This is a genomic window from Streptomyces sp. NPDC017991, assembly GCF_044328075.1.
GTDB lineage: Bacteria > Actinomycetota > Actinomycetes > Streptomycetales > Streptomycetaceae > Streptomyces.
In genome coordinates this window covers 284378-383666 of sequence record NZ_JBIRGP010000005.1, presented here as the reverse complement: position 1 = coordinate 383666, position 99289 = coordinate 284378, and the positions used below count along the sequence as shown (strand labels likewise).

82 protein-coding genes and 1 pseudogene (1 of these 83 only partly in view) are annotated in these 99289 nt (G+C 71.2%); 37 read left to right on the top strand and 46 right to left on the bottom strand.

Annotation, left to right across the window (positions count from 1 at the left end):
- Nucleotides 1-561 precede the first annotated feature (561 nt).
- Complete coding sequence (locus ACH4DZ_RS17980) at nt 562-1260, top strand: DUF998 domain-containing protein (protein ID WP_398288088.1); 699 nt, start codon at nt 562-564, stop codon at nt 1258-1260.
- Nucleotides 1257-2231, top strand: a complete 975-nt coding sequence (locus tag ACH4DZ_RS17975; protein WP_398288087.1) for an alpha/beta fold hydrolase — start codon at nt 1257-1259, stop codon at nt 2229-2231. The genes ACH4DZ_RS17980 and ACH4DZ_RS17975 overlap by 4 nt, the downstream gene beginning before the upstream one ends.
- A gap of 37 nt (nt 2232-2268) precedes the next feature.
- Here the strand turns inward: ACH4DZ_RS17975 and ACH4DZ_RS17970 are convergent, their stop codons facing one another.
- The 3 genes from ACH4DZ_RS17970 to ACH4DZ_RS17960 all read right to left on the bottom strand — a co-directional run bounded on the left by ACH4DZ_RS17970 (nt 2269) and on the right by ACH4DZ_RS17960 (nt 5651).
- A complete protein-coding gene (locus ACH4DZ_RS17970; RefSeq protein ID WP_398288086.1) occupies nt 2269-4209 on the bottom strand; it encodes a protease pro-enzyme activation domain-containing protein in 1941 nt (646 codons plus the stop codon).
- A gap of 147 nt (nt 4210-4356) precedes the next feature.
- A complete protein-coding gene (locus ACH4DZ_RS17965) occupies nt 4357-4989 on the bottom strand; it encodes a DUF305 domain-containing protein (RefSeq protein WP_398288085.1) in 633 nt (210 codons plus the stop codon).
- Entirely contained in the window at nt 4986-5651 is a 666-nt protein-coding gene (locus ACH4DZ_RS17960; RefSeq protein ID WP_398288084.1) for a DUF3105 domain-containing protein, read from the bottom strand. The genes ACH4DZ_RS17965 and ACH4DZ_RS17960 overlap by 4 nt, the downstream gene beginning before the upstream one ends.
- Before the next feature lie 199 nt (nt 5652-5850).
- On the opposite strand from ACH4DZ_RS17960, the gene ACH4DZ_RS17955 reads away from it, so the two are divergent.
- Nucleotides 5851-6285 carry an RrF2 family transcriptional regulator gene (locus ACH4DZ_RS17955; RefSeq protein WP_398288083.1) on the top strand — a complete coding sequence of 145 codons (435 nt, stop codon included), beginning with the start codon at nt 5851-5853 and terminating at the stop codon, nt 6283-6285.
- Between the two features lie 326 nt (nt 6286-6611).
- Here the strand turns inward: ACH4DZ_RS17955 and ACH4DZ_RS17950 are convergent, their stop codons facing one another.
- Nucleotides 6612-7820: a globin domain-containing protein gene (locus ACH4DZ_RS17950; RefSeq protein ID WP_398288082.1), complete on the bottom strand. Its 1209-nt coding sequence runs from the start codon at nt 7818-7820 to the stop codon at nt 6612-6614.
- A 331-nt stretch (nt 7821-8151) separates the two neighbouring features.
- Here ACH4DZ_RS17950 and ACH4DZ_RS17945 point away from each other — a divergent pair, with 331 nt between their 5' ends.
- The 3 genes from ACH4DZ_RS17945 to ACH4DZ_RS17935 all read left to right on the top strand — a co-directional run bounded on the left by ACH4DZ_RS17945 (nt 8152) and on the right by ACH4DZ_RS17935 (nt 11125).
- Nucleotides 8152-9513 (top strand): glutamine synthetase family protein, encoded by a 1362-nt coding sequence (locus ACH4DZ_RS17945; RefSeq protein ID WP_398288081.1) that lies wholly within the window; start codon nt 8152-8154, stop codon nt 9511-9513.
- Nucleotides 9514-9687: 174 nt separating this feature from the next.
- A complete protein-coding gene (locus tag ACH4DZ_RS17940; RefSeq protein ID WP_398288080.1) occupies nt 9688-10161 on the top strand; it encodes a carboxymuconolactone decarboxylase family protein in 474 nt (157 codons plus the stop codon).
- A gap of 40 nt (nt 10162-10201) precedes the next feature.
- Nucleotides 10202-11125 (top strand): RNA polymerase sigma-70 factor, encoded by a 924-nt coding sequence (locus ACH4DZ_RS17935; protein WP_398288079.1) that lies wholly within the window; start codon nt 10202-10204, stop codon nt 11123-11125.
- 21 nt (nt 11126-11146) lie between these two features.
- Here the strand turns inward: ACH4DZ_RS17935 and ACH4DZ_RS17930 are convergent, their stop codons facing one another.
- Together ACH4DZ_RS17930 and ACH4DZ_RS17925 are read right to left on the bottom strand one after the other, a co-directional pair.
- Complete coding sequence (locus tag ACH4DZ_RS17930; RefSeq protein ID WP_398288078.1) at nt 11147-11911, bottom strand: dienelactone hydrolase family protein; 765 nt, start codon at nt 11909-11911, stop codon at nt 11147-11149.
- Between the two features lie 97 nt (nt 11912-12008).
- Nucleotides 12009-12503, bottom strand: a complete 495-nt coding sequence (locus ACH4DZ_RS17925; protein ID WP_398288077.1) for an ATP-binding protein — start codon at nt 12501-12503, stop codon at nt 12009-12011.
- Between the two features lie 156 nt (nt 12504-12659).
- On the opposite strand from ACH4DZ_RS17925, the gene ACH4DZ_RS17920 reads away from it, so the two are divergent.
- Together ACH4DZ_RS17920 and ACH4DZ_RS17915 are read left to right on the top strand one after the other, a co-directional pair.
- A complete protein-coding gene (locus tag ACH4DZ_RS17920; RefSeq protein WP_398288076.1) occupies nt 12660-13529 on the top strand; it encodes a Scr1 family TA system antitoxin-like transcriptional regulator in 870 nt (289 codons plus the stop codon).
- Nucleotides 13526-13771, top strand: coding sequence for a DUF397 domain-containing protein (locus ACH4DZ_RS17915; RefSeq protein WP_398288074.1), 246 nt, complete (start codon nt 13526-13528; stop codon nt 13769-13771). The genes ACH4DZ_RS17920 and ACH4DZ_RS17915 overlap by 4 nt, the downstream gene beginning before the upstream one ends.
- Nucleotides 13772-13804: 33 nt before the next feature.
- Here the strand turns inward: ACH4DZ_RS17915 and ACH4DZ_RS17910 are convergent, their stop codons facing one another.
- Nucleotides 13805-14242, bottom strand: coding sequence for a VOC family protein (locus ACH4DZ_RS17910; protein ID WP_398288073.1), 438 nt, complete (start codon nt 14240-14242; stop codon nt 13805-13807).
- A gap of 37 nt (nt 14243-14279) precedes the next feature.
- On the bottom strand, nt 14280-14651 hold the full coding sequence (locus ACH4DZ_RS17905; RefSeq protein WP_398288072.1) for a winged helix-turn-helix transcriptional regulator: 372 nt from the start codon (nt 14649-14651) through the stop codon (nt 14280-14282).
- Nucleotides 14652-14759: 108 nt separating this feature from the next.
- Here ACH4DZ_RS17905 and ACH4DZ_RS17900 point away from each other — a divergent pair, with 108 nt between their 5' ends.
- Both ACH4DZ_RS17900 and ACH4DZ_RS17895 read left to right on the top strand, forming a co-directional pair.
- Entirely contained in the window at nt 14760-15668 is a 909-nt protein-coding gene (locus ACH4DZ_RS17900) for an NAD(P)-dependent oxidoreductase (RefSeq protein WP_398288071.1), read from the top strand.
- Between the two features lie 156 nt (nt 15669-15824).
- Complete coding sequence (locus ACH4DZ_RS17895) at nt 15825-18833, top strand: bifunctional [glutamine synthetase] adenylyltransferase/[glutamine synthetase]-adenylyl-L-tyrosine phosphorylase (protein ID WP_398288312.1); 3009 nt, start codon at nt 15825-15827, stop codon at nt 18831-18833.
- A gap of 105 nt (nt 18834-18938) precedes the next feature.
- Here ACH4DZ_RS17895 and ACH4DZ_RS17890 read toward each other — a convergent pair whose 3' ends face one another.
- The gene (locus ACH4DZ_RS17890) at nt 18939-19868 is read right to left on the bottom strand and encodes a DMT family transporter (protein ID WP_398288070.1); all 930 of its coding nucleotides are present in this window, start codon (nt 19866-19868) and stop codon (nt 18939-18941) included.
- Between the two features lie 71 nt (nt 19869-19939).
- Between ACH4DZ_RS17890 and ACH4DZ_RS17885 the strand changes: the two genes are divergently transcribed.
- Nucleotides 19940-20869: a LysR family transcriptional regulator gene (locus tag ACH4DZ_RS17885; RefSeq protein WP_398288069.1), complete on the top strand. Its 930-nt coding sequence runs from the start codon at nt 19940-19942 to the stop codon at nt 20867-20869.
- A 28-nt stretch (nt 20870-20897) separates the two neighbouring features.
- Here ACH4DZ_RS17885 and ACH4DZ_RS17880 read toward each other — a convergent pair whose 3' ends face one another.
- Nucleotides 20898-21776: a phosphatase PAP2 family protein gene (locus ACH4DZ_RS17880; RefSeq protein WP_398288068.1), complete on the bottom strand. Its 879-nt coding sequence runs from the start codon at nt 21774-21776 to the stop codon at nt 20898-20900.
- A gap of 127 nt (nt 21777-21903) precedes the next feature.
- Nucleotides 21904-22938, bottom strand: a complete 1035-nt coding sequence (locus ACH4DZ_RS17875) for a LacI family DNA-binding transcriptional regulator (RefSeq protein WP_384815146.1) — start codon at nt 22936-22938, stop codon at nt 21904-21906.
- Nucleotides 22939-23435: 497 nt separating this feature from the next.
- Here ACH4DZ_RS17875 and ACH4DZ_RS17870 point away from each other — a divergent pair, with 497 nt between their 5' ends.
- From ACH4DZ_RS17870 to ACH4DZ_RS17835, 8 genes are all read left to right on the top strand, one after another.
- Nucleotides 23436-24710 carry an extracellular solute-binding protein gene (locus tag ACH4DZ_RS17870; RefSeq protein ID WP_398288067.1) on the top strand — a complete coding sequence of 425 codons (1275 nt, stop codon included), beginning with the start codon at nt 23436-23438 and terminating at the stop codon, nt 24708-24710.
- Between the two features lie 152 nt (nt 24711-24862).
- A complete protein-coding gene (locus tag ACH4DZ_RS17865) occupies nt 24863-25867 on the top strand; it encodes a carbohydrate ABC transporter permease (protein WP_398288066.1) in 1005 nt (334 codons plus the stop codon).
- 13 nt (nt 25868-25880) lie between these two features.
- On the top strand, nt 25881-26762 hold the full coding sequence (locus tag ACH4DZ_RS17860; protein WP_398288064.1) for a sugar ABC transporter permease: 882 nt from the start codon (nt 25881-25883) through the stop codon (nt 26760-26762).
- A gap of 136 nt (nt 26763-26898) precedes the next feature.
- Nucleotides 26899-28584 (top strand): glycoside hydrolase family 13 protein, encoded by a 1686-nt coding sequence (locus tag ACH4DZ_RS17855; protein ID WP_398288063.1) that lies wholly within the window; start codon nt 26899-26901, stop codon nt 28582-28584.
- 160 nt (nt 28585-28744) lie between these two features.
- The gene (locus ACH4DZ_RS17850; protein WP_398288062.1) at nt 28745-30127 is read left to right on the top strand and encodes an alpha-amylase family protein; all 1383 of its coding nucleotides are present in this window, start codon (nt 28745-28747) and stop codon (nt 30125-30127) included.
- A 189-nt stretch (nt 30128-30316) separates the two neighbouring features.
- Entirely contained in the window at nt 30317-35716 is a 5400-nt protein-coding gene (gene pulA / locus ACH4DZ_RS17845; protein ID WP_398288061.1) for a pullulanase-type alpha-1,6-glucosidase, read from the top strand.
- Between the two features lie 70 nt (nt 35717-35786).
- Nucleotides 35787-37406 (top strand): SpoIIE family protein phosphatase, encoded by a 1620-nt coding sequence (locus ACH4DZ_RS17840; protein WP_398288060.1) that lies wholly within the window; start codon nt 35787-35789, stop codon nt 37404-37406.
- Between the two features lie 30 nt (nt 37407-37436).
- Nucleotides 37437-37793, top strand: a complete 357-nt coding sequence (locus ACH4DZ_RS17835; protein ID WP_398288059.1) for a 5-carboxymethyl-2-hydroxymuconate Delta-isomerase — start codon at nt 37437-37439, stop codon at nt 37791-37793.
- Nucleotides 37794-37945: 152 nt separating this feature from the next.
- Here ACH4DZ_RS17835 and ACH4DZ_RS17830 read toward each other — a convergent pair whose 3' ends face one another.
- The 3 genes from ACH4DZ_RS17830 to ACH4DZ_RS17820 all read right to left on the bottom strand — a co-directional run bounded on the left by ACH4DZ_RS17830 (nt 37946) and on the right by ACH4DZ_RS17820 (nt 41245).
- Nucleotides 37946-38635, bottom strand: a complete 690-nt coding sequence (locus tag ACH4DZ_RS17830; protein WP_398288058.1) for a TetR/AcrR family transcriptional regulator — start codon at nt 38633-38635, stop codon at nt 37946-37948.
- 76 nt (nt 38636-38711) lie between these two features.
- A complete protein-coding gene (locus ACH4DZ_RS17825; protein WP_398288057.1) occupies nt 38712-40694 on the bottom strand; it encodes a hypothetical protein in 1983 nt (660 codons plus the stop codon).
- Nucleotides 40695-40768: 74 nt separating this feature from the next.
- Nucleotides 40769-41245, bottom strand: coding sequence for a tetratricopeptide repeat protein (locus tag ACH4DZ_RS17820; RefSeq protein WP_398288311.1), 477 nt, complete (start codon nt 41243-41245; stop codon nt 40769-40771).
- A gap of 323 nt (nt 41246-41568) precedes the next feature.
- On the opposite strand from ACH4DZ_RS17820, the gene ACH4DZ_RS17815 reads away from it, so the two are divergent.
- The gene (locus tag ACH4DZ_RS17815; RefSeq protein WP_398288056.1) at nt 41569-42003 is read left to right on the top strand and encodes a hypothetical protein; all 435 of its coding nucleotides are present in this window, start codon (nt 41569-41571) and stop codon (nt 42001-42003) included.
- 112 nt (nt 42004-42115) lie between these two features.
- On the opposite strand, the gene ACH4DZ_RS17810 is transcribed toward ACH4DZ_RS17815, so the two are convergent.
- From ACH4DZ_RS17810 to ACH4DZ_RS17775, 8 genes and pseudogenes are all read right to left on the bottom strand, one after another.
- Nucleotides 42116-43669 carry a DUF1996 domain-containing protein gene (locus tag ACH4DZ_RS17810; RefSeq protein ID WP_398288055.1) on the bottom strand — a complete coding sequence of 518 codons (1554 nt, stop codon included), beginning with the start codon at nt 43667-43669 and terminating at the stop codon, nt 42116-42118.
- Nucleotides 43670-43939: 270 nt separating this feature from the next.
- Nucleotides 43940-44593, bottom strand: a complete 654-nt coding sequence (locus ACH4DZ_RS17805) for a LuxR C-terminal-related transcriptional regulator (RefSeq protein WP_398288054.1) — start codon at nt 44591-44593, stop codon at nt 43940-43942.
- Nucleotides 44578-45888: a sensor histidine kinase gene (locus ACH4DZ_RS17800; RefSeq protein WP_398288053.1), complete on the bottom strand. Its 1311-nt coding sequence runs from the start codon at nt 45886-45888 to the stop codon at nt 44578-44580. Before ACH4DZ_RS17800 ends, ACH4DZ_RS17805 begins: the two co-directional genes overlap by 16 nt.
- A gap of 100 nt (nt 45889-45988) precedes the next feature.
- Nucleotides 45989-47017 (bottom strand): NAD-dependent epimerase/dehydratase family protein, encoded by a 1029-nt coding sequence (locus ACH4DZ_RS17795; protein WP_398288052.1) that lies wholly within the window; start codon nt 47015-47017, stop codon nt 45989-45991.
- Between the two features lie 79 nt (nt 47018-47096).
- A complete protein-coding gene (locus ACH4DZ_RS17790) occupies nt 47097-47681 on the bottom strand; it encodes a winged helix-turn-helix domain-containing protein (RefSeq protein ID WP_398288051.1) in 585 nt (194 codons plus the stop codon).
- 463 nt (nt 47682-48144) lie between these two features.
- Nucleotides 48145-49173 (bottom strand): glutamine synthetase, encoded by a 1029-nt coding sequence (gene glnII / locus ACH4DZ_RS17785; RefSeq protein ID WP_398288050.1) that lies wholly within the window; start codon nt 49171-49173, stop codon nt 48145-48147.
- A gap of 298 nt (nt 49174-49471) precedes the next feature.
- Nucleotides 49472-50173, bottom strand: coding sequence for a hypothetical protein (locus ACH4DZ_RS17780; RefSeq protein ID WP_398288049.1), 702 nt, complete (start codon nt 50171-50173; stop codon nt 49472-49474).
- A 161-nt stretch (nt 50174-50334) separates the two neighbouring features.
- A pseudogene (locus ACH4DZ_RS17775) lies at nt 50335-50702 on the bottom strand (ArsC/Spx/MgsR family protein).
- Nucleotides 50703-50867: 165 nt separating this feature from the next.
- Between ACH4DZ_RS17775 and ACH4DZ_RS17770 the strand changes: the two are divergent.
- A complete protein-coding gene (locus ACH4DZ_RS17770) occupies nt 50868-51176 on the top strand; it encodes a hypothetical protein (RefSeq protein WP_398288048.1) in 309 nt (102 codons plus the stop codon).
- A 58-nt stretch (nt 51177-51234) separates the two neighbouring features.
- On the opposite strand, the gene ACH4DZ_RS17765 is transcribed toward ACH4DZ_RS17770, so the two are convergent.
- The gene (locus ACH4DZ_RS17765) at nt 51235-52437 is read right to left on the bottom strand and encodes a winged helix DNA-binding domain-containing protein (RefSeq protein WP_398288047.1); all 1203 of its coding nucleotides are present in this window, start codon (nt 52435-52437) and stop codon (nt 51235-51237) included.
- A 359-nt stretch (nt 52438-52796) separates the two neighbouring features.
- Between ACH4DZ_RS17765 and ACH4DZ_RS17760 the strand changes: the two genes are divergently transcribed.
- Complete coding sequence (locus ACH4DZ_RS17760) at nt 52797-53090, top strand: hypothetical protein (RefSeq protein ID WP_398288046.1); 294 nt, start codon at nt 52797-52799, stop codon at nt 53088-53090.
- Nucleotides 53091-53195: 105 nt separating this feature from the next.
- On the opposite strand, the gene glnA is transcribed toward ACH4DZ_RS17760, so the two are convergent.
- Nucleotides 53196-54605: a type I glutamate--ammonia ligase gene (gene glnA, locus ACH4DZ_RS17755; protein ID WP_398288045.1), complete on the bottom strand. Its 1410-nt coding sequence runs from the start codon at nt 54603-54605 to the stop codon at nt 53196-53198.
- A gap of 199 nt (nt 54606-54804) precedes the next feature.
- Here glnA and ACH4DZ_RS17750 point away from each other — a divergent pair, with 199 nt between their 5' ends.
- Nucleotides 54805-55272, top strand: coding sequence for an RDD family protein (locus ACH4DZ_RS17750; RefSeq protein WP_398288044.1), 468 nt, complete (start codon nt 54805-54807; stop codon nt 55270-55272).
- Nucleotides 55273-55370: 98 nt separating this feature from the next.
- Here the strand turns inward: ACH4DZ_RS17750 and ACH4DZ_RS17745 are convergent, their stop codons facing one another.
- The 4 genes from ACH4DZ_RS17745 to lipB form a co-directional block, all read right to left on the bottom strand.
- Nucleotides 55371-56069 (bottom strand): DUF4191 domain-containing protein, encoded by a 699-nt coding sequence (locus ACH4DZ_RS17745; RefSeq protein ID WP_189776609.1) that lies wholly within the window; start codon nt 56067-56069, stop codon nt 55371-55373.
- A gap of 118 nt (nt 56070-56187) precedes the next feature.
- Nucleotides 56188-56388, bottom strand: coding sequence for a hypothetical protein (locus ACH4DZ_RS17740; protein ID WP_398288043.1), 201 nt, complete (start codon nt 56386-56388; stop codon nt 56188-56190).
- Between the two features lie 303 nt (nt 56389-56691).
- A complete protein-coding gene (lipA, locus tag ACH4DZ_RS17735; protein ID WP_398288041.1) occupies nt 56692-57657 on the bottom strand; it encodes a lipoyl synthase in 966 nt (321 codons plus the stop codon).
- Between the two features lie 367 nt (nt 57658-58024).
- Nucleotides 58025-58822 (bottom strand): lipoyl(octanoyl) transferase LipB, encoded by a 798-nt coding sequence (gene lipB / locus ACH4DZ_RS17730; RefSeq protein ID WP_398288040.1) that lies wholly within the window; start codon nt 58820-58822, stop codon nt 58025-58027.
- A 282-nt stretch (nt 58823-59104) separates the two neighbouring features.
- On the opposite strand from lipB, the gene ACH4DZ_RS17725 reads away from it, so the two are divergent.
- Complete coding sequence (locus ACH4DZ_RS17725; protein ID WP_398288039.1) at nt 59105-60586, top strand: regulator; 1482 nt, start codon at nt 59105-59107, stop codon at nt 60584-60586.
- A 275-nt stretch (nt 60587-60861) separates the two neighbouring features.
- Here the strand turns inward: ACH4DZ_RS17725 and ACH4DZ_RS17720 are convergent, their stop codons facing one another.
- Both ACH4DZ_RS17720 and ACH4DZ_RS17715 read right to left on the bottom strand, forming a co-directional pair.
- Nucleotides 60862-62235 (bottom strand): NAD(P)/FAD-dependent oxidoreductase, encoded by a 1374-nt coding sequence (locus ACH4DZ_RS17720; RefSeq protein ID WP_398288038.1) that lies wholly within the window; start codon nt 62233-62235, stop codon nt 60862-60864.
- Between the two features lie 230 nt (nt 62236-62465).
- A complete protein-coding gene (locus ACH4DZ_RS17715; protein WP_398288037.1) occupies nt 62466-63365 on the bottom strand; it encodes a TIGR01777 family oxidoreductase in 900 nt (299 codons plus the stop codon).
- 95 nt (nt 63366-63460) lie between these two features.
- Here ACH4DZ_RS17715 and ACH4DZ_RS17710 point away from each other — a divergent pair, with 95 nt between their 5' ends.
- The gene (locus ACH4DZ_RS17710; protein ID WP_398288036.1) at nt 63461-63949 is read left to right on the top strand and encodes a GNAT family N-acetyltransferase; all 489 of its coding nucleotides are present in this window, start codon (nt 63461-63463) and stop codon (nt 63947-63949) included.
- A 62-nt stretch (nt 63950-64011) separates the two neighbouring features.
- Here ACH4DZ_RS17710 and ACH4DZ_RS17705 read toward each other — a convergent pair whose 3' ends face one another.
- Nucleotides 64012-65196: a MarP family serine protease gene (locus ACH4DZ_RS17705; protein WP_398288035.1), complete on the bottom strand. Its 1185-nt coding sequence runs from the start codon at nt 65194-65196 to the stop codon at nt 64012-64014.
- A 188-nt stretch (nt 65197-65384) separates the two neighbouring features.
- Between ACH4DZ_RS17705 and ACH4DZ_RS17700 the strand changes: the two genes are divergently transcribed.
- Entirely contained in the window at nt 65385-66203 is an 819-nt protein-coding gene (locus tag ACH4DZ_RS17700) for a peptidoglycan recognition protein (protein ID WP_398288034.1), read from the top strand.
- A gap of 177 nt (nt 66204-66380) precedes the next feature.
- Nucleotides 66381-66635, top strand: coding sequence for a hypothetical protein (locus ACH4DZ_RS17695; protein WP_398288033.1), 255 nt, complete (start codon nt 66381-66383; stop codon nt 66633-66635).
- 33 nt (nt 66636-66668) lie between these two features.
- On the opposite strand, the gene ACH4DZ_RS17690 is transcribed toward ACH4DZ_RS17695, so the two are convergent.
- Nucleotides 66669-67187 carry a DUF4240 domain-containing protein gene (locus ACH4DZ_RS17690; protein WP_398288310.1) on the bottom strand — a complete coding sequence of 173 codons (519 nt, stop codon included), beginning with the start codon at nt 67185-67187 and terminating at the stop codon, nt 66669-66671.
- Between the two features lie 122 nt (nt 67188-67309).
- Here ACH4DZ_RS17690 and ACH4DZ_RS17685 point away from each other — a divergent pair, with 122 nt between their 5' ends.
- Nucleotides 67310-68287: an SDR family oxidoreductase gene (locus ACH4DZ_RS17685; protein ID WP_398288032.1), complete on the top strand. Its 978-nt coding sequence runs from the start codon at nt 67310-67312 to the stop codon at nt 68285-68287.
- Nucleotides 68288-68314: 27 nt separating this feature from the next.
- Here ACH4DZ_RS17685 and ACH4DZ_RS17680 read toward each other — a convergent pair whose 3' ends face one another.
- The 7 genes from ACH4DZ_RS17680 to ACH4DZ_RS17650 all read right to left on the bottom strand — a co-directional run bounded on the left by ACH4DZ_RS17680 (nt 68315) and on the right by ACH4DZ_RS17650 (nt 80292).
- Nucleotides 68315-69400: a helix-turn-helix transcriptional regulator gene (locus ACH4DZ_RS17680; protein ID WP_398288030.1), complete on the bottom strand. Its 1086-nt coding sequence runs from the start codon at nt 69398-69400 to the stop codon at nt 68315-68317.
- Nucleotides 69401-69818: 418 nt separating this feature from the next.
- On the bottom strand, nt 69819-72524 hold the full coding sequence (gene aceE, locus ACH4DZ_RS17675; protein ID WP_398288029.1) for a pyruvate dehydrogenase (acetyl-transferring), homodimeric type: 2706 nt from the start codon (nt 72522-72524) through the stop codon (nt 69819-69821).
- A 296-nt stretch (nt 72525-72820) separates the two neighbouring features.
- A complete protein-coding gene (locus ACH4DZ_RS17670) occupies nt 72821-73462 on the bottom strand; it encodes a GntR family transcriptional regulator (RefSeq protein ID WP_210883318.1) in 642 nt (213 codons plus the stop codon).
- Between the two features lie 594 nt (nt 73463-74056).
- Entirely contained in the window at nt 74057-75937 is a 1881-nt protein-coding gene (gene sucB, locus ACH4DZ_RS17665; protein ID WP_398288028.1) for a 2-oxoglutarate dehydrogenase, E2 component, dihydrolipoamide succinyltransferase, read from the bottom strand.
- Between the two features lie 66 nt (nt 75938-76003).
- On the bottom strand, nt 76004-77392 hold the full coding sequence (lpdA, locus tag ACH4DZ_RS17660) for a dihydrolipoyl dehydrogenase (RefSeq protein WP_328496800.1): 1389 nt from the start codon (nt 77390-77392) through the stop codon (nt 76004-76006).
- Between the two features lie 304 nt (nt 77393-77696).
- Nucleotides 77697-79238 carry a leucyl aminopeptidase gene (locus tag ACH4DZ_RS17655; RefSeq protein ID WP_398288027.1) on the bottom strand — a complete coding sequence of 514 codons (1542 nt, stop codon included), beginning with the start codon at nt 79236-79238 and terminating at the stop codon, nt 77697-77699.
- A 214-nt stretch (nt 79239-79452) separates the two neighbouring features.
- Complete coding sequence (locus tag ACH4DZ_RS17650) at nt 79453-80292, bottom strand: adenosylcobinamide-GDP ribazoletransferase (protein WP_398288026.1); 840 nt, start codon at nt 80290-80292, stop codon at nt 79453-79455.
- 73 nt (nt 80293-80365) lie between these two features.
- On the opposite strand from ACH4DZ_RS17650, the gene ACH4DZ_RS17645 reads away from it, so the two are divergent.
- Complete coding sequence (locus ACH4DZ_RS17645) at nt 80366-81133, top strand: hypothetical protein (protein WP_398288025.1); 768 nt, start codon at nt 80366-80368, stop codon at nt 81131-81133.
- Here ACH4DZ_RS17645 and ACH4DZ_RS17640 read toward each other — a convergent pair.
- Together ACH4DZ_RS17640 and cobT are read right to left on the bottom strand one after the other, a co-directional pair.
- On the bottom strand, nt 81034-82896 hold the full coding sequence (locus tag ACH4DZ_RS17640) for a phosphatidylglycerol lysyltransferase domain-containing protein (RefSeq protein ID WP_398288024.1): 1863 nt from the start codon (nt 82894-82896) through the stop codon (nt 81034-81036). The genes ACH4DZ_RS17645 and ACH4DZ_RS17640 overlap by 100 nt on opposite strands.
- Nucleotides 82897-83211: 315 nt before the next feature.
- Entirely contained in the window at nt 83212-84330 is a 1119-nt protein-coding gene (gene cobT, locus ACH4DZ_RS17635) for a nicotinate-nucleotide--dimethylbenzimidazole phosphoribosyltransferase (protein WP_398288023.1), read from the bottom strand.
- 200 nt (nt 84331-84530) lie between these two features.
- Here cobT and ACH4DZ_RS17630 point away from each other — a divergent pair, with 200 nt between their 5' ends.
- Nucleotides 84531-85703, top strand: coding sequence for a class I SAM-dependent methyltransferase (locus ACH4DZ_RS17630; RefSeq protein ID WP_398288022.1), 1173 nt, complete (start codon nt 84531-84533; stop codon nt 85701-85703).
- Nucleotides 85704-85749: 46 nt separating this feature from the next.
- Here the strand turns inward: ACH4DZ_RS17630 and ACH4DZ_RS17625 are convergent, their stop codons facing one another.
- Nucleotides 85750-86949, bottom strand: coding sequence for a bifunctional adenosylcobinamide kinase/adenosylcobinamide-phosphate guanylyltransferase (locus ACH4DZ_RS17625; protein WP_398288021.1), 1200 nt, complete (start codon nt 86947-86949; stop codon nt 85750-85752).
- 238 nt (nt 86950-87187) lie between these two features.
- Here ACH4DZ_RS17625 and ACH4DZ_RS17620 point away from each other — a divergent pair, with 238 nt between their 5' ends.
- Entirely contained in the window at nt 87188-87400 is a 213-nt protein-coding gene (locus ACH4DZ_RS17620) for a hypothetical protein (protein WP_398288020.1), read from the top strand.
- Between the two features lie 163 nt (nt 87401-87563).
- Here ACH4DZ_RS17620 and ACH4DZ_RS17615 read toward each other — a convergent pair whose 3' ends face one another.
- Nucleotides 87564-88265 carry a class I SAM-dependent methyltransferase gene (locus tag ACH4DZ_RS17615; protein ID WP_398288019.1) on the bottom strand — a complete coding sequence of 234 codons (702 nt, stop codon included), beginning with the start codon at nt 88263-88265 and terminating at the stop codon, nt 87564-87566.
- Between the two features lie 83 nt (nt 88266-88348).
- Nucleotides 88349-88975, bottom strand: coding sequence for a DUF3043 domain-containing protein (locus ACH4DZ_RS17610; protein WP_398288018.1), 627 nt, complete (start codon nt 88973-88975; stop codon nt 88349-88351).
- A gap of 311 nt (nt 88976-89286) precedes the next feature.
- On the opposite strand from ACH4DZ_RS17610, the gene ACH4DZ_RS17605 reads away from it, so the two are divergent.
- The 5 genes from ACH4DZ_RS17605 to ACH4DZ_RS17585 all read left to right on the top strand — a co-directional run bounded on the left by ACH4DZ_RS17605 (nt 89287) and on the right by ACH4DZ_RS17585 (nt 96048).
- Nucleotides 89287-90090, top strand: coding sequence for a PspA/IM30 family protein (locus ACH4DZ_RS17605; protein WP_398288017.1), 804 nt, complete (start codon nt 89287-89289; stop codon nt 90088-90090).
- A gap of 41 nt (nt 90091-90131) precedes the next feature.
- Entirely contained in the window at nt 90132-90410 is a 279-nt protein-coding gene (locus ACH4DZ_RS17600; protein WP_398288016.1) for a hypothetical protein, read from the top strand.
- Between the two features lie 337 nt (nt 90411-90747).
- Nucleotides 90748-92076, top strand: coding sequence for a sensor histidine kinase (locus ACH4DZ_RS17595; protein ID WP_398288015.1), 1329 nt, complete (start codon nt 90748-90750; stop codon nt 92074-92076).
- Nucleotides 92073-92750 carry a response regulator transcription factor gene (locus ACH4DZ_RS17590; RefSeq protein WP_248779536.1) on the top strand — a complete coding sequence of 226 codons (678 nt, stop codon included), beginning with the start codon at nt 92073-92075 and terminating at the stop codon, nt 92748-92750. Before ACH4DZ_RS17595 ends, ACH4DZ_RS17590 begins: the two co-directional genes overlap by 4 nt.
- A gap of 199 nt (nt 92751-92949) precedes the next feature.
- On the top strand, nt 92950-96048 hold the full coding sequence (locus tag ACH4DZ_RS17585) for an efflux RND transporter permease subunit (protein ID WP_398288014.1): 3099 nt from the start codon (nt 92950-92952) through the stop codon (nt 96046-96048).
- 65 nt (nt 96049-96113) lie between these two features.
- On the opposite strand, the gene nadA is transcribed toward ACH4DZ_RS17585, so the two are convergent.
- On the bottom strand, nt 96114-97298 hold the full coding sequence (gene nadA, locus ACH4DZ_RS17580) for a quinolinate synthase NadA (protein ID WP_398288013.1): 1185 nt from the start codon (nt 97296-97298) through the stop codon (nt 96114-96116).
- Between the two features lie 339 nt (nt 97299-97637).
- Between nadA and ACH4DZ_RS17575 the strand changes: the two genes are divergently transcribed.
- A complete protein-coding gene (locus ACH4DZ_RS17575; RefSeq protein WP_398288012.1) occupies nt 97638-97994 on the top strand; it encodes a HesB/IscA family protein in 357 nt (118 codons plus the stop codon).
- Nucleotides 97995-98147: 153 nt separating this feature from the next.
- On the opposite strand, the gene ACH4DZ_RS17570 is transcribed toward ACH4DZ_RS17575, so the two are convergent.
- Nucleotides 98148-99289 carry the 3' portion of a hypothetical protein gene (locus ACH4DZ_RS17570; RefSeq protein ID WP_398288011.1) on the bottom strand. Its footprint extends 451 nt past the window's final position, so the window shows 1142 of its 1593 coding nt (coding positions 452-1593); its start codon lies off the right edge, out of view; it ends in the stop codon at nt 98148-98150.

Genomic DNA, 99289 nt, shown 5'->3' with positions numbered 1-99289 from the left:
CCTCGCGCCCCGGTTCGCGGCTGCGGGTCCGGTGGGGGTTGGCCGCGCAGTTCCCCGCGCCCCTGAAAGGCGGGCCGGTGGGGGCTGGTCGCGCCGGGCCCCGCGCCCCTCGGAGCGCGCCGTTCCTCGCGCCCCGGTTCGCGGCTGCGGGTCCGGTGGGGGTTGGCCGCGCAGTTCCCCGCGCCCCTGAAAGGCGGGCCGGTGGGGGCTGGTCGCGCCGTTCCCCGCGCCCCTCGGAGCGCGCCGTTCCTCGCGCCCCGGTTCGCGGCTGCGGGTCCGGTGGGGGTTGGCCGCGCAGTTCCCCGCGCCCCTAAAGGCGGGCCCGCGCCCCCGCCGGAGGCGCCCCGGTCGGACGTGCACGGAGCTTCCCCAGTCACGACGGGTGTGGCCTTCGAGGTGTAGAGGCTGCGCACTCGGCCGCACCGGCCCCGTCCTTCAGGGGCGCGGGGAACGGCGCAATCTTTTGTCTTTCAGGGGCGCGGGGAACTGCGCGACCAGCCCCCACCGAACCCGCGGCCGAGAACATGCGCAACCAACCCCCCGCCCCGATCATGGGCGTCAATGATCACACCCCGCCCGGCCGCGACAGCCACCCTCCTGGCCCTGGCCGCCCTCGCCTACTCCGCATGGACGATGGAAGCCGTCCTGCCGACTTCCCTCCCCCCGGCCCACACCTACGTGAGTGAACTCGCCGCGACCAACCAGCCGTACACCACCCTCTTCCGCACAGCGGACCTGCTCGCGGGCACGCTGGTGTGCGCCGCAGCCGCGACCCTGTCGGCCCGCCGCACACCACCGACTGCCCGAGCCGCCCTCCTCCTCTTCGGCGCAGCCACAGCCGTCGACTCCCGACTCCCGCTCAGCTGCACCCCCACCACCGACCCGGAATGCGCCGCGCGGGAGACGGCGGCCCTGGTCCCATGGACCCACTCCGCGCACACGGTGAGCAGCACGGTCGCCCTGTGCGGCATCCTCGTCGCCATGGTGACCCTCACCCGTGCGGCCCCTGCGGCCCCCGCCCTCGTGGTGCTCGAACTGGCCGCCACCGCCTGGACGCTGGCCGCGATCGCCGCCCTGGAGACGGGCCACGACGGCTGGGGCGTCGGCATCGCCCAGCGCCTCCAGGTCGGCGTCATCGCGATCTGGCTGGGCGCACTGGCCGTCTCCCTCCTCCACGCCCCCGAGCCCACCGCCCCCGAACCCGCCGCCCCCGAGCCAACCGCCCGCGGCCCTCTTCGCGAAGCGGGCGCCAGCCCATGACCTTCGTCCGCATCGACGGGATCCCGCACCACATCCGCGTCGACGGCCCCGGCCCCGCCCCAGGAATCGGCCCCGGCACCGGCCCCGTCTGCCTGCTCAGCGTCGGCCTGGGCATGTCCTGGTTCGACTGGGACCCCGTGGTGCCGCTCCTCGCCCCGTACCGCACGGTCGTCCGCTTCGACCGGCCCGGCCTCGGACTCAGCGCCCCCGCGCCCGCGCGCGCGTGGCCCACCCTCGCCGGCGAGGCGCAGCGCATCGCGCGCGTGCTCGACGCGGCCGGTGTCCACACGCCCGTCACCGTCGTAGGGCACTCGCTCGCCGGTTTCCACTGCGAGGCCTTCGCCCGGCTCCACCCGGAGCGCACGGCCGGGCTCGTCCTGGTCGACTCCAGCGTCGAGGAGGAACCGCGCCCGAGCCGCGCCCCCGCCCTCCGGAACACCGCCACGCGCGCGTGCGGCACGCTGCTGGCGGGCGCGGGCCTTCCACGGGCACTGGGCCCGCTCCTGCGGCGTACCGCCGTCCGGGCCGAACGCCACATGCACCGCGGCGACCCGGCCCCGTACGACCTCGTCCGACGCGCCTACTCCACCAGCCGCTTCCTGCGGGCCGCCCTCGCCGAGAACGCGACCTACCGGGACCAGGCCGTCGAGCTGGACGGGCTACGGGAGCGGCCTCTGCCGGACGTACCCGTCACCGTCCTGGCCGCCCACGCCCACACCGCCGGTGACAGCGACAGCGACAGCGACGGCGGCAGCGAGGGCGACGGCTCACGGCACTGGCTCCACCGCCAGGAACGCCTCGCCGAGCGCCTCGGCGGCACCTTCCGCGTCTCCGCCCCCGCAGGTCACCTCGTCATGCTCGACCGCCCCCAGGACGTGGCGGCGGCGATCCTGGACGCGCCGAACGAACCGAACGAACCGGTGCGCCCGTCCCCCGCCGGCCAGGAAGAGGAACGGACGCACCGGAGATGAGAAGCCTCAGCGGCTCATTGACGCAGCGGCCAGTGACTCAGCGGCGGTACGAGGTCACGTAACCCGGCGCGGGCGAACCCACCCCCGTGACGTCGTCGTACCCTCGCACAGCCTTCAGGCTGCTGTCCTTGCCGAGGCTGCGGACCGAGGTCAGCAGGCCCTCAGAGGCGTCGAAGGCGTTGACGAAGTCCACGCGTGCCACCGCCAGGTCGCGGCCCGTCGGGCGGTCCGTGACGTCGTGGTAGAGCTTCGTGCCGTAGCGGTCGTAGATCGCCGGGTTGGCGAACCCGATCGGGCGCCCGCCGCGCGCCTGCTGGGCGAGCGCCTGGACACCGGCGATGACCGGCGAGGCGAGCGAGGTGCCGCCGATGCGGTACTCGTCGTACTTCTGCGTCCCGTCCGGGAGGGTCTGCGTCTGCCCGACCAGGAACCCGGTGTTGGGATCGGCGATCGCCGCGATGTCGGGGACCGTACGCATGGCCTGCTTCCCGTTCGCCTTCGCCAGCTTCGACGGCACGACACCCCGCTGGTAGAAGGGCTGCTTCACCGTCGCGCTCGTACCACCGCCCGCGCCCGAGGTGTACGCGCCCGGGAAGTCCGTCCAGGTCTTCCCGTCGTCGGACAGCGCGGCCCTGAGCGTGCCCCAGCCGGTCTCCCACTTGTACGTGTCGCCCTTGCCGACGGCGAGCGAGGTGCCGCCGACCGCCGTCACCCACGCCGAGTTGGCGGGGGTGTCGACCTGCTTCGTACCCGTGTTAGCGACCTCGTCGCCGTTGTCGCCGGACGAGAAGTAGAAGCCGATGCCCTCGATCGCGCCGAGCTGGAAGACCTGGTCGTAGGCGGCGGCGAGGTCCGGCGTCTGGTTGGCCTCGATGTCGCCCCACGAGTTGGAGACGATGTCGGCCAGGTGACCGTCGACGATTTTGCCGAGCGAGTCGAGGAGATCGTCGTCGTAGCAGGACGCGGCGCCCACGTAGACGATGTCCGAGGCGGGCGCTACCGCGTGCACGGCCTCGACGTCGAGGGTCTCCTCCCCGTACCAGCCCGCGGCCCCGCACTCCTCGGTCCGGGTGTACTGACCGGGCAGCACCTGCGTCAACTGGCCGCCGCGGTACGCCGAGTCACCGTGCTTCGCCGCGTACGTGGCCGCGTCCGCCGCGATCGTCGGCGAGGCGTACGCGTCCGTGATCGCGACGGTCACGCCCTTGCCGGTCGCCTTCCCCGCCCCGTAGGCGGCCCGCAGCTGCTTGCCGGTGTACCCCTTCACGGCGTACGGGACCTTCGTGCCGTACGCGCCCGGCAGCGTCGTCGCGGTCTTCGAGCCGTAGTACGACGAGAACGGGCCGGCGTTGTGGAACACGGCGTCCGGAGGCGGCAGCGTGTCGGAGTGGTCCGCCTTGTGCGGGGCGTTGTCCAGGCCGGTCACGGTGAGGACGGCGCCGTTCAGCCCGGCGGGCGCGGAGGCGGCCTTCGAAGGCGCCCGGTACGTCTTCTTCCCCTTGGCGTAGTTGTGCAGCTGCGTGCCGAACGCCTGCTCCGCGTCCGCCACTTCACCGCTCACCGACACGTAGTGCGTGCCGGTGCCCGTGACGGTCAGCCCCGCCGACTTCAGCCAGGCCGTCACCGCGGCCACCTGCGCCTCGGTGGCGCCGAAGCGGGACTGGGCCTGCCGCGCGGTGAGGTACTTCCCGTACGAGGCCGACGACGGGTCGGAGACGGCCTCGGCGTAGGCGCTGAGGCCCGCCGCGTCCCGTCCGGCGAGGTAGACCCGGGCCGACACCCGGGAGCCGTCCGCCGTGGCCCCCTTGTCCGCCCCGGCCGTGGCCCACAGGGGCTTGGTGCCCTGGAGCGTGTCACGGCCGGCCTGGCCGTCGGAGGCGTGGGCCGCGGGTATGCCCAGGGCCAGCGCGCCGGCGAGCAGCGGCAGGGTCGCCGCCATGCTCACACCGGCGCGCACCGCGGCGCGATTGGATCTCATGGAACCCCCAAAGGATCACTGGATGGGGGTCACTCTTGCGATGAACCGTTCATGCCAGGGGAATGGCCGGGACATGGCTGGCCCAAAAACCACCCAAGGAACCGTATGGGAAAGGGATTTGGGGTGCGGTGTCCGGAATCGGAATGGTCAGTGCGGCGGCTTCGCGCCGCGCTTCGCCAACAGGTCCGAGATCAGCTTCATCTCCGACTCCTGCGCCTGCACCATGCCCTGCGCGAGCCGCCGCTCCACACCGACCCGGCAGCGCTCCACACACCCCTTGGCCATGTGCACACCGCCCACGTGATGGGCGTACATGAGCTGCAGGTAGCGCACCTCGGCCGCCTTGCCGGTCAGCTTGCGCAGCGCGTCCATCTCGGTGTTGGTCGCCATGCCCGGCATCAGCGCGCCGTCCTCGCCGGTCCCCATGCCGGCCATGCCCATCCACTCCATGGGCTCGTCGGCGGACACCTTGGGCAGCTCCCACAGGTCCAGCCAGCCGAGCATCATGCCGCGCTGGTTGGCCTGGGTCTGCGCGATGTCGTACGCGAGGCGGCGCACCTCCTCGTCGTCGGTGAGGTCGCGCACGATGTACGACATCTCGACGGCCTGCTGGTGGTGCACGGACATGTCACGGGCGAAGCCGGCGTCCGCCGAGTCCGCCGCGGGCGGCCGCATTCCGGAGTCGTCGCCGTCGGCGACCGCGTACGTGATCGCCCCGGCCGCCACGAGGACGGCCGCGGCGGCTCCCGCGATCCAGCCCGCGGACTTCGTCTTCGTCACTTCGACAGGCCGTTGGTGCAGGCGGCGCCGGGCTCGGGTGTCTGCTTGCCCTGGACGTACGTCTCGAAGAACGTGCCGACGTCCGGGTCGCTCGCGCCCTTCACCGTCCGCTGGTGGCCCCACGCGGAGAGCATGATCGGGTCCTTCTGGTCCTCGACGGGGCTCATCAGCGAGTACGGCGTCTTCTTGACCTTCTCGGCGAGCGCCTTCACGTCGGCGTCGGACGCCTTGCTGTTGTACGTCACCCAGACCGCGCCGTGCTCCAGCGAGTGCACGGCGTTCACGTTCTTGATCGCCGCTTCGTAGACATCGCCGTTGCAGTTCATCCAGACTTGGTTGTGGTCACCGCCGACCGGGGGCTCCATCGGGTACTTCACGTCCTTGGTGACGTGGTTCTGCGTGAGCTTGGTGCTCCACTTCTTCACGCCGTCCTTGCCCGTGACGAACTTCCCCGACGCCGACTTCGAGTCGCTCGCCGCGCTGTCGTCGTCGGACTGCGACTTGATCAGGAACGCGCCACCGGCGACGAGACCGGCGACGACGATCACGCTGGCGGTGATCGTGAGGACCCGGTTGCGGCGCTCGCGGGACTGCTCGGCGCGCCGCATCTCCTCTATCCGCGCCTTGCGCGACGTGGACTCTGTCTTCTTGGCGGAACCCATGGGGTGGTCCTTCTGGGGGAAAGGGGCAGTGGAGTGGTCTGCTGATCGTAGTGGGGGAGGAGGGGTTCCAGGCGGGGAGCCCGGCGGATTGGCGCGGGGAGTCCATGGGATCGGCCGGATCGGCGGGGCACGGAGGATCCCTTGGCAGGCCTCCGGTAGTTAATTTGAATCCGGTATGCGCATTATTTACGCTGCTGGTATGCGGCTGTTGCGATCGACCGACCTGGCTCTGCGCGTCCTGATGCGGCTCGCTGTCGCCGACGAGGCGACGACGCCGACGACGCGTGACGTCTCGGCGGCCATGGAGGTGCCGTACACGCATGCCGCGAAGGTCGTCGCCGAGCTCCAGCATCTCGGGCTGCTCTCCGCGCGGCGGGGGCGAGGGGGTGGGCTCGCGCTCACGGAGGAGGGGCGTACGGCGTCGGTGGGGGCGGTCGTGCGGGCCTTCGAGGGCGAGGGGGACGTCGTCGACTGCGAGGGTGCCTCTCCTTGCCCGTTGCACACGGGGTGTCGCTTGCGGGTCGCTCTGCGGCGGGCGCAGGAGGCGTTCTACGTCTCCCTCGACCCGCTGACGATCACGGACATGGTGGCTGCGCCGACGGGGCCGCTGCTGCTTGCCATCACGATGAACTGAGCCGAGCTGTGGCTGCGCGTGGGGGTTGTTGCTCGGCTGCGGGCCGGTGGGGGCTGGTCGCGCAGTTCCCCGCGCCCCTTGGGGGGTGCCTCTCGGGCTCGTTGGTCGGCTGCGGGCCGGTGGGGGTGGGCCGCGCAGTTCCCCGCGCCCCTTTCGGGGCGCAGGCGACCGTGCGCCCCAGCCCCCACCCAAGGGGCGCGGGGAACGGCGCAATCTTTTGTCTTTGAGGGGCGCGGGGAACTGCGCAATCTTTGAGGGTGCGGAAAACTGCGCGGTCAGCCCCCACCGGCCCGCAGCCGAGGCGCTGCGACGCCGCGGAGCGCGTGTCAGGCGCCAGCCCCCGCCAGCCAGAGGTCAGGGCCGAAGACCTCGTAGTGGATGTCGGCAGGAGAGACCCCCTTCTCCAGAAGCTGCCCGCGCACCGCCCGCATGAAGGGCAGCGGCCCACACAGATACGCCCGCGTGCCGGCCACGACCCCCACCCCCGACAGGTCGACGAGCCCGACCCGGTCGACCGGATGCCCCACCCCCGCCCGCTCGTACCAGAAGTGCGCGACCCCGTCATCGAGCTTCGCCGCATACCCCTCGTGCTCCTCGCGCAGAGCGTGCTCCGCGGGCGACCGGTCCGCGTGCACCACGGTCACCGGAGCCCGGTGACCGCTCGCCACGAGCTGCTCCAGCATGGCGATCATCGGCGTCACACCGATACCGGCGGACGCGAGCAGCACCGGCGTACGCGGGCCGACGTCGAGGACGAGATCCCCGTACGGGGCGGACACTTCGAGCCTGCTCCCGACGTGCACGCGCGCGTGGAGGTGGCGGGAGACCTCCCCGTCGGGCGCGCCCCCGCCGTGCACCCGCTTCACACCGATCCGGCGTACGGACGAGCCGACCGCGCCGATGAGGCTGTACTGCCGCGTCTGGAGGGCCCCGTCCGGCAGCTCGACGCGTACGGAGACGTACTGGCCGGGCCGGAAGGCGGGGGCCGGGGCGCCGTCGGCCGGGCGGATCAGGAAGGTGGCCACGTCCGCGGTCTCCTCGACGCGGTCGACGACCTCCCAGATGCGCCGGCCACCCGGGCCGCCGTCCGCCTCGCTCGCCGCGTACAGCCGCTTCTCGACGGCGATGAGCGCGTTCGCCATCAGCCAGTACACCTCGGTCCAGGCGTCGGCGACCCGCGGGGTGACCGCCTCGCCGAGGACGTCGGCGATGGCGGCGAAGAGGTACTCGTGGACGACCGGGTACTGCTCGGGGGCGATGCCCAGGGAGGCGTGCTTGTGCGCGATGCGGCTGAGCATCGCGTCGGGCCGTACGTCCGGCCGCTCGACGAGCTGGGAGGCGAAGGCGGCGAACGCGCCCGCCAGGGCCTGGCGCTGGGTGCCGGAGGACTGGTTGCCGCGGTTGAAGAGGTCGCGCAGCAACTCGGGGTGGGCCGAGAAGAGGCCGGCGTAGAAGCGTTCGCTGATCTCCCCCAGGGCCCCGCCGACGGCGGGAAGCGTGGCGCGGACGGTGGCGGCGGACTGCTCGGACAGCATCGGGGCTCCTCAAGCTCGACTGCCCGCACCGTATTAAAACTTGCATCTCATATGCAAGTTATAGAGAGGTGTCGGCCGCCGCCGGGGAGTGTGGGCAAGGTGACGGAGAGACGCCTGGGGTCGCCCATTTCCTGTGCGCCGCTCAGCGGGCAAGATGGGCGTCAGCGCAGTACACCTGCCGTGTGCGAGGCGTTCGGGCGGAGGTCGGCCGGACGAACGGGGCCCGCAACGCGCATGAAATGCTGATGTGGTGTGATGCGCAGGTGTGCCCGACCGCCTCCCTGGGACGGGAGCAGGCGGCCTGACCAGCAAGATTGGGTGGAAGCGGAAGATGGACAAGCAGCAGGAGTTCGTGCTCCGTACGTTGGAAGAGCGCGACATCCGTTTCGTACGCCTGTGGTTCACGGACGTGCTGGGCTTCCTCAAATCGGTGGCCGTGGCCCCGGCGGAGCTGGAACAGGCCTTCGACGAGGGCATCGGCTTCGACGGATCGGCCATCGAGGGCTTCGCCCGCGTCTACGAGTCCGACATGATCGCCAAGCCGGACCCGTCGACCTTCCAGGTCCTGCCGTGGCGGGCGGAGGCCCCCGGTACCGCCCGGATGTTCTGCGACATCCTGATGCCGGACGGCTCGCCGTCCTTCGCGGACCCGCGGTACGTGCTGAAGCGAGCCTTGGCCAAGGCCTCCGACCAGGGCTTCACCTTCTACACGCACCCGGAGATCGAGTTCTTCCTGCTGAAGGACAAGCCGACGGACGGCTCGCGGCCGACCCCGGCGGACAACTCCGGCTACTTCGACCACACCCCGCACAACGTCGGCATGGACTTCCGCCGCCAGGCGATCACCATGCTGGAGTCGATGGGCATCTCGGTCGAGTTCTCGCACCACGAGGGCGCGCCGGGCCAGCAGGAGATCGACCTGCGGTACGCCGACGCGCTGTCCACGGCCGACAACATCATGACGTTCCGGCTGGTCATGAAGCAGGTGGCGCTGGAGCAGGGCGTGCAGGCGACGTTCATGCCGAAGCCGTTCAGTGAGCACCCGGGCTCGGGCATGCACACGCACCTCTCGCTCTTCGAGGGCGACCGCAACGCGTTCTACGAGTCGGGCTCCGAGTACCAGCTCTCCAAGGTCGGCCGCTCCTTCATCGCGGGCCTGCTGAAGCACTCGGCGGAGATCGCCGCGATCACCAACCAGTGGGTCAACTCGTACAAGCGCATCTGGGGCGGCTCCGAGCGCACCGCGGGCGCCGGCGGCGAGGCTCCCTCGTACATCTGCTGGGGCCACAACAACCGCTCGGCCCTGGTCCGCGTGCCGATGTACAAGCCCGGCAAGACGGGTTCGGCGCGGGTGGAGGTCCGCTCCCTCGACTCGGGCGCGAACCCGTACCTGGCGTACGCGGTCCTGCTGGCCGCCGGCCTCAAGGGCATCGAGGAGGGCTACGAGCTGCCGCCGGGCGCCGACGACGACGTCTGGGCCCTCTCCGACGCGGAGCGCCGCGCGATGGGCATCGAGCCGCTGCCCCAGAACCTGGGCGAGTCGCTGTCCCTGATGGAACGCAGCGAGCTGGTAGCCGAGACGCTCGGCGAGCACGTCTTCGACTTCTTCCTCCGCAACAAGCGCCAGGAGTGGGAGGAGTACCGCTCCGAGGTGACGGCCTTCGAGCTGCGGAAGAACTTGCCGGTGTTGTAGGGGCGGGCGGGTCGCGGGGGCGGCCGGCTGCTTGAACCACCTGGGGCCGACGGTCGTGGACCGTCGGCCCCAGCAGTTTTTCCGGGAGGCGTGGGTCAACTGGGGTCGTGTCACAGGGGGGTGGGCTGTCTCGTCTTTGGGGTGTAGGTGTCGATCAACCCCGAGGAGTTTGTGATGGACGCTCGGCTGAACTACTTTGCCAGTCCGATGGCCGGTAAGGCTCTCAAGTACTTCATGTCGGCGGGCAAGGCGCTCAAGGAGTCGCCTCTGCCGGCCTCGACGCAGGAGCTGGTGGCCCTGCGGGTGAGTCAGATCAACGGGTGTGCCGTCTGTCTCGACATGCACACCAAGGAGGCCGCCGCCGCGGGGGAGAGCCAGGTGCGGCTCCATCTCGTGGGGGCCTGGCGGGAGGCCACCGTCTTCACCGAGGCCGAGCGGGCGGCGCTGGAGCTGGCCGAGCAGGGGACCCGGGTCGCGGACGCGGCCGACGGGGTCAGCGACGAGGTCTGGGCGCGTGCCGCCAAGCACTACGACGAGGAGCAGCTCACCGCCCTGGTGATCCTGGTGTCCTTCATGAACACGGTGAACCGGCTGAACATCATCACCCGGCAGCCCGCCGGTGACTACAAGGTCGGCCAGTTTCACTGAAGCGAGAAGCGAGAACCGCGAACCGAGAAGGGGAGTCGGCGTGAGCAAGGTCGAGGAGTTCGAGGAGCTGCGGCCGCTGCTGTTCTCGATCGCCTATCGCATGCTGGGCAGCGTGAGTGAGGCCGAGGACGCGGTCCAGGAGACCTGGCTGCGCTACGACGGCTCGGTGACCCGGCCCACGTCGACCAAGGCCTTCCTGTCCGCCACGGTGACCCGTATCTCGATCGACGTACTGCGTTCCGCACGGGTGAGGCGCGAGGAGTACGTCGGTCCGTGGTTCCCCGAGCCGCTGCTCACCGACCCCTACCAGGATCCGGCCCGCTCGGCGGAGCTGGCCGACTCGGTGTCGATGGCCGCGCTGCTGCTCCTGGAACGGCTCAGCCCCCTGGAGCGGTCCGTGTTCGTGCTGCGGGAGGTGTTCGGCTTCGGCTTCGACGAGGTCGCCACGGCGGTGGGGCGGTCGGAGGCGGCATGCCGGCAGTTGCAGGTACGGGCGCGGCGGCACATGCGGGCCGGACGCCCCCGCTTCGAAGCGGACCGTGAGGAACGGGAGCAGCTGGCGGCGCGGTTCTTCGAAGCCCTGCGGGAAGGCGATGTCGGCGGTCTGCGGGACCTGCTCGCCGCCGACGTGTCGATGGTCGGCGACGGTGGCGGCAAGGCCCCGCAACTGGCCCGAGCCGTCATCGGCGCGGAGAACGTGGCGCGGTTGCTCGCCGCCGTCTTTCCGTTGATGGCCCGGGCCGACGTGACCTTCAAGCCGTACGAGATCAACGGCCGGCCCGGAGCGGTCTTCCGCGACCGGGACGGCAAGGTGCTCCACACGATGGTCCTCGAAGCGCTCGGCGGGCGGATCCAGGCCATCCGCTCGGTGATCAACCCCGACAAGCTCGGCCACCTCGGGCCGGTCGCCGACGCGTGGGCCGTCGACCGTGAGGTGAAGGCTCACCAGCGGACGAAGCAGTGACCTCGTCCGGGCCCGCCCGGGTCATGGCCCCGGATCCTCCGTCACGGGCAGGCACTCGGTGAGCAGGTCGACCACGTCGCGCCAGGCTCGCCGCGCGTGCCGCGGGTGGTGGCCGACGCCGGGGAGCGTGGGGTGGTCGACCGGCGGGTGGTGGAAGGCGTGCAGGGCGCCGCCGTAGACCGTGAGGCGCCAGTCGACGCCCGCGGCCTGCATCTCGGCGGTGAACGCGTTCCGTTGCGCGGGCGGCATGATCGGGTCCTCCGACCCGACCCCGGCCCACACCGGGCAGCGAATGCGCGCCGCCTCGCCCGGTCGGCCCGTGGTGGTCGCGTTGACCGTCCCGATCGCGCGCAGGTCGACGCCGTCGCGCCCGAGTTCCAGCCCGACGGCGCCCCCGGTGCCGTAGCCGACGGCGGCGATCCGGTCGGGGTCGGTCCGCGGTTCGGCGCGCAACACGTCGAGCGCCGCATGGCCGATGCCCCGCATCCGGTCGGGATCGGCGAGCAGCGGCAGGCAACGGGCCAGCATCTCCTCGGGGTCGCTCAGATAGCGCCCGCCGTGAAGGTCGAAGGCCAGCGCTATGTATCCCAGCTCGGCGAGAGCGTCGGCCCGGCGGCGCTCGACGTCGCTGAGCCCCGTGCCCTCCGGTCCGAGCAGCACCGCGGGCCGGCGGTCGACACCGGCCGGCAGCGCGAGGTGCCCGATCATCGTCAGACCGTCGGCCGGGTACTCGACCGTACGCGTCGTAATCTTCGTGTTCGCCGTCTTCGTCGTCTTCGCCGTCATGAGGCTGGACTGTAGGGATCGTCGGGCCCGGTCCGGTCGCTGTTCTGCTGCGGGCAGAGCAGCGTGGGTATCCCCCTGAAGTACGGCGAGGGCTCACTCAGTACGGCAGGGTCAGTTCGGCGCGTACCGTCTTGCCGGTCGGCGCCAGGTCCAGGATCTCCCACCGGTCGGCCAGCGCCTCGACGAGCAGCAGGCCGCGGCCTGCCACGGCCGAGGCGTCCGGGACGGGGAGTGCCCCGGGGTGGGGTGGACGGCACTCACCCCGCAGGTCGGTGACGTCGATGCGGAGGAGGCGTGCCGGGCCGGTGGACGCCCTCGGGGCGGGGCTCGTGAACGCCGGTTCCCCGCACAGCGTGAGCGCGAGTTCGAAGTCGCGTCCCGGTACGCGGCCGTGCGTGACGGCGTTCGCCGCCAACTCCGCGACGAGCAGCGCGGCGTTGTCGGAGGCGACGGATCCGTACGGGATGTCCCAGCGGTGCAGCCGGTACAGCGCGAGCTGCCGTGCGAGGCGGGCGCCCAGTGGGGTGGAGCTGAACCGCTGGGTGAACATACGTACGGTAACCGGGGTTCCGTGGGGGACGGTCGGTGTCATGGCCCCAATCTGTGGGGCCTCAGGCTCAGTTCACCAGGTCAGCCACCCGTACGCGGGCCCGGCGTACGGGTTCGCGGGATGGACAGTATGGGTAACCCTGCGTGACCATGGGGGAGTTGGCGGGGTTGTCGGGTGCGGGTGAACGGAGGGATTGGCATGGTGGACGGTACGGGTGGAGGGGGTGCCCCTCTCGGCTGTGGCGGTGGCGGTGAGCCGGAGGTGTCCGACAGCCTCAAGACGTTCGGCGAGGTCGTCAAGGCCTTCCGGAAACGGGCCCGCCTGACGCAGGAGGAGTTCGCGCCCAGAGTGCGGTACTCGGTGCCGACCGTCGCCTCCATCGAGCAGGGGCGCCGTTTTCCGCCACCGGACTTCGTCGAGCGAGCGGAGGAAGTACTCGATGCGTTCGGTGCGCTGCGGGGGGCGGCTCGGCATTTGTCGCGCCAACCCGGACTGGCCAGTTGGTTCCGCCAGTGGGCGCGCTTCGAGGCGGACGCGGTGAGCCTGTACACCTACGAGTGCCGCGTGGTGCCCGGCTTGTTGCAGACGGAGGGGTACGCACGGGCTGTGTCGTTCAGCGTGCCGCCGCTGCCTACCGAAGCGGAGATGACTGAGCGGATCGCTGCCCGCATGGCTCGGCACGAACTGCTGTCGACGAGCCGCAAACCCCTAACGGCGTTCAGCTTCATCGTCGAGCAGGCGGTACTGGAACGGCGTACGGGCGGCGATGAGGTCACTCGGGAGCTGTACGACCATCTGCTCGGCCTGATCGAACGGCACTGGAACGTGGAGTTCCAACTGATGCCGTTGCGGCAGCCGGTGCACGCGGGGCTGGATGGTCCGCTTCAGTTGGCGGAGACTCCGGACAACCGGTGGTTCGGGTACTCGGAGGGGCAGGAGAACGGGCGCCTCATCACTGCCCTGGGAGAGATCAGCCGTCTTCACCAGCGCTATGCCAAGATGCGTTCACAGGCCCTGACTCCAGAGGACTCCCTGGGCTTGTTGCAGCGAATGCGAGGAGCGCTATGAGTATGTCTGACCTGGCCTGGTTCAAGAGCAGTTACAGCGGCTCCCAAGGTGACGACTGCGTCGAGGTCGCCCTGTCCTGGCGCAAGTCCAGCCACAGCAGCGGCAGTCAAGGCGACTGCGTCGAGGTGGCCGCCTGCCCGGACACCGTCCACGTTCGTGACTCCAAAGCGCGACGCGGCCCTCAACTCACCGTCGCCCCAGGCACCTGGACCCGCTTCCTGGCGTACGCGACCAAGAGCTGACGCCGGCCGGTCCAGGCGCCCCGGGCCGGTGGACTACTGCTGCTCCGCCAGGTCCGTCAGCAGCTTGTGCAGCGGCTTCGCCGCCCGTTCGCGGTACTCCTGGATCGCCCAGCCGTTGCCGTCCGGGTCGGTGAAGTGCATAAACGTGCCGCCGTCCTGCGGGGCGTACGCGACGGGCTCGCTGAGTTCCAGGCCCCGTGCGGTCAGTTCCTCGTACGCGGCCTTGGCGTCCGCCACGACCAGCTGCATGCCGTGGTACGTGCCCGGCTGCGGGGTGCCCGACGGGATCGGCACGCCCTTGGCGAGCGCGATCGAACAGCCGGAACCGGGAGGCGTCAGCTGGACCACCCGCGCGCCCGGCATCACCTCCGTGTCGATGTCGACGTGGAAGCCCACCTTGTCCTCGTAGAAGGCCTTCGCCCGGTCGATGTCGGTGACCGGGAGCATGATCACTTCAAGGGCCATGTCCATGGAACGACTCCTTTGTCGTGTCTCGGGTGTGGTGTGCTCAGGCGTGCGAGGCCCCGGCGGTGTCCACCGCGTCCAAGGCCTCGCGGCGCATCCGCTCCGCGCCCCAGGCGCCCAGCGGACCCAGCGCCTGGTTGAGTGTGCGTCCGTGCTCGGTCAGGGAGTACTCCACCCGCGGTGGCACCTCGGCATGGACCTCCCGGTGTACGAGGCCGTCCTCCTCCATCTCGCGCAGGTGCTGTGTCAGCATCTTCTCGCTCACCCCGGGCAGGCCGCGACGCAGTTCGGCGAAGCGGCGTACGCGATGGGCTTCGAGTTCCCAGAGGATCAGGCCCTTCCACTTGCCGCTCACCACGTCGAGCGCGGCGTCGATACCGCAGATGTAAGGCCCGAGTCTCGGCGCCTTGGCCATCGCTGCTCCCCCTCACGGACTTACGGACCTACGGACTTACGAAAAGGTAAGTACCGCAGAAAATAGTGCGTACTTCCTAGATTAGTGAGGCTCTTCGAGCATGGAGGGGTGAACGAACAACAGAACCCCACCAGCGGGCAGCACAGCCCGGTCACCGTCATCGGGCTCGGCCCGATGGGCCGGGCCATGACCCGCACCCTCCTCACCGCCGGGCACCCCGTCACCGTCTGGAACCGCACCGCCGGCCGGGCCGACGGCGTCGTCGCCGACGGAGCGACCCTCGCGGCGACCCCCGGCGAGGCGGTCGCAGTGAGCGACCTCGTCATCCTCAGCCTCACCGACTACGCCGCGATGTACGACGTCCTCGCCGGCGCCACCGGATCGCTCGCCGGCCGGACGCTGGTCAACCTGAGCTCCGACACTCCCGACCGCACCCGCGAGGCGGCGGTCTGGGCGGCGGGTCATGACGCCACCTTCCTCACCGGCGGTGTCATGGTCCCCGCGCCGATGGTCGGCACGGCGGCGGCGCACATCTACTACAGCGGGCGCGGCCAGGTGCTGGAAAGCCGACTGGCGGCACTGGCGCCGCTCGGGACGCCGAGGTACCTGGGCGAGGACCCGGGGCTCGCCCAGCTGATGTACCAGGCCCAGCTCACGGTGTTCCTGACCACCCTGTCCGCGCTGATGCACGCCACCGCGATGCTCGGCAGCGCGGGAATGAAGGCCGCGGAAGCGCTGCCCGAGCTGCTGTCCGCCGCCGACTCGACCGGCGCCATCCTGAGGTCGGCCGAGGAGAACCCCGGCGCCGCGCTCGACGCCGGTGAGCACCCTGGTGACCTCAGCACGGTCACCATGATGGGCGCGACCTCCGACCACATCGTCGAGACGAGTACGTCCCTCGGCCTCGATCCGGCACTCCCGCTGGCCGTGCGAGCGCACTACCGGCGCGCGATCGAGGACGGGCACGGCGGTGACAACTGGACCCGCATCATCGACGGCATCCGAGAACCGCGCTGACCGGACGGCCGGGCCCCGGCACCCCCCGCCGGGCCGTCCAGGCGCTTCCCCCGGCCGCTGCGGCTACGCTCGGAGTCGTACGACCTTGATCGCGTGGGTGCCATCGAGTGGGTGGCGTCGCGCGGGGTGACCTCGCGGGGGATGACGGAGGCCGGGATGACGGTGCCGGGACGCAGGAGCAGTACCTTCTCTCGGCTGCTGCGGCACGGTTTCACCGATCCGTCGGCCGCCGAGCGGCTGCTCGACAGCCCGCAGCTCGCGGCCGTGACGAACGACCCGGTGCTGCTCGACGCCCTCGGCGCCACCGCCGACCCGGATCTGGCACTGCTCGGGCTCGTCCGGATCGTCGAGGCGCAGGCGAACGACGCGGGGCGGCGCGAGCTCCTCGACACGCTGATCGCGGCGAAGCCGCTGCGCGACCGGCTGCTCGGGGTGCTCGGCGCCTCCGACGCGCTCGGCGACCACCTCGCGCGCCACCCGCTCGACTGGCAGGCCCTCGTCACGTACGAGCCGCAGGACCTGCATCCCGGCGTCGCGGAGTTCGAACGCGGGCTCGCCGAGGCGGACGACCCCGTGTCGCTGCGGGTCGCCTACCGCCGGTGCCTGCTGTCCATCGCCGCCCGTGACGTGTGCGGGACCACCGATGTCACGCAGGCGGCGGCCGAGCTGGCCGACCTCGCGACCGCCACCCTGCGCGCCGCGCTCGCCCTCGCCCAGGCCGCCGCGCCCGAGGACGCCGGGATGTGCCGGCTCGCGGTGATCGCGATGGGCAAGTGCGGCGGCCATGAGCTGAACTACGTCTCCGACGTCGACGTCATCTTCGTCGGGGAGCCCGCCGAGGGAACCGACGCGGCCGACGAGGACAAGGCGATGCGGGCCGCCACCCGGCTCGCGGCCCATCTGATGCGGATCTGCTCGGAGACCACGGTCGAGGGATCCATCTGGCCCGTCGACGCCAACCTGCGGCCCGAGGGACGCAACGGCCCGCTCGTGCGCACGCTCAGCAGCCATCTCGCCTACTACCAGCGGTGGGCCAAGACCTGGGAGTTCCAGGCCCTGTTGAAGGCACGGGCCGTCGCGGGGGACGCCGAACTGGGGGAGGAGTACGTCTCCACGATGGCCCCCCTCGTCTGGCAGGTCGCCGAGCGGGAGAACTTCGTCACCGATGTGCAGAAGATGCGGCGGCGCGTCGTCGAGAACATCCCGCCCGCCGAGATCGAGCGCGAGCTGAAGCTCGGCCCCGGTGGACTGCGGGACGTCGAATTCGCCGTACAGATGCTGCAGTTGGTGCACGGGAGGGTCGACACGTCACTGCGCAGCGGGACCACCCTCGACGCCCTGAAGGCACTGGCGGCGGGCGGGTACGTGGGACGCGTCGACGCCGTGCAGTTCGACGAGGCCTACCGGTTCCTGCGGTCCATGGAGCACCGCATACAACTCTTCCGGCTGCGGCGCACCCACCTCGTCCCCGAGGACGACGCCGATCTGCGGCGCATCGGACGGTCGCTCGGGCTGCGCACCGACCCGGTCAAGGAACTGAACCGGGAGTGGAAGCGGCACGCCGGTGTGGTGCGGCGGCTGCACGAGAAGCTCTTCTACCGGCCGCTGCTCGACGCGGTCGCCCAACTCGCACCCGGCGAGAGCCGGTTGAGCCCGGGAGCGGCCCGGGAGCGACTGGTCGCCCTCGGCTACGCGGACCCGGCCGCCGCGCTGCGCCACCTGGAGGCGCTGGCCTCCGGTGTCTCCCGCAAGGCCGCCATCCAACGCACCCTGCTGCCCGTCCTGTTGGGCTGGTTCGCCGACTCCGCCGACCCCGACGCGGGGCTGCTCAACTTCCGCAAGGTCTCGGACGCGCTCGGCAAGACCCCCTGGTACCTGCGGCTGTTGCGGGATGAGGGAGCCGCCGCCGAGAACCTCGCCCGGGTGCTCTCCGCCGGACGGCTCGCCCCCGACCTGCTGATGCGGGCGCCCGAGGCCGTGGCGCTGCTCGGCAACGGCTCCAGCGGTGGACTCGTCCCGCGCACCCGCGCCCACCTGGAGCAGGAGATCCTGTCCGCGGTGGGCCGGGCCGGCAAGGGGGAGGCCGCGGTCACCGCGGCACGTGGCGTACGGCGGCGGGAGCTCTTCCGTACGGCCGCCATCGACATCGTCAGCTCCTACGGCACCGAGGAGACGCCCGCCAACGCCGACCAGGGCGCGCTCGTCGACCTGGTCGGAGGCGCCATCTCGGACCTCACGGCGGCAACCCTTGCCGGCACCCTGCGGGCCGTCGTCCGCGACGGCTGGGGCGAGACACTGCCCACCCGCTTCACGGTCATCGGCATGGGCCGCTTCGGCGGCCACGAACTGGGTTACGGGTCCGACGCGGACGTGCTCTTCGTGCACGAGCCCCGGGAGGGCGTGGGCGAGGAGGAGGCCGCGCGGGCCGCCAGTGCCGTCGTCTCCGAGATGCGCAGGCTGCTGCAGATCCCCAGCGCCGACCCGCCGCTGCTCGTCGACGCCGATCTGCGTCCCGAGGGCAAGTCAGGGCCGCTCGTACGGACGTTGAAGTCGTACGAGGCCTACTACCGGCGCTGGTCGCTGGTGTGGGAGTCGCAGGCGCTGCTGCGGGCCGAAGTCGTGGCGGGGGACGAGGAGTTGGGGCGCAGGTTCCTCGACCTCGCCGATCCGCTGCGGTATCCGGCGGAGGGGCTCGGGGAGGACGCCGTACGGGAGATCCGGCGGCTCAAGGCGCGGATGGAGACCGAGCGGATGCCTCGCGGGGCGGACCCCACTCTGCACACCAAGCTGGGGCGGGGCGGGCTGTCCGACGTGGAGTGGACCGTGCAGTTGCTGCAGCTGCGGCACGGGTGGGTGGAGCCGGGGCTGCGGACGACGCGTACGCGGGAGGCGCTGGCCGCCGCCTGTGCGGCGGAGCTGATCTCCGGTGAGGACGCGGCGACGCTGGATGAGGCGTGGGTGTTGGCCACTCGGGTGCGGAATGCTGTGATGTTGGTGCGGGGGCGGGCGGGGGACACGTTTCCGTCCGACGGGCGGGAGTTGGCGGCAGTGGGTCGTTACCTGGGGTACGGCCCGGGGCATGTGGGGGACATGCTCGATGACTATCGGCGTACTACGCGGCGGGCGCGGGCGGTGGTGGACGAGCGGTTCTATGGGGCGCAGTGATGTCGGCCGGGTTGTTTTCGCCCCCGCCGCCCCTACCCGTTCCCGTCACTGACTCGGGGGCCAGCCCCCGAACCCCCGCTCCTCAAACGCCGGAGAGGCTGTCTCCTAGCCCGTCCGGCGTTTGAGGACCGGGGGTTCGGGGGCAGCGCCCCCGAGGCAGGTACGGGACGGGTAGGGGCGGCGGGGGCGAGAAAACGCCACCCCGACCAGCACCACCCCCATCCCCGCCACCACCCGCCACCCGACCTCCTCGCCCAGGAACACCGCGCCCAGCCCCACCGACACCACCGGCAGCAGGTACCCCACCGTGGCCGCACTCGTCGGGCCCTCGTCCGCGATCAGGCGGTAGTTGAGGTAGAACGTCACCCCCGTCCCGAGGACGCCGAGCGCGGTCACCGCCAGGAGACCCGTGGCGTCGGTGTGCACGGGCCCGGCCGCGGGCAGCGCCAGGGTCGTCCACGCCGTGGCCGTCAGCAACTGCGCCGCCGAGACGGCGAGCGGCGCCCCCCGCCCCGTAAGCGTGCGCGCCATGTACGCGAAGGCCACGGCGTAGCTCGCCGCCGCGCCCAGCAGGGCCAGCGCGCCCCAGGTCAGCAGCCCCGAGCGATGCCACGGGGCGAAGATCAGGAGCGTACCGGCGAAGCCCAGGAACAGGCCGGCCAGACGGAGGCGGCCGAGTCCGCGGTCCGTGCCCAGGGCGATCCCGATCAGCAGCGACCACAGGGGAGTCGTCGCGTTCAGGACGCCCGCGACGCCCGAGTCCACCGTCTGCTCGCCGACGCTGAACAACGCGAACGGGATCGCGTTGCAGAAGAGGGCCGCGACGACGAGGCGGCCCCATGTCCCGCGGTCGCGGGGCAGGCGCTGGCCCGCCGAACGGGCCAGGAGCAGGAGCACGGCCGTGCCCAGCGCACAGCGCGTGATGGTGATCTGGGCCGGGGACAGCCCATGGTTCAGGGCGAGCTTGATCCACAGGAAGCCCGAGCCCCAGAGGAGTGCCAGGGCGGCCATGCGGAGGGACGAGGTGAGCGGCATGCGTCCACCGTGAGTCACGAGTGACATAAGGACAAGTGAAAGATCTTGCATGCACTGTTAACCTGACCTACATGCTTGATGTGCGACGCATGCAGATGCTGAGAGCCGTGGTCACCAGCGGGTCCGTGACGGCGGCGGCGACGCGGCTCGGCTACACGCCCTCGGCGATCAGCCAGCAGATCGCGGTACTGGAGAAGGAGGCCCGTACGCCCCTGCTCGAACGGGTCGGCCGGGGCGTACGGCCCACCGAGGCCGGACTGCTGCTCACCGGATACGCGGACACCATCGGCCGCCAGGTCGCCGAGGCCGAGACCGCGCTCGACGACCTGCGGGCAGGCCGGACCGGGCGGCTCGCGGTGCGGTACTTCGCGACGGCGGGGGCCGCGCTGGTCGCCCCGGCGGTGGCCCGGGTGCGGGCCGAACACCCGGGTGTGCAGATCGAGTTGAAGCTCGTCGACCCCGAGGACCCGCTGCCGGACGTACGGGAGGGCCGCGCCGACCTGGCCCTCGTGGTGCGCCCGGAGGAGGAGGGACAGGCAGGAGAGGGGCAGGCGGCGGAGGCCGGGGCCGACGGCGTACGGCTCGTGCGGCTGCTCGACGATCCGTATCGCGCCGTGCTGCCGAAGGGGCACCCGCTGGCGGGGCGGCGGGCCGTGGCGCTGGCCGACCTCGCCGAGGAGCCGTGGGTCGGCAGCGAGTGGCCCGGGCCCTGTCTGGACGCACAGCTCTCGGCGTGCGAGGCCGCCGGGTTCCGGCCCCGGTTCGTGGTGGAGAGCGGGGACTACGTGACCGCGCAGGGGTTCGTCGCGGCGGGGCTCGGCGTCAGCCTGGTCCCGCGCCTGGGTCTGGGCAGCCGGCACCCCGGAGTGGTCGTACGGGAGGTCCGGGGGCCGGAGCCGGTGCGGTCGATCTTCGCCGCGGTGCGGGAGGCGGCGACCCCGACACCCGCGCTGCGGAGTTTCCTGCAGGCGCTGCGGGAGGCCGGGGGAGGCGGGGAGTGACCCCGCCCCGGACGCCCGCCCCGGCCTCTCAGGCTTGGGGCGGGGCCTTCTGCGGGGTCTTTTGCGGGGTCTTCTGTGGGACCTGCTGCGGAAGCGCGTACGGCATCGACCCGTACCAGAGCCTCGCCACCAGGTAGCCGAACGCCAGGCAGGCCATGCCGCCCACCGCGTCCAGCCAGAAGTGGTTGGCCGTGGCGACGATGACCACCAGGGTCGCCACGGGGTAGAGCAGGCCCAGGACGCGGACCCAGGGGACCGAGGCCAGGGCGAAGATCGTGAGGCCGCACCACAGGGACCAGCCGATGTGCATGGACGGCATCGCGGCGTACTGGTTCGACATGCTCTTCAGGTCGCCGGAGGCCATCGAGCCCCAGGTCTGGTGGGCCACGACCGTGTCGATGAAGCCGTTGCCGTTCATCAGGCGCGGCGGGGCCAGCGGATACAGGTAGTAGCCGACCAGGGCCACACCCGTGGTGGCGAAGACGACCGTGCGCGTGGCCGCGTACCGGCCCGGGTGGCTGCGGTAGAGCCACACCAGGACGCCGATGGTCACCACGAAGTGCAGGGTCGCGTAGTAGTAGTTCATGCCGACGATCAGCCAAGTCACCGAGTTCACGGCGTGGTTGACCGATTCCTCGACGGCGATGCCGAGGTCGTGCTCCACTCTCCAGAGCCAGTCGGCGTTCTCCAGCGCCTGGGTCCGCTGCTCCGGAACGGCGTTGCGGATCAGTGAGTACGTCCAGTAACTCACCCCGACGAGCAGGATCTCGAACCAGAGCCGGGGGCGGCGGGGCGTACGCAGCCTGCGCAGGAGACGGTGTCCCGCGCTGCCGTGCGCCTCCTCCGCGACGGGCTGTGGAGGGGCCTGCTCCTGGCCTTCCAGTGTCGTCACGGTGCTCTCACCCATAGGGACAGAGTCTGCCAGATGAGCCTTTCCCGACCGATCATCCCTTGGGTGGGTCCGGGTCGCACGTTCTACACCTGGAGTAGGTGGGGCACTACTTCCCGCGCACGACAACGCCCGCCCCGCACCCCTACGCGCGGTTGCGGTCCCCCGGGGACGAAGCCGTCGAGCCCCGGACCACCAGCTCGGGCATGAACACGAACTCGCTGTGGGGCGCCGGGGTCCCGCCGATCTCCTCCAGCAGCGTACGCACCGCGGCCTGGCCCATCGCCGGGACCGGCTTGCGGACGGTGGTCAGGGGCGGGTCCGTGAACGCGATCAGCGGGGAGTCGTCGAAGCCGACGACGGAGATGTCGTCCGGGACTTCGAGCCCGCGCTGCCGGGCCGTGCGTATGGCCCCCAGTGCCATCATGTCGCTCGCGCAGACGATCGCCGTGCAGTCACGGTCGATGAGCGCCGCCGTGGCGGCCTGTCCGCCCTCCAGCGTGTACAGCGAGTGCTGGACCAGGCGCTCCTCGATGTCGGCCGTGGCCAGACCCAGCAGGTCCTGCATCGTGCGGACGAAGCCCTCGATCTTGCGCTGCACCGGCACGAACCGCTTGGGGCCGAGCGCGAGGCCGATCCGGGTGTGGCCGAGGGAGACGAGGTGCGTGACCGCGAGGGCCATCGCCGCCCGGTCGTCCGGTGAGATGAAGGGCGCCTGCACCTTCGGCGAGAAGCCGTCGATGAGGACGAACGGCACCCCCCGCCCGCGCAGTTGCTCGTAGCGCTGCATGTCCGCGGAGGTGTCCGCGTGCAGTCCGGAGACGAAGATGATGCCGGCGACCCCCCGGTCGACCAGCATCTCGGTCAGTTCGTCCTCGGTGGAGCCGCCCGGGGTCTGGGTCGCGAGAACCGGCGTGTAGCCCTGCCGGGTCAGCGCCTGGCCGATGACCTGGGCCAGGGCCGGGAATATCGGGTTCTCCAGCTCCGGGGTTATCAGCCCGACGAGCCCCTCGCTGCGCTGGCGCAGCCGGACGGGCCGCTCGTAGCCGAGCACGTCGAGCGCGGCCAGTACGGACTGGCGGGTGGTGGCGGCGACGCCCGGCTTCCCGTTCAGGACCCGGCTGACGGTCGCTTCGCTCACCCCCGCCTGCGCTGCGATGTCGGCAAGCCGTGTGGTCACGGGATTGGACTGTACCGGCCGGGGATCGCGTTGCCCACTGAACGAACGCCGTGCACGGGCACTCGGACGGCCCGCTCCGGGCTGCTGCGTCATCGCGTTCCCTCGTGATTCTGGTCGGCAGTGTCGTGGCGGGGTGGTCGTCGTCCGCCGCGTGCGCCTGTGCGGATGGGGTGTCTCCTGCAAGGCGCCGAGCGCCGATGATCCTCGTGACGGGCGAGTATGGCAAGAGCTTGCAGAGTCTTGCACGGTGGCCCCGCACCCTATGAATGCCCCTGTGGCAAGGCATCGCGGCAGATCGGGACGGTTCCGAAGAGGTCACGGCGGAGTAACTGTCCGCGGGTCTTGCACTTTTTTGCTGCAAGGTCTTTCGCACCGCTTACATCGCTGTTACGTTCACGTCGCCCGACGGCGGCAACGGTGCGGTCGGCGAGTCGGCGGGGACGGCGGACGGGGCCGCTCCCTCACAGCACACGGGCTTTCACCCTCAAGGAGAACTCATGCGGCGTGGCATAGCGGCCACCGCACTGGTGGCGTCCCTCGCCCTCGCGGCGACGGCCTGCGGCGGAGACGGCGACGACAGTGGCAAGGCGGACGGCCCGGTCACCCTCACGTGGTGGGACACGTCCAACGCCACCAACGAGGCACCGACGTACAAGGCCCTCGTGAAGGAATTCGAGAAGGCCAACCCGGACATCAAGGTCAAGTACGTCAACGTGCCCTTCGACCAGGCGCAGAACAAGTTCGACACCGCCGCCGGTTCCAAGGGCGCCCCGGACATCCTGCGTTCCGAGGTCGGCTGGACCCCCGCGTTCGCCAAGAAGGGCTTCTTCCTGCCGCTCGACGGCACCGAGGCCCTCGCGGACCAGGACAAGTTCCAGGCCAGCCTGATCGAGCAGGCCAAGTACGAGGGCAAGACGTACGGTGTGCCGCTGGTCACCGACACCCTCGCGCTGGTCTACAACAAGAAACTCTTCGCGAAGGCCGGCATCGACGCGGCGCCCACCACCTGGGCCGACCTCAAGACGGACGCCGGCACGGTCAAGAAGAAGACGGGCGTCGACGGCTACTGGGGCTCCACCCAGGCCTACTACGCGCAGTCGTTCCTCCACGGCGAGGGCACCGACACGGTCGACGCCGACGCCAAGAAGATCACCGTGAACTCGCCCGCGGCGGTCAAGGGCTACGAGACCTGGCAGGGCCTGTTCGACGGCAAGGGCCTGCACAAGGCCGACACCACCGCCGACGCGTACGCCCACATCCAGGACGCCTTCGTCAACGGCAAGGTCGCCTCGATCATCCAGGGCCCGTGGGAGATCACGAACTTCTACAAGGGCTCGGCCTTCAAGGACAAGGGCAACCTCGGCATCGCCGCCGTCCCGGCCGGCTCCAGCGGAAAGGCGGGCGCCCCGACCGGCGGCCACAACCTCTCCGTGTACGCGGGCTCGGACAAGGCCCACCAGAAGGCCTCGCTCACGTTCCTGAAGTTCATGACCTCGGCGAAGTCCCAGGAGACCATCGCCCTGAAGAACTCCACGCTGCCGACCCGCGAGGACGCCTACACCACCGAGGTCAAGTCCGACCCGGGGATCGCCGGCTACCAGAGCGTGCTCGCCTCGGCCCAGCCGCGTCCGGCGCTGCCCGAGTACAGCTCGCTGTGGGGTCCGCTCGACACCGAGCTGCCGAAGATCGCCGGTGGCAAGGAGTCCCTCGACAAGGGCCTGAGCAACGCGGAGACCGCGATCGCCAAGCTGGTCCCGGACTTCAGCAAGTGACACCGGGTGGCCGCCGGATCCGTCCCCCCGTCCCGCACGAGGACGGGACGGATCCGGCGGCCACCGGCCACGCCCACGACCGGCCCACAGGCACAGGCCCGCAGACCCGACGGCCTGCTGATCAGCCCTGATTTTCCAGAAGGTGTCGAACCATGACAGTCGTCATCGACCGCGCGACCGGCAAGCGCCGCGGTGAGCGGGCGCCACGCCCCGGCCCGCTCCGGCGCATGAAGCGCTCGTACCAGAAGTACTGGTACGCGTACGCGATGACCGCCCCGGTGGTCGTCGTACTCGGTGTGCTGGTGCTCTATCCGCTGGTGCGCGGCATCTACCTGACGTTCACCGACGCCACCAGCCTCAACTCGGCCCGCACGATCGGCGTCAACCACATCGACGCCACGTACGAGTTCATCGGCCTGGACAACTACGCCGACATCCTGTGGGGGCCGACCGCGTACGACCGGTTCTGGTCGCACTTCATCTGGACGATCGTGTGGACGGCGCTGTGCGTGCTGCTCCACTACGTCATCGGGCTCGGGCTGGCGCTGCTGCTCAACCAGAAGCTGAAGGGCCGCACCTTCTACCGGCTCATACTCGTCCTGCCGTGGGCCGTGCCCACCTTCGTCACCGTGTTCGGCTGGCGGTTCATGCTCGCCGACGGCGGCATCATCAACTCCGTGCTCGACGCGGTGCATCTGCCCTCGCCGCTCTGGCTTGAGGACACCTTCTGGCAGCGGACCGCCGCGATCATGGTGAACACCTGGTGCGGTGTGCCCTTCATGATGGTCTCGCTGCTCGGCGGACTGCAGTCCATCGACCCCGTCCTGTACGAGGCCGCCGAGATGGACGGTGCCAACGCCTGGCAGCGCTTCAGGAACGTGACCCTGCCGGGTCTGCAGTCCGTCAGCTCCACCGTCGTCCTGCTGGGCATCATCTGGACGTTCAACCAGTTCGCCATCATCTTCCTGCTCTTCGGCGACACCGCGCCGGACGCGCAGATCCTCGTCACCTGGGCCTACCAACTGGGCTTCGGGCAACAGCCGCGCGACTACGCGCAGTCCGCCGCGTACGGCGTACTGCTGCTGTCCATCCTGATCGTCTTCACCTCCGTCTACCGCCGCTGGCTGGCCCGCAATGAGCAGCAGCTCGCGATCTGAGGCAGGAGCCCCCATGAGCACCACGACCGTCAAGAACCCCGCCCCGGCCGGCAAGGGGCCGCGGCGCGGCGAGCGCAGTCGCGCAGGGGCCCTGACCTCGCACGGCATCCTCGGCGTCGCCAGCCTGATAGCCCTGTTCCCGATCGCCTGGCTGATCTTCCTGTCGCTCGGCCCGGACAAGGACGACTATCTGCACCCCGGGGGCATCCCCGGCAAGATGACGTTCGACAACTACACGTTCGTGTTGCGGCACACACCGTTCTTCGACTGGCTGTGGAGCACGCTCGTCGTGTCGCTGGGCACGACCGTCATCGGCGTCCTGGTCGCCGCCACCACCGGCTACGCGGTCTCGCGCATGCGCTTCCCCGGCTACAAGAAGTTCATGTGGGTGCTCCTGGTGACCCAGATGTTCCCGGTCGCGGTACTGATGGTCCCGATGTACGAGATCCTCAGCGAACTCCAGCTGATCGACAACTACTTCGGCCTGATCCTCGTCTACTGCTCGACCGCGGTGCCGTACTGCGCGTGGCTGCTCAAGGGGTACTTCGACACCATCCCCTTCGAGATCGACGAGGCGGGACGCGTCGACGGGCTCTCGCCCTTCGGTACGTTCTTCCGGCTGATCCTGCCGCTCGCCAAGCCGGGGCTCGCCGTCGCCGCGTTCTACAGCTTCATCACCGCGTTCGGTGAGGTCGCGTTCGCCTCGACGTTCATGCTGTCCGACACGAAGTACACGTTCGCGGTCGGGCTGCAGAGCTTCGTCAGTGAGCACGACGCCCAGCGCAATCTGATGGCCGCGACGGCTGTGCTCGTGGCCATCCCGGTGTCGGCGTTCTTCTACCTTGTGCAGAAGAACCTGGTCACCGGGTTGACCGCGGGTGGCACCAAGGGTTAGCCGTACGCGGCGAGCTGCGGGGTCGTCGGTCGTCCGACGGCGCGTCGTGGCTGGTCGCGCCCACGCGGCGGAAGCCGCATATCGACACAGCCCCGCGCCCCTGACGGGGCGCTCTCCGTCACGTATCAAGGAAGTTATGAGCCAGCAGCACTCCGCCGACCCGGCGCCGAACTCCGCTCTCGTGACCGTCGCCGACCGCCGCGACTGGTGGCGCGACGCGGTGATCTACCAGGTCTATCCGCGCAGCTTCGCCGACAGCAACGACGACGGCATGGGCGACCTGGAGGGCGTACGTTCCCGACTCCCGTATCTGCGCGACCTCGGCGTCGACGCCGTGTGGCTCAGCCCCTTCTACGCCTCGCCGCAGGCCGACGCGGGCTACGACGTGGCGGACTACCGGGCCGTCGACCCCATGTTCGGCAATCTGCTCGACGCCGACGCGCTGATCCGCGACGCCCATGAACTGGGCCTGAGGATCATCGTCGACCTCGTCCCCAACCACTCCTCCGACCAGCACGAGTGGTTCAAGCGCGCCCTCGCCGAGGGGCCGGGTTCGCCGACACGGGAGCGCTACCACTTCCGCCCGGGCAAGGGTGAGAACGGTGAACTGCCGCCCAACGACTGGGAGTCCATCTTCGGCGGCCCCGCCTGGACACGGGTCACCGAGCCGGACGGCACCCCCGGCGAGTGGTACCTCCACCTCTTCGCGCCCGAGCAGCCCGACTTCGACTGGGACCACCCGGCGGTCGGCGACGAGTTCCGCTCGGTCCTGCGGTTCTGGCTCGACATGGGTGTCGACGGCTTCCGCATCGATGTGGCCCACGGGCTTGTGAAGGCGGAAGGGCTCCCGGACCTGGGATCCCACGAGCAGCTGAAGCTCCTGGGCAACGATGTCATGCCGTTCTTCGACCAGGACGGTGTGCACGAGATCTACCGCCAGTGGCGGCTCGTGCTGGACGAGTACTCGGGCGACCGCATCTTCGTCGCCGAGGCCTGGACGCCGACCATCGAGCGCACCGCCAACTACGTGCGCCCGGACGAACTGCACCAGGCCTTCAACTTCCAGTACCTGAGCACCCATTGGGACGCAGCGGAGCTGCGCGTCTGCATCGACCGGACTCTCGACGCGATGCGGCCCGTGGGCGCCCCCGCCACCTGGGTGCTGTCCAACCACGACGTGACCCGGCACGCCACCCGGTTCGCCAACCCGGCCGGGCTCGGCACCCAGATCCGTCTCGCGGGAGACCGTGAACTCGGCCTGCGCCGGGCCCGCGCGGCCACCCTGCTGATGCTCGCGCTGCCCGGGTCCGCGTACCTGTACCAGGGCGAGGAGCTGGGCCTGCCGGACGTCGTCGACCTGCCGGACGAGGTCCGCCAGGACCCCGCGTACTTCCGGGGCGCCGGCCAGGACGGGTTCCGTGACGGCTGCCGGGTGCCGATCCCGTGGGACCGCGAGGGCTCCTCGTACGGCTTCGGCGGCGGGGGCAGCTGGCTCCCGCAGCCCGCCGGGTGGGGCGAACTGAGCGTCGAGGCGCAGACCGGGGCCGCCGGCTCGACCCTGGAGCTGTACCGGTCCGCGCTCGCCGCGCGCAGTGAGCAGGCCGACCTCGGCGCGGGCGACCGTGTCGAGTGGCTGAAGGTGCCCGAGGGTGTCCTGGCCTTCCGCCGCGGGGCGTTCGTGTGCACCGCCAACACCGGGGGAGAGGCGGCGACCGTCCGCGCGTACGGGCGGGTGCTGCTCGCGAGCGGCGAGGTGACCGTCACGGACGACGGCGAGGCGAAGGTGCCCGCCGACGTCACCGTGTGGTGGATCGCGGACTGACCGTCCACCAACCGTCACCAACCGACCTGTCCTGCAAGAACTTTCAGGAATTTTCAGAAGCCCGTCTTCCGCTTTGGGAGACGGGCTTCTACGATCTGCGGCACCGCACTGCTGTTGAATTTTGCAGCAAGAACCTTCAACGGAGAAGGGACCCCCACACATGGCCAAGAGAGCTCTGTCCTGCGCGCTCGCCGTGGCGGCCGCCGCGTTCGTCGTCCCCGCGAGCACCGCCGGTACCGCCCACGCCTCCCCACCGGGCACCAAGGACGTCACCGCCGTCCTCTTCGAGTGGAACTTCGCGTCCGTGGCCAAGGAGTGCACCAACCGGCTGGGCCCGGCCGGTTACGGATACGTCCAGGTCTCCCCGCCCGCCGAGCACATACAGGGCTCGCAGTGGTGGACCTCGTACCAGCCCGTCAGCTACAAGATCGCCGGGCGCCTCGGTGACCGTACGGCCTTCCAGAACATGGTCAGCACCTGTCACTCGGCAGGGGTGAAGGTCGTCGCCGACACGGTGATCAACCACATGTCGGCGGGCAGCGGCACCGGTACGGGCGGCTCGTCCTACACGAAGTACGACTACCCGGGCCTGTACTCGTCACCCGACTTCGACAACTGCACCTCGCAGATCAGCAACTACCAGGACCGCGGGAACGTCCAGAACTGCGAGCTGGTCGGGCTCGCCGACCTGGACACCGGCGAGGAGTACGTCCGCTCCGCCATCGCCAAGTACCTGAACGACCTGCTGTCGCTGGGCGTCGACGGGTTCCGCGTCGACGCGGCCAAGCACATACCGGCCGCCGACCTCGCCAACATCAAGGGCCGGCTGAGCAACACGTCCGCGTACTGGAAGCAGGAGGCCATCTACGGGGCCGGTGAGGCGGTCCAGCCGACCGAGTACACCGGGACCGGGGACGTGCAGGAGTTCCGGTACGCGTTCGACCTCAAGCGCGTCTTCAACAACGAGAACCTCGCCTACCTGAAGAACTACGGCGAGGGCTGGGGCTATATGAGCAGCGGCGTCTCGGGGGTCTTCGTGGACAACCACGACACCGAGCGCAACGGGTCGACGCTCAGCTACAAGGACAACGCGAACTACACCCTCGCCAACGTGTTCATGCTGGCGTACCCGTACGGGGCGCCCGACATCAACTCGGGGTACGAGTTCTCGTCCACGGACGCGGGGCCGCCCAACGGCGGTTCGGTGAGCGCCTGTTGGCAGGACGGGTGGAAGTGCCAGCATGCCTGGCCGGAGATCCAGTCGATGGTCGGCTTCCGCAACGCCGTCCGGGGCACCGCCGTCACCAACTGGTGGGACAACGGCGCCGACGCGATCGCCTTCGGCCGCGGCGGCAAGGGTTTCGTGGCCATCAACCACGAGTCGTCCTCGCTGACCCGCACGTATGCGACGTCGCTGGCGGCGGGCACGTACTGCAATGTGCAGGCGGGCACGACGGTGACGGTGAACGGGTCCGGCCAGCTGACGGCGACGCTGGCCGCGAACACCGCCTTGGCGGTCTACGCCGGCAAGTCCACCTGCTGACCCGCCTGGAGGCCGGTGGGGGCGGGCCTTGACGATCGCGCAGTTCCCCGCGCCCCTCAAAGGGGCGCGGGGAACTGCGCAGTCTTTTGGGTTGTCACTGAAAACTCTTTCTCGTGCTTGCAAGGCTCTTGCAGAAAGCGTTTCGGCGGCGATACGGTCGCGCGGATCCCACCGCAAGGAGTCAGGCCTGTGATACCGAGACGAACCGCGGCCATCGCCGCAGCCGCCCTCGCCGCCGCGCTCGTCCAGCCCCTCGCCGCCCGCGCGGCGACCCCGCCCGCACCCCCGTCGGACGCGGCCCTGGCGAAGACGGCCGCCCGTAACGACCTCACCCGCGAGCAGTTCTACTTCGTCCTGCCGGACCGGTTCGCCAACGGCGACACCGCGAACGACAGGGGCGGCCTCACCGGCTCCCGGCTCGACACGGGCTACGACCCCACCGACAAGGGCTTCTACCAGGGCGGCGACCTCAAGGGCCTGACGAAGAAGCTCGACTACATCAAGGACCTCGGCACCACCTCCATCTGGCTGGCGCCGACCTTCAAGAACCAGCCCGTACAGGGTGCAGGAGTTGACGCGTCGGCCGGCTACCACGGCTACTGGATCACCGACTTCACCCAGGTCGACCCGCACTTCGGTACGAACGCGGACCTGGAGCGGCTGATCGACAAGGCCCACGGCAAGGGCATGAAGGTCTTCTTCGACGTCATCACCAACCACACGGCCGACGTCGTCGACTACGAGGAGAAGTCCTACTCCTACCTCTCCAAGGGCGCCTTCCCGTATCTGACGAAGGACGGCGAGCCCTTCGACGACGCCGACCACGCGGACGGGGAGCGGGAGTTCCCCGCCGTCGGCGGCGGCTCCTTCCCGCGCACGCCCGTCGTGGCCCCCGCGAAGAAGAACACCAAAGTGCCCTCCTGGCTCAACGACCCGTCGATGTACCACAACCGCGGCGACTCGACCTTCGCCGGTGAGAGCTCCGAGCAGGGTGACTTCTCCGGGCTCGACGACCTGTGGACCGAGCGTCCCGAGGTCGTCACCGGCATGGAGAAGATCTACCAGCGGTGGGTGCGGGACTTCGACATCGACGGCTTCCGGATCGACACCGTGAAGCACGTGAACATGGAGTTCTGGACGCAGTGGGCGACCGCGCTCGACGCGTACGCCGCCGAGCACGGCCGTGACGACTTCTTCATGTTCGGCGAGGTGTACTCGGCCGACACGTCGATCACCTCCCCGTACGTCACCGAGGGCCGCCTCGACTCCACGCTGGACTTCCCCTTCCAGGACGCGGCACGGGCGTACGCCTCCCAGGGCGGCAGCGCGCAGCGGCTCGCCTCGGTCTTCGGGGACGACTACAAGTACACGACGGACAAGGCCAACGCGTACGAGCAGGTCACCTTCCTCGGCAACCACGACATGGGCCGCATCGGCACGTTCGTCAAGCAGGACAATCCCGGCGCGTCCGACGCCGAGCTGGTGAAGAAGGACAGGCTGGCGAACGAGCTGATGTTCCTCGGCCGCGGCAACCCCGTCGTCTACTACGGCGACGAGCAGGGCTTCACCGGCGCGGGCGGCGACAAGGACGCCCGCCAGACCATGTTCGCGTCGAGGACCGCCGACTACCTGGACGACGACCGGCTAGGCACGGACCGCACGCACGCCGAGGACGCGTACGACACGAGCGCGCCCCTCTACCGGCAGATCGCCGCCCTCTCGAAGCTCCGCAAGAACAACCCGGCCCTCGCGGACGGCGTACAGACCGAGCGGTACGCGGCCGACGGCGCCGGCGTCTACGCCTTCTCCCGCACCGATGCGAGGACCGGTGTCGAGTACGTCGTCGCCGTGAACAACGCGGGCGAGGCGAAGAGCGCCACCTTCGCGACCGGGTCGGCGGGCATGACCTTCCGGGGGATCCACGGGACCGACGGCACGCTGAGGAGCGGGTCCGACCGGCGGGTCGCCGTGACCGTTCCGGCCGGGTCCTCCGTGGTGTACAAGGCCGCCGGGCGGCTAGCCTCGCCCGCCGCCAGGCCCGCCGTCACGCTCAAGGCTCCCGCCGCCGGCGCCACCGGCACCGTCGAGATCACCGCCGACGTCGACGGGGGGCAGCTCAACCGGGTCGTCTTCGCCGCGCAGGTGGGTGCGGGGAAGTGGCGGACGCTCGGTTCCGCCGACCATGCCCCGTACAAGGTCACCCAGGTCGTCGGGAAGGACGTGCCGGCCGGAACCGCCCTGCGCTACAAGGCCGTTGTCGTCGACCCGGCCGGGCGTACCGCGAGTGCGACGGCCGCCTCCACCACCGGCACCCCGCCCGCCGAGGAGGTGCCGACCGCCTCCTCGCGCGAGGACGCGATCGTCCACTACAAGCGGGCCGACGGGGACTACACCGACTGGCGGCTGTACGCCTGGGGCGACATCGCCGAGGGGGAGGAGACCACTTGGCCGGCGGGTCATGACTTCGTCGGCCGGGACGCCTACGGGGCCTTCGCCCACGTCAAGCTCAAGCCGGGCGCCTCGGCCGTGAACTTCCTCGTCATCGACAAGGACGGGAACAAGGACGTCTCCGCCGACCGCACGATCGACGTCACGAAGACGGGCGAGGTCTGGGTCGAGCAGGGCAAGGAAGCCGTACGGACCGAGAAGCCCGCCGCCGACTATCCGGCGCCGGACAGGACCAAGGCGGTCCTGCATTACCACCGGGCCGACGGGAACTACGACGGCTGGGGCCTGCACGCCTGGACCGGCGCCGCGAACCCCACGGACTGGTCGAAGCCCCTGGAGCCGGTGCGGACCGACCCGTACGGCGCCGTCTACGAGGTGCCGCTCGCCGAGGGCGCCACCAGCCTCAGCTACATCCTCCACAAGGGCGACGAGAAGGACCTGCCCACCGACCAGTCGCTCGACCTCACGGCGAGCGGCCACGAGGTGTGGCTGCTGGGCGGCCGGGAGAAGTACCTCCTGCCGCAGCCCGCGGGCAGCGCCGCCGCACTCGACCTGACCACCTCCAAGGCCGTCTGGATCGACCGCGACACCGTGGCCTGGAACGCCGACGAGACCGCCGCGTCGACCCAGTTGCTGTACTCGCGCGACGGGAGCATCAAGGCCGAGGACGGCACGCTGACCAGCACCGACGAGCGGTGGCTCCGACTGGGGAAGACCACGCTCACCGACGCCCAGAAGGCCGCGTTCCCGCACCTGAAGGACTACACGGCCTGGTCCGTGGACCCGCGCGACCGCGACCGGGTGCGCGAGGCCCTGCGCGGGCAACTGGTCGCCTCCCAGCGGGCCGCCACCGGGGCCGTACTCGCGGCGACGGGCGTGCAGATCGCGGGCGTGCTCGACGACGCGTACGGGACGGCCGCGACCAAGGCGGACCTCGGTCCGACGTTCCGTGACGGGCGGCCCACGCTGGCCGTCTGGGCGCCGACGGCCCAGCAGGTCTCGCTGGAGATCGGCGGCGGCACCGTTCCCATGCGGCGGGACTCCGCCTCCGGCGTCTGGTCCGTGACGGGTCCGGGGTCCTGGAAGAACAAGCCCTACCGGTACGTCGTGAAGGTGTGGGCGCCCAGCGTTCGCCGGGTCGTCACCAACAAGGTCACCGACCCCTACTCGGTCGCCCTCACCGCGAACTCCGAGCGGAGCCTCGTCGTCGACCTGGACGACACGTCACTGGCCCCGGCCGGCTGGTCGGGCCTCAAGAAGCCCACAGCCGTGCCGCTGAAGGACGCGCAGATCCAGGAACTGCACATCCGGGACTTCTCCGTCGACGACAGGACCGTCCCGGCGAAGGACAAGGGCACCTACCGCGCCTTCACCGACAAGGACAGCGCGGGCTCCGAGCACCTCAGGAAACTCGCCGGGGCCGGGACCTCGTACGTCCATCTCCTGCCCGCCTTCGACATCGCCACGATTCCCGAGAAGAAGGCGGACCAGGCCGTCCCCGACTGCGATCCCGCCTCCTACCCGGCCGACTCCGACAAGCAGCAGGAGTGCGTGGCGAGGAGCGCCGCGAAGGACGCGTACAACTGGGGCTACGACCCGTACCACTACACGGTGCCGGAGGGCTCGTACGCCAGTGATCCCGACGGGACGCGCCGCACGGTCGAGTACCGGCAGATGGTGAAGTCGCTCAACGAGGACGGTCTGCGGGTCGTCATGGACGTGGTCTACAACCACACCCCGGCCAGTGGTCAGGCCGACACGAGCGTGCTCGACAAGGTGGTCCCCGGCTACTACCAGCGGCTCCTCGCCGACGGCGGGGTCGCCACCTCCACCTGCTGCGCCGACACGGCACCCGAGAACGCCATGATGGGCAAGCTGGTCGTCGACTCGATCGTCACCTGGGCCAGGGAGTACAAGGTCGACGGGTTCCGCTTCGACCTGATGGGCCACCATCCCAAGGCCAACATCCTCGCGGTCCGCAAGGCCCTCGACGCGCTCACCCCCGCCAAGGACGGCGTCGACGGCAAGAAGATCGTCCTCTACGGCGAGGGATGGAACTTCGGTGAGGTCGCGGACGACGCCCGGTTCGTCCAGGCCACCCAGAAGAACATGGCCGGGACCGGAATCGCCACCTTCTCCGACCGGGCCCGTGACGCCGTGCGCGGCGGCGGCCCCTTCGACGAGGACCCCGGCGTCCAGGGCTTCGCGTCCGGCCTCTACACCGACCCCAACTCCAGCACCGGCAACGGCACTTCCGCCGAGCAGAAGGCCCGGCTCCTGCACTACCAGGACCTGATCAAGGTGGGGCTGTCCGGCAACCTCGCCGGCTACAGCTTCACCGACACGGCGGGCAAGCGGGTCAAGGGCTCCGAGGTCGACTACAACGGGGCGCCCGCCGGATACGCGGACGCGCCCGGCGACGCCCTCGCGTACGTGGACGCCCACGACAACGAGTCGCTGTTCGACGCGCTCGCCTTCAAGCTGCCCCAGGGCACCTCGGCGGCCGAGCGCGCCCGGATGCAGGTCCTCGCGATGGCCACGGCCACCCTGTCGCAGGGGCCCGCGCTCTCCCAGGCGGGCACCGACCTGCTGCGGTCCAAGTCCCTGGACCGCAACTCGTACGACAGCGGCGACTGGTTCAACGCCATCCACTGGGAGTGCCGCGACGGCGGTGGTACCGGTAGCGGCAACGGGTTCGGGCGGGGGCTGCCGCCGGCCGCCGACAACGAGGCCAAGTGGTCCTACGCCAAGCCCCTGCTGACCTCCGTCGAGGTGGGCTGCCCGCAGATCGAGGGCGCGTCCGCCGCGTACCGGGATCTGCTGCGCATCCGTACGAGTGAACCCGACTTCGGGCTCGGCACGGCCGGACAGGTGCAGTCGAAGCTGTCCTTCCCGCTCTCCGGCGAGGACGAGACACCCGGAGTGATCACGATGGAACTCGGCGACCTCGTCGTCGTCCTCAACGCGACCCCCGGGGAGCAGGAGCAGGAAGTGGCGGATGTGAAGGGCACGGGGTACGCACTGCACCCCGTACAGGCCGGGGGCGGGGACACCGTCGTCAAGTCCGCGTCCTACGCGGCCGACTCGGGCACGTTCACCGTTCCCGGACGGACCGTCGCGGTGTTCTCCCGGACCTCCTGACAGGGCACTACATTGGTGGGGCGGCCCTGGGACCCCGGGCCGCCCCACCGGCGTGTCCAAGGGCTGGCAGATGGACGTCCACGGCAAGCGAACAGACGCGACCGTACTGCTCGTGGACGACACGGCGGCAGGCCGGTACGCCATGGGTGCCCTGCTGCGCCGGGCCGGACACCAGGTCGTCCCGGCCGCCACCGGCAACGAGGCGCTCGTCGAACTCGACGCACGGCTGCGCAGGGGAACCCTCCCCGACGTGGCCCTCGTCGACGTGGACCTCTCCGACATGAACGGCTTCGAACTCTGCCGCCGGATCAAGGCCCGCCCGCACATGGCCGGCCTGCCCGTCGTGCACTTCTCGGCCTCCGCCATGAGCCCGGGCGACCGGTGCCGGGGTCTTGAGGCGGGCGGGGAGGCGTATCTGGCGGTGCCCGCCGAGCCCGAGGAGATCGACGCGGTGGTCCGGGCCGCGGTGCGCTCCGCGCGGCTGCGGGCCGACGACCAGGCACTGGCCCGGCGGCTGACGCTGCTGTCGGAGACGATCGTCACCATCCAGGCGGCCCGTAACCTCCAGGAACTCGCCGAGGCCGCCGCCAACGGCACCGCGCGGCTCACCGGTGGGCCCGCCGCCGTCTTCTTCCTCGGCCCGGACGACGAGCTGTACCGCGCCCTCTCGCGGGACCGCACCTCACTGGCGCTGCCCGACGAGGGCGCCCACCGGACCGTGGCCGGACTGCTCCGGCGGCTCACCCGTGGGCAGTCCGGGGTGCAGATCACCACGGTGCCCGCGCCGCTGTGGCCCGCCGGGTTCTTCCGGCCCGGCGTACAGCACGACGCCCGGCTGGCGCTGATCCTCACGCAGGAGGGCAAGGCCTCGGTGTGCCTGGCCACACCCACCCGCGGGGTGCGCAGGCTGAATCCGGAGGAGGAGACCCTGGTGGCCCGGCTCGCCCAGGCCACGGCGTACGCCGCCGAGCCCCTGCTCATGTACCAGGTCGAACGGCATGTCGCCCTCACCCTCCAGCACAGCTTCCTCCCCCAGCCGCACCGGCTGCCCGAACTGCCGGGCATCGACGTCGCGGTCCGTTACGTGCCCGCCTCGCAGCAGACCGAGATCGGCGGCGACTTCTACGCGGCACTGCGCACCGACGACGGAGTGCTGGCCGCGGTGGGTGACGTCGTGGGCCACTCGCTGGACGCGGCCACCGTCATGGTCGAGATCCGGCACGCGCTGCGCGCCTACTGCGTCGACGAGAGCGACCCGGCCGTGCTGGCCGAGCGCCTCGACCGGATGCTGCGGTACTACCACCCCGGGATCACCACCACGGTCTGCCTGGCCCTGATCGACCCCGCCACCGGGCGCACCCGTATCGCGAACGCCGGCCACATCCCGCCGCTGATCATCCGGGACACCGGTACGGCCGACTACGCGAAGGCCGCCGGGCCGCTGCTCGGGGTGGGGCTGCCCCATCCGGCGCCGACCGAGCTGTTCCTCGAAGCGGGCGACCGGCTTTTGATGGTGACCGACGGGCTGATCGAGACGCGGGGTACGGATCTGGCGGCGTCGATGGAACACCTCCGAGCCGCCGCCGCCGGTGCGCTGCCCGGTCTGGACGCCCTGTGCGACACGCTCCTGGACTGCTTCGGCCATGACCGGGAGGACGACATCGCGCTGCTCGCCCTGAGGCTAGGGTGAGGGTTGTTTTCCCCCCGAACAGGAGTGCCCATGCCGCAGATCACCGTCGACTACTCCGCGTCGCTCGGCGACGCCTTCGACCGGCAGGGGTTCGCTGCCGCGCTGCACACCATGGTGGTGGAGACGGCCGCCGCGAGGATCGAGGCGTGCAAGTCCCGGTTCCGGGTCGTGGACGACATCGTCGTGGGGGCCGACGCGGCGGGGCATGCGCTGGTGCATGTCGGGGTGGCGCTGCTGCCGGGGCGCTCGGCCGGGGTGAAGTCGGCGCTCACGGCGGGGGCGTTGGAGCTTGTGCGGGCGCATGTGAAGGCGGTCGACGGTCTCGCTCTGCATGTCTCCGCGGAGGTCCGTGACCTCGACCCGTCGTACCAGAAGTCCGTGGACTGACGTCCGGGTCCCGCGGGCTGACTTCACCGTGTCGGCCGGTGGGGACCGTTCGCGCAGTTCCCCGCGCCCCTCAAAAGCGGGGCTGCGCCCCTGCTTTTGCCCTTGAAGGGCGCGGGGAACTGCGCGACCAGCCCCCACCGGGCCGCAGGGATTCAGTCGGCCAGGGCCACCAAGCGGCTCACCAGGTCCGTGAACGGGCTTTCGGTCGGTTCCTGGGACAAGGCGGCCCGCAGGATCGCCGCCATCTCCGCATCCGACGCCGCGCTCACCGCCGCCAGCGCGGCGAAGTCATGCACCAGCTGAACTTCGAGCTCCCCCCGCGGAATCCGGCGACCGTCCAGCCAGATCAGAGCGGTCGCCTCCGCCAGCGAGATCCAGGACCGGACGACGAGTTCGAGCCGGGCCGGCGGCCGCTCCACCCGCAAGTGCGACAGGATCTGCAGATACGCCGCCTGCCGCACCCCGTCGATCAAGGCGTTCGTCGTGGTGGACCCGACCGAGGGGCCGCCCCGCATCAACGCCGAGAAACCGGGCCCGTGCTCGTCGACGAAGTCGAAGAACCGCCGCATCACGCGCAGCAGCCGCGCCCCCAGCGGACCTTCCAGCGGCTCAACGAAACGTTCCGCCAGATCGTCCGAGGCACGCTTCAACGCGGCCTCGTACAGGCTGAGTTTGCCCGGGAAGTAGTGGTAGACCAGCGGCCGTGAGATGCCCGCGGCGGAAGCTATCTCGTCGATGGACACGTCGTCCGGCGAGCGCCGGCTGAACAGGTCGAGAGCGACGCCGATCAACTGCTGCCGTCGCTCCTCGACGCCCATTCTGCGTCGCACCCCGGTAGTCATATGAACACCTTACCGATCGAACCGATCGGAACCGGCCTCGAACGGGCCGGTACTCGGAGCCGGTACCCGGGGCCGTTCAGCGGAGCCCGCTGATCTCCCTTCCACTGCTCAGCGTGCCCTTCAACTCGGCCCGCGCGCCCTGTTCGGCCCGCACGGCGAGGAGATTGCTCCGCGCCGTCCCGCTGACACCGCCCGTCGCCCGGATCGACGCCGTGTCCTTGCCGCCCGCGGCGAGGAGGTACCAGTCGCCCTTGACGGACTTCCACAGCACGCCCGCCAGGACGTGGGGGTCCTTCGCGCCGCACGCGGACGCGTTGTCGGCCTTCGCCGCGACCGCCCCGTACCGCTGCCCCGGCGCGTGGAACTGGGCGAGCACCCGCGGGCCCCCGCCGCGCCAGGTGTCCGCGCGGGTGCACAGCCACTCCGCGCTGCCGCTCCCGTCGGGGAGGGGTTGACGGGCGTAACTCCAGGAGTTCACCGAGCGCACCCCCTGGCCGCGGGCGTCCGCGAGGGAGCAGGCCAGTGGGGACCAGTCCGCCGCGGAGGCGTCGCCGGGCCGCCCGGGACGGCCCGAGGTGAGCCGGACGGGCGTGAGCTCGCCGAGGTCGGTCGACATACGGGTCCCGGTCCGGTCCGTCAGCTCCAGGACGTTCCAGGAACGGCATTCGCCGGTCTGCAGGGCCGGGCTCGCGAACGGCTCGGTCACCCCGTCCGCCGAGCGCGCCAGCCGCGTCGTACCGGACGTGCCGGTTGCGCCGGGCGCACCCGCGGCGGACTTCAGCAGGTCGCGCACGACGGCGGTACGCACCCAGGGTGCCGTCAGATACCGGACGTTGCCGTCGGTGCGGCCCAGGACCACCGCGTCGGCGTCGGCTCCCGTGGCGCCGTCGACCCGGGCGAAGTCGAGGGCGGCGCCCTGTGTGCCGCCGTCCTTCGCCTCGGCGTACCGCGCGATCCGCAGTCCGTCGTACAGCAGCACCACGCGGCTCTGGTCGACCTCGCCCGCGTACAGCAGCTGGGGCGGTCCCGGCGGGGCGCCCGAAGGGGTGCCGGGGGTCGCCGAGACCTGGACGGACCCGCCGGGCCGCGCCCAGACGGCGAGCGCGCGGCGCAGCAGGGCCTTGTCGCCGGTGAGTTCGCCGCGCGCGGGCCATACGGAGAAGTCGGTGCGCGCGGACGACTCCCACGCCGCCGCCGGGACCAGCGTGAGCTTCCCGGGGTCCAGGGCGGCCTGGGCCGCCGGGTTCCGCGCGTACGGCGGCGCGGCGGCGCCCTCGGGGCCCCAGCCGTCACCGGGCATGCCGAGGAGCGCCCCGCACACGGCGACCGCGGCGATCGCGGCGACCGCCGCCTTGACGTGCTGGCGGCGGCGCATCAGATCGGTGGGCCGGGCCTGCAGCGAGCACGGGTCGAACTCGGGGGAGGTCAGCAGCGCGTCGGCGCCCTCGGCCGTGCCCGCCGTGCCCGCCGCGTCCGCCTCGGCGAGGGCGGCGGCCGGGTCCTCCTCGCCGGCCGCGGCCAGCACCCTGCGGACGTCCGCGTCGGCCAGCCGCTCAAGACCGCGCAGGACGAAGGCGGCGCGGGCCGGGGCGGACAGGGCCGACAGCCTTTGGTCCAGGGCGAGTTCGTCGGCTCCGCCCGAGCGCGGGAAGAGCCGCAGGCCCCACACCTGCGGGAGCAGCGGCGGCAGTTGGGCCCGGGTGGGCCAGGCCCGGAAGGTCAACGGCCGGCCGGCCTCCAGCGCCGTCCGCAGGACGCGCAGCCGCAGGTACGCGTACCCGGGGTCGCTGTCACGGCCCTCGGCGGCGGTCTTCTGGGCCGGGAGGACGGCGGAGTCGCCGGAGGCCCGGCCGCGGGGCAGGGTGCGCTGGGTGAGCGCGTGCGCCGTGAGCACCCGGCGGTTGCGGCCGAGGCTCGGCGGCAGCACCAGGTAGGCGAGCCGGACGAGCCGCGGGTAGTGCTCGACGAGCACGGCCTCGGCCTGCTCGATGTCGACCACCGGCCCGGGGGCGGCGGCTGATGCGGGGCGGGGGCGCGGGGCGACATCCTGTGACTGCACGTTCAGCAGAACGAGCGAATCGGTGGATGGTCACCTGGACCGCCCCGACACCACCGGGAGTCACCAGTCGTGTCCTATCCCTCCGGCTCCACCAGCAGCCGCGCGTAGTTCGCCATGGACCGCTGGTAGCGCGGCAGATGAGGGGCGAGGGCGCCCAGGACGAGCGAGAGGCCTTCGCGCTCGCGGCCCAGGCTCGCCAGGCACAGGGCGAGAGCCGCCCGTACGGCGTCGTCCAACTCGTCGGTCACGCCCACGAGTTCGGGGGAGAGGAGCTTGACACCCTCCTCCGGCCGGCCGAGGTTCCGCAGCGAGCTGGACAGCTGGATCTTCGCGCGCCGGCCCCGGTAGCCGTCGAGGCCCAGTGCCAGGGCCTCCCGGTACAGCGGGACGGCGTTGTCCGAGTGGCCCGTCGAGTCCCAGGCGCACGCCCGCTCGAAGGGGGCGACCGGGCTGTCGGCGGGCAACTCGGCGACGAGCGCGTCGATCAGCGCTCGGAAGTCCGCCGCGTCCGTCTCCGGATCGGCCTCGAAGCCGGCCCAGGCGGCGGCCACCCGCTCGTCCCAGTCCGCCGCGCCGTCAGCCGTGTTGCCGGCCGTGCGGTCCGTTGCCCTGTTCGTCGTACTGTCCTCTGTCGTCACGCGCTCACCCTCGCACACGTGCGCCAATCAAAAGCAACCGCTTCTGTGGCGCAGGTCACTGTCACGTGCCCCGTGGTGCCTGTATGACGGAATCGGTCACTCGTGCCGTCGTCGGTTGAGCGCGGAGCGTGCGGGAGCCGTATCGAAGAGCGGGGCCCCTGCGAGGGCTTCCGCAGGCGTGGGCGCACGGCCCCGGCGAGGCTTGTCGCCGGAATGGACCCGGAGGTACGGACGTAATGAGTTTTACGGGCAAGAGGCTCGCGGTCGGCACGGCCGGGGCGGTCGTGGCACTCCTGGCGATGACCGGCTGCGGCTCCGACGGCGGCGGCGAGAAGAAGGTTCCCGAGACCGCGACGGGGAGCCTGGAGCACATCGCGAGCGAGGCGGGCTGCAAGCCGAACATGCAGACGGACGCGGACACGATCCGGCAGGCCATCTGCAAGAGCTCCGGCAAGAAGTACGTCCTCGCGACGTTCGCCACCGACCGCGGTCAGGCCGAGTGGCTGACCGGGGCGAAGGACTACGGCGGCTACTACCTCGTGGGCCGCAAGTGGGTCGCCGTCGGGGAGAAGAAGACGGTCACCGCACTGCGCGGCCGGCTCGGCGGGACCATGGAGGAAGGCTCCGAGCACATGAACCCGGGCGGCAGCCACAACAGTCACAAGGGCTGACCCCGCCGAACGGCTCCGGATCGGCCACGAGGGTTCAGGACAGACAGAAGCCGGCGGTGGGAATTCCCACCGCCGGCTTCCTCGTGCTCAACGTTCAGGTGCCACGTAAGGACTACGTGCAGTTCTGTCCGCTGTTGATGCAGTCCACGACCTCGTTCATCTCGTTCTCGTCGAAGAAGTTGATGAAGTCGTTGTGGTCGGTGATCGGCTTGTGCAGCTGGTCCGGGAAGGAGTCCACCGCGAAGGCGTTGGTGATCTGGTCACCCTCGATCTGCGGGGCCGCCACGTCGTAGACGAGACGGACCTGCAGCTGGGGGATGGCCTGGAAACCGTTGCCGCAGGTGCCGTCCGCCTGGACGAAGGACACGTGGGTGCGGTGGTTGGCGCTGTCGATGTTCTGGCCGTCCCAGCAGCTCTGGAAGTTGGACGTGCGCACCACGGAACTGCCCTCGGGGCAGATCGGGAACTTGTCCGTCAGCTGGCGGTCCTCGAAGCCGGTGCAGCTCCAGTTCGTGTTGGCGTTGTTGAGGCCGTTGACGAAGGCCTTGGCATCACCGGTGATGATGCGCAGGGCCGTCGGCATGGCGACGACATCGCTCTTCTTGTTGCCCACGAACTTCAGCTGAGCTTCGCTGGCCTGCTGGATCGTGCCGACGTTGCCGTCCTGACCGCCACCGGCGGCGTCCGCGTCGATGTCGTCCTTGCCGTCCTGCACACGCAGCACCGGCCAGAAGTACGAGGACTTGTCGCCCTGGTTCTGGCAGGTGGTCTCCGCCGCGGCCAGGTCCTCGTCGCTCGCGAAAGCGTCGTTGGACTGGTTGCCGACGTAGTCGTGCTGGTGCTGGGCGCCGTTGCTGACACCCGGAGCGACGATCACGTTGTCCGAGTTGCGGAGCTCGTTCTCGTTGGTGCCGCAGCTCGTGGTGAAGGTGCCGGTGGAACCGGTGTCCCCGTTCGCGGGAAGCCCGTTCGCGCCCACACCCTTGGGGCCGCCGTTCGGCTGGACCTGGGTGATGTCCTGGAAGTCGGCTGCCACGGGCCCGTTGGCGGCCTGACCGCCGTTACCGCCGTCGCCGCCCTGGCCGCCGCCGTTGCCGGCCTGGCCGCCATTACCGGCCTGACCGCCGTCGCCGGCCTGGCCGCCGTTGTTGCCGGCCTGACCACCGTTGTTGCCCTGGCCCCCACCGGCGGGCGTCTCGGCAGGCACGCCCTGGCAGTTCGCGAGCTTGCCGCCTCCTCTCGGACCCTTGCCGCCCGCGCGCTTGATGTTGTTGCTGATCCTGTCGATCGTGGCAACACGCTTGGACTTCAGAGGGCTCAGGATGGCGTTGTTGACGTAGGCGGGGTCCCCCGCCTGAGCCTGGCGGGTGTCCGCAAGACGCTTATAGGCCTCCGTGACCTGCTGGTCGAGCTTGGCCAGCTCCTTGTCGACACCGGCGCGGGCGCGCTTGGGAACGGAGGTCAGCTTCTGGCCGACGTCCGGGCATTTGATCGTGGCCACCGAGGCGGCGGTCGTCTGCGCGTTCCGCGTCGAGTTCTTGCTCTCGCCCGCGGAAGCGTAGATGTTGGCCGCAAGCAGACCGCCGCCACCCAGCGCGAGAGCCGCCGATGCGGCTATCGCCCGGTTGGCGAGCGTGGAGCGGCGTTTTCGGTTCGTGCGTCCCATGGAACTCCCTCTGGCTTCCTTGCGGGGGCATCGAGGCGCCCGGCAGGAGGTGAAGCGGCTCCGTTCAATACGGAGGAGGTTCCTGGGGCGTTCAGAGGCCTCAGAAATTGATGGGAGTTCCGTGGCGCAATCCTGCCGCAAGGGGCCCAGACACCCCTGAAACCACGGCAGTTGAGTGGGAATTATTGAATATCATTCAGTGGGGATGAACGGGAATGAAACTCGGGAACGCTTCCGGCCCGTCCTTGTTCCCCCTGCTTATGAACCCTTTCACCGACCCTGGTCCAAATAGGCGAGAACAGCCAGGACGCGACGGTTGTCGTCGCCCGAGACATCCAGGTCGAGCTTCTGGAAGATGTTGGACGTGTGCTTGGCGATCGCCCGCTCCGTGACCACGAGTTGGCCCGCGATCGCCGCATTCGACCTGCCCTGCGCCATCAGTTCCAAAACCTCCAGCTCGCGAGGTGTCAGCCGCCCCAGGGGCCGGCCGTCGCCCTGCCGCCGCGCCAGCAACTGCTGGATGACCTGCGGATCCATCGCCGTGCCGCCCGCGGCCACCCGCCGCACCGCGTCGATGAACTGCTCGGCGTCGAACACCCGGTCCTTCAGCAGATATCCGACCCCGCCGACCCCGTCGGCGAGCAGCTCACGCGCGTACAACTGCTCGACGTGCTGGGACAGGACGAGGACCGGCAGCCCGGGTCTGGCCCGGCGCGCCGCCAGCGCGCACTGCAGGCCCTCGTCCGTGTGCGAGGGCGGCAGCCGTACGTCGACCACGGCGACATCCGGGTTCAACTCCGCGAGCGCCCGCGTCAGTTCGGGCCCGCTCTCGACGGCGGCGGCGATCTCGAAGTCGAACGCCTCCAGCATCCGGACCAGACCGTCCCGTAGCAGGAACAGGTCTTCGGCTAGGACAACTCGCAAGGGATCTCCATGGTCACCATGGTGGGACCGCCCGCGGGACTGCTGACGGCCAGGACGCCGTCGAATGTACCGAGTCGCCGTTCGACCCCGGAGAGTCCCGAACCCGTACCGGTCACGGCGCCGCCCCTGCCGTCGTCGGTGACGGAGATCCGCAGCATGCCGCCGTGCTCCGGGGTGTGGTGCAGGTCGATCCAGACGCGCTCGGCACCCGAGTGCTTGACCGCGTTGGTGAGGACCTCGCTGACGGCGAAGTACGCCGCCGACTCCACCGGTGCCCCGAGGCTGCCGGGCAGGTCCACGCCGACCTCCGTGGCGACCGGCATCCGCAGCGCCAACGCCCGTACGGCGTCCCCGAGTCCGCGCTCGGCGAGCACGGGGGGATGGATGCCGCGTACGAGGTCCCGGAGTTCGGTGAGGGCCTCGGCGGAGGACCGGCGGGCCTGCGCGACCAGCTGCCTGGCCTTCGCCGGGTCCTTCTCGATCAGGGCCTCGATCGTGCCGAGGTCCATGCCCATCGCGACCAGCCGAGCCTGGGCCCCGTCGTGCAGATCCCGCTCGATTCGGCGCAGTTCGGCCGCGGAGGTGTCGACGGCGTCGCGCCGCGTCTCGGTCAGTACGCGCACCCGCTGGGCGAGTTCGCCCTGCCCGGACGCCAGGACGGACCGGGTCAGCAGGAAGTGGACGCGCAGCAGGAAGGGGATCGTATACAGGCCGACGACGAGCAGGGCGGCGCCCAGGGCCCCCGCGGCGAGGGCGCTGAGCTGCCCGCCGACCGGCACGAATCCGTACCACCAGCCGACGTACGTGCCGTCGGTGAAGACCCGCCACAGGCCGGCGGCCAGCGCGAACCCCTCGAAGGGGTAGACGAGCAGCGCCGCGGGCAGCAGCGCGGTGACGAAGCCCGCGGTCATGTCCACCGGCAGCCACAGGAGGTCCCGCCGGACGGCCGGATCGCCGAGCAGATGGAAGCACCGCCCCCACGGATTGGCGTCCTTCGGGACGGGCCGGTACGCGGGCGGGATGCGCACCCCGCCCCACTGGGCCGCCAGCAGCCGCCGCCAGTCGGCGAAGCCGCGTACGGCGGCCAGTATCCAGGGCGTCGTGACGATGCCGATGCCCAGCGGCACGAGCACGATCGACACGACGGAGAGCACGAAGAGGACGATCGACCCGGCCGTCGCCACGACGGCCAGCAGCAGAGCCCGCACTCCGTCGAGGGCGGCGGTACGCGCCCGGCCGCCCGCCATGTTCTCCCCGTGATCCCCGTGATCCCCGCGGTCCCCGTTGGTGTCCATGCCCTCAGTCTCGCCCACCCCGCCGCCGTGGTCAGGGGGCCGAGCCACCGGGACGGGGGTGGTGCCAGCACCACCCCCTGCCTTTCCCACCCGACGGACCTCAGCCGCGAAGGAGCTTCTCCTCCACGGCGGGATCGAGTCCGACCACGGGACGGTCGGGCCGCCGGGGCGGGACACCGCCGATGTCCTGGAGCCAGTTCCAGGTGTCGGCCACCGTCTCGGAGACGGGGCGGCAGCGGAGTCCGGCCCGTACCGCCTTCGACACATCGACGCGGTGCAGCATGGCGTGCAGCTCGGAGTCCGGCGGCACCCACACGGGCAGCTGCGTCCAGGGCTCGACACCGGCCGCCAGGATCACCTCGGGCTCGGTCCACCGGAGTTCGGCCCGCCCGCCGGTGACCCGCGCACACGCGTCGAGCAGTGCCTGTGTGGTCGCGTGCCCGGAAGGACTGATGAGGTTGTACGCCCCACTGGCCCCGCCCTGCGTCCCGCTGCCGCCCTCCACGGCCCCCAGCGTCCACTCGGCGAGGTCGCGGACGTCGATGTACTGGAGGGGCAGTTCACGGGGGCCCGGCGCGAGCACGGGCCCGCCGCGGGCCGCACGGGTGAGCCACCACGGCAGCCGGCCGATGTTCTCGTACGGGCCGAGGATCAGACCGGCCCGTAGCAGGAGCGTCCGCTCCTCGCCGAAGGCGTCGAGCACGGCCAGCTCGCCACCGCGCTTGTCACGCGCGTAGTCGGTCTGTCCGGCGTCGGGGGAGGCACCCTCGACCAGCGGGCCGGTTTCGTCGTAGCCGGCCGGCTGCGGCCACGCGTACACGGAACAGCTCGACACGTACACGTACCGCCGGACGCGGTCCTTCAACAGTCGCGCGGCGTCCCGGACCGCGTGGGGGGCGCCCGACCAGGTGTCGACCACGAGGTCCCATTCGGCTTCGGGGCCCTGTCCGTCCTCGGCGAGGGCCGCGAGTCCGTCGGGCGCGGTGCGGTCGCCGTGCAGCGAACGTACGCCCGCGGGCGGGTCGTGCCGGCCGCGGTGGAAGACGGTCACGTCCCAGCCGCGCCCCAGCGCCGCCTCCACGACGGCCCGCCCCACGAACTCCGTACCACCCAGCATCAGAAGTCTCATGGAGGGGACTCTGCCCCGACCGGCCGGGCGGCGGAACGCAATTCTGCCCGTAGGCAAACCGTCCCGCCGCCCGGGTGGATCAACTGCCCGTGGCGGGCGCGTACTTGTAGCCGACGCGCCGCACGGTCCTGATGGTGTCGCGGTGCTCCGCGCCGAGCTTGCGGCGCAGCCGGGCGATGTGGACGTCGACGGTCCGGCCGTCACCCACGTGTCCGTAGCCCCACACCGTGGTGACCAGCTGGTCGCGGGTGTGCACCCGGTGCGGATGCGCCACCAGGTGCGCGAGCAGCTCGAACTCCAGGTACGTGAGGTCGAGCGGGCGCCCGTCGACCTCGGCGGTGCGCTGGACGGTGTCGACCCGCACGGGCAGGTCGTCACCGGCCGCCGCCTCGGTCTCCGTCTCCGCCTCCGGTACGGCGACCGGCAGGAGGGAGGGCTGGTCGGCGGGTACGAGGACCAGGTACCCGATCATCGGCGGGTGGCCCGGCAGCGTGGGCAGGGTGTGCGGGGGAGCGGGCAGCCAGGTGGCGCCCGGCGGCAGGAAGTCGGTGACGTCGACCACCTCGTCCCGGTCGACGGCCCGCAGCCGATGGCGTGCGGAGCCGGTGGACGGGGCCGGGGAGGTGGCGGTGGCCACGGAGGAGAAGGAGCGGGTGTTCGCCATGGGAGGTCAGCTCTTTTCGCGCGAGAGGTCGTCGAGGACGTACGTCGTGCGCGCTGGCCGAAGGCCGGTGTACGGCTTTAGAGGGCCTGCGCGTTCGTCGCGCGACAACACACCCGGTCGAAGTCGTGGTGCTGACGGGAAGGCCAGAAGGGCTCAAGGTCGTGACGACCCGTAGCGATGCACTCCTGGAAGCTGGCCATGCACCCATTGAAGCAGACACAGCCCCGCAACATCAGCCTCCTCTCACTGTCCGGACACCCCGACAGCCGGAGCACCCCGAAGGAGCGCGGGCAACGGCCCCCACCCAGGGGGCGCGGGCAACGGCCCCCACCCAAGGGGCGCGGGGAACTGCGCGAACGGCCCCCACCGACCCGCACGCACCCACAAACCCCCATGTCCCCCCCGCGGACGCGAAAAGGCGCTCACCACGCAGGTGAGCGCCCCCTCAAGCAGAACGGCCGGTTCAGACCTGCCCAGCCTTCTCCAGCGCGGAACAGCACGTGTCGACGATCAGCCGAGTCACCACATACGGGTCGACGTTCGCGTTCGGACGCCGGTCCTCGATGTACCCCTTGCCGTCCTTCTCGACCTGCCAGGGGATACGGACCGAGGCACCACGGTTGGACACACCGTACGAGTACTCGTTCCACGGAGCCGTCTCGTGCAGCCCCGTCAGCCGGTCGTCGATGCCCGCGCCGTAGTTCTTGACGTGGTCGAGCGGCTTCGAGCCCTCACCCAGCGACTCGCACGCGGTGATGATCGCCTCGTACCCCTCGCGCATCGCCTTCGTGGAGAAGTTGGTGTGCGCACCGGCACCGTTCCAGTCGCCCTTCACCGGCTTCGGGTCCAGCGTCGCGGAGACGTTGAAGTCCTCGGCGGTGCGGTAGAGCAGCCAGCGGGCCACCCACAGGTGGTCGGAGACCTCCAGCGGCGAGACCGGGCCGACCTGGAACTCCCACTGCCCGGGCATGACCTCGGCGTTGATGCCGGAGATGGCGAGACCGGCCTTGAGGCAGTTGTCCAGATGCGCCTCGACGATCTTGCGGCCGAAGATCTCGTCCGCGCCGACGCCGCAGTAGTAGCCGCCCTGCGGGGCCGGGAAGCCGCCCACGGGGAAACCGAGCGGACGCTCGCCGTCGAAGAAGGTGTACTCCTGCTCGATGCCGAAGATCGACTCCTGAGCGGCGAACTTCTCCGCGACCTCGCTGAGCGCGGCACGCGTGTTGGACTCGTGCGGCGTCATGTCGATGTTGAGGACCTCGCACATGACGAGGATGTCGTCACCGCCGCGGATCGGGTCCGGGAAGGTCGCGACCGGCTTGAGCACACGGTCCGAGGCGTGACCCTCGGCCTGGTTCGTGGACGACCCGTCGAAGCCCCAGATCGGCAGCTCCGCACCCTTCGCGTCGTCGGCCAGTATCTTCGTCTTCGAACGGAGCTTGGCCGTCGGCTCGGTGCCGTCGATCCAGATGTACTCAGCCTTGAAGGTCACGGGCCACATCCTTCGGGGTGGGTCTCTAAGCGCAGTGCGGGAGCTGCGGCGCTGCGGCACCGGGGCGCCGCGGAGGATGCCCGAAGCCTGTCAACAGGCAGTTTCCCGATCATTGCCCGGATGTGAACCCCGTGTTACCTGACGCCTCTGTGGTGCGGGTCACCCACGGAGAGCGTCCCCGACTCGTATGCGATGGGTTTCGGACAGGTGGCGGCCGGGGCCGCCACCCGACGCGAAACGGAGCGGGCGGGACGGAGTGGCTGGAACGGAGCGGTCCGGTGGGGGCCGGTGGGGGCCGTCAGCCCACCTTCTCGATGAGGGCCTTGCGGATCAGGAACTTGCCGGGCTCGCGAACCTGCTCGAACGCCTCGTTGTTGAGAAGCGCGCAGCTGCCGGAGACCGAGGTGACCTCCACGGTCGTGGACTTGTTGTTGTCCAGGTTCGTGACCCTGAGCTTCGTACCGGCGGGGAACTGGTTGCTGGACGCGGCGGGCGCGCCCGCCTCACCGGAGAGGGTGACCGTGGACCCGTTGCAGACCTGCTCGCCGACCGCGGCGGCGTCGCCTCCGGCGGCGGGGGCGGACGCGGCCTGCGACGGCTGCCCGGCGGGGGCGGACGCGGCGGGCGGTGCCTCGGTCCCTGCCCCAGCACCGGCTCCGGCCCCTTCACCCACGTTGGCGTCGGACTCGCCGACCGTGCACCCGGAGGCCTCCTGCTGCACCTTGATCTGGGCGATGACCGCTTCGCGGTTGGCGATCCGCGCCTCGGACTGGGCGTCCGGAGCGGTGCGCTGTCCCTCGATGAACTTCTCGTTGTTGCCGAGGGCGGTGGCCAGTCCGTCGCACACCACGGAGGACTTCGTGGAGGGCTGCGCGGAGTTCGTGGCCGGCGTCGCGTTCGATGTGGCGGCCAGGGCGAAGGCCCCACCACCGGCCACCGCGGCGGCGCTCACCAGCAGGGCGATCTTCTTCTTCGTCCCGAGAGTTCTTCTGCGCGACATCAACGGCTCCTGTCCCCGGCCGCCCCTGGCGGCGGCCGTTCGCCGTTATGTACGAGATACCGAACAGACTTGCTCAGTGATTGACACGAGTCACTTGAGTAACGTGGATCACACGGCAGTTGACCCCTGGGCGGCGAGGGCGGCGAGGGCGGCGAGGGCAGTCAGGACCGCCGCCGGCCCAGAGCGTCCCGCACCGCCTCGTCCGTCCGCGCGACGACGGCGGTCCCGTCCTCCGCGGTGATGACGGGCCGCTGGATGAGCCGGGGATGCCCGGCCGGCGCCGCGACCCACCGCTCCCGCGAACCGGCGTCACGGGCCCACTCCTTCAGCCCCAGCTCCTTCGCCTCGGCCTCCTGGGTCCGGGTGATGTCCCAGGCTCAAGGTCGAGCCGATCCAGGACGTCCCGGATCTCGGCCTCGCTCGGCACGTCCTCCGGATGGCGCCTGACCGTGTACCCGGCCCCCTCCGCGTCCAGCAGGCCGATGGCGCCGCGGCACTTCGAACAGGCCGGATTGATCCAGATCTCCATGCCGCACAAGGTACGTGGGAACACCGTGCCACTCACTTGTCACGGCACCCCCAAAACGCCTGTGGCCAGGGGCGATTGTCAGTGGGCGGCAGTAGAATAGAAGCAGTGTTCGAGGGTGCCGCCGGAGAGGCCGGCCGGTGCCCTGACCGCGACAGGAGGATGCCTGTGCCCGCTGCCGCACTGAGTCCGCTGCCCACCCAGTCCACGGCCAGGAGGGCGGTCCAGCTCGACCTGCCCTACCAGCCCGTCGAGAAGCGCCCGCTGCCACCGGGGCGCCCGCGTGAGTGGTACGTCACGCACAACCGCCGCCTCAAGGCGATGCGGCTGGCCATCGCCCTCCTCGACTCCGGCGTCTACGTACCCAGGCAAGCCCACAACGACACGATCCGCGGCACGGCCGCACTCATAGGCGTACACCCCCCGTCGGACACGACCTGCCACATGGTCCGGGCTCTGATGAGGTACGCCCGCTGAGCCCACGCCCGTAGCGCCGCCCGCGTCCCGGGCGGCGCGTCGGCGTGGTTCTACGCGCTCAGGCGGACGCCAACTCCCGCTCCAGCGGCGTCCGGAAGCGGGGGGTGACCCGGGTGGGCCCCATCCACGACCGCAGCCGGTCCGCCTCCCTCTGGATCGCTTCCGAGGCCTCGGCCCCCGTACCCTCGCCGTCCGCGTCCTCGCCGTCCAGGTCCAGCAGTCGCCAGGCGATTCCGCCGTCGGGGCGCTGGGCCCAGCCGCCCACGATCCGCCCGTCCCACCAGACGGTCGGCCCGATGTTCCCGCTGCGGTCGAAGAGCGCGGGCCGCAGCCCGGGCGGGCAGTACCAGTCCCGTTCCCGCCAGCCCATGGCCGTCGGGTCCAGGCCGGGCAGCAGCGCGGCCCACGGCTCGACGGCCTCGGCCGGCTCCACCGCGTCGGCGAGCACGTACGCCACGCCTTCGTCCACCGAGACGGTCACCGCTCGCACCGCGCCCAGCGCCCGCCGTACGTCGCCGACCTTCCACCCGGTCCACCACTTGAGGTCGGCCTCCGTGGCCGGCCCGCACGCGGCGAGCCAGCGCCGGATCAGCTCCGCCTGGGCCTCGGCGACGGGCAGTTCGGCGCACGGGGGAGCCGCGGCCCACCGGAACTGCGTGGACGTCCACGACCCGAGCGGCCGGCCCCGTACGACCCGGCCCTCGATCCCCAGGACACGCAGCAGCCGCGACGAAACGGTGTGCACTCCTTCGTAACCCTTGCCCGGCGCGTACGCGAACTGCTCCCTCAACCGGGGCTCCTCGCGGGCCAGTTCGGCGGCCGTCGCCTCACCGCGCCGGGCCAGCGCGGCCAGCGCGGACGTCTCCACCTCCGCGAGCCACTCCGCGTCGGGAGCGCCGACCTGGGCCATGTCCTTGACCAGGGAGGCGCGCGCCCGCGCGGCCACGGCGAGTCCGGTGGACGCGTGCACGACCGGAACGAGCTCGGTGGGGAACACGAAGACGGTCTGCCGCATGCCGTGCATCCGGATCAGCGTCCGGTCCTCGTACAGAGCCCGTTCCATCTCCGGTACGGTCCTTGCCGCATCGGTGAGCCGGGCCCCCACGGCGAGATGGACGCTCGCCGGATCCGTCCCGTGCAGCGCCACCAGCGAGGCCGCGACCTCCTCGGGAGTGCTCGCCCGGGCGGCCCCGGCCAGCCGTTGCCCGACGGCCAGCCGAGCCCGCCGCTCGGCCACCCCGATGTACCGCTGCCCGCTCATACCGTTCCCCCTGTCCGGCCCGTTCTCGGATTCTCTCGGATTGTCCCTGGCTCCGGCTTCGACCGGGGGCCGGGGCCGGGAGCCGGGACGGGGGAGGGGGCGAGGAGCGCGGTGGCCCCGGACGCAGATTTACTCACTCCGAAGCACCCTCATTGTTCCCCTCTGTGACGATTTCGCTTGACCCCGGGCTGTTTTGTGACTGCTCGTAAGCGGACCCGGCCGTTATTCGTTTCCGCCGGACAGGGATCGCCCGGCATCCTGAGGACTACTCTCGACGTCACCGACGGCCCGGTGCACGGTCCGCTACCGCGTCGGACAGCTCAAGGTCCCACCATCACCCACGCACAAGGAGACCCGCCATGGGTACCTTGATCATTTCGGCGATCCTGGTCCTGGTAGTCCTGGGGTTCAACAGCCCCGTCTGGTGGCTCGCCGCAGCCGCCCTGATCTATCTCTACGTCCGCCACGTCCGAGTGGACCAGAGTGCCCCCGGCCCGTCGTCGGGCGGTGGTTCGAGTTCGGGTCCGGGTTCGGGTTCGAGCTCCGCGACCCGCATGGACAGCGACTACCACTCGTACCGCCGGCGCCGCGACCGCATGGCCAGGTGGGAACGCCGCTACAGCCGCGAACGCCCGTGGAACGTCAAGAAGTGACGAAGCCCCGCCACTGCCCGAGGGGCGATGGCGGGGCTCCGATCAAGCCGCGAGGCGTTCCGCGTGCCGACGGCGCCGACCGGTCAGCGGGCGGCGCCGGATCGATCACACGTCGTAGTACAGCTCGAACTCGTGCGGGTGCGGACGCAGCTGCAGCGGGGCGATCTCGTTCGTGCGCTTGAAGTCGATCCACGTCTCGATCAGGTCGGACGTGAAGACGTCGCCGGCGAGCAGGAACTCGTGGTCGGCCTCAAGGCGGTCGAGGACGGCCGGGAGCGAGGTCGGGACCTGCGCCACGCCCGCGTGCTCCTCGGGCGCCAGCTCGTAGAGATCCTTGTCGATCGGCTCGGCCGGCTCGATCTTGTTCTTGATGCCGTCGAGGCCCGCGAGCAGCAGCGCCGAGAAGGCGAGGTACGGGTTGCCGGAGGAGTCGGGCGCGCGGAACTCGACGCGCTTGGCCTTCGGGTTCGAGCCGGTGATCGGGATACGCATGGCCGCGGAGCGGTTGCGCTGCGAGTACACCAGGTTGACCGGGGCCTCGAAGCCGGGGACCAGACGGTGGTACGAGTTCACCGTCGGGTTGGTGAAGGCCAGCAGCGACGGGGCGTGCTTGAGGATGCCGCCGATGTAGAAGCGGGCGGTGTCCGACAGGCCCGCGTAACCGGCCTCGTCGTAGAACAGCGGGTCGCCGTTGGCCCACAGCGACGAGTGGATGTGCATGCCCGAGCCGTTGTCACCGAAGATCGGCTTCGGCATGAAGGTCGCGGTCTTGCCGTTGCGCCAGGCCACGTTCTTCACGATGTACTTGAAGAGCTGGAGGTCGTCGGCCGCGGCGAGCAGCGTGTTGAACTTGTAGTTGATCTCGGCCTGGCCGGCCGTGCCCACCTCGTGGTGCTGGCGCTCGACCTGGAGACCGGACTTGGCCAGCTCCAGGGAGATCTCCGCACGCAGGTCGGCGAAGTGGTCGACCGGCGGGGTCGGGAAGTAGCCGCCCTTGTAGCGGACCTTGTAACCGCGGTTGTCCTCGATCGCACCGGTGTTCCAGGCGCCGGCCTCGGAGTCGATGTGGTAGAAGGCCTCGTTCGCCTTGGTGTCGAAGCGCACACTGTCGAACACGTAGAACTCGGCCTCGGGGCCGAAGAACGCGGTGTCGGCGATACCGGTCGACGCGAGGTACGCCTCGGCCTTCTTCGCCACGTTGCGCGGGTCACGGGAGTACTGCTCACCCGTGATCGGGTCGTGGATGAAGAAGTTGATGTTGACCGTCTTGTCGCGGCGGAAGGAGTCGACGCGCGCGGTGGACAGGTCGGCGCGGAGCGCCATGTCGGACTCGTGGATGGCCTGGAAGCCGCGGATGGAGGAACCGTCGAAGGCCAGTTCCTCGGTCGGGTCGAAGGCCTCCGCCGGAATCGTGAAGTGCTGCATCACACCCGGCAGGTCGCAGAAGCGGACGTCGACGAACTTGACGTCCTCGTCCTTGATGAACTTCTTGGCCTCGTCGGCGTTCTGGAACATCCAGCTCCTCCTACTCCCGCTCACTTCGGACCGGGGTGGTAGTTCGTTCGTGCGGCCAGTGCGGTGGCACACGCTGAGCCCGACCTTAAAGACGGGTGATTTCTCCAGCGTGACCCATTTGTTTCGCCCAAGTTAACCGGACGAGGTCCGGTGTACCCCACCCGTCCGCATGGCAAAACGGTCGCAGTACCGTGGACGGGTGGACAACAGGCAAGCAATCGGATCGTGGCTGTCCGGACCCCGCGCGGCCGCGGAGGACGCCGGTGCCGACTTCGGATACCGCGGAGAGCAGCTGGGCCTGCCCGAGTCGGGCCCCGGCTCCATCGCGCGCCCCGGCAGGCGCCTGGGCGCCCTCGCCGTCGACTGGGGCCTGTGCACCTTGATCGCATACGGCCTGATCACCGACGGCTACGGCCAGGCGACCGGGAACTGGGCGCTGCTCATCTTCTTCGTCGCGAGCGTACTGACCGTGGGCACGCTCGGCTTCACACCCGGCAAGCGGCTGTTCGGCCTGCGGGTCCTCGCCCTGCGGACCGGTACGGTCAACCCGCTGCGCGCGCTGCTGCGCACGGTCCTGCTGTGCCTCGCGCTCCCGGCCCTGATCTGGGACCGCGACGGACGCGGGCTGCACGACCGCCTGGCCAACACGGTCGAGGTCAGGATCTGACCGCGCCGCCCGCCTTCGGGCGCGGGCATGGGAAAGGGGCGCCCCGGAACCGTCGGTGATTCCGGAACGCCCCGTTCCAGTGGAGCTCAGGTGTGCCGCTAGCGCATCTTCCCGCCGCGCGGCATCCGCATTCCCTTGGGCATCGGGCCCTTGGGGAGCGGCATGTTGCTCATCAGGTCGCCCAGTGCGCGCAGCCGGTCGTTGGTCGCGGTGACCTGCGGGCCGGTCAGTACGCGCGGCAGCTTCACCATCGTGGTGCGGAGCTTCTTCAGCTCGACCTGGCCCTCGCCCGTGCCGACGAGGATGTCGTGCACCGGCACGTCCGCGACGATGCGGGCCATCTTCTTCTTCTCGGCGGCCAGCAGGCTCTTCACCCGGTTCGGGTTGCCCTCGGCCACCAGCACGATGCCGGCCTTGCCCACGGCCCGGTGGACCACGTCCTGGCTGCGGTTCATCGCCACGGCCGGAGTCGTCGTCCAGCCGCGCCCGACATTGTCGAGCACCGCCGCCGCCGCGCCCGGCTGGCCCTCCATCTGGCCGAAGGCCGCCCGCTCGGCCCGGCGCCCGAAGACGATCGCCGACGCGAGGAAGGCGAGCAGGAGGCCGAGAATGCCGAGATAGATCGGGTGACCGATCCAGAAGCCGATCGCGAGGAAGACACCAAGGGTGACGATTCCGACAGCCGCGAGTACAAGACCGATCTTTTTGTCGGCCTTGCGGGTCATCTTGTAAGTCAGAGCGATCTGCTTGAGTCGCCCGGGGTTCGCAGCGTCCGCTGCGGGTTCCTTCCTCGCCATGCCGTGAAGTCTACGTGTCGGCGGGAGCGCCGACGACGGCGGTGCCGGGTCGGCCTTCGTCACGGGGCCGGAACGACCCACGTGCGCGCACGCGTCCACACTCGGAGGCGGGTGTCGCTCAGAGGTGCGTGGCGAAGGACTGCTCCACGGCGCGCTGTGTCTCGACGCGGTCCTTGGCGCGGCGACGGTCCTCAAGGACGGACGTCCAGGCGTTGCGACGGGCGGTGCGCTGGCCACTGCTCAGGAGCAGGGACTCGACGGCACGGAGTGCATCGGTGAACGACGGGATCGCTGTGGCGCGTACGGGCGCGGCCTGCATGATGGGGGTCCCCCCTCGGGACGGCGGCTCTGGCTAAGGCTCTACGGGGGTGGCTCTACGGGGTGTAGGACCAGGGTCACTGAATGGTGTTACCAGGGCGTGACCGACCGGTCAAACGCCGATGAAGCCTTGATGCGCGGGCCTGAAACCTTGACGCAGCCCTGAGGTGGCCCCCATCTGCGGGGACGCTCAGGACCGCGTCGTACAGGCCATTACTGGTGAGTAGCCACTTGTGCGCCGATTCACACGATCAGCTGGCACCGCGTGCCATCCGACGGGGTGTCCGATGGCGGCCGATACGGCTCAGACGGCCTGTGAGGCGACGTACGAACCGCGCTTCTCGATGGCCATCTGGTAGAGGCGGCCGGCCCGGTAGGAGGAGCGGACCAGCGGGCCCGACATGACTCCGGAGAACCCGATCTGGTCGGCCTCCTCCTTCAGCTCCACGAACTCGTGCGGCTTCACCCAGCGCTCGACGGGGTGGTGGCGCACGGAGGGCCGCAGGTACTGCGTGATGGTGACCAGCTCGCAGCCCGCCTCGTGGAGCTGGCGCAGGGCCTCGCTGACCTCTTCGCGGGTCTCGCCCATGCCGAGGATCAGGTTCGACTTCGTGACCAGACCGTAGTCGCGTGCCTCCGTGATGACCTTCAGCGAACGCTCGTACCGGAAGCCCGGGCGGATGCGCTTGAAGATGCGGGGGACCGTCTCCACGTTGTGCGCGAAGACCTCCGGGCGGGAGGAGAAGACCTCGGCGAGCTGGGCCGGCTCGGCGTTGAAGTCCGGGGCCAGCAGCTCGACCTTGGTCCGGCCCTCGGCGCGGTCCGCGGTCTGCTGGTGGATCTGGCGGACCGTCTCCGCGTACAGCCAGGCGCCGCCGTCGTCGAGGTCGTCGCGGGCCACGCCGGTGATGGTCGCGTAGTTGAGGTCCATGGTGACCACGGACTCACCCACGCGACGGGGCTCGTCGCGGTCCAGCGCCTCGGGCTTGCCCGTGTCGATCTGGCAGAAGTCGCAGCGCCTCGTGCACTGGTCGCCGCCGATGAGGAACGTGGCCTCGCGGTCTTCCCAGCACTCGTAGATGTTCGGACAGCCCGCCTCCTGGCAGACCGTGTGCAGGCCCTCGCTCTTCACGAGGTTCTGCATCTTCGTGTATTCGGGACCCATTTTCGCCCGGGTCTTGATCCACTCGGGCTTGCGCTCGATGGGGGTCTGGGCGTTCCGGACCTCCAGGCGCAGCATCTTGCGTCCGTCGGGTGCGACTGCGGACACATCGGCTCCCTGTAGCTTCGATTCTTCGGCGTACACCAGGGTACGCCCGTTCGGTGCTCGGCCCCCGAGGTGGGCAACCTTCGGGACGGGGGGTGCATTCCCGAAGGCTGGGGGTCACTGCCCCCAGGCTCCCGAGCCCCCGTTTTCTCGGGCGCCGGACGGGCTGAGGACCTTCGGCTGCGGGGCCGGTGGGGGCGGGCCCCAAGGATTGCGCAGTTCCCCGCGCCCCTGGGCGCCTCAGCCCGTCCGTCGCCTTCCAGCCCGTCCGGCGTTTGAGGACGAGCGCGCAAGCGCGATATGGGGGCGAGGGGCGCAGCCCCCATGCGTGGACGGGAACGGGTAGGGGCGGCGGGGGCGAGAAAAACCCCTACACCCCCGCCCCCTCGACCGCCCGAGGCAAGAGTTCCGCGTTCCCCAGGACGTCCGCCAGGTGCCGCTCGGCGACCGGCAGCACCTCCGCGATGCCGAGGTCCCGCCCCAACTCGTGCGCCAGCGACGTGACCCCCGCATCCCGGATCCCACAAGGGATGATCTTGTCGAAGCTCGACACGTCGGGATTCACGTTCAGGGCGAAGCCGTGCATGGTGACCCCCTTGGCCACCCGGATCCCCATCGCGCAGATCTTGCGGTCCTCACGCCGCTGCCCGGCGTTGGAGGGCGCGTACTCGGGCCCGTTCAGCCGCGGGTCGAACTCCTCGTCCGCCAGCCGGGGATCGAAGTCGAGGGAGAGCCCGCCGAGCGCCGGCCGCTGATCCACCGGGTCGCCCAGGACCCAGACACCGGCCCGCCCCTCCACCCGGCTGGTCTCGACGCCGAACTCCGCGCAGACGCGGATCAGCGCGTCCTCAAGGCGTCGGAGATGGGCGACGACGTCCACCGGCCGCGGCAGCTTCTGGATCGGGTAGCCGACCAGCTGCCCCGGACCGTGCCAGGTGATCTTCCCGCCCCGGTCCACGTCGACTACGGGCGTGCCGTCGAGGGGCCGCTCGTTGTCCGCCGTGCGCCGGCCGGCCGTGTAGACCGGCTGGTGCTCAAGGAGCAGACAGGTGTCGGGGATCTCGTCCTGGAAGCGGGCCGTGTGGACACGGCGCTGTTCGTCCCAGGCCTTCTGGTACTCGACGGCCTCCGCACCGAAACCCATGCGGACGAACCGCAGCTCACTCACGGCAAGCGCCTCCCTTGCAAGAGTTCGTGGGGCCCGTAAACGGTCCCGTAAGGCTCGTAAAGCCTCACGCCACTGTACGTCCGGTCCGTGCGCGTCAGCTCTGAGGGCAATCCTCACACGATCGGATGAATGAACGTCGAAGTGTGCGATCGGTTGCTTACAGACCGCTACATTCGCGCCGTTCACGAGGCTAATAAGGGCTGCTCAAGGCATGGCGGCCGACCTCGCCCCGGGCCTGCCCGCGCAGGCCCCCAGCCCGGAAGGCAGGAGTTCGCACCGCAGATGACGGAACGACCCGCGCAGCGCACCCCCAACCGTCAGCTCGCCGCACTTATCGCAGAAGCGGGGTTCTCCAACGCGGGGCTCGCCCGTCGAGTGGACCAGCTCGGCCTCGAACACGGTCTCGATCTGAGATACGACAAGACATCGGTGACCCGCTGGCTGCGAGGACAGCAGCCACGGGGCACCACACCAGCCCTGATCGCCGAGGTGTTCACCCGCCGCCTCGGCCGCCGGCTCAGCGCGCAGGACCTCGGGCTCGACGCCTGCGCACCCGTCTACGCGGGTCTTGAGTTCGCCGCCACACCGGAGGAGGCCGTCGACATCGTCGGCGGGCTCTGGCGCAAGGACTCGGGAAGTCATGCCGAGCTGCGCAAGATCGCGTTCACTCCGGCGGGGCTCGTCGTGCCCAGCCGGGACTGGCTGATCGGCCGGGCCGACGACCGGGTGAGCCGCGGAGACCCCGGTGCCGCGCGCATCCCCGTACAGGGCGGCCGACCGGTTTCCGCCAGGCCCCCGGCCGGGCCGGAACAGGTCAGGCCGCCGTTCCGGCAGCGCGCGGGCACCGAGCGCGGGACCGGGCAGCGGGTGACCGCCGGGGACATCGCGGCCCTGCGCTCGGTCGGTGAGCTCTTCCGCACACTCGACAACGCGTACGGCGGAGGGCACGCCCGGCAGGCCCTCGTGCGGTACCTGGAGCACGAACTGGAGCCGATGCTCCGCGGCACGTACGGCGAGCAGACGGGGCGCCGGCTGTTCGCCGCGGCGTCCGATCTGACCCGGCTGGCGGGTTGGACCTCGTACGACATCGCCGCGCACGGGCTCGCGCAGCGGTACTTCGTGCAGGCGCTGCGGCTCTCGCAGGCGGCGGCGGACCGGGCGTACGGCTCGTACGTGCTCGTGACGATGAGCCGGCAGGCCGTCTATCTCGGGCACGGGCGCGAGGCGGTGCAACTGGCCCGGGTCGCCCAGCAGGGCGTGGGTTCGTCCGCGCCGCCCGTCGTCCAGGCCCTGCTGTACGCGGTCGAGGCGCGGGGGCACGGGGTGCTCGGTGAGGTGCGGGCGGCCACGGCCTCGCTCGTACGGGCCGAGCGGGCCCTGGAGATCGCCCGGCCGGGGGACGAAGTCCCTTACTGGGCGCGGTTCTTCGACGAGGCGCAGTTGGCGGACGAGTTCGGGCACTGCCACCGGGATCTGCAGCAGTACCGGGCGGCGGCCCAGCATGCCGAGCGGTCGCTGCAGTTGCGCTCGCCCGGCTATGCGCGCAGCCGGCTCTTCTGCCGGGTGGTCCTCGCCTCGGCGCGGCTCGGGCTCGGGGAGCTCGACCAGGCGTGCCAGTTGGGGGCGGAGGCGGCCACCCAGGCGTCCGAGATGCGGTCGGTTCGGGCGCTGGAGTATGTGCGGGACTTCGAGCGGCGGTTGGAGCCGTATCGGGATGCCGCGCCGGTACGGGGGTATCGCGACAAGGTCGCTGCCCTCGGCTGAGCCCGGGTCCACCCGGGACCCGGTTCCCGGGAAAGGGTCGTGTTTCGGCTGCGGGCCGGCTGTGGCTGGTCGCGCAGTTCCCCGCGGCCCTGAAAGGCCGTTCCCCGCGCCCCTTTCCGGGTGGGGTGCGGGGAGTCGGCCGGAGGAGTGGAGGTCCTGCCCCGCGTCGGGACCTCCACTCCGGCTTGGCGGGGGGCCTGCTTTTAGGGGCGCGGGGAACTGCGCGACCAGCCCCCACGGACCCGCAGCCGAAGTTCGACCGCCCCCGGGAGGGGCTAAGCCGCCGTGGAGGCCGGTAACGGGGCAGCCACCGGCGCCGTCGCGGGGACGCCCAGGTCCTTCAGGAGCGCCCCCGCCGCCCGCCGGCCCGAGTGCAGAGCCCCCTGCACCGTGCTCGTGTCCCGGTGGTCGCCGCAGACGTACAGCCCCGCCAGCAGCCGCACCGGCCGGCGCAGATCGTGCGGCGGCAGCATCGCCGGGACGGCGTCGGGCGTGTGGCGGACCGCCAGCAGCTCCCAGCGGTGCGTGGCGGTGCCGTAGAGGGCCGCCAGGTGCGCCCGTACCGTACGGTCCGTGTCCGCGGGCGGTGCGCCCAGGACCGTCGACGAGATCAGGGCGCGGCCCGCGGGCGCGCGGGACGGGTCGACCTGGCTGACGACCGCCGTATGGGCCACCGGCCCCCGGCGGTCCGCGTCCAGGAGCAGCGCCGCGTCCGTCATGGGCGGCTCGTCCGCCGTGTGGTGCACCACCGTCACCGGGTGGCACGGCGGCACCCGCAGACCGGGCAGCAGCTCCGCCGCGGCGCGGGCGCCGGTCGCCACCAGAACGGCCCGGCAGCGGAGTTCACCGTGCTCCGCCGTCGTCACGGACGTGGTCGAGACGGAGGTCGCCCGCACTCCGGTACGGACCGTCCCCGGAGGCAGGGCCCCGGCGAGCAGCTCGGGCAGGGCGTCGGCACCGCCCTCGGGCAGGCACAGCCGCCCGGAGGCGAAGGCACGGAGCGTGAGGTCGGCGCACCGGCTGGACGTCGTCAGATCCGGATCGCAGAGCAGCGCCGCCAGGAGGGGGCGCAGAAAACCCTCGACCGTACGGGCGGGCATGCCGCGTGCCGCGAGCGCCCGCCCGGCGGGCCGCTCGGGCCGGGCCAGCAGCCGCTCCACGGGGACCGTCGCGATCCGGCCGAGGGCCGAGGCGAGCCGGGCCTGGTCGAGGGCGCCCCCGAGCGGGGGGTACGCCCGCGACGCGGGCGCGGGCGTGGCCGGGGGCAGTTGCCGGAGTCTGCGAGGGGGGCTCACCAAGGCGCGCGCCGCGTCGAGTGCGCCCCTTGCGCCCCCGGCGCTCGCGGGCTCACCCGCCCGGTGCACACGCCCCTCGGCGTGGACGAGGACACCGGCGGCGAACGGGCGCAGGACGAGGGCGTCCAGGCCCGGCGTCAGCCGCAGTTCCGGGTACGACGTGCAGAGGAGCCGTCCGACGCGGTCGAGACGGAAACCGTCGATCTTCTCGGTCGCCATACGGCCGCCCACCTGAGGGGCGGCCTCCAGGACGACGGTCGACACACCTGCGCTGTTCAGCCGGTGTGCGGCCGAGAGTCCCGCGACCCCGGCCCCCACGATGACGACGTCCGCCTGGCAAGCGGGCTCAAGCACATGCCCCTCCTAGAGGTCGCGCGGCTGCTTGGAGGCGTCCCGCCCCCAACGGGCATCCGGAATACCCGACTTCGGGACGAGAGTAGGGCCGCGACCGGCCGGAGGAACTCGCGCATGAACAGGGCACGGTCGCACGCCGGTCGCATGTGGTCAGGAGCACGGCGCGCGAACCATGCCCGGGGTGACAGGACCTGAGCCCGCCGCCCGTCACGGCCGCCGGCGCGCCGTACCTATGCCTGCGCCGCCCGAACGGCCTCCTCGATGCCGGGGAACGCGAAGGTGAAGCCCGACTCCAGCAGCCGGGTGGGAAGGACGCGTTGGCTGCCCAGCACCTCCTGGGCCATCTCGCCGAGCACGGCCCTCAGCACGGGCGCGGGTACCGAGAACAGCGTGGGCCGGTGCAGGACGCGCCCCATGGCGGCCGTGATCTCGCCGTTGGTGAGCGGCTCCGGAGCCGTCAGGTTGAAGGGCCCCGACAGCGAATCGGAATCGATCAGGAACCGCAGCGCGGCCACGTGGTCGTGCAGCGCGACATAGCTCCAGTACTGCCGCCCGTCGCCCATCTTCCCGCCGAGCCCCGCCTTGAACAGCGGGAAGAGCCGCCCCCAGGCACCGCCCTTGGGGGCCACCACCAGTCCGGTGCGCGCGAAGACGGTCCGTACGCCCGCCTCCTGCGCGGGCGCCGCCGCCGCCTCCCACTCCACGCACAGCGAGGGCAGGAACCCGTCCCCGGGGGGCGCGCTCTCGTCCACGGCGCGCGTGCCCGTGTCCCCGTAGAAGCCCATGGCGCTGCCGTTCAGGAAGACCCTCGGCGGCCGGTCGAGGGAGGCGGCGGCCTCCGCGAGCGTGGCGGTGCCGAGGAGCCGGCTGTCGCGGATCGTCCGCTTGTACGCGTCGGACCAGCGGCGGTCGGCGATCCCGGCGCCCGCGAGGTTCACCACGGCGTCGCAGCCGGACAGGCCCACCGCGTCCACGTAACCGCGCTCGGGGTCCCACTCGGCCTCGTCGTCCGCCCGGGCCGTACGGCGTACGAGCCGCACCACCTCGTGGCCGTCGGCGGTCAGTGAGCGCACCAGGGCCGTACCGATGAGGCCCGACGCGCCGGCCACGGCGATTCGCGAAGCTTCCATGACTCCATCCTGCGTCAGTCTCACCGGGAGCACCGCGCCGAGGGTGCCCGCGGCCGGGGGGTGGCGCCCGGCGCGCCGGCTCTACAGTGACGTGCATGTCCGAGCCGTACATACGCACCGCGGTGCCCGGGGACGAAGAGGCGCTGGGCCGTCTCGACCGCGCGGTCTGGTCCTACCAGCACGCGGTCAGGCCCCAGGAGCAGCCGCCGTACGAGCCCTTCTTCAACGACCGCTTCGGGCCCCGCGACCACCTGGTCGCCGAACTGGGCGGGCGGCTCGTCGGCTACGTACGGATCGGATTCCCGACCCCGCTCGCGTCCAACGCGCACGTACGGCAGATCCAGGGTCTCGCCGTCGCCGACGAGGCCCGCGGCAACGGAGTGGGCCGGGCGCTGGTACGCGCCGCCGTCGAGGTGGCCCGCCGCCAGGGCGCACGCCGGATCACTCTGCGCGTTCTCGGCCACAACACGCCCGCGCGCAGGCTGTACGAGTCGGAGGGCTTCGTGGTGGAGGGAATCCAGCCGGGAGAGTTCCGGCTGGCCGGCGAGTACGTGGACGACGTACTGATGGGCCGCAGGCTCTGACGGGCCGCCTCTCCGGTCGGGGCGGCGATCCGGTCAGGGCAGCGGTCCGGTCGGGGCGGTGGTCACGACGTCACGAGGTCTCCCGTGTCCACCGGCGACGACGCCTTCGCCGCGCGCGCCGCGTCCTCCGCGACCTCGTCGGCGGTCAGTACGTAACCCGTCTCGGCGTCGCTGGTGGAGCGGGCGAAGACGACGCCGAAGACCTTGCCGTCCGTGGTCAGCAGGGGCCCGCCGGAGTTGCCGGGGCGGACCGTGGAGCGGATCGAGTAGATCTCGCGGGTGACCGTGTCGGAGCCGTAGATGTTCCGGCCCTGCGCATCGATCTTGTTCGCGACCGTGGCCGCCTGGAGGTCGAGGCCGCCGTCCTGCGGATAGCCCGCGACCACCGCCGCGTCACCGCGCGCCGCACTCGTGTCGAAGGACAGCACGGGGGCCTTGAGCCCCGGCACGTCGAGCACGGCCACGTCCTTCTGCGGGTCGAAGAGCACGACCTTCGCCTCGTACGCACGGCCCGTGCCGCCCACCCGTACGGTCGGGTCGTCGATGCCCGCCACCACATGGGCATTGGTCATCACGTGCTCCGAGGCGAACACGAAGCCGCTGCCCTCGCGGCCCTGGGTGCCGACGGCGCCCTCGACCTTCACCGTGGAGCGCTGCGCGGCCCGCGTGGCGGCCGCGGTGACGCTGTCCCCGGAGGGCTTGGCGACCGAGGCCGTCGGCTCGTTCTCGAAGGGGTTGAAGACCTGCGGGAAACCGGCCTCCGTGAGCGCCGAGGTGGCCCGGGAGAACCAGGCCGGAGTCGTCTCCGGCATCGTGTCCTGCACCGCGCCGAGCAGCGCCGAGTCCCGGATCGAGGAGGTGACGACGGGCGAGGCGGACGCGCCGAGGACACTCGCGGCCACCCATGCCACCAGCAGCACGGAGACCGTGTTCGCCGCGGCGCCGCCCACTCCGTCGACCACGCGCAGGGAACCCCGGTCCAGCTCGCGGCGGAGCTTCAGCGCCAGCCGCCCCGCCAGCTCGTGGCCCACCGCGGCGGGCAGCAGCACGGTGAGCACCGCCGTGACCGTCGCGGCCGTGGTCCCCGCCTCCACCAGGTCCATCACCCAGGGCAGCACCCATACGCCGATGACGGCACCGCCCACGAAGCCGGCCAGCGACACACAGCCCGCGACCAGTCCGCGCCGGTAGCCGGACGCCGCGTAGCCGAGAATGACCAGCAACAGCAGGATGTCGAGCAGGTCCACGGAGCTCCCTTTCTCTTGGGCCCCTTAGTACGCGCCGGGCGGGCCCAGTGATCAGGTACGCGCGTGGGGGACCGGCCGGCCCGCACACGTGCGTGGACCTGTAGAAACGTCCCGGACCGGGGCGTTGGTTCCACCGGGTGGCACACCACACATCGCGGACCCTCCCGGTGTCCCGGAGAGTGGGTCGCATGTGCGCCCACCGGAGCCCGCCCACGGCCCGCATACCCCGCCTTCCGCGCGTCGTGCCGGACCGGCTGCCCCGGCCCGCGCGCGCCGTGCTGGCCTGCGTCCCCGGCCTCGCGGCCGTCGCCGCGCTGGTGCTCTGTGCCGTGGGCGTCGACCGGACACCGGGCGACGCCGAGCGGGCCGTCGCGGCCCGCGCCGCGGTCGGGCACCGGGCCCCGAAACCGCCCGTCGTGCCGAGGGAACGCTGGCTGGGCGACGCCGCGTCCACCCAGCCGCCGACCCGGTACGCGGGCCGGGTGTCCGCCGTCTTCGTGCATCACACCGACTCGCCCAACGGCTACGACTGCGCCGACGCGCCCCGCATCATCCAGTCCCTGTACACCGGGCAGGCCGGAGTCCGGCACTGGGACGACATCGGCTACAACTTCCTCGTCGACCGCTGCGGCACCGTCTACGAGGGCCGGGCGGGCGGTACCGAACGGGCCGTCGTCGGCGCCCACACCCAGGGCTTCAACGTGGGCACGACGGGCATCGCCGCACTCGGTACGTTCACCGCGGGCGTGCCCGTTCCCCGGGCGATGACCGACGCCATCGCGGCCGTCGCCGCCTGGAAACTGGGGCTCACGGGCATCGACCCGCGCGCCCCCGTACGGCTCGTGTCCACCAACAGCCTGAGCAAGTACCGGGCAGGCACCCGGGGCACCTTCACCGCGGTCTCCGGCCACACCGACGGCTACTGGACCGCGTGCCCGGGCGCCGCGCTCATGGCCCGGCTGCCCGCGATCAGACAGCACGCGGCGCGGCTGCAGGGGCGTCACTGAGCGTTCCGCCGGGAGTTGCGGTGTGTCACCTGCGGGCCCGGTGGGGGCTGGTCGCGCAGTTCCCCGCGCCCCTTCGGGGGCGCCGCCCAGCCTCACAGGTGTGCCACAGCGGGCTCACGGACCACCCCGAGCCGCGCCTTCTACCGTCAGGGCACGCACTGACCGGAGGCGGGGATCATGAACAGTCGCACGAGTACGAGCAGTCACGAGCAGCAGCCCACGCGTACGTCCCTGTGGGCGCGGCTCGCCCGCAGCCCCTGGACCGTCGCCTGTGTGGTGGCCGCGGTCGTGGTGGGCCCCTCCGCCGCCACCGCGTCCGCGCTGGACCGGGCCAACGCGGCGCCCCCGCACAGCGCCCCGGAGGCCGGCTCGGCGCCGGCCGGTGGAGCGCCCGGGGACGATTTCACGGCCCGGCGCGGCCCCGCCCACTGAGACCGGCCGCCGGCGGCCCGTACCTCGTGGGCGTCAGTCCGCGAAGCGGTCCCACAGGCGCGGCAGGCGTTCCTCAAGGAGGGAGTGGTTCTCCAGGTCGAGCGGGGTGCCCAGCGGTTCGGGAGGGGCCGCCGGGATGCCCAGGTCGGGGGCGACCGCACCGGTGAGCTGCTCGTACGCCTCGTCCGCCGCGTAGCCCAGTTCCTCGGCGTCCCCGTCGACCTCGTCGTCGAAGTCCCCGAGGAGGTCGGCGAGTCTGTCCGGGTCGTGCACGGCACCCTCGTACGTCTCCCGGCCCTGGCCGATCAGCCAGCAGCGGAAGAAGTCGAAGGCGTCGTCGCTGGCCCCGTCGAGCAGGATCCAGGCGGCGCCCCACAGGTCCCAGGTGTACGCGCGGTTGTAGCGGGCCTCGAAGTGACGGGCGAAGTCGAGGACCATGTCGGGGTCCAGCCGGAGCAGCCGCTCGACGAGCAGGTCGGCCTGCTCCTCGGGGTCGCCCTCGGCGGCCTCGCGGGTCGCGTCCACCAGCTCCCAGAACTCCGTCTCGTCCATCACGGGACAAGCATCGGGCCTGGACCCGGCCCGCGCACCCGGGGACAGGCGGATCGTTATGCGCGCACATGCCGCCGGAAAATCCGACAGCGGGTGTCGCCATTCGGCGGGATGCTCGGCACATGGAGAGAGCAGAGCAGGCAGCACAGGAGAACGCGGGACCGCTCGACGGCAGGATAGCGCTGGTCGCGGGCGCCACCCGAGGTGCCGGCCGGGCCATGGCGGTCGAGCTGGGGCGCGCGGGGGCCACGGTGTACGTGACGGGACGCACGACCCGCGATCAGGTCAGCGAGGTCGGCCGGACCACCGAGACGATCGAGGGGACGGCCGAACTGGTCGACGAGGCCGCCCGCGCCGCCGGGGTCGGGGGCCGGGGCATCGCCGTACCCACGGACCACCTGGAACCGGAGCAGGTACGCGTCCTGGTCGAGCGCATCGACCGGGAGCAGGGCCGCCTCGACATCCTCGTCAACGACATCTGGGGCGGCGACGTCCACCTCGACTTCACGGCGGACAAGCAGCCCGACATGTGGGACATGGATCTCGGCAAGGGGCTGCGGATCATGCGCCTGGGCATCGAGTCGCACCTCGTCACCAGCCACATCGCGGCGCCCCTGCTCATCCGTCACCCCGGCGGACTGCTCGTCGAGGTCACGGACGGCACCGAGGAGTACAACCGGCGCTACCGCAAGCCGCTGTTCTACGACCTCGCCAAGACGGCCCCGATCCGGATGGCGTACGACCTCGGGGAGGAGCTGAAGGAGTACGGCTGTACGGCGGTCTGCGTCACCCCGGGCTGGCTGCGCTCCGAAGCGATGCTCGACACCGCGTTCAAGGTCACCGAGGAGAACTGGCGGGACGCCTGCGAGCACGTACCGCACTTCGCGATCTCCGAGTCGCCCACGTACATCGGGCGGGCCCTGGTCGCCCTGGCCGCCGACCCGGACGTGGCCCGCTGGAACGGGCAGTCGCTGTCCAGCGGCGGCCTGGCCCAGGAGTACGGCTTCACGGATGTCGACGGCTCGGCGCCCGACGCGTGGCGCTACCTGCTGGAGGTGGAGTCACAGGGCAGGCCGGCGGACGTGACGGGCTACCGCTAGCCCTGGTCGGCCCCTCGTCAGCCCTTGTCAGCAGCCCTTGTCAGCCCGGGTCGCCGTGTCGATGTAGTACGCGGCGATCCGGGCCGCGGCGTCGGAGAAACGTTTCCTTAGCTCGGCCGGTTCCAGCACCTCCGCCTCCGGGCCGAGGGAGAGGAACTGGGTGTACGCGACGTCGTACGACTCGACCGGCAGGGTGAGCGTCACCCGGCCCTCGGCGTCGGGCGGGCCCGCCGCGTCCAGGGCCTCCTGGGCCGAGAGCGGGTCGACGGTGTGCTTCAGGCGCCGCGCGCCCGCCTCGGTGAGGCGCACCACGATCGTCGCCCGCAGGAGCGAGCGGGCGAACTGCTCGGCCTGGTCCGCCCAGAAGCCGGGCAGGTCGAAGGTCTCGTCGCGCTCGAAGCGGTCGCCTGCCGGTTCGGCGGAGGTGAACCGTTCGATGCGGTAGACCCGGAAGGGCCCGGACCCAGGCCCAGGCCCGGACCCAGGCCCAGGCCCGGACCCAGGCCCAGGCCCGGGCCTGGGCGCAGACCCGGGCCCCTGCTCCGGCTCGATCACCCTGGCGCACACGTACCAGACGCCGGCTTTGAGGACGAGCCCGTACGGCTCCAGCTCGCGCTCCAGCTCCGTCTCCTCGCGCCGGTAGCGTGCGGTGATCCGGCGGTCGTCCCAGACCGCCTCCGCGATCGCGGGCAGCAGTTCGGGGGTCCTCGGCTCGGCGAACCACCCGGGGGCGTCCAGGTGGAAGCGCTGGGCCGCGGTGCGGGAGGCGTCCTTGAGGGAGGGCAGCAGGGCGGCGGACACCTTCAGGAGAGCGGCGGAGGAGGCGTCCTCCAGGCCCATCTCGCGCAGGGCGCCCGGTACGCCGGAGAGGAACAGGGCCTCGGCCTCGCTGCGGGCGAGGCCTGTCAGCCGGGTGCGGTAGCCGCCGACGAGCCGGTATCCGCCGGTGCGGCCGCGGTCGGCGTACACCGGGACGCCGGCCTCCGACAGCGCTTGCGCGTCCCGCGTGATCGTCCGCTCGGACACTTCCAGCTCGCGCGCCAGCTCGGCGGCGGTCATGGAGGACCGGGACTGCAGGAGCAGCACCATCTTGATGAGCCGGGCAGCGCGCATGGGTCCCATGATGCCGGTGGCTCCGCCGACCGGGCGGGCGGGGTGGCTACGCGCCCGTCTGCGGCGCCGTCGCGGCTGGCCGCGCAGTTCCCCGCGCCCCTGAAAGACGGGCCTGTGGTCGGGTGCGGCACCGTCGTGGCTGCTCGCGCAGTTCCCCGCGCCCCCAAAACCGAAAGGCAGGGGCGCAGCCCCGCCTTTCAGGGGCGCGGGGAACGGCGCGACCAGCCACACACGACCCGCAGCAGAGGACCGGCCGGGTCCTTGAGGGGCGCGGGGAACTGCGCGGCCGGCCACGCACGACCCGCAGTGGACGACCGGCCGGGTCCTTAAGGGGGCCCGGGGAACGGCGCGGGCGGCCCCCAGCCTCCCGCGGGCTGTGGACCGGCCGTGGGAGGGTGGGGGCGCAGGCCCGGGAGGGCTACAGGCCGTACCTCGTGCGGGCTTCCTTCACCGCGGACGCGGGCACCTCACCCCGCCGCGCAAGCTGCGCAAGCGCCGCGACGACGATCGACTGCGCGTCGACACCGAAGTGCCGCCGCGCCGCCGCCCGCGTGTCGGAGAGACCGAACCCGTCCGCGCCCAGCGACGAGTAGTCCTGCTCGACCCACTGCGCGATCTGGTCCGGCACCTGCCGCATGTAGTCGGACACCGCGAGCACGGGCCCCTCGGCACCCTGCAGCGCCTGCCGCAGGAACGGCACCCGCTCCTCACCGCGCAGCAGCGCCGCGTCGGCCTCCAGCGCGTCCCGCCGCAGCTCCGTCCAGGACGTGGCGGACCAGACGTCCGCGGCCACACCCCACTCCTCGGCGAGCAGCCTCTGCGCCTCCAGGACCCAGTGGATCGCCGTGCCGGAGCCCAGCAGCTGGATCCGCGCGGCGTTGGCCGCGTTGACCTGGACGCCCGCCGACTCCGCCGTGTTGAAGCGGTAGAGCCCCTTGACGATGCCCTCGTCGATACCGAGCCCCGACGGCTTCGCGGGCTGCGGGATCGGCTCGTTGTAGACGGTGAGGTAGTAGAAGACGTTCTGGTCCTCGCCCGGCGCGGCCTCGCCGTACATCCGGCGCAGCCCGTCCTTGACGATCGTCGCGACCTCGTACGCGAACGCCGGGTCGTACGACAGCGCCGCCGGGTTCGTCGCCGCGATGACCGGGGAGTGACCGTCCGCGTGCTGCAGGCCCTCGCCCGTCAGCGTCGTACGGCCGGCCGTGGCGCCGACGAGGAAGCCGCGGCCCAGCTGGTCGCCGAGCTGCCACATCTGGTCGGCCGTGCGCTGCCAGCCGAACATCGAGTAGAAGATGTAGAACGGGATCATCGTCTCGCCGTGCGTGCTGTACGCGGTCGACGCGGCGATGAAGTCCGCCATGGAACCGGCCTCGGTGATCCCCTCGTTGAGGATCTGGCCGTCCTTGGCCTCCTTGTAGTACATCAGCTGGTCACGGTCGACCGGCTCGTACGTCTGGCCCTTGGGGGAGTAGATCCCGAGCGACGGGAAGAGGCTCTCCATGCCGAAGGTGCGCGCCTCGTCGGGGACGATCGGCACCCAGCGCTTCCCGGACGTCTTGTCGCGGACCAGGTCCTTGACCAGGCGTACGAAGGCCATGGTCGTCGCGACGTTCTGCGAGCCGGAGCCCTTGTCGAAGGCCGCGAAGGCCTTGTCGGCGGGGGCGGGGAGGGGTGCGAGCGGCTGCGTACGGCGGGCCGGGGCCGGGCCGCCGAGGGCCGCGCGGCGCTCCTGGAGGTAGCGGACCTCGGGGGAGTCGGCGCCCGGGTGGCCGTAGGGGACCACGCCGTCGACGAAGTCGCTGTCCTTGATGGGCAGCTCCAGCAGGTCACGCATCTGCTTGAACTCGTCCGTCGACAGCTTCTTCATCTGGTGGTTGGCGTTCTTCGACGCGAAGCCCGCACCGAGGGTGTGCCCCTTGACCGTCTGGGCCAGGATGACCGTCGGAGCGCCCTTGTGCTCGACGGCGGCCTTGTACGCGGCGTACACCTTGCGCGCCTCGTGACCACCGCGGGAGAGGTGGAAGCACTCCAGGATCTTGTCGTCGCTCAGCAGCTTCGCCAGCTCGACGAGCGCCGGGTCCGAGCCGAAGAAGTCCTGGCGGATGTAGGCGGCGTCGCGCGTCTGGTACGTCTGCACCTGCGCGTCCGGGACCTGGCGCAGACGCCGGACGAGGGCGCCGGTGGTGTCGAGCCGGAACAGCTCGTCCCAGGCGTTGCCCCACAGCGACTTGATGACGTTCCAGCCGGCGCCGCGGAACTGGGCTTCCAGCTCCTGCACGATCTTGAAGTTCGCGCGGACCGGACCGTCGAGGCGCTGCAGGTTGCAGTTGATGACGAAGGTCAGGTTGTCCAGGCCCTCGCGGGAGGCCAGTGCGAGTGCCGCCGTCGACTCGGGCTCGTCCATCTCGCCGTCACCGAGGAACGCCCACACGTGGGACGCCGAGACGTCCTTGATGTTGCGGTTGGTGAGATAGCGGTTGAAGCGCGCCTGGTAGATCGCGGAGAGCGGGCCGAGGCCCATCGACACCGTCGGGAACTCCCACAGCCAGGGCAGGCGCCGCGGGTGCGGGTACGACGGGAGGCCGTTGCCGCCCGCCTCCTGGCGGAAGTTGTCGAGATGCGCCTCGGTCAGGCGGCCGTCGAGGAAGGCGCGGGCGTAGATGCCGGGGGAGGCGTGGCCCTGGAGGTAGAGCTGGTCGCCGGACCCGTCGGCCTCCTTGCCCTTGAAGAAGTGGTTGAAGCCCGTCTCGTAGAGCCAGGCCGCGGAGGCGAAGGTGGCGATGTGGCCGCCGACGCCGTGTTTCGCGCCGCGGGTCACCATCGCGGCCGCGTTCCAGCGGTTCCACGCGGTGATCCGGCGCTCCATCTCCTCGTCGCCGTCCACGGTGGGCTCGGCGGCGGTCGGGATGGTGTTGACGTAGTCGGTCTCAAGCAGCTTGGGCAGCGCGAGTCCGTTGCCCTCGGCGCGCTCCAGCGTGCGGCGCATCAGATACGCGGCACGGTGCGGCCCGGCCGCCTGGGTGACGGCGTCGAGTGAGGCCTGCCATTCGGCGGTCTCCTCGGGGTCGCGGTCCGGGAGCTGGTCGAGCTCGCTCGGCTGGATAGCGGTGGGGTCGGTCATTGCGCCGCCTTCCGGATGCGGAGGGGGTTCCCTCGTCGGCAAGGGGTGTGTCGGGGGATGCCCTTGGTCTTTGGCAGGACAGGGCGGCGGGCTCTGGTGGGAGCCCGCCGATGACTGTAACTCGCTGATCGATGATCGATCAAAGGGTTGAAGGGCAAAACCTCTTGATCACGAGAAAGTAGGCACGGGGTGCCTTCCCTGTGGGCACGGGGTGCCTTGTTTTCGCAGGTGAGGCGTGCTGTCGGGGGTCCGCCGGGGTACGTATGAGCGGGGCGGCGCTCCGCTGGTCGGCGCGCTCACGAGGCGGGTTCGTCGCCCGTCCTGGGGGCGCACCCCAGCACATGTGCCTTCACCAGCTCCGCGATCAGCGGGTCCCGGCGCCGGAACGCCTCCACCAGGGCCTCGTGCTCCTCCGCGTACGACTGCTGGACCGTGCCCAGCCAGCGGATCGACAGGGCCGTGAAGACCTCGATGCCCAGGCCCTCCCAGGTGTGCAGCAGCACGCTGTTGCCCGCGGCGCGTACGAGTTCGCGGTGGAAGGCCACCGTGTGGCGGACCTGGCCCGTGCCGTCGGCCCTGCGGTCGGCCTCGTACAGGGCGGCGACGTGCGGCTCCAGGGTCGAGCAGTCGGCCGCGAGGCGCTCGGCGGCCAGCTCGGCCGCGATGGCCTCCAGGCCGGCCCGCACGGGGTAGCTCTCCTCCAGGTCGGCCGCGGTCAGATTGCGTACGCGTACGCCCTTGTTCGGGGCCGACTCGATCAGCCGCAGGGACTCCAGCTCGCGCAGGGCCTCCCGTACGGGGGTCTGGCTGACCTCCAGCTCCGTGGCGATCCGGCGCTCCACGATCCGCTCGCCCGGCTTCCAGCGCCCGCTGACGATCCCCTCCACGATGTGCTCGCGGATCTGCTCGCGGAGCGAGTGGACGACGGGCGCGGTCATGGGGGCTCCTTCGTTTTGACCTTTAGACAATAAGGCCGTGCGTCTGTGGGGGAGGGGTGTGCGGGGTGCTTTGACGCAGGTGAGATGAGCCACGGCGCTCCGCTGGGGTTGGCCGGGCGCGGACGGGGGTGGGGCTGCGGGGTGTACGGCGGGTGCGGGTCGGTGGGGGTCGGCCGCGCCGTTCCCCGCGCCCCTGAGTGGGGCTGCGCCCCGCCGGTTGTGCTTCGGCTGCGGGCCGGTGGGGGCCGTTCGCGCAGTTCCCCGCGCCCCTGAAGGGCGGGGCTGCGCCCCAGCCCCACACGACCCGCAGCCGTACGACCGCCCGCTGCAAGGGGCGCGGGGAACTGCGCGCTCAGCCCCCACCCACCCGCAGGCGGAGAACCTGCCCGCTTCAAGGGGCGCGGGGAACGGCGCGGCCGGCCACGTACAGCCTGCAGTGGAGGACTGGCCGGGTCTTTCAGGGGTGCGGGGAACTGCGCGAACGGCCCCCGCCGGGCCGCAGAGTGGGCTACCGGTCCGTGGGGAACGCGAAGGTGCCCCCGTCCGGTGGACCGGACAGGGGCACCTCGTCGTGCGTTGCGGTGGCGGCGGAGCCTACAGGCCGAGCTCGACCTCGAACTCGCCCGCCTCAAGAATCGCCTTGACCGCCGTCAGGTAACGCGCGGCATCCGCGCCGTCCACCAGCCGGTGGTCGTACGACAGCGTCAGGTACGTCATGTCCCGGACGCCGATCACCGTGCCCTCGTCCGTCTCGATGACGGCCGGACGCTTGACCGTCGCGCCGATGCCCAGGATCGCGACCTGGTTCGGCGGCACGATGATCGTGTCGAAGAGCGCACCGCGCGAACCGGTGTTGGAGATCGTGAAGGTCGCGCCGGACAGCTCGTCCGGAGTGATCTTGTTCGCCCGGACCTTGCCCGCCAGTTCGGCGGTGGCCTTGGCGATACCGGCGATGTTGAGATCGCCCGCGTGCTTGATGACCGGGGTCATCAGGCCCTTCTCGGAGTCCACCGCGATACCGACGTTCTCGGTGTCGAAGTAGGTGATCGTGCCCTCGTCGACGTTGATCCGGGCGTTGACGGCCGGGTGGGCCTTCAGCGCCTGGGCCGCCGCCTTCACGAAGAACGGCATCGGGGAGAGCTTGACGCCCTCACGCGCCGCGAAGGACTCCTTCGCCTGCGCGCGGAGCTTCATCAGCCGGGTGATGTCGACCTCGACGACCGAGGACAGCTGGGCCTGCTCGTGCAGGGCCTTCACCATGTTGTCGCCGATGACCTTGCGGATGCGGGGCATCTTCACGGTCTGGCCGCGCAGCGGAGAGGCCTCCAGCGTCGGCGCCTTCTTGGCGGTGCTCGGCGCGGACGCGGCAGCGGCCGGAGCCGGAGCGGCGGCAGCGGCCTTCGCGGCCTCGGCGGCGGCGATGACGTCCTGCTTGCGGATCCGCCCGCCGACGCCGGTGCCCTTGACGGTGGACAGGTCGACGCTGTTCTCGGCGGCGAGCTTGCGCACCAGCGGGGTCACGTACGCGCCGTCGTCACCGGAGGTCGCGGCGGGCGCCGCGGCCGGGGTGACGGGAGCGGGAGCCGGTACCGGCGCGGCCGGGGCCGGGTCGGGAGCCGGGGCCGTCTGCTGCTGCGGCGCGGGAGCCGAAGGCGCCTGCGGAGCCGGAGCCGGAGCGGCCGGGGCCGCCGGAGCAGGAGCCGGAGCCGCGGGAGCTGCCGGAGCCGGAGCCGGGGCAGCGGGAGCTGCCGGAGCCGGAGCCGGGGCAGCGGCGGCGGGCGCCGGAGCCGGGGCAGCCGGAGCGGGAGCCGCGGCCGGAGCCGCGCCGGGAGCGCCGATGACGGCCAGCTTCGCGCCGACCTCGGCGGTCTCGTCCTCGCCGACCACGATCTCCAGCAGCACACCGGAGGTGGGCGCCGGAATCTCGGTGTCGACCTTGTCCGTGGAGACCTCAAGCAGCGGCTCGTCGGCCTCGACCGACTCGCCGACCTCCTTGAGCCAGCGGGTGACGGTGCCCTCGGTGACCGACTCGCCCAGTGCCGGAAGCACCACGTCGGTGCCCTCGGCACCGCCGCCGCCGGAAGCGGCCTCGGCGGTCGGGGCCGGCGCCGGAGCGGCGGCCTCGGTGGACGGAGTGGCCTGCGGGGCCGGCTCCGGAGCCGCGGCGGGCTCGGGAGCGGGGGCCGCCTCGGGCTCGGGCTCGGCGGCCGGGGCGGACTCGGCGGCGGGTGCGCCCGAGCCGTCGTCGATGACGGCCAGCTCGGCGCCGACCTCGACGGTCTCGTCCTCGGCGACCTTGATGGAGGCGAGCACGCCGGCGGCAGGGGAGGGGATCTCGGTGTCGACCTTGTCGGTGGACACCTCAAGCAGCGGCTCGTCGGCCTCGACGCGCTCGCCCTCGGCCTTCAGCCAGCGGGTGACAGTGCCCTCGGTGACGCTCTCGCCGAGCGCCGGAAGGGTTACGGAAACCGCCATGGTTTCGGTTGCTCCTTACGAATTGCGGAAGTCTGGTCGTCGCGTCGTGAGTTGACCGAGGGTCGGTCAGTCGTGCGAGTGCAGCGGCTTGCCGGCGAGAGCGAGGTGGGCCTCGCCCATGGCCTCGTTCTGTGTCGGGTGAGCGTGGATGAGCTGCGCCACCTCGGCGGGCAGCGCCTCCCAGTTGTAGATCAGCTGGGCTTCGCCCACCTGCTCGCCCATGCGGTCGCCGACCATGTGGACGCCGACGACGGCCCCGTCCTTGACCTGGACGAGCTTGATCTCGCCCGCGGTCTTGAGGATCTTGCTCTTGCCGTTGCCCGCGAGGTTGTACTTCAGAGCGACGACCTTGTCCGCACCGTAGATCTCCTTGGCCTTGGCCTCGGTGATGCCCACGGAGGCGACCTCGGGGTGGCAGTACGTCACCCGGGGCACGCCGTCGTAGTCGATCGGGACGGTCTTGAGACCGGCCAGACGCTCCGCCACCAGGATGCCCTCGGCGAAGCCGACGTGCGCGAGCTGGAGCGTCGGGACGAGGTCACCCACGGCCGAGACGGTCGGCACGTTGGTGCGCATGTACTCGTCGACCAGGACGTAACCGCGGTCCGTCGCGACGCCCTGCTCCTCGTAGCCGAGACCGGCGGAGACCGGGCCGCGGCCGATGGCGACCAGGAGGATCTCCGCCTCGAAGGTCTTGCCGTCGGCGAGGGTCACGCGGACGCCGTCCTGCGTGTACTCGGCCTTGTCGAAGAACGTGCCGAGGTTGAACTTGATGCCGCGCTTGCGGAACGCGCGCTCAAGAAGCTTGGAGCTGTTCTCGTCCTCGACCGGGACGAGGTGCTTGAGACCCTCGATCACGGTGACGTCGGTGCCGAAGGACTTCCACGCCGAGGCGAACTCGACGCCGATGACACCGCCGCCCAGCACGATCGCGGACTGCGGTACGCGGTCCAGCGTCAGCGCGTGGTCCGAGGAGATGATGCGGTTGCCGTCGATGTCCAGGCCCGGCAGCGACTTCGGCACGGAGCCGGTCGCCAGGAGCACGTGACGGCCTTCCACGCGCCGCCCGCCGACGTCCACGGAGGTGGGGGACGAAAGCCGTCCCTCACCCTCGATGTACGTCACCTTGCGGGAGGCCACGAGGCCCTGCAGGCCCTTGTACAGGCCGCTGATCACGTCGTCCTTGTACTTGTGGACGGCGGCGATGTCGATGCCCTCGAAGGTGGCCTTGACACCGAACTGCTCGCTCTCGCGTGCCTGGTCGGCGATCTCGCCGGCGTGCAGCAGGGCCTTGGTGGGAATGCAGCCGTTGTGCAGGCAGGTGCCGCCGAGCTTGTTCTTCTCGATCAGGGCGACGTCCAGGCCAAGCTGCGCTCCGCGCAGGGCCGCGGCGTAGCCGCCGCTACCACCGCCGAGGATCACTAGGTCGAAAACGGTGCTGGCGTCGTTCGCCACGTCACGTCCTCCATGCATGTGCGCCGGCGCCGGTCTTCAGTGACCGGGCGGCGGCTGGTGTGGCCGCTCTTTCTTCGGCCCTGAGGTGGGCCCTGTCCTGCCGAGAACCCATCTTCGCACTTGTCGCCGCCGCCCGGGACGCCGGGCCGTGCTGTGGGACGTCTGATCGATCACACGGAGGCCCCGCGCCCCCTCAAGGGGCGCGGGACTGTATCGATGTGCGGCTCCGCCGCGTGGGCGCGAGAGGCCCTCACCGGTCCGCACCCGCCGTACGACGTGCGAGGGCTCGCTCAGTGGGCGGGCGTCAGCCCAGATCCCCCGCAGCGGTCAGCTCGGCAAGCCGCACCAACGTACGCACGGCGGACCCCGTACCACCCTTCGGGGTGTAACCGAACGGCCCCTGCTCGTTGAAGGCGGGCCCGGCGATGTCGAGGTGGGCCCACGTGATGCCCTCGCCCACGAACTCCTGCAGGAAGAGCCCGGCCACCAGACCGCCGCCGTACCGCTCGCCCATGTTGGCGATGTCGGCGGTCGGGGAGTCCATGCCCTTCTTCAGGTGGTCCGGCAGCGGCATCGGCCACGCGGCCTCGCCGACCTCCTCGGCGGCCTCGTGCACCGCGGAGCGGAACGCGTCGTCGTTCGCCATGATCCCGAACGTGCGGTTGCCGAGCGCCAGCATCATCGCGCCGGTCAGCGTCGCCACGTCGACGATCGCGTCGGGCTTCTCCTCGGACGCCTTGGCGAGCGCGTCGGCGAGCACGAGCCGGCCCTCGGCGTCGGTGTTGAGGACCTCGACGGTCTTGCCGCTGTACATGCGCAGCACGTCGCCCGGACGGGTGGCGGAGCCGGAGGGCATGTTCTCGGCCAGCGCGAGCCAGCCGGTCACGTTGACCTCAAGGCCCAGACGCGCGGCGGCGACCACGGCGGCGAAGACCGCCGCGGCACCGCTCATGTCGCACTTCATCGTCTCGTTGTGCCCGGCGGGCTTGAGCGAGATGCCGCCCGAGTCGTACGTGATGCCCTTGCCGATGAAGGCGAGGTGCTTCTTCGCCTTGGAGGAGGTGTACGAGAGCTTCACCAGCCGGGGCGGGGACGCTGAACCGGCGCCGACGCCGAGGATGCCGCCGTAGCCGCCCTTGGCGAGCGCCTTCTCGTCGAGCACCTGCACCTTGATGCCGTGCTCCTTGGCCGCGGCCTGCGCGACTGCGGCGAAGGCCTCCGGGTTCAGGTCGTTCGGCGGGGTGTTGATGAGGTCGCGGGCGCGGTTCAGCTCCTCGGACACGGCCGTGGCGCGCTCGACGGCCGCCTTGAACGCCTTGTCGCGGGACTTGCCGCCGAGCAGCGTGGCCTCGGCGAGCGGGGCCTTGCCGTTCTTGGAGCCGTTCCCGTCCTTGGCGGCCTCCTTGTACGCGTCGAAGGCGTACGAGCCCAGCAGTACGCCCTCGCCGACGGCACCCGCGTCGGCGGCGTCCGTGACCGGCAGGGCGAACGCGGCCTTCTTGGTGCCGGCCAGGGCGCGGGCGGCGGCGCCGGCGGCGCGGCGCAGCGTCTCCGCGGAGAAGGAGCCGTCCTTCTCCGGGAGGGCGCCGAGGCCGACCGCCACGACGAGCGGTGCCTTGAAGCCGGAAGGTGCCGGCAGCTTCGTCACCTCGCCCTCGCCGCCCGAGGCGCCGAGGGTCTCCAGAACGCCGGCGAGCCTGCCGTCGTACGCCTTGTCCACGGCTTCGGCGCCCGGTGCGACCACCAGGTCCCCGGACTTGGACCCGGTGACCTTGGCGACACCGACGACGATCGCGTCGGTGCGCAGACCGGGCGCCGCGGCGGTGCTGAGAGTGAGAGCAGTCACGGTGGTGAAATCTCGCTTCCGTTGAGTTCTGTGGCCGGCGGGGGTGAGGTCGGCCGGGGCGTTCGGATTCCCGACCACGAGCCTACGCGCTCGTCCTCAAACGCCGGACGGGCTGGGAGACAGCCTCTCCGGCGTGTGAGGAGCGGGGGTTCGGGGGCGGAGCCCTGAGTCAGTGGCGGGAAGGGCAGGGGCGGCGGGGGCGAAGAAGTCGCCGCTACACGAAGAGACAGAACGCGACCAGCGCGACGGTCACGGCCGTCTCCTCAAGCGCGCCGAAGACATCACCGGTCACACCCCCGAACCGCCGCACGCAGTGCCGCAACAGCCCCTCGGCGGCGGCGCAGCCGAGCACGACGGCGAGGACGGAACCGAGCACCCCGTACGCCCCGAGAAGCGCGCCCGCGCCGCCCGCCGCGACCGTCACGACGACGGCCGGGAGGAGGGCGGCCCGCAGGGGCACCGCACCCGCGACCGCCGCCCCCAGCCCTTCGGGCCGAGCGGCCGGCACGCCCGCACGCGCGGCCAGCGTGAGGGCGAGACGACCGGCGGTCGCCGACACGACGGCCGCGAGAACGCCCCGGCCCCACGAGTCCCCGTACGCCTGGGCGAGCGCCGCCACCTGCGCGAGCAGGACGAACAGCAGGGTGATGACCCCGAACGGGCCGATGTCCGACTGCTTCATGACGCGCAGCGCGTCCTCGGCGGGCTTGCCGCTGCCGAGGCCGTCGGCGGTGTCGGCGAGGCCGTCGAGGTGGAGGCCGCGGGTCAGGACGGCGGGTACGGCGGCGCTCGCGACGGCCGCCAGGAGCGGGCCCGCCCCGAGCGCCAGCAGGAGCAGTCCGGTCGCGGCGGCCGGAACACCCACCGCGAGGCCGGCGACGGGCGCGACCGGCATCCCTGTGCGAGCGGCCCCGCGGTCCCAGCGCCGTACGGTCACGGGGAACACGGTCAGCGTGCCGAAGGCGAAGCGGAGTCCGTCGCTCCAGGACGCCGCGGGCGTCCCGGGCGTCTCGGGCGGGGGACCGGGCGGCGGGGTCGGCGGGGGCGTGGACACCGGCGCAGGTTACCGGTCGGCGCCCGCGCAGCGACCGGGAGACGCTGACGGCAGCCGCGGATAAAGTGCGCACATGGGGCATTGGTGGACACGGAACATCATCGAGCCGGGAAAGCTGCCGCTGCTGCTGGCGCTGGCCTCCTTCGTCCTGACCTTCGTGATCACCCGGATCGTGGTCCGGCTCATCCGGGCGGGCAAGGGCCCGTTCGGCAACGTGAAGGCAGGCGGTCTGCACATCCACCACGTCGTCCCCGGGGTCGTGCTGACCGTGATCGGCGGCTTCGGCGCGGTGGGCAGCGACCGGCACGGCGCCGGCTCGGCCGTGTTCGCCGTGGTGTTCGGCGTGGGCGCGGGACTGGTGCTCGACGAGTTCGCGCTGATCCTGCACCTCGACGACGTCTACTGGAGCGAGGAGGGCCGTAAGAGCGTCGAGGTCGTGGTGGTCACGGCGGCGCTGGTCGGCCTGATGCTCAGCGGCTTCCTGCCGTTCGGCGTCAACGACCTCACCGAGGACGAGCTCCAGGACCGCGCCGGCGCTGTCGTGAGCATCGGGCTGAACTTCCTCGTCGCCCTGCTGACGCTGAGCAAGGGCAAGACCCGGATGGCGATCTTCGGGGTGATCGTCCCGCTCGTCGCCCTGGTCGGCGCGATCCGTCTCGCCCGCCCCACGTCACCCTGGGCCAGGCGCTTCTACCCCCGACGGCCGCGCGCCCGCGCCAGGGCCCGTCTGCGGGCCTACCATCACGACCGCCGCTGGGCGGGGCCGCGCCGCAGGTTCCAGGACCTGATCGGCGGCAAACCCGACCCGGAGCCCGTACGTTCCCTGCCCGGACGCTCCTGACGGACTCGTCCGCCGGGTGCGTCCAGTCGCTTGCGGTGCAGCCACTTTGGCAGGCCCGGCGCCTCCAGGAAGCCCTCCGCGCGGGCGGCGGCGAGGCCGATGCGCGGCAGGTCGGCGCTCTTCTCGAAGAGCAGGAACCGCGGTTCCCAGATGGGCCGGTACTTGGCGTTGGCGCGGTACAGCGACTCGATCTGCCACCAGCGCGAGAAGAAGCTGAGCAGCGAGCGCCACAGCCGCAGCACCGGCCCCGCGCCGAGGCGCGCGCCGCGTTCGAAGACGGAACGGAACATGGCGAAGTTGAGCGAGACCTGCGTGATCCCGATCTCGGGGGCCCGCTGGAGGAGTTGAATGACCATGAACTCCATCAGCCCGTTCTCGGAGTCCCGGTCCCGCCGCATCAGGTCGAGGGAGAGCCCACGGGGGCCCCAGGGCACGAAGGACAGCACCGCTCTCAGCTCGCCCTCCTTGTCGCCCTCCTTGTCGTCCTCCCCGCCGTCCCGGCATTCGAGCATCACGCACCGGCCGTCGCCCGGGTCCCCGAGCCGCCCCAGCGCCATGCTGAAGCCGCGCTCGGTCGCCCCGTCCCGCCAGTCGTCCGCGCGGGCGAGGAGGTACGCCATCTCGTCGGCCGGGATGTCCTCGTGCCGCCGGACGCGTACCTGGTAGCCCGCGCGCCGCACGCGGTTGTAGGCCTGGCGGACGGTCCGCATGGCCCGCCCGTCGAGGGTGAACTCGGCGGTCTCGACGATCGCCTCGTCCCCGAGCTCCAGCGCGTCGAGACCGTGCCGGGCGTAGACGGTCCCGGCCTCCTCGCCCGCGCCCATCACGGCCGGGATCCAGCCGTGGGCGCGGGCCTCCGAGAGCCAGGGTCCGATGGCGCCGGGCCAGGCCTCGGGATCGCCGATGGGGTCGCCGGAGGCCAGCGAGACACCGCCGACGACCCGGTAGGCGACGGCTGCCTTGCCGGTCGGCGACCACACCACGCTCTTCTCGCGGCGCAGCGAGAAGTAGCCGAGGGAGTCCCGGTCGCCGTGCCGGCCGAGCAGGGCCCGCAGCCGTTCCTCGTCGTCCGCGGTGAGCGGGTCGACGACGCGGCGGGAGCGGAAGGCCGCGTAGAGGACGGCGAGTACGAGCAGGGTGCTGAGTACGTTGATGGCGACGTTCACCCAGTTGGGAGTGGTGATCCCGGGGAAGCGGGAGTCGTCGGCGGCGACCGAGACGAGCCGCAGGGTGCCGTAGCGCCAGCGGTCGGTGAAGGTCGACAGGTGTGCGTCGTGGGCGTGGTTCGTGACGGTCACCAGGAGCGCGGCGAGCAGGGAGCAGGCCAGGAGCCCGCCGACGCCCACGATCGCGGCGAGCCTGGGGTTCGAGCGGTCGCCCTTCGCGTAGAACGCGGGGCGGCCGATGACCAGGGAGGCCACGAAGGCCGCCGTCAGGGCGAGGGAGATCCAGTTCTGCGGGTAACGGCGGACCTCCGGGAAGACCATGGCGAAGGCGAACAGCAGCAGGAACGCTCCGCTGAGGGCCAGATTGAGGATCCAGGCGGCTCGCTTGCGCCTTCGCATCGTGATCGCCAGGAACATGGTGAACACGCCTGACGCGAAGCCGGCGGTCAGCAGGTACGGGGTGAAGTAGTCCTCCGTGTTGTGGCGCCGCACGTCCTGGCCGAGGGAGACCCATACGGCGCTCAGGAAGTTGAGGAACGCGACGGTGCGGAGGTACCACACGGCGGATGTCGCGGCGATGGATCGGACGCTTCCCATGAAAGTGGATCATATGGGGCACCTTTGCCGCCGGGCCGCTACCTTGCCGCCGCCGGGGCGAGGCTGGCCCCCGAAATCCGCCTGCGACCCGGCGGGGGCTGGCCGCGCAGTTCCCCGCGCCCCTGAAGAAGTCCGCCTGCGGGCCCGGTGGGGGCCACCCGCGCAGTTCCCCGCGCCCCCAAAACCGGCAGGGCCACAGCCCCACCGACAAGGGACGCGGGGAACGGCGCAGTCTTTCGGCCCTTAAGGGGCGCGGGGAACTGCGCGAACGGCCCCCACCGGACCCGCACCCGAAGCGCCGGGCCGAAGCACCCCCTACTCGGCCGCCAGGGCCTCCGTGGCGTCCAGGGCCCCCAGCCCCTCGGACCCCCCGGAGCCCACAGAGGCCGCAGAGGCCAAAGGCAACTCCGCCGCAAGCGCCGCAGCAGCCTGCACCAAAGGCAACGCGAGCAACGCCCCCGCCCCCTCCCCAACCGTCACCCCGTGCGAAAGCAGCGGTTCGAGCGCCATCCGGTCGAACGCCTTCGCCTGCGCCGGCTCCCCACTGCTCTGCCCGGCCAGCCACCAGTCCGGCGCCCGGAAGGCGACCCGCTGCCCGACCAGCGCACAGGCCGCCGACACGACCCCGTCGAGAATCACGGGCGTCTTGCGCACGGCACTCTGCAGCAGAAACCCGGTGATCGCCGCGAGATCCGCCCCGCCCACCGTCGCGAGCAACTGCAACTGGTCCCCGAGAACAGGACGGGCGCGACGCAACGCGTCGCGAACCGCCGCGCACTTGCGCATCCACGCCAGGTCGTCGATCGCCCGCCCCCCACGCCCGGTCACCACCGACGCGTCGGTCCCGCACAGCGCCGCCACCAGCACGGCCGCCGCGGTCGTCCCCCCGACACTCACATCCCCGAGCACGACGAGATCGGTCCCGGAGTCGGCCTCCTCGTCCGCGACGGCGACCCCCGCCCGGAACGCGGCCTCCGCCTCTTCCAGGGACAGCGCGTCCTCGATGTCGATCCGCCCGGACCCACGCCGCACCCGATGCCGTACGACCTCGTCGGGCAGGCTCTCCGGCTCGCAGTCGAGCGCCATGTCCACCACCCGCACGGGCACCCCGAGCCGCCGCGCCAGTACCGACACGGGACTCGCGCCGTCCAGCACGGAGCGCACCAGGTCGTCCGCGCTCCCGGCGGGCCGCGCCGAGACCCCCAGTCCGGCGACCCCGTGGTCGCCCGCGAACAGCACCACGCGCGGACGCTCGATCGCCCGCACCGGCACGGCCGCCTGCGCGGCGGCCAGCCACTCACCGAGTTCGTCCAGGCGTCCCAGTGACCCGGGCGGCACGACCTGACGCTCCCGGCGCGCCTCGGCGTCACGGCGTACGCCGCCGTCGGGGCGCTCGATCAGATCGGTGAAGTCGTCGAGATTAAGCGAGCTCATTCGCCGAACAGTACCGGCAGTGATCCGGCCGGGATCCTGACGGGCGGTCAGTGGTCCGCGCGGGGTGGGCGCCGCAAAGCCGGCGATCCCATGTGTGCCGGTTTGCAGTGGATTGTCATACCGGTTTGTATCAGCTGGTAGCGGCTCATATCAGCCTCTACAGGGTCTTACCCCGTCGGACCGGCAGGAGCAGACAGACCATGCCCCCCACACCCGTCACACCCCCGACCCCGGCCACACCCCCCACGCCCCCTACACCCCCCACAGCCGTCACGTCCGCCGCCCGGCAGTCCGTCGCCCAGCGCCGCGCCGTGTACCTGGGGGAGCTGGCCCAGGGCACCGACCGCTTCCACGAACCGCGCAGACCCGACTGCCCCTGGTGCGGTTCGGCGCGGCTGCGCACCCGGCTGCGTACCCCCGACCTGCTCCAGCACAAGCCCGGCACCTTCGTCGTCGACGAGTGCGAGGACTGCGCCCACGCCTTCCAGAACCCCCGCCTGACCACCGAGGGCCTCGCCTTCTACTACCGCGACTTCTACGAGAACCAGGACCCCGGCGAAGAACGCCAGGAGCACGAGGGCTTCGCCGAGCGGACCCTGCGCTCCCGCGCCGGCCGCCGCCGCCACGAGGCCGCGGCCCGCGCGATGCTCCCGTTCCCGGAGCCCGAGAGCTGGCTGGACGTCGGCACGGGACACGGCCACTTCCCGGCGGCGGCCAAGGAGTTGTTCACGTACACGTCCTTCGACGGCCTCGACCCCACCTCGCGCGTCGACAAGGCCCGGGCCGCGGGCCGGGTCGAGGAGGCGCACCGCGGCCGGCTGCCCGACCTGGTCGGCCGGCTGCGCGCCCGCTACGACGTGGTCAGCATGTTCCACCACCTGGAGCACAGTCCCGACCCGCGCGAGGAACTGCGCGCCGCGCTCGCCGTACTGCGCCCCGGCGGTCACCTGCTCGTCGAAGTCCCGGACCCGGACTGCGCGTTCGGCGCGCTGCTCGGCAAGTGGTGGGTGTCGTACTGCCAGCCGCAGCACCTCCACCTCATGCCGCTGCGCAACCTGCTCGACGAACTGGACGCACTGGGCTGCTCGGTCGTCTCCACCGACCGCCGCGAACCGCACGTCCCGTACGACCTGACCGGCGCCCTGGCCCTGGCGATCGGCAACCGGCTGCCGGGCGGCGACGAGCCCTGGCGCCCCGCCCCGCCGACCGACCTCCAGCGCACCCTCCGTACGGCCCTGACCCGGGCCACCGCCCCGCTGCTCGCCTCCGCCTTCGTACTGGACCACGCGCTGGCCCCACTCCTGCGCCGCACCCGCTTCTCGAACGCGTACCGGATCATCGCCCGCAAGAACCCGCGCGCGACCCACCTCTGAAGGGTTCCGACGGGCTCCGACGAGCTCTGAAGGCCTTCGACGGGTCTCAGCTCTTCAAGGCGACCGCCTGGCCCGCCACCACCAGCAGCACGTGCTCGCACTCGGTCGCGAACGCCGCGTTGAGGCGGCCCAGTTCGTCGCGGTAGCGGCGGCCCGAGGGGGTGGCGGGGACGATCCCGGAGCCGACCTCGTTGGAGACGGCGACCACCGTACGGCGCGACTCGCGGACGGCGGCCGTCAGCTCCTCGACGCGCGCCCGCAGCACGCGCTCGCCGCCACCGGCCCATTCGGCGTCGTCCCAGGCGTTCGCGGCGTCCATCGCGTCCGTCAGCCACAGCGACAGACAGTCGATCAGCAGCGCGGACCCGTCCTCCTTGAGGAGGGGTACGAGGTCACAGGTCTCGGCGGTACGCCAGGAGCCGGGGCGCCGCTCGCGGTGCGCGTGCACCCGGGCCGCCCACTCCCCGTCCCCGTTGCGCGCGCCGCCCGTCGCCACGTACAGCACGTCCGGGAAGGCCTCAAGCCGTCGCTCCGCCTCCACCGACTTGCCCGACCGGGCCCCGCCGAGGACCAGCGTCCGGCGCGGTACGTCGGGCACGTCCTCGTACACCCCGACGGTCAGCGTCCTGCCGTCCGGGACCGTCCGCGCCCCCGCGGCCGCGAGGCGCCGCCGCAGTTCCCGGCCGGGCGGCACGTCGTGGTCCAGGTGCACCGCGATCAAATCGGTGGCGGGACCCACCGCGCCCACCAGCCGCAGCCGGGCCAGCGCGTCCGGCCGCCCGACGACATCACCGACCACCATGTCGTACGTATCGGTCGTCTCGTCCAGGCCCGCGGGCGCCGCGCCCGGCGGCAGATAGAGCAGCCGCTGCCCGTCCGGGCCCGTGACCGCGTACCCGGTGCCCGGCGCGTCCATCGACAGCGCCCGTACCCGATGGCCCGTCAGCAGCGTCAGCTCCCGGCCGTCCGGCACCCGCCCCGGCTGCGGCAGCCCCGCCGGCACCTCCACGGCGGGCCCGTCGTGCGGGTGCGACAGCAGGACCTGGCGCACCCCGCTCAGCGAGTGCCCGGCCCGGGCCGCCGCGAAGGCCGCCCCGGGCGTCAGGTCCAGCAACAGCGTCCCGTCCACCAGGAGGGCGGTGGCCGCGCGGGCGTCCGCACCGAGCGCCACCGCGCAGACGGCGCACGAACAATCGGGCCTGGGCAGCCCCAGGGGGCCGCCGGTACCAAGCAGAGTCACTTCCACGGGCCCGATTTTCCCGTGTCGGCGCGGCTCGTGCCCGTCAGGGGGTGCACAAGGGCGCACCTCGGCCGGGGCGCGGACGAGCGCGCGAGCGGAGCGCGCACCCCCAGCACCGGCACCCCATGGTTCTCGACCTGCACTTTTGAACACCGGACCAGTGGCGGAGCGCCTAGGCTGACGGCGAGAGCCCGATCTTGCTCGGTACTTTCCCGGTACGTATGGGAACTTTTGGGAGGCTGACATGGCGGCATGGACGTGGCGGTTCGAGAAGGCCGACGGGACGGAAGTCCAGCCCGCGGTCCAGCCCGAGGAGTTCACCACCCAGGGCGACGCGGAGTCCTGGCTCGGCGAGAACTGGAAGGAACTGGCCGAGGGCGGAGCGGACCAGGTCCGGATCTTCGAGGACGCCGCGGAGATCTACGGCCCGATGAGCCTGCACGCCGAGGCGCCCTGACCTCGTAGATCGGTACGAGTCCTCGTGGTCCGTACGAGTCCCTGTGGTCCGTACGAGTCCCTGTGGTCCGTACGAGTGAGAGGCCGCGGCCGTACGAACCGGTCGCGGCCTTTTCGCTGTCCGGCCATGAAGCCGGCCGGGCAGCGAGGGAGAGCGGGGGGTTTCAGCCCCGTACGCCGCACAGGTGCAGCAGCGCCGCCACCCGGCGGTAGGGGTCGGTCCGGCCGGCCCGCTCCTCGGCGGCCAGCAGGGCGCCCACGTCGTCCGGCACCGCCGCGTCATCGGCGGCCGTGTCCGTGAAGACCCGCACCCCGTACCAGACGTGCAGCGGCGCGCCGATCCCGGCGAGGGTGCCGGTGAGGGTGTCGAGCCCGTCGGCGCGGACGACGAGCCCGAGCCGGTTGGTGTACGTGCTGGTGTCGAACGCGGTCAGCGTTCCCGCCCAGTCGCCGGCCAGCCCCGGCCGCATGGCCAGCGCGTCGGCGTTGCGCACCAGCAGGGACAGCAGCCCGCCGGGGGCCAGCATCCGGGCGAGCCCCGCGAGCAGCGCGTCGGGCTCCTCGACGTACATCAGTACGCCGTGGCACAGCACCACGTCGAAGCTGCCGGGCAGGAAGTGGACCCCGGTGTCGCGCCCGTCGCTCTCGACGATCCGGACCCGGCCGCGGATGCCCTCCGGCTCGGCGGCAAGGGCCTCTCGGGCCACGGAGATCATGGTGGAGTCCTGCTCGACGCCGGTCACCTGGTGCCCGGCCCGGGCCAGCCGCAGGGCCTGCGTGCCCTGGCCCATGCCCACGTCGAGCACCCGCAGCCGCTGCCCGACAGGGAAGCGCCCGGCTATCTGCTCGTCGAGCTGCCGGGCCACCAGCTCCTGCCGTACGACATCACGCAGCGCGCCCAGCTTGCTCAGCCAGGCATCCGCCGCGCCTCCCGGGAAGGGTGCCGCGCTCAGGGCCGCTCTCCGCGCTTGACCTGCGGCTTCGGCAGCCGGAGGCGACGCATCTGGAGGCTGCGCATCAGCGCGTACGCGACGGCGCCGCGCCTGGGCTCGTCCGGGAAGCGCGCGGCCAGCTGCTTCTTCAGGCGGATCGCGATGCCGACCGAGTCGAGCACGATCAGCACGATCACGAAGAGCCACATCAGCAGCGCGACGTTCTGCAGCTGGGCGATCCGGACCATGCTCAGGACGAGGATGACCACGGCGAGCGGCAGAAAGAACTCGGCGATGCAGAACCGCGAGTCGATGAAGTCACGCGCGAGCTTGCGCACCGGGCCCTTGTCACGGGCGGGCAGATAACGCTCGTCGCCGCTGGCCAGCGCCTGGCGCTGCTTCTCCATGTGGGCGCGGCGCTCGTCGCGCTGCCGCTTGGAGGCCTCCTTGCGCGACGTCGGCGTATTGGCCACGCTGCGGCGCTGGGACTGGGCCTCACTGCGCTTGGGAGTGGGCCTGCCCTTGGGGGCCTGCGGGTCACGGATCTGAGGGGAGTCGGTCACCGACGCCTTGTCGGCGTGGCCCTTCTCGTCTTTGGCGCGGCTACGGAACACAAAACCCAAGGGTAAGGGGTGCGGAGGCATGGACGTCGGCCGAGTGGGGAACGATCCGGCAACACCGGTCGTCTGTAGGGGGACAGGAGGCCTGAAATGGGGTGGTGGCGTGCGGTTGCGCGTGCCGGCCCCGGGACGACTCCGGAGCCGATCCGGACCGAACCCGGAGCGATCCCTGGGGGAACACCTACTCCCTACGCCGGAGCAAGATCGTCGTCAGTCGTCCTTGGGGATGAGCGCATCCGTCCCCGAACAGTGCGGTAATGGATGCAGGGCCCGTACTGTGGGTTCTGTTGCAGTCGCTGGAGCCGGAGTCCGTCAGAAGGGGGCGCGCGAAGCCCATGAGCGGTGTCATGAAGCGTATGGGGATGATCTTCCGCGCGAAGGCGAACAAGGCCCTTGACCGGGCCGAGGACCCGCGCGAAACCCTCGACTACTCGTACCAGAAACAGCTGGAGCTGCTGCAGAAGGTGCGCCGCGGCGTCGCCGACGTGGCGACCTCCCGCAAGCGCCTGGAGCTGCAGCTGAACCAGCTCCAGGGCCAGTCCTCCAAACTGGAGGACCAGGGGCGCAAGGCGCTCGCGCTGGGCCGCGAGGACCTCGCCCGTGAGGCGCTGTCCCGCCGGGCCGCTCTCCAGCAGCAGGTGACCGACCTGGAGACGCAGCACCAGACCCTGCAGGGCGAGGAGGAGAAGCTCACCCTCGCCGCGCAGCGGCTCCAGGCCAAGGTCGACGCATTCCGCACCAAGAAGGAGACGATCAAGGCGACGTACACGGCCGCCCAGGCGCAGACCCGGATCGGTGAGGCCTTCTCCGGCATCTCCGAGGAGATGGGCGACGTCGGGATGGCCATCCAGCGGGCCGAGGACAAGACCGCGCAGCTCCAGGCGCGGGCCGGTGCCATCGACGAGCTGCTCGCCTCCGGTGCTCTCGACGACCACTCCGGGCTCGCCAAGGACGACATCCAGACCGAGCTGGACCGGCTGTCCGGCGGCACGGACGTCGAGCTCGAACTGCAGCGGATGAAGGCCGAGCTGGCCGGGGGTTCCTCGTCCCAGCAGGCGATCGAGGGCGGTCAGGGTCAGACTCAGTCCCAGAAGCCGCAGTCGCAGTCGCAGGACACCCCGCGCTTCGACAAGCAGTAGGCGGTAGCAGGGGTGCGCGGTCCCACGCCGAGGAGGGCGTCATGATCGTACGGATCATGGGGGAGGGACAGGTGAGGCTGGACGACGGCCACCTCGCCGCACTGAACGCGCTGGACGACGAGCTCCTCGCGGAGACGCGGGCCGGGGACGAGGAGGGCTTCCGGCGGACGCTGGGAGCGCTGCTCGACGCGGTGCGCCGGCTGGGAGTTTCGCTCCCCGACGACTCCCTCGAACCCTCCGAGCTCATCCTGCCGTCGCCGGACGCGACGCTGTCGGAGGTCCGCGAACTCCTGACGGACGACGGCCTGTTCCCCGGCTGACACGTCCTTCGCCCCCGCCGCCCCTACCCTTCCCGTCACTGCATGGGGGCTGCGCCCCCAGACCCCCCTGTCGCGCTGACGCGCTCGTCCTCAAACGCCGGACGGGCTGAAAGACAGCGGACGGGCTGTGCGGCGTCTGCGGGACCGCCCCGCCTTCCAGGGGCGCGACCAACCCCCACGGTCCCGCGGACGACGCTCTGCGCGCGGCCCCGCCCTCCAGGGGCGCGGGGAACGGCGCGGTCAACCCCCACCGAACCGGCAGACGAACGCCCCGCAGCCGACCGCAAGGCCCGTCCCCGTTCCGCCCCCCGCCAGGGCCCCCGTACCGTAAAGAACCGTGAGCACACTGACGCGCGCAAGGAACTGGCTGCGGTCCCACCCCCTGGTGGCCGACGGCACCCTCGCCGCCGCGGTCCTCGCGTGCATGCTGGCCGGCTCCTTCGCGGAGCCGAACGGCCGGCACGGCGGCACGATGTGGGGCGCCCGCGCCCCCGACGCCCTCGGCCTCACCCTCATGCTGCTGGCCGCGACCACCCTGATCCTGCGCCGCAGACACCCGCTCTGGGTGCTCGCCGCGACCGGAGCCCTGTCCGTCGTGGAGTTCGTGACCGGCGACCCCCGCGCCCCCGTCGCGATGTCCGCCGTCGTCGCCCTCTACACCGTCGCCGCCGCCACCGACCGCCCCACCACCTGGCGCGTGGGCCTGCTCACCATGACGGTCCTGACCGCCTTCGCCATGCTCGCGGGACCCCTGCCCTGGTACGCCCAGGAGAACCTGGGAATCTTCGCCTGGACCGGCATGGCCGCCGCCGCGGGCGACGCGGTCCGCAGCCGCCGCGCCTTCGTGCACGCCATCAGAGAGCGGGCCGAGCGAGCCGAACGCACCCGCGAGGAGGAGGCCCGCCGCCGGGTCGCGGAGGAACGCCTGCGCATCGCCCGCGATCTGCACGACGTCGTCGCCCACCACATCGCCCTGGTCAACGTGCAGGCCGGAGTCGCCGCGCACGTCATGGACAAACGCCCCGACCAGGCGAAGGAGGCCCTCGCCCACGTCCGCGAGGCCAGCCGCTCCGCGCTCAACGAACTCCGCGCCACGGTCGGCCTGCTGCGACAGTCGGGCGACCCCGAGGCCCCCACCGAACCGGCCCCCGGCCTGCACCGCCTCGAAGAGCTCGTCGGCACCTTCCGCAGCGCGGGCCTGCCCGTCGAAGTGGCCCGCACCGACCAGGGCACGGCCCTGCCCGCCGCCGTCGACCTGGCCGCGTACCGCGTCATCCAGGAAGCCCTCACCAATGTGCGCAAGCACGCGGGCCAGGAGGCGAAGGCCGAGGTCAGCGTCGTACGGGTGGGACCGAACGTGGAGATCACCGTCCTGGACAACGGCCCCGGTGACGACGCGGCGGCCCGCCTGGAGGAGAACGGCGGCCACGGACTGCTCGGCATGCGCGAGCGGGTCACCGCGCTCGGCGGCACCTGCAGTGCGGGACCCCGCTACGGCGGCGGCTTCCGCGTGCATGCGATCCTGCCGGTCAAGAGCCGCGCCGGAGCCACCGCGTCCACGACCACCGCCTCCACGACCACCGCCTCCACGACCACCGCCTCCACGACCACCGCGTCCACGACGGCCACGTCCACGACCGAGGCAGCCAAGGGGAACCCCGTATGACGATCCGTGTCCTGCTCGCCGACGACCAGGCACTGCTGCGCAGCGCCTTTCGTGTCCTGGTCGACTCCGAGCCCGACATGGAGGTGGTCGGAGAGGCCTCGGACGGCGCGGAGGCGGTACGCCTCGCCCGCGAGGAGCGCGCCGACGTCGTGCTGATGGACATCCGGATGCCCGGCACCGACGGGCTCGCCGCGACCCGGCTCATCAGCGCCGACCCCGGCCTCGCCCACGTGCGCGTCGTCATGCTGACGACCTTCGAGGTCGACGAGTACGTGGTGCAGTCGCTGCGGGCCGGCGCCTCCGGCTTCCTCGGCAAGGGCTCCGAACCGGAGGAACTGCTCAACGCCATCCGCGTCGCGGCGGCCGGTGACGCCCTGCTATCGCCCGTCGCCACCAAGGGACTGATCGCGAAGTTCCTCGCGCAGGGCGGCGACGACGACCGCGACCCCGCCCGCGCCGAGCGCCTCGAAGCACTCACCGTCCGCGAGCGCGAAGTCCTCGTCCAGGTCGCCGGCGGCCACTCCAACGACGAGATCGCCGAACGCCTGGAAGTCAGCCCGCTCACCGTGAAGACGCACGTCAACCGTGCCATGGCCAAGCTGGGAGCCCGCGACCGGGCCCAACTCGTGGTGATCGCCTACGAGTCCGGACTGGTACGCCCAAGGGTGGAGTGAGCTCCACCCGTACGTACTGCGGGCGCGGTATGCGCCGTATAAGGAACGGGACCTGGGGGCGAGGGGAGTGCCCCCGCCGATGGCTCAGAGTGATAGGCGGACGCTCACATGAGCCCGTCGCGCCGCTCCCCACACACAGGCACCTGCCTCAAGACACACAGGCAACAGCCTCAAGCAACAGAAGAGAGACCCGTCACCCATGTCCTGGCTGTCCCGCTTCAGCCTCGCCCAGCGCGCCCTCATCGGGCTGATGTCGATCATCGCGCTCGTCTTCGGGGCGATAGCGATCCCGCAACTCAAGCAGCAGCTGCTGCCCACCATCGAACTGCCCATGGTGTCGGTCCTGGCGCCGTACCAGGGCGCGTCCCCCGACGTGGTCGAGAAGCAGGTCGTCGAGCCCATCGAGGACAACCTCGAAGCGGTCGACGGGATCTCCGGCGTCACCTCCACGGCCAGCGAGGGCAACGCCCTGATCATGGCCTCCTTCGACTACGGCAACGACTCCGCCCGGATCGTCGCCGACGTCCAGCAGGCCGTGAACCGCGCCCGCGTCCAGCTCCCGGACGACGTGGACCCGCAGGTGGTCGCCGGTTCGACCGACGACATCCCGACCGTGGTCCTCGCCGTCACCTCCGGCAAGGACCAGCAGGCCCTCTCGGACCAGCTGGACCGTACCGTCGTCCCCGCGCTGAAGGACATCGACGGCGTCGCCCAGGTCACGGTCGACGGCGTACGGGACCTTGAGGTCGCGGTCACGCCCGACGACGCGAAGCTCGCGAAGGCGGGGCTGACCACGGCCGCGCTCGGCCAGGCCCTCCAGGCGGGCGGCGCGACCGTACCGGCCGGATCCTTCGACGAGGACGGCAGCAACCGCACCGTCCAGGTCGGCGGCGGCTTCACCTCGCTGAAGCAGATCGAGGACCTGATGGTCACCGGCGAGGGCGGCAAGAAGCCCGTACGCCTGGCGACCGTCGCCACCGTCGCGGAGAAGCCCGCCCGGACGGAGTCCATCACCCGCACCGACGGCAAGCCCAGCCTCGCCGTCTCCGTCACCATGGACCACGACGGCAGCGCGGTCGCGGTCTCCGACGCGGTCCAGGACAAGCTGTCCGGGCTGCGCAAGGACCTCGGCTCCGGCGCCACCCTGACGGTCGTCAGCGACCAGGGCCCGGCCGTCTCCAAGTCCATCAAGGGCCTGACCACCGAAGGCGCGCTCGGACTGCTCTTCGCGGTCCTGGTCATCCTCGTCTTCCTGGCGTCGGTCCGCTCGACGCTGGTCACCGCCGTCTCCATCCCGATGTCGGTCGTCCTCGCGCTGATCGTGCTCTGGGTCCGCGACGAATCGCTCAACATCCTCACCCTGGGCGCCCTGACCATCGCCATCGGCCGGGTCGTCGACGACTCGATCGTGGTGCTGGAGAACATCAAGCGGCACCTCGGCTACGGCGAGGAGCGCCAGGAGGCGATCCTCAAGGCGGTACGCGAGGTCGCGGGCGCGGTCACCTCCTCGACGCTCACCACGGTCGCGGTCTTCCTGCCCATCGGCCTGACCGGCGGCATGGTCGGCGAACTGTTCGGCTCGTTCTCCCTGACGGTCACGGCGGCCCTGCTGGCCTCGCTGCTCGTCTCGCTGACGGTCGTCCCGGTCCTCTCGTACTGGTTCCTGCGCGCCCCCAAGGACGTGCGCGGAGCCGACCCGGAGGAGGCCCGCCGCAAGGCCGAGGAGAAGGAGGCCCGCAGCCGCCTCCAGCGCTTCTACGTCCCCGTCCTGCGCTTCGCCACCCGCCGCCGCCTCACCAGCGTGGCCATCGCGGTGGTCGTGCTCATCGGTACGTTCGGTATGACGCCCCTGCTGAAGACGAACTTCTTCGACCAGGGCGACCAGGAAGTCCTCACCGTCAAGCAGGAGCTGAAGCCCGGCACCAGCCTGGCCGCGACCGACGCCCAGGCGAAGAAGGTCGAGGGGATGCTCGCCGACGTCAAGGGCGTCGAGGACTACCAGGTCACGATCGGCTCCTCCGGCTTCATGGCCGCGTTCGGCGGGGGCACGGACACCAACCAGGCCTCGTACACCGTCAAGGTCGCCGACTCGGCCTCCTTCGACGACGTCCAGGGCAGCATCGAGGAAGGGCTCGGCAAGCTCTCCGGGATCGGTACGACGACGGTCGCGGCCGGTGACGGATTCGGCAGCCAGGACCTGAGCGTCGTGGTGAAGTCCGCCGACGGCGAGGTGCTGCGCGAGGCCGCGGAGAAGGTCCGCGACGAGGTCGCCGAGCTGGACGACGTCACCGACGTCACCAGCGACCTTGCCCAGTCGGTGCCGCGCATCTCGGTCAAGGCCAACGACAAGGCGGCGGCTGCCGGGTTCAACGACACCACGCTCGGCGCGGCCGTCGGCCAGGCCGTCCGCGGCACCACCAGCGGCAAGGCGATCCTGGACGACACCGAGCGGGACGTCGTCGTCACGTCGGCGAAGCCCGCCGAGACGCTGTCCGAGCTGAAGAACCTCAAGCTCGGCGCGGTGAAGCTCGGCGACATCGCGACGGTCAAGCTGGTCGACGGGCCGGTCTCGATGACCCGCATCGACGGTCAGCGCGCGGCCACCATCACGGCGAAGCCGACGGGCGACAACACGGGCGCGGTCAGCAACGAGTTGACGACGAAGCTCGACAAGCTGAAGCTGCCGGCCGGGGCCACGGCCTCCATCGGCGGTGTCTCCGAGGACCAGGACGACGCGTTCGCGTCCCTCGGCCTCGCGATGCTCGCGGCGATCGCGATCGTGTTCATGCTGCTGGTGGCGACCTTCCGGTCGCTGATCCAGCCGCTGATCCTGCTCGTCTCGATCCCGTTCGCGGCGACGGGCGCGATCGGTCTGCTCGTGGTGACCGGTACGCCGATGGGCGTGCCGTCGATGATCGGCATGCTGATGCTCATCGGCATCGTCGTCACCAACGCGATCGTGCTGATCGACCTGATCAACCAGTACCGCAAACAGGGCTACGGAGTCGTCGAGGCCGTGATCGAAGGCGGCAGGCACCGCCTCCGCCCGATCCTGATGACGGCCCTGGCGACCATCTTCGCCCTGCTGCCGATGGCCCTGGGCATCACCGGCGAGGGCGGCTTCATCGCCCAGCCGCTCGCGGTGGTGGTGATCGGCGGCCTGATCACCTCGACGCTGCTGACCCTGCTCCTCGTACCGACGCTCTACGCGATGGTCGAACTCCGCAAGGAACGCCGCGCGAAGAAGAAGTCCGCGAAGCGGGAGGCTACCGCCGAGCGGGAGGCCGTGGGGGTGTAGGTCACCGAACGCGCAGTTCCCCGCGCCCCTTGGAAGGGACGCGGGGAACTGCGCTTTTTTCGGCTCTACGGCAGTGCCAGCATCCGTTCCAGCGCCAGCTTGGCGAACTGCTCCGTCTCGCGGTCCACCTCGATGCGGTTGACGAGGTTGCCCTCCGCCAGGGACTCCAGGGTCCAGACCAGGTGGGGGAGGTCGATGCGGTTCATCGTCGAGCAGAAGCAGACCGTCTTGTCGAGGAAGACGATCTCCTTGCCCTCGGGCGCGAACCGGTTCGCCAGGCGGCGGACCAGGTTCAGCTCCGTGCCGATGGCCCACTTGGAGCCGGCCGGAGCCGCCTCCAGCGCCTTGATGATGTACTCCGTGGAGCCCACGTAGTCCGCGGCGCTCACGACCTCGTGCTTGCACTCGGGGTGCACGAGCACGTTCACGCCGGGTATCCGGGCGCGGACGTCCTCCACCGACTCCAGCGAGAAGCGGCCGTGCACCGAGCAGTGCCCGCGCCACAGGATCATCTTCGCGTTCCGCAGCTGCTCGGCGGTCAGGCCGCCGTTCGGCTTGTGCGGGTTGTAGAGGACGCAGTCGTCGAGCGACATCCCCAGGTCCCGTACGGCCGTGTTGCGGCCCAGGTGCTGGTCGGGAAGGAACAGCACCTTCTCACCCTGCTCGAACGCCCAGTTCAGCGCCTTCTCGGCATTGGACGACGTGCAGATCGTGCCGCCGTGCTTGCCCGTGAACGCCTTGATGTCCGCGGAGGAGTTCATGTACGAGACGGGCACGACCTGCTCGGCCACCCCGGCCTCGGTCAGCACGTCCCAGCACTCGGCGACCTGCTCGGCGGTGGCCATGTCGGCCATCGAGCACCCGGCGGCCAGGTCGGGCAGGACGACCTTCTGGTCGTCGGAGGTCAGGATGTCCGCCGACTCGGCCATGAAGTGCACACCGCAGAACACGATGTACTCGGCCTCGGGGCGTGCCGCGGCGTCCCTGGCCAGCTTGAAGGAGTCGCCCGTGACATCCGCGAACTGGATGACCTCGTCGCGCTGGTAGTGGTGGCCGAGCACGAACACCTTGCTGCCGAGTTTCTCCTTGGCGGCGCGGGCGCGCTCCACCAGATTCGGGTCGGACGGCGAGGGCAGGTCACCGGGACACTCGACGCCGCGCTCGCTCCGCGGGTCGGCCTCGCGGCCGAGCAGCAGCAGGGCGAGGGGCGTCGGCTGTACGTCGAGTTCCTGGGTCTGGGCGGTGGTCACGACACGCACCCTTTCTGTTCTGCGCCTCGCTTGGACCGTCCGACTGGAGCGATCAAGCAGGACACGCCTTTTCGTCGAAATGACGCTATCTATCATAACCGGTTCATGTCACGTTGACGATGCCCATAGCGTCCATGTGACGTGAATCCCGTGGAGGTGGCTGTGAGGTCACCGGTAGCTGTCCGGCGAGGTTGTCCACAGGTCGTTTTCCGCTTCCGGGCGGGTGTGCGAGCATGAAGAGATAAGACAAAGACTCGACGCCCGGCCCGGAATGAATCCGCGGCCCCGCCGGTTGGAACCGTCGGCAAGCAGTCTCCGTACAACCCGGGAGAGAAGCAGATGTCCGTATCGGACGAGACCACCACCGTGAGCGACGGCATCCTCCTGTCGGACGCCGCCGCGGCCAAGGTCAAGGGCCTGCTGGAGCAGGAGGGCCGCGACGACCTGGCGCTGCGCGTCGCCGTCCAGCCCGGCGGCTGCTCGGGCCTGCGGTACCAGCTCTTCTTCGACGAGCGCTCCCTCGACGGCGACGTCGTCAAGGACTTCGGTGGTGTGAAGGTCGTCACCGACCGCATGAGTTCTCCGTACCTGGGCGGCGCCTCCATCGACTTCGTGGACACCATCGAGAAGCAGGGCTTCACGATCGACAACCCGAACGCGTCGGGGTCCTGCGCCTGCGGCGACTCGTTCAGCTAGTAGTCCGTGGCCATGGCCGGCAGTCCGTGGACATGGCCCGTAAGCCGTGGGCACGGCCCGTGAGCCGTGGTGACAGCGAAAGGCGGCGCCCCCTTCGACGGGGCGCCGCCTTTCGCGTTCTCGCACCGACAAGCCGTGGGTGCTGACCGGCCGTTATCCGGTCGGGTCGGGCAGGTCCTTCTCCTGGGGCACGGCCTTGCCGTCCGAGCCGACCACCTTCCGGTCCCCGAGCGGCTTGTCGAGGTCGATCTTCTCGTGGAAGACCTTGGCGATCAGGATGCAGACCTCGCCCTCGTCCGGCTCGTCGGTCACCCGGACCGTCACCGTGCCGCCGCTCTCGTCCGCCGAGGCCGAGTAGTCGCTGCACACACCGCCGGTGAAGCGCACGGTCAGTTCCTTGCCGTCCGCGCTGTAGCCCTCGACCCTGACGTCCCGGGTCGTGGGCGCCGCGCTCGTCCCGCCGCCGGGTTCGCTCGGGCGCGGGCTCGGCCACCCGGTCGGGCTGCCGCTCGGTTCGGCTTCCGGCGGCTGCGGAGCCGTCAGGTATTTCGGGTCGACCGCGGGATGGGTGACCGTGAAGCTGTCGTCGGTCCCCGAGGGCCGTACCTCGAAGAGCCAGGACGGCACCAGCGCCTGCCGGCCGTCCACGAAGTGCGCGGCGAGCCCGAACACCGCGTCCTCCACGACGACCGGAGCGGACTTCGGCGCCGCGCTCGACGCCTCGCACGGCGTCTCGTTCCTGTCCTTCAGCGGTACGGGGCTCGCGCAGCCGCCGATGCCCACGCGCCCGTCACCCGTCCCGGACCCGTTCAGCAGAGCGAGCGTCTTCTCGGCACTGATGACGGGGTACGTGTCCGTCTTCGCCGGCGCCTTCAACTGGCCGCTGCCGCCGACCACCTGGCCGTCCGGGCCGATCTGCACACCGGTCGTCCAGCCGTAGGTCGGCAGTCCGCCCACCTTCGGCTCCGCGTTCACCACGCGCACGGCGTCCATCAACTGACCGGCGTCGAGCTTCGCGTCGTCCTGGCCGACCGCCTTGAGGACCGGCGCCGCGGCCTTCTTCGCGGCGTCCGCGCTCACCGGGTCCACGTCGGCGCCCTTTGCGCTCTCGCTCCCGCCCGCGTTCCCGTCCGCGCCTCCGCTTCCTTCCGCGTTCCCGTCCGTGCTCCGGTTGGCGCACGTGATGGTGCTCTTGCAGTTGTCGGTGCCGGGGGCGAAGCGGCTGAACGTCCAGACGCCGGGGGCCTGCCTGCCCACGCGCAGACCGGACCCGAAGCCGTCCTTCGTGGCGCCGA

What these genes read in the sequence shown, in the direction of transcription:
- ACH4DZ_RS17790 (WP_398288051.1), bottom strand. Translation starts at nt 47,681, where the DNA reads ATGGCGAACACCCGCTCCTTCTCCTCCGTGGCCACCGCCACCTCCCCG.
- ACH4DZ_RS17945 (WP_398288081.1), top strand. Translation starts at nt 8,152, where the DNA reads ATGGACAAGCAGCAGGAGTTCGTGCTCCGTACGTTGGAAGAGCGCGAC.
- ACH4DZ_RS17980 (WP_398288088.1), top strand. Translation starts at nt 562, where the DNA reads ATGATCACACCCCGCCCGGCCGCGACAGCCACCCTCCTGGCCCTGGCC.
- ACH4DZ_RS17620 (WP_398288020.1), top strand. Translation starts at nt 87,188, where the DNA reads ATGGCGGCATGGACGTGGCGGTTCGAGAAGGCCGACGGGACGGAAGTC.
- ACH4DZ_RS17895 (WP_398288312.1), top strand. Translation starts at nt 15,825, where the DNA reads ATGACGGTGCCGGGACGCAGGAGCAGTACCTTCTCTCGGCTGCTGCGG.
- ACH4DZ_RS17815 (WP_398288056.1), top strand. Translation starts at nt 41,569, where the DNA reads ATGAGTTTTACGGGCAAGAGGCTCGCGGTCGGCACGGCCGGGGCGGTC.
- ACH4DZ_RS17690 (WP_398288310.1), bottom strand. Translation starts at nt 67,187, where the DNA reads ATGGACGAGACGGAGTTCTGGGAGCTGGTGGACGCGACCCGCGAGGCC.
- ACH4DZ_RS17925 (WP_398288077.1), bottom strand. Translation starts at nt 12,503, where the DNA reads ATGACACCGACCGTCCCCCACGGAACCCCGGTTACCGTACGTATGTTC.
- ACH4DZ_RS17950 (WP_398288082.1), bottom strand. Translation starts at nt 7,820, where the DNA reads ATGCTGTCCGAGCAGTCCGCCGCCACCGTCCGCGCCACGCTTCCCGCC.
- ACH4DZ_RS17760 (WP_398288046.1), top strand. Translation starts at nt 52,797, where the DNA reads ATGGGTACCTTGATCATTTCGGCGATCCTGGTCCTGGTAGTCCTGGGG.
- ACH4DZ_RS17905 (WP_398288072.1), bottom strand. Translation starts at nt 14,651, where the DNA reads ATGGCCAAGGCGCCGAGACTCGGGCCTTACATCTGCGGTATCGACGCC.
- ACH4DZ_RS17920 (WP_398288076.1), top strand. Translation starts at nt 12,660, where the DNA reads ATGGTGGACGGTACGGGTGGAGGGGGTGCCCCTCTCGGCTGTGGCGGT.
- ACH4DZ_RS17685 (WP_398288032.1), top strand. Translation starts at nt 67,310, where the DNA reads ATGGAGAGAGCAGAGCAGGCAGCACAGGAGAACGCGGGACCGCTCGAC.
- ACH4DZ_RS17870 (WP_398288067.1), top strand. Translation starts at nt 23,436, where the DNA reads ATGCGGCGTGGCATAGCGGCCACCGCACTGGTGGCGTCCCTCGCCCTC.
- ACH4DZ_RS17970 (WP_398288086.1), bottom strand. Translation starts at nt 4,209, where the DNA reads ATGAGATCCAATCGCGCCGCGGTGCGCGCCGGTGTGAGCATGGCGGCG.
- ACH4DZ_RS17585 (WP_398288014.1), top strand. Translation starts at nt 92,950, where the DNA reads ATGTCCTGGCTGTCCCGCTTCAGCCTCGCCCAGCGCGCCCTCATCGGG.
- ACH4DZ_RS17740 (WP_398288043.1), bottom strand. Translation starts at nt 56,388, where the DNA reads ATGCAGGCCGCGCCCGTACGCGCCACAGCGATCCCGTCGTTCACCGAT.
- ACH4DZ_RS17630 (WP_398288022.1), top strand. Translation starts at nt 84,531, where the DNA reads ATGCCCCCCACACCCGTCACACCCCCGACCCCGGCCACACCCCCCACG.
- ACH4DZ_RS17855 (WP_398288063.1), top strand. Translation starts at nt 26,899, where the DNA reads ATGAGCCAGCAGCACTCCGCCGACCCGGCGCCGAACTCCGCTCTCGTG.
- ACH4DZ_RS17765 (WP_398288047.1), bottom strand. Translation starts at nt 52,437, where the DNA reads ATGAGCGGGCAGCGGTACATCGGGGTGGCCGAGCGGCGGGCTCGGCTG.
- ACH4DZ_RS17930 (WP_398288078.1), bottom strand. Translation starts at nt 11,911, where the DNA reads ATGACGGCGAAGACGACGAAGACGGCGAACACGAAGATTACGACGCGT.
- ACH4DZ_RS17645 (WP_398288025.1), top strand. Translation starts at nt 80,366, where the DNA reads ATGGGGCATTGGTGGACACGGAACATCATCGAGCCGGGAAAGCTGCCG.
- cobT (WP_398288023.1), bottom strand. Translation starts at nt 84,330, where the DNA reads ATGAGCTCGCTTAATCTCGACGACTTCACCGATCTGATCGAGCGCCCC.
- ACH4DZ_RS17860 (WP_398288064.1), top strand. Translation starts at nt 25,881, where the DNA reads ATGAGCACCACGACCGTCAAGAACCCCGCCCCGGCCGGCAAGGGGCCG.
- ACH4DZ_RS17830 (WP_398288058.1), bottom strand. Translation starts at nt 38,635, where the DNA reads ATGACTACCGGGGTGCGACGCAGAATGGGCGTCGAGGAGCGACGGCAG.
- ACH4DZ_RS17850 (WP_398288062.1), top strand. Translation starts at nt 28,745, where the DNA reads ATGGCCAAGAGAGCTCTGTCCTGCGCGCTCGCCGTGGCGGCCGCCGCG.
- ACH4DZ_RS17590 (WP_248779536.1), top strand. Translation starts at nt 92,073, where the DNA reads ATGACGATCCGTGTCCTGCTCGCCGACGACCAGGCACTGCTGCGCAGC.
- glnA (WP_398288045.1), bottom strand. Translation starts at nt 54,605, where the DNA reads ATGTTCCAGAACGCCGACGAGGCCAAGAAGTTCATCAAGGACGAGGAC.
- ACH4DZ_RS17575 (WP_398288012.1), top strand. Translation starts at nt 97,638, where the DNA reads ATGTCCGTATCGGACGAGACCACCACCGTGAGCGACGGCATCCTCCTG.
- aceE (WP_398288029.1), bottom strand. Translation starts at nt 72,524, where the DNA reads ATGACCGACCCCACCGCTATCCAGCCGAGCGAGCTCGACCAGCTCCCG.
- ACH4DZ_RS17710 (WP_398288036.1), top strand. Translation starts at nt 63,461, where the DNA reads ATGTCCGAGCCGTACATACGCACCGCGGTGCCCGGGGACGAAGAGGCG.
- ACH4DZ_RS17700 (WP_398288034.1), top strand. Translation starts at nt 65,385, where the DNA reads ATGTGCGCCCACCGGAGCCCGCCCACGGCCCGCATACCCCGCCTTCCG.
- ACH4DZ_RS17975 (WP_398288087.1), top strand. Translation starts at nt 1,257, where the DNA reads ATGACCTTCGTCCGCATCGACGGGATCCCGCACCACATCCGCGTCGAC.
- ACH4DZ_RS17605 (WP_398288017.1), top strand. Translation starts at nt 89,287, where the DNA reads ATGAGCGGTGTCATGAAGCGTATGGGGATGATCTTCCGCGCGAAGGCG.
- ACH4DZ_RS17640 (WP_398288024.1), bottom strand. Translation starts at nt 82,896, where the DNA reads ATGGGAAGCGTCCGATCCATCGCCGCGACATCCGCCGTGTGGTACCTC.
- ACH4DZ_RS17610 (WP_398288018.1), bottom strand. Translation starts at nt 88,975, where the DNA reads ATGCCTCCGCACCCCTTACCCTTGGGTTTTGTGTTCCGTAGCCGCGCC.
- ACH4DZ_RS17715 (WP_398288037.1), bottom strand. Translation starts at nt 63,365, where the DNA reads ATGGAAGCTTCGCGAATCGCCGTGGCCGGCGCGTCGGGCCTCATCGGT.
- ACH4DZ_RS17840 (WP_398288060.1), top strand. Translation starts at nt 35,787, where the DNA reads ATGGACGTCCACGGCAAGCGAACAGACGCGACCGTACTGCTCGTGGAC.
- ACH4DZ_RS17800 (WP_398288053.1), bottom strand. Translation starts at nt 45,888, where the DNA reads ATGGACACCAACGGGGACCGCGGGGATCACGGGGATCACGGGGAGAAC.
- ACH4DZ_RS17910 (WP_398288073.1), bottom strand. Translation starts at nt 14,242, where the DNA reads ATGGACATGGCCCTTGAAGTGATCATGCTCCCGGTCACCGACATCGAC.
- ACH4DZ_RS17780 (WP_398288049.1), bottom strand. Translation starts at nt 50,173, where the DNA reads ATGTCGCGCAGAAGAACTCTCGGGACGAAGAAGAAGATCGCCCTGCTG.
- ACH4DZ_RS17810 (WP_398288055.1), bottom strand. Translation starts at nt 43,669, where the DNA reads ATGGGACGCACGAACCGAAAACGCCGCTCCACGCTCGCCAACCGGGCG.
- ACH4DZ_RS17915 (WP_398288074.1), top strand. Translation starts at nt 13,526, where the DNA reads ATGAGTATGTCTGACCTGGCCTGGTTCAAGAGCAGTTACAGCGGCTCC.
- ACH4DZ_RS17955 (WP_398288083.1), top strand. Translation starts at nt 5,851, where the DNA reads ATGCGGCTGTTGCGATCGACCGACCTGGCTCTGCGCGTCCTGATGCGG.
- ACH4DZ_RS17670 (WP_210883318.1), bottom strand. Translation starts at nt 73,462, where the DNA reads ATGACCGCGCCCGTCGTCCACTCGCTCCGCGAGCAGATCCGCGAGCAC.
- ACH4DZ_RS17940 (WP_398288080.1), top strand. Translation starts at nt 9,688, where the DNA reads ATGGACGCTCGGCTGAACTACTTTGCCAGTCCGATGGCCGGTAAGGCT.
- sucB (WP_398288028.1), bottom strand. Translation starts at nt 75,937, where the DNA reads ATGGCGGTTTCCGTAACCCTTCCGGCGCTCGGCGAGAGCGTCACCGAG.
- ACH4DZ_RS17745 (WP_189776609.1), bottom strand. Translation starts at nt 56,069, where the DNA reads ATGGCGAGGAAGGAACCCGCAGCGGACGCTGCGAACCCCGGGCGACTC.
- ACH4DZ_RS17890 (WP_398288070.1), bottom strand. Translation starts at nt 19,868, where the DNA reads ATGCCGCTCACCTCGTCCCTCCGCATGGCCGCCCTGGCACTCCTCTGG.
- ACH4DZ_RS17835 (WP_398288059.1), top strand. Translation starts at nt 37,437, where the DNA reads ATGCCGCAGATCACCGTCGACTACTCCGCGTCGCTCGGCGACGCCTTC.
- ACH4DZ_RS17725 (WP_398288039.1), top strand. Translation starts at nt 59,105, where the DNA reads ATGACGGAACGACCCGCGCAGCGCACCCCCAACCGTCAGCTCGCCGCA.
- ACH4DZ_RS17600 (WP_398288016.1), top strand. Translation starts at nt 90,132, where the DNA reads ATGATCGTACGGATCATGGGGGAGGGACAGGTGAGGCTGGACGACGGC.
- ACH4DZ_RS17795 (WP_398288052.1), bottom strand. Translation starts at nt 47,017, where the DNA reads ATGAGACTTCTGATGCTGGGTGGTACGGAGTTCGTGGGGCGGGCCGTC.
- ACH4DZ_RS17865 (WP_398288066.1), top strand. Translation starts at nt 24,863, where the DNA reads ATGACAGTCGTCATCGACCGCGCGACCGGCAAGCGCCGCGGTGAGCGG.
- ACH4DZ_RS17885 (WP_398288069.1), top strand. Translation starts at nt 19,940, where the DNA reads ATGCTTGATGTGCGACGCATGCAGATGCTGAGAGCCGTGGTCACCAGC.
- ACH4DZ_RS17880 (WP_398288068.1), bottom strand. Translation starts at nt 21,776, where the DNA reads ATGGGTGAGAGCACCGTGACGACACTGGAAGGCCAGGAGCAGGCCCCT.
- ACH4DZ_RS17960 (WP_398288084.1), bottom strand. Translation starts at nt 5,651, where the DNA reads ATGGGTTCCGCCAAGAAGACAGAGTCCACGTCGCGCAAGGCGCGGATA.
- ACH4DZ_RS17695 (WP_398288033.1), top strand. Translation starts at nt 66,381, where the DNA reads ATGAACAGTCGCACGAGTACGAGCAGTCACGAGCAGCAGCCCACGCGT.
- ACH4DZ_RS17680 (WP_398288030.1), bottom strand. Translation starts at nt 69,400, where the DNA reads ATGCGCGCTGCCCGGCTCATCAAGATGGTGCTGCTCCTGCAGTCCCGG.